We start from the raw sequence: 115,343 nt of genomic DNA, 5'->3' as shown, positions 1-115,343 counted from the left end.
TAACGGTTTCGCAACTCGACGGCGCAAGGTCTGCACGAGATCCTGCAACTGCTCACGATCCGCAAAATTACGGCTAAACAAAATCACCCCCGCAACCAATGGGTGCGACAATAAACGCACATCCTCATCGGTTACGGTTGTACTAGCAAGATCGATAATAAAAAGATTTTGCGCAGTCATTTTATTTCGCAAGCATTTTACCAAGCGGTTCACCACCGACAAGGTGCATATGTAAATGGAAAACTTCCTGACCACCGTGTTTATTACAATTCACGATAAGACGATACCCATCTTCCGCAGTCCCCGCCTCTTGTGCTAACTTCGCCGCAACGGTAAATAAATGCCCCAACACTTGCTCATCAGCAGGTGTCACGTCATTCACGGTTGGGATAATTTTATTTGGGATAATCAAAATATGGGTCGGCGCTTGTGGCGCAATATCACGAAATGCAGTCACTAAATCGTCTTGATAAACGATATCTGCAGGAATTTCTTTACGAATAATTTTACTAAAAATAGTTTCTTGTGGCATAGGAGGGTCCTCAAATATTAAAATTTGAGGACTAGTTTATCATGAGAGAGAATAGTAGGTAAGGAACTCCATAAAATTTTCATGAAGTTAAAATTAAAAATATGGTATTTACAATCAAATACTATTTTTCTGATTTATACTTACTAAGACCGTCTTCGTACCCTATATCATAAGCGCGTTGGGCATCCTTATGTCGTGCACTACCCGCCTGACTTATTAAAATACGAGGGTCATTACTAAGATCTGATTTTCTAGTATTATTAAATCCATCTTTTAGCCCTGCCTCATAAGCACAACCCGCACATTTATGACGTAAACTTCCCCCTTGAGATTCAGGAAGATTTTCTAACACTTCTGCATAACGATGTTTCTTTTTACAAATATCAGGCATATAACTCCTCAACTTAATCTGATAAAGTGGTTCTAAAAAGTGGAGGCTTATTATCCATACCAAATAATTTTTGATCAATATGTGCAGATATACAGCTATTTTTATTAGATTGGAAAAATTACGCCCCAATTTTCATAAATTTTTATGAGAATTGAGGCGTGATGGGTGGGATTTGGATTAGCGTTTGGTGTGGCGTTTAACTGCTACGATGAGGTGCCAAGTACAGATACCCCAGAAAATGTAGAATAATAGGCTAATGAATTCCATACCTGGTTTGAGTTTAAAATTAAAGTATGAGAAGTTTTTAGCTATATTATTCCACAAATTACAAGAAAATATGCTTTCTTTATATAATGGAAGATTAGAGATATCTTCCATATATCGATGATCAAATTCAAAAACAATAATAGAATATATAATCATAGTAATTATGATTAGTAAAAGCGGTATAATGTAAGAACTACCAAAATTAGATATAATTTCATTAAAATGTAATAAAATTTTTTCAGCTGGATTCTTCTTCCAACTAATTTCTCGATTGTAGGCTTTCATTTCTTCTACGAAGTATTTATTAGCCTCAATAATATCCCCATTCTTATCTAATGAGTTTTTTATAAGTCGATAAGTTTCTCGATTTGTTTTATTGTCATTAATTTCACAATCTTTAAAATTTACTTCACTTAGAAAAAATGTTCTTTCTATTTTAAGACCACCTATTAAATTAGAACCACCAAAATTGACTATCTTATTAAAATAACATTTATTTATATTAAATAAACAATATTTATTTTCCATACTATTAAATTTGATATCAGAAATATAACAGTTATCTTCAAATTTACTATTAATAAGATAAATCTCATCAAAAGAGCTATTACTTAGATCTAAGTTCCCCTTAAATATAGAATTTTTAACTAAAAAAATATTTATTTTCATTTTATTAAAAATAAATGGAATATAAAATAAACTATCATATAGCTTAAATGAATTTATTTTATTAGTTATAAGTTCAGTTAACTCATATCCTTCCATAAAACTACATTTATTAATAAATAATTCATGTATTAAATTATTACTTATTAAAAATGATGAATTAATATTACTATTCTCAATCCATAATACATTATTAAAGTAACAATATTTAAATTGAAGGTTATCTTTAGAAAAATAAATTAGATCATTTACTCTACCTACATTATTTAAATTTACATCACCTAAGACTTGTTGATAATTTGATAAGGTTTGTTTCCTATTTCTATTAATCATCTCATTTCTATGATCAAATTTAATATTTAATACGAATACTCCACTATGGAATTCACATCCATAGAAACTTTCTACTTTTCTATCACTAGAAAATCCCTCATATACAAATATACTTCCCAAAAACTTACAATAATTAAAAGATTTATTCTCAAAAACATCTAAATCATTATGATTATATTTTTCAGGAAACTTTATATTATAAAATTTAATTGAAATTCGGCTAAATAAGTTATATAGATATAAAAAAGTATGACCTAAATAAAAATCTCGTGGATTATGTAGATAGCTCATCAAATCATTTTCACTAACTTTCCCCATAATAACGGGATTATTTAAAATATCTCGTACACTATATCTTAGTAGTGTTTCATGGAATTGTGATACCTCCTCCTCTGTTTCCTTCCCCGTTTTCTCGCAATGCAAAATACATAGATCATCTTTATAAATCTCAAATTCGCAACCTTCATGAGTACATTTTCCTTTTGGGGACTCCATTTACTTCTCCTTTTTATTTTTGTAAAGCTCACAAAATATTATAACAAAACCCCTCTATTTTTTATGACTATTCGTGGGTTTTGTTTTGGGTGTGGTGGTGAATGAGGGTGGTGAGGGCGGTTTTGAAGGGGTGGGTTGGGTGCCAGTTTAGGTGGGTGGTGATTTTGGTGTTGTCGATGGCGTAGCGTTTGTCGTGTCCTGGGCGATCGGTGATGAATGTGATTAAATCACTGTAACTTTTAACCCCATTGGGTTTTACAGGCATTAAGTTATCTAATAATTCGCAAATTGTTTGAATTACTTCAAGATTCGTCTTTTCACAATTTCCGCCAATATTGTAGGTTTCGCCGACTTTACCCTGTTGCAAGATAGTGTGTAATGCTTGGACATGATCATCCACATACAGCCAATCCCTTATCTGTTGCCCATCGCCATAAATTGGCAACGGCTTACCTTGTAATGCATTCGTGATCATCTTGGGAATAAGTTTCTCACTATGTTGATACGCACCAAAATTATTAGGACAATGCGTTATCAAAGTCGGTAAGCCGTAAGTTCTATGCCATGCCTGCACAAGGTGGTCGCTTGCAGCTTTCGAGGCGGAATAAGGACTACTCGGCTTGTAAGGGCTTTCTTCCGTAAATGGCGGATCATTGGGCGCTAAATCCCCATACACCTCATCGGTCGAAACATGCAGAAAGCGGAAAGTCTGTTTTTTAGAAGGTGGCAAAGTTTGCCAATAGTGATAACTCTGCTCTAATAACACACTCGTTCCGACAATATTTGTTTGAATAAAAAGATCAGGTGCGTCAATAGAACGATCTACATGACTTTCTGCCGCAAGATGAATGATTGCATCTGGCTGATAATGCTGAAATAAAGTCCACATTCTCTCGGCATCACAAATATCCGCTTTTTCTAACGTATATTCTGGATGCGATGATACAGATTCTAGTGCTAACAGATTGCTTGCATAAGTCAATTTATCGATATTAATAATGCGATAACGTTCGTGCGTCATTAAATATCCAATTAATGCCGAACCAATAAAACCCGCACCACCAGTGATGAAAATAGTTTTTAATTTCATATATGTATCTCGCCCCAATTTTCATATTTTTTTATGGAAATTGAGGCGTAAATTTTATTTTTCTTTAAAAAATTATAATATCTGAATATATAAAAATAAGATCATATTATAAATATATTAATATTATTAAATAGGTAAGAATAGTTTCTATATGAATAAATTATTCCCCCATATTAAAATTTTTTTATTATTTTTCTTATTTTTCTTATTTTTCTTATTTTCTATATTTTTATATATTTTTTTTTGTATTTTTTTATTCTTTTTATAAAAATCGTCTCCTTCAACACCTATGAAAATTTCATTTTTAATCATTTCTTTAAATTTAGCTATCTCTTTATTATATTTCTCTAATTCATTTTTTATAGTATAAAATCTTTTACTATTCTTACTATAATAAAGTGTATATATATATTCAAAAAATCTAGTATCTTGCTTCTTATCCTTAGTTTCTTTATTATTATCTTTCTCCTCTTTATTATCTTTCTCCTCTTTATTATCTTTCCCATCAAATGGTAAATGTTCTAATAAATTTGCACGAGTAAGATATTCTCTATACTCTCTATAAACATCATCATCTCCCGAGAAAGTATTTATAGCAATTAAGAATAGAATTTCAACTGGTATGCAAGCTCTAACAATAGAAGTATAGTCTTTCTTATTATCCATTCCCCTTTCATTTATTGCTTTGAGTAATCTATATAAAAGAATAAAATATCTCTTAGTTAAATAATTATCTCTAAAAATCTCTCTTGCTCTTGTTTTATACTTTTCACAATCGATATCTTCTTTTGTATAAAAAATATACCCTAACGTTAATTTATATAATAAATCTCTTGTGTTTTCATTAAATTTAGTAGGATCATTTTTATCAAAAAAGACTTCTTTTAGCAGCTTGCTGTGTTCTGAAAATAATGTATCAAATTCATTCTGAAAATTAGATCTTTTCTGAATAAGATACCCTACACAGCCTACAAATAATGTAGCTAAAAAAGTTAAAAATGTAGATAAATTATTTAAATACTCCCAAAAAGAAGATGCTGATGAAATGTATTCTTTTATTACTATCGAAATATTATTAAATATATTTGATATATTAAAAGATAAGATATCATTAAGCATATCTGATACATTATAAGATAATGTACTATTATCTTTAATAAAATTATCCTCAGTACCAATATATACTTGTTTTATTTTAATATTCTTAATTTTAAAATTATTGATCTTTCCTACTGCATTATAATATTCTTGATTTAAAGGATAAGCATTTTCATATTTAATATGATGTTCAGCTGTTCTATAATCATTTAAATTTACATCAAAAAAATGTGGGATATATAATATTATAATTCCAAGAATAACAAAAGGAATAAAAAAACGTATAATTTTAATCATATTATCAATATATTATTAACCCCAACCTTCATAATTTCTTACGAAAATTGGGGCGTGTGGTTTAGATTAGTAAATCGCAGACGGGGTCTGCGGGGTGGAAGTCGGTTGGGGCTTGTTCTAGGACTTTTCGGACTTGCATTGGGTCGAAAGCATCACAAGCTTGTTCTAACTCTGTAAGAATGACATTTAGCTCATCCCAAAGTAAATGTTTTTCAATGGTTGTCATAATCTTAGGATGTTGAGTGCCTTGAGCATTTTTACCGATTAGCAATTCTTCATAAAGTTTTTCGCCAGGGCGTAAACCTGTTACTTTAATTTCGATATCACCTTCAAGGCTATTTTCATCTCGTACTTCAAGCCCACTGAGTTTGATCATTTGACGTGCTAAATCCATGATTTTTACGGGTTGCCCCATATCCAATAAGAATACATCACCGCCTTTGCCCATTGCTCCTGCTTGAATCACTAAAGTAGCAGCTTCAGGGATTGTCATAAAGAAACGTGTAATTTCTGGATGAGTAATAGTAACAGGACCACCTGCGGCAATTTGTTTTTCAAATAATGGAATAACAGAACCTGATGAACCTAATACATTACCAAAACGCACCATACAGAAACGAGTTGTACTTTGTTTTTCAGCTAAGGCTTGAAGTACAAGTTCTGCCATACGTTTTGTTGTCCCCATTGTATTAGTCGGACGAACTGCTTTATCAGTTGAAATCAATACAAAGGTAGAAACGCCTGTATTAATAGCCGCTAAAGCACAATGTAGGGTTCCAAAAATATTATTTTTAACCCCCTCAATAGTATTATATTCTACCATTGGAACATGTTTATAAGCCGCCGCATGATAAATTGTATCAACATGATATCTGCGCATAATCTGTTCTAAACGTGCTTGATTTTGAACACTACCTAGCATTGGAATAAGTTTAATATCGAGATTATTTTGAGCAATAAAATTCGATAATTCTCTTTCAATGGTATAAAGTGAAAACTCAGATAATTCAAACAAAATCAAAGCATTAGGTTTATTATTCACAATCTGACGACACAATTCAGAACCAATTGAACCGCCTGCCCCTGTTACCATAACAATCTTATTCGTAATATCTTGTTGGAGTAATGAGGCAATCGGATCAACTGGTTCTCGCCCTAATAGTTCACCGATTGAAACCTTTTTCAAGGTATTAATGCTAATTTTATTTTCAACAAGATCTTTTAAACCTGGTATAGAATATACATGACACTCTAATCCTTTTAATTTATCCAAAATAATACGACGTTGTTTTTGAGTCGCGCTTGGAATAGCTAACAATATAGATTTAACATTATAACTATTTATTAGATCATTTAGCTTACTAAATCCATAAACTTTCTTTCCATAAACAATAGTTTTCTCTAACTTTATATTATCATCTATAAATGCGACAGGAAAATAGCAATCAGTTTGCTTTAAAGATATTAATAATTGTCTCCCCGCCTCTCCTGCACCATATATTATTACAGGGATTCTTTTAGTTTTAAAGAAGGGATATTCCAATAAAAAACTAGATAATATAAATCTAGAAATAGATATTATCGTAAAACTAGACAAAAAATAAACAAAAAAAATAGATTTAGATATATTTATATTAAATAAAATAGTAAATAAAGTCATTATTACTGATGATAATAGACACCCAATAAAAATAATAAATAATACTTTTCTATCAATAAATCGTAAAATATTTTGATATAAGCCAGTAATAATAAATATCATTAAAGTTAATAATACTGTTGGTATTATTAATTTTAAAGCATAACTATTTAAAATTTGATTATTACTAAGACCTAGAGATACTGAAAAAATGTAGGATATAATAATTAATATTATATCCTGAGAAATCAAGATAATCTTTTTAAGTATTCTAGGAAAATAAATTAAATTTTTTAACATAATCAACCCTATATATTAAATATTCTAAATGCATTATCTACTAATAGAGATGCAAAATTATATCCTTTTTCTTTCCATTTATAAGTATAACTTTCTTGAGTATGCCCACATAAAATAACAGAATTAATTTCTAAAAAATATATTCCACTATCATTAACAATTGCATCAGCTCTAGATAAACCTAAAACAGATATTTTTTCTATTAACTTTTCAGCCTCTCTTTTAACTTCATACTCATTATTTATTTTATAAGTTTCGGATTTATCAAATCCAATAAGATTATCTTCTTTTCCTTTTGAATAATAGAATACATCTATAGCTCTTGCTTTTTTTCCATTAAACAAAATAGGAATAGTTAAATCACTACCTGTAATTAATTCCTCTACTAGAATATCAGATTTTAATTCAATTAGTTTATAATAATATTTATACAATTCAATTTTACTATGGACAGCTATCGGAGGTATAATATCTAAATTAGATTTTAAAACTATTGGAAAATCTATTGTATCTAATATTTTTTTTAAATAACTTTGGTTTTTAATAAGATTATCACTAAATTTAAAAAATAAGAATTCTGGTGTTTTAAATCCTAATTCCTTCATTTTTTCTTTAAGTAAAAATTTATCTTTACATAATAAAGATGTCTCTACATTTATAGATATAATAAATTTATTATCTTCTAAATATTTTGCTAATTTAAAAGCAAGTATATGCCCAGTAGAAATAACTATTTTTTTTACTTGTAACTTAATAAAAAAATCTTTTATTTTTTCTCTTTCTCTATAATCTAATACTAACAATTTATCAGCGATATCATGTCCAGGCTCATTATTCTTACCACAAACTAGAGCAACTTTAAATCCTCTTTTTTTTATCTCATCAGTAACAGAATCTCCACTTCTACCACCAATTAATCCAATATATTCACTTGACATAATACATCCTTAATTACTTACTTTAGTATTTAATAAAACTGGAATTGTTTTTAATAAAATTTTTAAATCTAATAAAAATGATATATTTTTTGCATATTCAATTTCTAATTTAGTTTTACATTCTGTATTTAATAAACTTCTTCCTGAAACTTGAGCTAATCCAGTTATACCAGGTTTAAGGGTATAGACTACCTGATAATCATAATCTAAATTAGCATCAACATCAGGTCTATATCCAATTAAACTCATATCGCCTTTAAAAACATTAATAAGCTGGGGTAATTCATCTAAACTTAGTTTTCTTAAAATTGCGCCTACTTTTGTTATTCTAGGATCATTTGATAATGTACTAGAACCACCTAAGCTAGGAGCATTAAAAACCATTGTTCTAAACTTAATTATTTTAAATGGCTCTCTATTCTGTCCTATTCTCTCTTGAATAAATAAAATATTTCCCTTACTATCTATTCTTATAGCAATAGCTATTACTATAAAAGGTAATAGGCATAATAATAATAATAATAATGAAATTGTAATATCAAGAAATCTTTTAAATCCTTTTTTATACATATTTTATCCCTCTAATTAATAATCTCTAATACCTTTTCTTTTAAAATATTTCTATTATTATAAAAATCATTATCAGTAGCATGATTCCAGTAATTTAATTCATTATTTAATTTATTAATTTCTTTTAAAAAAAGATCTTTACTATTTTCTACGATTTTTTTAAAACTCCTTGATAAAATAACTTGTGTTGCTCCTAAGCGTATATATTCTCCAAGAATAATTCTACCATTTATCGCACCACCTTGACAGGTTGCAATTCCGCCTATACCAAAAGGAATATTTTTTTTCTTAAGTTTATTAACTATTAACTCTATAATACCTCCTGTTAATAATTCAAACATAAAATCTAATCCATAAGCTAGATGTAAATCATTTAACCCAATATGTACTTCATCAATTCCTGGTATATCTAAAATATCATCAATTCTACATACAGCTTCTGAAGTTTCTAATAATAGGCATGTCCTTACTCTACCACCAATAATTGTTAAAAACTCTTTAACCTCATTAACCCTTTTAAACATAGGAAGCATTATTATATCAGCACCGTTCTGTATACATTGCTCTATCTCATATTTAGAATTAATATTTATTGGATTCACTCTAACAAGTAATTTACTTTTCTTCAATAAAGGTTTAATTTTATTAATATCAGTAATAGAATGATTCAGTGTTATTACAGTATCTAAATGCCCTTGACGCTCTTTTTTTCCAAGTACTTCTAAATCAATAAAAATTCTATCTATACCAATAGAATCATAAAATTTAATTAAATCAATATTATTTTCTATTATCATAAATTTCATATAGTCATTCCTCGCTTATTTTGTTTTTGTAGGTATAAAAATAACTACCTCCAAGTATAATTACCGATACTATACTTAAAAATGAAGTACTAATAGCCATATAATATATAGATATATTAAAAATAACTAATAATAAATCTAAAATAACTTTAAGTATAATAATAAAAATAGAAAAATACATTATAATATTATATTTTTCGTAAGAAAATAACATTTTAAGAAGCATACTATTTGTACCAGCAAAAACTACTACAGGTAAAAAACCAATTAAAATATGTGAAATTTCATCAATATTCTCTTTTGAAAAATTAGCACTAAAAAATATAATTGATACAATTTCATGAGAATAATAATACATAACTATTGCAACCAATAATGATATAATTATATTTAATAAAATACTCTTTATTAATAATTGATGTGCTTGAATAAAATATTTTTCTGCAATAAGTCTAGCCGCATCGCTAAATAAAACTATAGCATAAGTTGTCAAAAATACAGATACTGGTAAAAGATATATTTTTTCTGCATATGAAAATATTGATAATGATCCCTTTGTCATAAAAGAAGAAAATATTTTATCTATACTTGGTTGTATAAAAACAAGACCATTTGCAATAATCATAAAAATTAATATACTATAAGATATAAAAATTTTATTATTATAAAATTTTAAATTAAAAATTTTTTTATATGTAGCATGTTTAAGATCAGACATAATCCATAACATTCTTCCTGTACTTGCAATAATAATTCCTACAGCTAAATAAATTTTTATTGCACCCAATAATAATGAAATAATTATTATTGAGTTAAATACTAATGTTCCTAATGATTGCTTGGTAAATCTTTTCTCATACTGTAAATATGAAGATGATATAAAAGAAAATATATTTGGAAATACAGATAATAGTGATAATATTAAACTAAAAAATAGAATTCCATTATAAAATTTAAATAAGATAACACTAATTATTATATAGGACAATATAGTTATGATTAATAATTTTTTAGTAAATTCATTAATAATATTTAGCGTTTCCTCTGGAAATCTTGCTAACGTTGGTATTAATATTGCTGATACGGCTCCAGTAATTAATAAACCATTTAAAAGATCTGGAATAGCTAACATTAAAATTATTTGATCAGAAACTTCACCTATCCCAAGTTTTCTAGCAATTATTATTTCACGGAAAAAACCACTAAATCGACCTAGTAATAATCCTATACTAAGAATTAAACTATTTTGTATAATTTTTTTTAACATATTTAATATTTAAAATTAATAAAGTAGATACAATAAAACCACTGATACCAGAAACTAGACTAGAAATCCCAAATATCCCTATGAATCCAGCACTAATTGTTAATGATAAAGGTACTATAATAATATTTATTTTTCTTATAATCTGCATTAGTATAATTAACATAAAAATTAATAATGGGAGTATAAAAATCATCCACCCCCTAAAATATTTTCCAATTCCATGATGTAACATTAAAGAGAAAGACCCAAAATAATCTAAATTTTTATCAATATACATTATAATAATATTTCTAAATATACCTATAAGTAATACTAAAATAGAAATAAAATCAAATAACACTCTATAATTTATAGATCTAATTTTTCTAAATTTATTCAATATAAATATAAAAAAATAAAAGGTTATTATGGTACCAATAGCAACAATTGATGTTCCTGTACTAACCGTTGTGAAAAATAATGCTATTAATAAATTTAATATAAATTTAATATATCTAATGTTTAAAATAAAATATCTTCTATAAAATATTTTTAACAATAATGAATTACCATAAATAGCAAAAGCTATTCTACCATTCATAAATATAGTTAAAGTCATTAATGAAAGTAATATTAGTGTTTTTATCTTATTATTTACCGGATATATATATATAATGTTTTTATAAGTTAAAAAAATTAATAAAATTACTGCTATCCCAAAAGATAAATTAACATTAATAGAAAAATAATCATATAAAAAATAGAAAGGTAGCATTAATAATGTTCTTAATGTGTGTGGATTATTTTCTTCTAAATAAAATATAACACTACTATATTCTTTTAAATGTTCATTATTAACTATATTTGATACCAAATAAACTACCTGTGGTAACATATCAAAGGATAGAATACCTAACCCAGTAAATAATAAGAATAAATATAGTACACTATTCTCAACAATAAAAATTTTTTTTAATCGCATATAGAATTTTCTCTACATAAAGAATTGATAAAAAGTTGAATTATTTTGTGAACTGAATTCGTACTTTTCGTTATTTTTCTTAATAAAATACTAGGATTATCTAGTAAAGATATTAAATTATCCTCTAATTCATCAAACCCCATACTAAACAAATATGGATCCATCATAAATCTAGATACTGGATAGGTTCCTTCTAAATTATGATGAAAAGTACATACTGTTTTCCCTGAATAAATACTTTCTAATGCAACTGTTGAATATTGAGTAACAATAATATCTCCTAGAACGATACTTTCCGGTAAAGTTAATATATCATGAATAAACTTTAAATTAGAACAATCTAGTTTTCCCCAATAATCTTCTATATTTTCACCTGGATGAAGACGTACAAAAATATTAATATTATATAATGATGATAAGTTATTAAATACTTTTAATAATTTATTATAAAATTTAAGTGTTAGTTCTTTATTTATAAAAGAAATCCTCTGAGAAAAAAACACAATATTAATTGCACTTCTATTATACTTAAAAAGATGTAATTTGTCAGTAATTAATCTTCTATCCAGAGATTTTATCTCTTTAACCGTATTTTCTACAGCAGGTTGCCCCAATGAAAAATATTTTATATTTTTTTTATTATTTAATTTTAAGTTATGTATTACATATTCATCCATAACTATAATATTACGAGAAGAGACTTCATGATTTTCTCCAAATAAATCTATTATCTCATAATTTTCTATATTTAAGTTGTTTGCTGCTAATAAAGCAGCTTTCTCAAATCTTGGAGCATTCGTAGCACAAACTAGTCTAGGCTTTAAATTTTTTAGGATTCTTTCCATAGTTATCTTAGGAAGAAATGCTGCACGATGAAAATTATTATATTGCTTGTAAGCTTCTTCTTTTCCTCTCGCATGAATTAAATCATACAAAGATAATCCTAAATATAATATTGATTCATATTCACTAACAGTCCCGTCATCTCTATAATTTTCAGATAGAATACTTTTACCTAACTTTGTAATTTCTTGTTTTTCTTGTACAGAAAATATTTTTATTATATCCTTTAATCCTAATGTATGATGGGGAAATTTTTTTTTCATACTATTATGAGCTAAGGTTAGTGCTAGTATTTTAAAATTGATTTTAGGATGATTTTTTATTAATTCTTCAGCTAATGGCTTTATTATGGCAGAATGTCCACCCCCATAGCATACAAATAAAATATCTATTTTTTCCATAATGTTCCTGAAGTAATATATTAATTACATATCATAGAAGCTTTTATTTTTATTAATATCTAAACCATATAGAAACTTAATAATTGCATTGTAGCATTCTTCTAATGAATTTTCCTTATAATAAGGATTGATAGACTTATTTAATATTTCTTGAAATTCATGAGAAATTAATTTATAGATACCATCTATAATTGATTGCTTATCCAGAGTTACATTAATAACACTATCTCCTCGTATTCTACCTTTCTGTCTATCTCCAATATTAATAGTTCCAACCCTAAAAGATGGTGCCTCTAATAATCCAGAAGAGCTATTTCCAATAATACCGCATGAATATTTTATTAATGCAAGATACTCCTCTGGTGTTAAGGACGTAAAAAATCTAAAATTATTCTCAACTGTATATTCTCTAAATAAATTAAATATTATATTTGATTTAGTATCAGCATTTGACCCTATAAAAATAAAATCATAATTAGTTTTAAATTTATCTAATGCACTTAATAATTCTTTTATTTGATTATCTACGCTCAATAAATTTAATGTTTCTGGATGGAATACTATCAAGAAATATGGCTTTTCTATACTCCCTATAATACTTTCTAATTCAATCTTAGATGGTAAGTTTAATAACAATCCATTCTCTGCACCTAGAGAACCTATATTAATAACACTATTCGGTAATTCTCCTAATTGAATCACTCTTTTTCTATATGATTCTGTTGATGTTAAATGTAATTTTGCTATTTTAGTAATACTATGTCTAATAAATTCATCATAGTTTCCTAACGTTTGCTCACCACCATGTAAATGAATTAAAGGTATATTATGAATACCGGCAGCAATTGCTACGCTAAAAATTTCAAATCTATCACCTAAAATTATTACTGCATCATAATAATAATTTTGAAAATGTTCGCCAAATTTTTTTAGACATTCTGCCATAGAATTAATTATTGATTGATTATTATTATTTTCTAAAGTAATAGGTATAATATAATCTATCTTAATACCATCTTCTTCAATAACCTTATAGGTACTTCCATATTTTTCAGATAAGTGCATTCCTGTAACAGCTAATCTAAAATCAATAGAATTATCATTTTGTAATTTTTTTAGTAATCGCTTAACAATTCCATATTCAGCTCTTGAACCAGTAACATATAATATCTTTTTCATAATTTATTTTTCTTTATTTAATATATTTTCTAACTTTAAATAACCATTAATATTTAAATGAAGTCCATCATCCGTATAAATATAGTTTAAATTATTAAATTCATCGCTCATATATTTATTTAATTCCACAAATTTAACATTAATCTTTTTCATTCTATTTTTAATTTTTTTATTAAGTTCTATAATTCTTTCTTTATCTTTATCAACTCTATGGTAAACTGATAGAATTTCTAAAAAAAATATTTCACTTTTTTTATTTATATTTCTTATCTTATAAATAAGATCCTCTATATTATTAATAATATCATCATCTAACTGTTTTTTATCTAAGAAATCATTTATCCCTAACATAATATATATATAATTTCCAAACATATTTATTTTATTATTTTCTAAAATATATTTTATATAATATTGCGTAGTAATCCCTGATATACCTAAATTATTAACTAAATTTCCCCTAAGAGTATGTATATCCCATCTATCTATTATACTATGTCCAATAAGTGTAATTTCTTTGGGATTTTTAAACAAAAACTCTTTTCTCTTTATTTGTTCTAAAACATTCTTCAAAATAATTTCTTTTTTATTTTTTCTAGCCATTAATGTAATTGCTAATTCAAAATCTATTTGATCATCAATATCTACTGAGTCCTCTTTACTCATAAAATAAGCGATACTATCAGCTGAAAAGAAGTGCTTCTGTTCCAAATAATTTTTTACTTTACCTATAAAAATTGCACCATTGGGTACGTATTCTTTATACTGCTGTCTCCGATAATTTGAGAAATCAATTTCATAATTTTTTAGAGTCATATCTGCATCTATTTCTTGTATCAATTTAGATGATTTAGTTACTTCTTCCATTGATACTAAAAAATTGTATTTTTCATATTTATTCTCAAAAATCTTAATGCATTCTTTAATATGTTCTTTATTTCTAAATGGAGACGTAGGCTGCAATAAAACAAAATAATCATAATTATCTACTTTTTCTAAGACATCTTTTATTACCATAAAACTAGTAGCCTCATCATTAGATAAATATTCATTACGTAAAATAACTTCTGCACCATATTGCTCAGCAATATATTTATATTCTAGTGAATCTGTTGAAACTATAACTTTATCAAAACACTTTGATTCAAGTGCAGCTTCTATCGTGTAAGCCATTAGTGGCTTATCCCCTAAGAGTAAAATATTCTTATTTGGTAATCCCTTAGATCCAGATCGAGCTGGAATAATTGCAATTTTTTTCATAAATCTACTCTTGATTTAAAAATCTATTATCAATAATTATTGCGTCTTCATCAAAATCATACTGTGCTTCTTTACCAAGTAGATCATACCAATACATAGGGCTAATACCATTACCAGGACGTTTTGTTGTAATATTATCAATAGTAAAAATATCTCCTTTCTGAATTTTTTTCCTTGCTATAATGGATTTTCGAGCAACAATTTTATTTTTTTCCTCAGAAGGGGTAACTTCCTTTATTGAATTCCCTAAAGACTTTTCAACAGCTCTAATACCATCACATAATAATTTTAACTCTTCTGGAGTAACTGAAGCTTTATGATCAGGACCTGGTAAATTCTGATCTAATGTAAAATGTTTTTCGATAAATGAGATTCCATATGGAACTGAAGCTATCCCTGCAAAATATCCCTTTGAATGATCTGAAAATCCAATTTTATAATCAGAAAAAATTTCTTTAAACTGTTTAATTACATTTAAATTAACATCTTCATATGGTGTTGGATACTCTGTATTACAATGCAAAATAGTAATATCTGATTTTTTTACTCCATTTTTTTCTAGAATACTTAGCGCAGATTTAATTTCATCAATCGTTGACATTCCAGTAGAAATAATAATTTTTTTTCCTTCAATATTTAAGCGTGCAATTTTCTCCAAATAAGGTAAATTAGTTATTTCTCCAGATGGTATTTTCCACATCTTTTGTTTTCTACTAGCTAAAAATTCAATCGAGTCAAAATCAAATGGAGTTGAAAATACATCGAGCCCTAAGGATTGAGCATATTCTTCTAACTGTATAAATTCATCATATGGTAGTTCTAACTTTTTAGTCATTTCTAATTGAGAATCATCAGTACCTGTTGTAATTTTTTGATATTCAGCTTTAGGAGCAAATTTAGAGATTAATAAATTTGCTTTAAAAGTCTGAAATTTTACAGCGTTAACTCCACATTCTTTAGCAACTCTAACCATTTCTTTTGCTCTATCATATGAACCATTATGGTTACAACCTATTTCTGCTACAATATAAATATTATCCATTATTCTTTACCTTATAATTACTATCTAATTTTTTAATAACTTTTGCTGGTATTCCTACCACAATACTATTAGGATCAATATCCCTTATTACAACACTTCCTGAACCAACTACTACATTATTTCCAATCTCTAATTGTCCATTTATAACAGAGGAAGAGCCAATAAAAGATTTTTCTCCAATATAAACGTCACCATTTAAAGTAGTATTAGTTGAAATATTACAATGATTTTCAATAGTTACCCCATGTTCTAACAAGGCTTTAGTATTAACAATAACATTATTTCCTACCTTAACACCGGCATTTATGATAGCCATTTTTCCGACGAAAACGCCTTCTCCTAAATAAGAAGATGATGAAATTATTGATGTTTTATCAATTATATTTATTATATTACAATGATTTTTTTTCAGAAATGTGTAATTTTCATAACGTAGATCATTATTTCCTATCGCAATAAAATAACTATATTGATGAAAATCTTTTAGCTCTAATAAATTATTTGCTAAAACAGGAAATCCTAAATGTGTACTTCCAACAGGTCTTAATCTATCAATATAGCCTTTAAATTTATACCGAGTCAGATCTAAAGAATCCAATACTGATTTAGCGTAACCACCTGCTCCAATTAATATAATTTCTTTCATTTTCTGGTTATTCCTATTTTATCTTACATATTCTCCAGATAATTTATAATTAATTATGCACACTATTCTACAAAATAGAAGCTTGTGGATTATACGCCACTTTTGATCCACTTTCTAGGCAGTGTATATGAGGATTTGTTAAATTAAAGAATATTTGATAATTTGCAATATTTATTAAAAATTCCTTAATATTTAATAAGTTAGCTTAAATAATATTGGTTTGTAGTGGGCAATATTGCATAAATTTTAACGAGAATTGTGGCGAGGATGTAATCTGAATGGAGAAAATATAGACTTACTAGGGGGAGTTATTTTTTATCTAAATAAGAGTGATTATTATTTAATTTTTATTTTGGTAAATTTCGACTAAAAAATTCCCCCTTAATGCGTTTTAAGGGGGATTTGATTTTAGTCTTCTTTAAAACGTTCGATTTTTGCACCGAGTTTTTGAAGTTTTTCTTCGATGTGTTCGTAGCCACGGTCGATGTGGTAGATGCGATCTACGATGGTTTCGCCGTGAGCGATACAGCCTGCGAGGACGAGACTGATGCTTGCGCGGAGGTCAGTTGCCATGACTTCGGCAGCAGAAAGTTGTTCTACCCCGTGGCAAATTGCGGTGTTGCCTTCGATTTCTGCTTTTCCGCCCATGCGAATAAGTTCTGGAACGTGCATAAAGCGGTTTTCAAAGATGGTTTCGGTGATCGCACTGGTGCCTTCGGCTACCATGTTAAGCAAGGTGAATTGGGCTTGCATGTCGGTTGGGAAACCTGGGTATGGTAAGGTGCGGATATTTACAGCTTTTGGACGTTTGCCTTGCATATCGAGGGTGATGTTGTCGCCGTCGATTTCAATTTTTGCACCTGCTTCTTGTAATTTTTGTAGTACGGCATCAAGAATGCGTGGGTTGGTATGAGTACAGGTGATTTTTCCGCCAGAGATTGCACCTGCAACAAGGAAAGTCCCTGTTTCAATGCGGTCTGCTACGATTTTGTGTTTGCCACCTGCTAGGCACTCTACCCCTTCGATTTCGATTGTGCATTTGCCTGCATCTTTGATTTTCGCACCGAGTGTATTTAAAAATTCTGCGGTATCGACAATTTCAGGTTCGCAAGCGGCATTTTCGATAATGGTTGTGCCTTTAGCTAAGGTTGCGGCAACCATTGCAGAGATAGTTGCGCCGACACTGACTTTTTCCATAACGATATGGGCGCCAGTTAAGCCGTTTGGTGCGGTTGCTTCAACGTAGCCGTCAGTTAAGGCGATTTCTGCGCCAAGTTTTCTTAGTGCTTCAATGTGCATGTCAACAGGGCGTGCGCCGATAGCACAGCCACCCGGTAATGATACTCGTCCTTGGTGAAAACGTGCGACCAGTGGCGCTAATGCCCAGATAGAGGCGCGCATGGTTTTGACGAGATCGTAAGGTGCGGTGTAGTCAGTGATATGGCGGGCATCAAGGCGAACGGTATTGCCGTCTTGTTCTGCGGTCATGCCGAATTGACGTAAAATTTTAAGGGCGGTTTCGATGTCTTTTAGTTGAGGAACATTGGTGAGTTCAACGGGTTCTTCAGCTAAAATTGCGGCGAATAAAATTGGAAGGGCGGCATTTTTTGCACCTGAAATTTTTACTTCACCTTGGAGTTTGGTATCCCCGTGTACGCGGAACTTTTGCATAGTTATTTCCTCTTAAAATCCATTTAAGGCACGTTCACGTTGCCATTTTTCTTGGTTGAAGGTGCGAATGCTTAATGCGTGGATAGCACCACTACTGAAATGAGACATTAATGGAGCATAAATGGTTTGTTGTTGTTTTACTCGAGATAATGCGGCAAGTTCATCACTCACTACAATCACGCTATAGTGGGCATCTTCGCCTTGTACGTGTACTTCGGTGATCGGTAAATTTTCCATTAAGATTTGTTCAATTTGTGTTGTTTCCATAAGTCTATTTCAGTTCTCTATTAAGTGGTTGCGGGTAAAAAGCCTTTCATCCAGGACGTGAGTCCGAAAAGATCCGCGAGGGTTAAAAATTGAGGTGAGCATGTGGCAATTTGTTGTGTGCCTCGTTGTTCACCTGCATGTAAAAAATCACATAATAATGCAAAACCTGCACTATCTAGCTGGACTATTTTATCAAAATGCCAAACGATATGTGGATTTGGCGGAAAAAATTCCTTTTCCACCTTTTTGTAAATGTCCCAAAGGGGCATTAAGGTGTTACGGCTTAATTCCCCATTGAGATAAATATGCGTGTTGCCATCTTGTGTTATCACGTCCCAGCAAAGTGGATGAGATGGTTGCATCATTATTCCTTATTTGCTGAAAGTAACAGGTACTTTCGCTGCTTTTTCAACTTGTGCGATAAGTGCGTTGATACCAGATTTACGAAGAATTGGTGACCATTCTTGACGTTTTGTATCAACCATGCTCACGCCTTCAACCGCTAAATCGTAAACTTGCCATGCGCCAGTTTTGGTGTTTTTGCGCCAGAAGAAGTTGAGGTTTACTGGTGCGGTTGCATTGCTTTGAATAATTTGTACTTTAATGCTTACGATGTTGCTAACAATTGGTTTTGCTTTTTCAATTTCCACTTTTTGGTTGTGGTAAAGTGTTAAGGCTTGTGCGTAAGATTGTACGATAAAGTCCCCAAATGCGTTGAAGAATTTTTCACGATCTGCTCGGTCAATGGTACGAAGTTGACGACCAAGTACGAGTGAGCCTGCGTATTTTACGTGAACATACGGCATAAGGGTATCTTTTACGATAGTTTTTAAGTAATTTGGATCTTTTTTAATTTTTGCTTGGTCAGCGGTAATTTGTCCAAATAAGCTTTTTGATGTTTGTTGCATCAGGGTGTAAGGATTATTGCTGTCCGCTGCTTGTGCATTGCTTACGAATGCGAATGCAAAAAGCATTAAAAAGAACGCAAAAACTTTTTTCTGTAAAGAAACAATGGGTTTTAACATGTGTTACCTCTTGTGTGGTTAAGGTTATTTTTTATTTTTATCCCCGTAGAGGAATTGCCCTACGAGATCTTCTAAAATCATGGCAGATTTGGTGTCAACAATTTTACTTCCGTTTTTAAGATCAGGTGTTTCGCCGTCATCAAAACCGACATTTAAAGCGATATATTGTTCACCAAGTAAGCCTGATGTTTTAATTGCTAGGGAACTATTGCCTGGGATATCGTTGTATTTGCTGTCAATGGCGATATCAACAGTTGGCAAATAGGTTTGTTTGTCGAGATAGATTTTTTCCACTCGTCCAATCACTACCCCACCGATTTTTACGGGGGAACGCACCTTTAGTCCACCAATATTATCAAAAGTTGCAGTGACTTCGTAAGTATTGTCATTGCTAAACCCTTGGATATTCGCCACTTTTAGCCCAAGAAATACTAATGCGCCGATGCCGATAAGCAGGAAAATCCCTACCCAAAACTCATATTTCGCTGAATTTCTCATTTCTTCTCATTGTCCTTATATTACATAATTCTTTCGCTAACATTTTGTTTGTTGGCGTGCAATTAACCCGCTCCAAACATCACGGCGGTTAAAATAAAATCTAAACCGAGTACGACAAGAGAGGCGTTTACCACGGTTTTGGTGGTCGCACGGCTGATGCCTTCTGAAGTCGGTACGCAGTTATATCCATTGAAAAGTGCAATCCACATTACGGCAATCGCAAAGCAAAGGCTTTTTAAGAATCCGTTGAAAATGTCGTAATGCCATTGCACGGAATTTTGCATGACGGACCAGAAACTCCCTGCGTCCACGCCTTTCCAGTCCACGCCGACAAGCGAACCGCCCCAGATACCGATTGCGGTAAAAATAATGGCTAAAATTGGCATGGAGATAATTCCCGCCCAGAAACGTGGTGAAATGACACGGCGAAGTGGATCGACAGCCATCATTTCTAGGCTACAAAGTTGTTCAGTCGCTTTCATTAAGCCAATTTCTGCGGTTACCGCAGATCCTGCTCGCCCTGCAAAAAGTAAGGCGGTGACAACAGGTCCTAATTCACGCAATAGTGAAAGCGCAACCAGTTGCCCTAAACTTGTTTCGGCAGAAAAATCTACGAGTACCACATAGCCTTGTAAGCCTAATACCATACCGATAAAAAGCCCAGAAAGCAGAATAATGGCGAGGGATTGGACACCTAGTACATAAAGTTGTCTGATGAGTAAGGGGAAAAGTTTGCGTGGTTGCGGTTTCCCTACCAACGCATTGAATAACATGATTCCCGCTCGACCCAAACGCTGAATAAAATGAATGGTATTTGCGCCAAGTTGGGTAATCAGGCGCACAATGGTATCGATCATTGAAATAACTCTTGTAAATAATCTTTTGCTGGAAAATGGAATCCTACTGGACCATCTTCCTTCCCTTGTAAAAATTGTTGCACTTGGGCATCTTCAGCTTGCAACAATTGTTGCGGTGTTCCTTCTGCAATAATGCGTTTATCCGCAATGATATAGGCATAATCCGCAATGCTTAATACTTCTTGTACGTCATGGGACACGACAATTGACGTTAAGTTCAATGCTTCGTTTAAACATTTGATTAAACTCACAATTACGCCCATGCTGATTGGATCTTGCCCTGCAAAAGGTTCATCATACATGATAAGTTCTGGATCAAGGGCAATCGCGCGCGCAAGTGCGGCACGTCTTGCCATACCGCCAGAGAGTTCTGCTGGCATTAAATCAGCAGCCCCTCGCAATCCGACAGCTTGTAATTTCATCAGTACCATTTGGCGGATAATTTTTTCAGGTAGGCGTGTATGTTCACGAATTGGGAAAGCGACATTCTCAAAAGTCGTCATGTCGGTAAAAAGTGCGCCAGATTGAAAAAGCATGCTCATGCGTTTGCGTGCTTGGTAGAGGGCAGCATTTTTCATGAGGCAGATATCGTCGCCATCAAAGAAAATTTCTCCGTGTTCTGGTTTTAATTGCCCGCTAATTAATTTTAGGAGCGTTGTTTTACCAATCCCCGAAGGTCCCATAATGGCAGTGATTTTTCCCTTCTGCACTTTCAGATTTAAATTATCATAAATCGTACGTTCGCCACGTTTGAAGGTCATATTTTTGACTTCAACAAGTGGGCTTGCTTGCGCTTGAGAATGTAGTCCTTGTTCTTCTTTAAGCATAAACAGATTTACCTTTTAGCCAAGTATTAATAATAGTTGCTATCCACGTAACAATAAGCACTGGCATAATATATTTCACGTCGCCGACAGTTTCGATCAATAAAATCACCCCAGTAAACGGTGTTTTCAGCGAGGCACCGAAATAGGCTGCCATCGCACAGATTACGATGTTTAGATAATATTGATGCTGTAAAATTCCAAATTTTATCAAAATACTTGCATAAATCGCACCGAATAATGCGCCTAATACAAGAATCGGCATAAATATCCCTGTTGGTGCCGTAGCATCACAAGAGATAATTGTGAAGACAAATCTTACCACAGTTAGCAAAAAAAGTACCCCTAACATAGTATAAAATGGATAATTTAATATCACATTTAAGAAACGTTGGCTCGCTACTTCAAGAATTAAGTCATGACTTCCGCCTAAAACATGCGGATCGACAAGCCCAATTGGAATAACCAGTAAAAGGGGTAAGAATATGTTCCAATTTTTAAGTTTTGGAGCAAGGTTGTAGCCTTTACGCATGGTGAGAAGTGACCATTGGTAAACACGGCTCATACCACCAATCAGCACGCCAAGCAGTAATAGCACCCAATATTGATCAAGGGGTAATGAGGCACCGTGAGGGACATATAAACATGGTGTAATGCCAAAAAAGAAATAAGTTACCATGACAGAAGAAATCGTGGCGGTCATGGAAGTAAAAAGAATAATTGGGGAGAAATTGAAACTTATTGCTTCAAGCAAAAATAAGGTTCCAGCAATTGGCGCACTGAAAGCAGCACCCAATCCTGCCGCCATGCCACTATGCACGAGAACCATTTTATTTTTTTCATTTTCAGAAAAAATGTTTTCACAAAATCCTTGTGCGACAAAACCGCCAATTTGAATACATGGACCTTCTCGCCCTGCAGAAATACCTGGACAGAGGGCTAAAAGCGCCCCTGCAACGGTACGCCATAATGAGGAGAACCATGTTATTTCTTCTTTTGATTTGGTATAAAGCGGTTTGATGATTTGTACAAGTATTACGCCACCAATTAGGGTTGCAACAACATAAAGCGGAATATAATGCGGGTGATCTCGTAGATAGGGATAAAGTTTAAAAAGCCCCGTTAGCGTATAATCAATTGTAAGTCGAAAGACGCTAACCACTAAACCGATGATAACCCCAATCATGATGCCTTTGACCATAAAGCCTGCTTTATCTACGGCAAAAGCTTGTCCAAATTTTTCAGCATCAACAATTAACTTTTGCTTAGCAATTTGCTCATCTGTCGTGAGTTTGCCGAAAAAGCGTAGCAGTTCAGTGCGAATAATCATAAATCCCCGTCACATTCTTTCTTTACATGATTTTAACTAATGTTAATTTTACATTTTTCTCATCATATCACTATCTGCTTTAAAAAATGTACCCCTAATTTTATCCATAAAAAAAATCTTAACGTTCCGCACTTCAAACATTAAGATTTTTATATAACGATTTGATCAATGAAAGAAATTACTCGATTTCACCACAGAAGCGGTAGCCTTCTCCATGAATTGTAGAGATAATTTCAGGCGTACCTGCATGATCTTCAAAGTGTTTTCTGATACGGCGGATAGTTACGTCAACAGTGCGATCTTGCGGACGCAATTCACGTCCCGTCATACGACGTAATAACGCTTCTCGAGTTTGAATTTTTCCTGGATTTTCACAAAAATGTAACATTGCACGAAATTCACTACGTGGTAGCTTATATTCTTCGCCATCTGGATTGGTCAATGTACGGCTGTCTAAATCTAAAACCCAGCCATTAAAGCGGTACTTATCAACATGCGTTGGAACAACTTTTTGTTCTTCTGTCATTGTACGTTGTAACAAATTGCGTGCGCGAATAGTAAGCTCACGAGGGTTAAATGGCTTAGTGAGGTAATCATCTGCTCCAATTTCTAAACCTAAGATTTTATCTACTTCGTTATCACGTCCTGTTAAAAACATGAGAGCCATATCATTGTGTTCACGTAATTCACGAGCCAACATTAACCCATTTTTCCCTGGTAAATTGATATCCATAACGACAAGATTAATTTTTTGTGTCGATAAAACACGATGCATTTGCACGCCATCCGCCGCTTCAAAAACATCATATCCTTCAGCCTCGAAAATACTTTTCAAGGTATTACGGGTAATAGTTTCATCTTCAACAATAAGAATTTGAGGAATTGTCATTTTTTGCTTCCTTTAATTATTAAAATCTAGTTTATTTTTGTAACAAACAACTGCGGGTATTTTAGTCTGCGACACTAAAAATGCAACATTATTATAACAGTTAAGCAATATTTGAGGTGACTATTAAGGACACAAAACTTAATTTAGATCATTAATATGTATGATATTTTATAACGATATGTAAAGTTGCAGTTTTTACATACTATTTACATACTTTTTCTTGTTACAAGGACTGTTCTACATAACGAATCTTAACCCTAGCCATTCTTTTTAAAATGTGGTATTTTCGAAACATTCTTAGTAATGATTATAATCAACATTAATTATGCAGTGTTCAGAAAACTCTGGCGAACAGCCGGCGGAAAATAACAGAAAATCGTCTTTTTTTCAATCGTTCGTTCATAAATTTTTCCCAACTGAATTGAAAAATCGTGAAGAACTTGTCGAAGTGATTCGAGATTCAGAACAAAATGATCTAATCGATCAGGGAACAAGGGAAATGATTGAGGGGGTCATGGAAATCGCTCATTTACGAGTGCGTGATATCATGATTCCTCGTTCTCAAATTGTGTTTATAGAGATAACACAAGATCTTGATGCGTGTTTAGATACCATTATCCATTCTGCCCATAGTCGCTTCCCTGTTATTACAGGCGAACGTGACCATATTCTTGGGATTTTACATGCTAAAGATTTACTCACTTGTTTGCGTAAAGATGCAAAACCTTTCGATCTTCTTTCTATGCTCCGTCCAGCGGTCGTTGTGCCTGAAAGTAAACGTGTCGATCGGATGTTGAAAGATTTCCGTTTAGAACGTTTTCATATGGCAATTGTCGTTGATGAGTTTGGTGCAGTATCTGGACTAGTGACCATTGAGGATATTCTGGAACAAATTGTCGGTGATATTGAAGATGAATTTGATGAGGATGAGGGGGAAGATATCCGCCAGCTTTCTCGTCATGTTTTCTCGGTAAAAGCATTGACCCCTATCGAAGATTTTAATGCGCATTTCCAAACGCATTTTGATGATGAAGAAGTCGATACTATTGGTGGCTTAGTCATGAATGCATTTGGTTATTTGCCTGATCCTGGTGAAGAAATCACGCTTGATGGGTTTAAATTTAAAATTATTGCTGCCGATAATCGCCGTCTTATTCAACTTCGAGTTACGGTGCCGACCAAAAACATCGAAAAAATTGAACACGCAACCGAAACAGAAGAACCCACTGAATGAAAAAATTACTTCCTTACCTCGTAGCACTGCTGTGTGGTGTTACGGGTGTTTTTGCATTTTCGCCTTTTCACCTTTGGTACCTTGCTTATCCCTCTTTACTGGGGCTAATTTGGGTCGCCAAAAATCCACAACGTAAAACCGCACTTTGGGCAAGTTTCCTTTGGGGACTTAGCTTTTTTAGTTTTGGAATCAATTGGATTCACGTCAGCATTCATGATTTTGGTGGCGCACCGCTTTGGTTGAGCTACTTGCTTGTTGGTGTGCTAGCAGCTTACCTTTCTTTATTCGTTGTCCTTTTTGCCTATATCGTGCAGCGGTTTAATGTACAAAGCCCTGCTATTTTCCCTGCGATTTGGACTTTAACCGAGTTTTTAAGAGGCTGGCTGTTTACAGGTTTTCCGTGGTTACAATTTGGTTATTCTCAAATTGATAGTCCGTTTGCAGGACTTGCGCCACTCTTTGGCGAACAAGGGCTGACATTCTTTGCGATGTGGGTTGCAGCAATGCTCTATACGCTTATTCGTTTAGCCATTCAAAAACCTAAACGCCCTGTTGCTTTGGGTTTTTATATTCTCCTGCTTGGGATTATTCTTGGGTTAAGTTATGCGTCTGCAGGTTTACATTTTGTAAAAGAAGATAAAGATCGTGCGTTACGCTTTACCTTATTGCAAGGAAATATTGAGCAACAGATGAAATGGGATCCTGCGTATTTTTGGCATAGTTTAAATACTTACCAAGATTTGATTGATCAGAATCTTGGGAAAACGGATGTCATTATTTTACCTGAATCGGCACTACCTTTAGATGAGCATCAACTTTATCCATTTTTAAAAGAGATGGCTGAAAAAGCACGTGCTAGCCATACTGAAATTGTGATAGGTACTGTGCGTCTTGAAAAAGATGGGCATTATCAAAATTCGATTATTGATTTAGGTAATCCGCAATTTCCTTATTCGTTACAAGATAAAAATCGTTATGTAAAACATCATCTTGTTCCTTTTGGGGAATATGTTCCTCTTGAAAAATGGTTACGCTCATTAGGCACAATTTTTAATCTGCCAATGTCGAGTTTTGAAAGTGGCGCTCGTTTGCAGGCGAATTTACATATTCAGCAACATTTGTTTGCACCTGCGATTTGCTATGAAATTCTGTTTGGTGAGCAATTGCGTGAAAACATGCGTAAAAACACGGATTATATTTTGACTATTTCCAATGATGCATGGTTTGGGAACAGTATTGGTCCATGGCAACATTTACAAATTGCGCAAATGCGTGCCTTAGAACTGGGTCGTCCATTAATTCGTGCGACAAATACGGGCATCACTGTATTCGTCAATGCACAAGGAAAAATTATTAAACAAGCACCTCAATTTATTACGACAAGTTTGAGCGATACAGTAGCACCAACGACAGGCAGAACGCCTTATGCTATTTTGGGTTCAAAACCACTTTATTTTTTGATTGTTTTATTAATTTTCTTTCATAGCGTTACAGCACTTGCCAAAAAAGCGTTATTCAAGCATTATGCTCAACAACGTGCTGAAACGGACGTAACGCGTTAAGAATTTCTGGCAATGGATACGCCACTATTTTCGGAAGATTTTATGCAGTACTCAAAAGACAATCATTATTTTTTGCTTGCCGACGGCATTGATACGACTAATTCACTCGCCCTTTTCATGCCTCAAACTTGGCAGAAAGCACAACGAATCATTGGTCATGCTCGTGGGCGAGGTGTGACTTGGTTTATTGGCACCCAAGATCTGTGGGATATGAATGTTGCGTTGCGCCATTATTATCGTGGTGGACTTTTTGGAAAGTTTAATAAAGATCTTTATTATTGCCGTGATGTCGCTTTGAGTCGTAGTTTTGCGGAGTTTACCCTTTTACAAAAACTCCACCAACAAGGTCTTGCGGTCCCTCGTCCTATTGCAGCGCATGTGCATATGGTCGGTTGGGGATTTTATCGTGCGGATTTGATTAGCGAATTAATCGAAGATGCCAAAGATCTTACGGCGATACTCCAAGAACAATCACTTCGTGCTGAACAATGGCAAGAAATTGGTGCGTTAGTCAAAAAATTGCATCGAAATCAAGTCTGCCATACCGATTTGAATGCGCATAATATTTTGTTGCAACATGCAAATACGCCGAATGAAAAATTTTATCTCATTGATTTTGATAAATGTAGTGAGCGTTTAGGTGATGATTGGAAAAAAGATAATTTAGCTCGCTTGCAACGTTCTTTTTTGAAAGAAGTCAACAGAATGCATATTCATTTTGATGATGCTTGCTGGCAAAATCTTTTGGAAGGCTACCACGCTAATTAATTTTATAAATAAATCACGCCCCGATTTTCTTAAATTTTTTTATACTTTTGTTTATAAAAGCCGAATTTAAGTGTAATCGAGGCGTTTTTTATTCATTCATTTTAGAAAATTTTATATTCACCATTAACGACAACAGCGGTCACGTTAAATTCGTGGTCAAATGCCGTTAAGTTGGCAATTTTACCCGTATGAATAGAACCTAATTTATCGTCCACGCGAATTGCACGTGCTGGATAAAGGTTTGCCATGCGGAGTGCTTCTTGTAGGCTCATGCCGACATGTTTTACTAAGTTAGCAACGGATTCAATCATGGTGATAGAAGAACCCGCTAATGTGCCATTTTCATCGACACAACGTCCATTTTCTACATGGATTTGTTTGCCTTCAAATGGGAAAGTTTTGATGTCTGATCCTGCTGGTGCGATGGCATCTGTTACGACAAATAAACGATCGCCTTTGATTTTTTTATCAAGGGCAATATTTTCAAAAGTCACATGTAATCCATCCGCAATGATACCTGCATAGCCATCACTGTAAAGGCAAGCCCCCACCATTCCCATGTCACGACCTGAGCTAATTGGCGACATCGCATTATGTAAGTGAGTGACACAGGTTGCGCCTGCGTGGAAAGCAGCTTGAGCCTGTTCAAAAGTAGCATTGGAATGCCCAAGCGAAACCACAATCCCTGCTTTTACAAATTCAGGAATAAATTCAGCAGTTGGGTTTTCTGGAGCGAGGGTGAGCATTTTAATGTAATCCGCACGCGCGCAAAGATCATTTTTCATTTCATGGGTAATGCCACGCACAAATTCACTACGATGTACGCCTTTTTTCTCTTTGCTGAGATAAGGTCCTTCGAGGTGGATACCAAGTACTTCGTGTTTATGTTTGCGCATGTAGTCTTTTACGACATCAATGGCTTGGAACATTTTTTCGTTTGCAGCGGTAATAAATGTCGGTAAAAAACTGGTTGTCCCTGATCGAATATTGGTTTTCTGCATTGTTTCTAATGCTTTTACGCTGATGTCATCATTAAACATGACACCGCCACAACCGTTAATTTGTAAGTCGATAAAACCCGCACAAAGATTTGCGCCTTTTAGATCAACTTTTTTAAGCGTATGCGGTAAAGATTCTTCGCTTTGAATACCGACGATCTTATCCCCTTCGATAAGGACGGCATGGTGTTTCAAAACGGCTTCACCCGTATAAATAGTGGTATTGATTAATGCATATTTCATCATTTCCTCCTAATTTTCGGTTTTAGCAACGGAGCAAATCGCTGCATGTTCTAACGCTTTAAAGTATTTGACGGTTTTTACCTTCAGTTCTTGCGTAGCCTCTTCATCACACACAATAATGCATTGTGGGTGAAGTTGTAACGCACTGACGGTCCATAAATGATTTACCGCACCTTCTACCCCTGCTTGTAAAGCGAGTGCTTTATTGTATCCAGTGACAAGTAACATCACTTCTTCTGCATCTAATAATGTGCCTACGCCAATGGTTAAGGCGTATTTAGGGACTTCATCAAGATTGTGGTCAAAGAAGCGGGAATTTGCGATGCGGGTTTCTTCAGTGAGGGTTTTTATGCGTGTACGAGAGGAAAGTGAGGATGCGGGTTCGTTAAAGGCAATGTGTCCGTCCGTTCCTACTCCGCCCATAAAGAGATGAATTTTTCCATATTGGCGAATTTTTTCCTCGTAACGTTTACATTCTTCTTCATAATTTTTTGCATTGCCATTGAGGATATTAATATTTTCTTTTGGAATATCAATGTGATTGAAAAAATTATGGTACATAAAATAGTGATAGCTTTGTGGATGATCTTCGGGTAAGTCAACATATTCATCCATATTAAAAGTAACGACATTTTTAAAACTGACTTTGCCTTCTTGATAGCGTTTTATGAGTTTTTGGTAAGTGGCAAGTGGCGTTCCGCCTGTTGGGAGACCGAGAACAAAAGGACGATCGGGCGTAGGTTGGAATTGATTGATTCGTTCAACGATATAATTTGCTGCCCATTCACTGACTTGAGCATCATCCATTAAAGGTATTAACCGCATAAGTTTCTCCAAATAATTACATGATTTTATTATTAAATTTTAAAAATAGTGAAACATTTCGTTTAAATCTCATCCATTATAGAGATATAAAAATAAAAATGCGACCATTGGTCGCACTTTTTTAGGCAAGTTATCGGATTTTAGTATTTTACGGTTAGACCATAACTTTCAAGAATGCCTTTGATATGTTCAAGGCTTTCTTTAGTTGGTGGATTCACGTCTTTTAATTTATATTCTTCGCCCATGGTTTCCCATTTGTGCATACCGAGTTTGTGATACGGTAGTAGATCCACTTTTTCAACATTTTTCATGGTTGATACAAATTTTCCAAGCTTATGGATATCTTCATCAAAATCGGTATAACCAGGGACAACCACATAGCGGATCCACACTGGAATTTGGCGTTTTTCTAGATATTTTGCAAATTCTAAGGTGCGTTTATTGGATACGCCGATCAAATTTTGATGAATGGTATCATTAAGTTGTTTAAGATCGAGAAGAACAAGATCGGTGACATCAAGTAATTCATCAATCACCTGATCATAGTGGCGTACAAATCCGTTGGTATCTAAACAGGTATTAATCCCCTCTGCTTTGCAAGCACGGAACCAATCACGCACAAATTCAGCTTGTAATACTGCTTCCCCGCCTGATGCCGTTACCCCACCTCCAGTCGCATTCATAAAATGGCGATAGGTCAATACTTCTTTCATCAACTCTTCAACGGAAATTTCTTTTCCGCCATGCAAATCCCAAGTATCACGGTTATGGCAATATTGGCATCGCATCAAGCAACCTTGTAAGAATAAAATAAAACGAATGCCTGGACCATCCACCGTACCGCAAGATTCGTAAGAATGGTAGCGTGCAAGTACCGTCATAAACTTTCCTCAATAAAAATAAAAAACGCGGTGCATTTTAGCAAAAAAACCTGCAAAAACCACCGCGCTTAGAGGGAATTTTCTATTTTATATTAAATTAGAAATGGTAACTTAAACTTGCTTGATACACGGTATTACGTGGTAAAAGTGGTTGTTTAAGATCACGCACGACACTTACACTCGCTGAAACTGGTAAGTCTGTTGGTTGGTAAAGTACCCCAGCTTGGACGTTCCATGTGTAAGGTTTTAATTTCGCTACGTCTGTACTAAATACGCTACCGTTATAATATGCATTAACCGATTCTACTGAACGATGCCATTCACGGCTTAAACGTGTACGTACATACGGTTTAAAGCTATCAAGTTGGAAACGAGTTTCTAACTCAACGCCTGATACAAGGCTATTTTGGTTACGATCTTGGATATACATTTGCATAAGTGGATCGTTGCCCGTATTAAAGCCTTCAATATGTTTGAAGCTTTGAGTTAAATCCGCACTTGCGATCAATGTCATTGGATCGAAATTCCATGCATAACCACCATATACACCGAAGTGGAAATCTTTACCTGTGGTATGTGATTGTTGTTCATGGGTTGAAAGTCCGATTTGATTCATACGATCTGTATAGAATTTACCACGGTTTACCCCTGCTAATGCACCTAACCAGTAGTTATCGCCGTTATAACGTAATGCCGTATCCGCCACGATAGAACGGTTGCTTAAATAAGTTTGTTGGTAACTATCTAAATGGTTGCGACCTTCACTCACCTGTACTTGCCATTGCCAATTTGGATTGAAATGGAAAGCGACATTTAAATGCGTCATATGAACATTTTTCGCTTGGTCATGCGCCACGCTTACTTGTAAACCTGAATAGTTTGAATTAAGTTCATCATTGTGACGTAAATGTTCTAAGCTTAATTCTGTTTGTTGTTGTAATAAACTTGGTAACACTGCAAAGGCTTTTGGTGTATTCACCACATTTAACACATAATCCGCAAAAGCTTTATGAGCTACTGGACCTGGATGGAATGGGTCAGCGAAGAGGTAGCTATTTGGATCTTTTACTTTAGCGATCACCGCAGGGGTACATTTACCTGCCGCACTGCTGTTATCTCCACACGCATCACCTTGAATGTATTTCAAGCCATAATTTTGCGGATGTTTAAGCATATCTTCAAACAATGCATTGGTATTGATACGGACAATATTATGCCCTGCTTGATTTACACTTTCCGTAATCGCACGATTAACTAAATCAGTTAAAAGACTTGCTGCTTGTGCCACTTGGCTACGCATGCTTGGTGGTGCGCCTGCAAGTAATTTTTGAAATTCTGGGGTAATGCTGACATTAGGAATCGTTGGTAAAACAATTTGGTTTACGCCTGCTTTTTGTAAAGTTGCCACATCTTGTGCCATGAGTTTTGCCATGGTCCCCACTTTCTCTTTTAATAAAGCGATATTTTGTGGTGTCATCAATTTAGCAACTGCGTTTTGTACAGCAGCATTTGTTTGTGCTGCAGCTTGTTTTTGTGCAGATTCTTTTGCACTATCTAACATTTCTTTTGCTTTTTGTGGCGGTAATTTTCCTGCCTTCACTGCTTTTTCTAAACTCGCACCAAGATCGGTTAATTTTTTCGTCATCGCTTCTTTTGCAGCTTGAACTTGAGCAGGAGTTGGTAGTGCGTCTGCTAATTTTTCTTGGATACCTTTTAAAATTGCAGCCATATCATTACCGCCCGCCCAAACAATATGCATCGCATTTTTATCGACACCGTGTTTGAGATATTGTTGGATCTGTCCAGACACAACAACAGTTGGTACTTTAGAAAGCGCAGCTGGATTTGCAAAATTTGCACTATCAATCACGCCACCGCTAAATGCGTAGTCTGTTCCGCCTTTTGTAGAGGCTTTTAATGTTGGATCAATATCTTGAGTATAAAGTTTATTCAACTTACCGTTTGGCATATTGTACGTTGCCGCATGTAACCAACCATTTTGACCAATATCACTTAAACTATCACCAAACACAACCACATTTGGGTTTGCAAAAGTATTGACTGAATAAAGTGAAACTAAAAGGAGAGAGAGTTTTGAGAGTTTCATAATAATCCTTTCGATTTTTTCTTAAGCACAAAATTGCCGACAATGATAAAAGTAAATGAAGGGTAAAAGCGATATTTTTTAAACTGGTTCGACCATTGGAATGATTATCTGATAGACAAGATTTATATTGTGAAGCAAACTTTCTGCCTCTTTTTCCAATTCATATAAAAAATCCCTCTGTTTAAAACAAGCAGAGGGATTTTTAAAATAGGATTTATCGCACTTACTTACGGAAAGCGATAGCTTCAATTTCAATTTTTACGTCTTTTGGTAAACGTGCGACTTCCACGCAAGAACGTGCAGGGAAACTTGGATGTTTGTTTGCACTAAAGAAAGCTTGGTAAACTTCATTTACGGTTGCAAAGTCATTCAGATCTTTTACGAAAATAGTAGTTTTAATAATATCGCGTACCGCTAATCCTGCTTCTTCGACGATTGCTTTGATATTTTCCAAAGACTGACGTGCTTGAGTAGCGATATCATCACTAACTGTACCCGTTGCTGGATCGACAGGAATTTGTCCTGAGGTGTATAACATATTACCCGCTTCTACTGCTTGTACATAAGGACCAATCGCAGCAGGTGCTTTTTCAGTATGAATGATTTTTGTCATTTTTTTCTCCTTACTTAAATAAAATGATTATAACCCTTTCTTTATAAGTTTAAAGGATTTAACGCATTAATTAGGCGTACTTCTTCAAATTGGTTTAAATCATTTTGCCGAATCGATACGGATTGTATTTGCTGGGTTGCCAATAAATAAGCCCGTTGCGTTCCCGCAAGCAGTGGCGTATTAGGCGTAAACCAACTATCACCTGAACGGAAAACTAAATTACCAATCGTGCAATCTGTGACGGATCCATTTTTTATGATGATCACTTCATCTGCCTCGCCTATTGGGGGCAATAATTTTTGTAAATGATGGCGATCAGTGAATTTTAGGTGGTAATCAATGTCATCACACACGATCGGTTTAAATGCCCGATAAACTTTGCGTTCATAAGGAAAAATTTGCAAATCAAACTTCGTCAGATTATAAGCCAAGCGTAAACGGTAAAGTCCCGTTTCGGGTAATCGCTGATACTGCCCAAATTGCATAAAAATTTCTTCGAAAATCGGGGCGTGAATATGTTTTCCAAAAAATTCTCGAATGCTACGTTGGTAGCGTTCTTGATGAAAATCAAGATGATAAAGCTGCCCATTTTCATAACGAAAGGTTTCAAAAAGGGGAAATATCATAAGACCTCACGCTGCGGAAAGCGCACTTTGGCAAGGAGTTCGGCATATTCTTCCCGTACATGGCTATGCAAAGTAATGCCACCACCACTATGGAAAAAATACCGTTCGCCTCGTTTTTCAATAAACCGAATTGCCACGGCACTATGCAGATCTTCTCCATCAAAATAGCCAAAAATTCCAGTGTAGTAGCCTCGTTCTTGCCGTTCGGCATTTTGGATAATCTCAACTGTTTTTTCTTTCGGTGCGCCACTGATTGATCCTGCGGGAAGTAAACTTGCGATCATATCACCTAATCGATCTTGCCAACTTTCGCCAAGCTCCCCACAAATCTCTGAGCTGGTTTGCAAAATAATATTTTTGCCTGTCACAATTTCTTCCACATAGCGGAACCGTTTTACCTGCACATTCTGCGCCACCATCGCCAAATCATTTCGCATCAGATCGACAATCGTATAATGCTCACGTTGCTCTTTGACATTCGCAAGTAATGCGGCTTTATCTTGGGCTAAGTATTCGTAGGTGGTGGTGAGGGTTCCTTTCATTGGGAAGGTCATGATTTGATTATTTCGTGTTTTAACAAACGCCTCTGGTGAAAAATAAACAAACTGCCCTGCTACATACAATTTAAAGGGAGCATCGGTCGCATAAAAAATCTCTTCCAATGTCGCATTTGGGAAAACTTCAGTAGGAAACGTTAAATTTAATAAGTACGAATTCCCCTGTTTCAAACCCGCTTGCACGATATCAAATCCCTGCTGATAAGTTTCAAAATCAATAGGCTTTGGTAACTCGTTCCATTCTAATTTAATCGGAATCGATTGCGGTTCGATATTCCTTTTTTCAGGGAAAGAAAAAGCGATTTGCTTAGGATCTAACGTAGCAAGGGGCAATATCACGGGTTTTTGCTGTTCAAAATCAATGTAAAAAAAGCAAGGTTGACGCTTTGTGCCGTAGATATTTGCTTGGGAAATAAAATTTTGCAAAACTAGTACTCATCAAAAAAACAATGGATAATGCGCCATTTTATGCAATTTTGAAAAGGAAACGCAATGCAGATGAAACCCACTTCCCCGCAACCCTCGGTTTTTCTTGTGAATAATCATGATTCTTTCACTTACAATCTCGTTGAGCTTTTGCGCCAGTGCGAAATTCCTTTTCAGGTTTGCGATGTAGAGAAAGTGGATTTGGCATTGATTGAGCCTTTTAGCCATATTTTGATTTCTCCAGGACCTGACGTGCCTTCTGCCTATCCCCAACTTTTTGAAATTTATAATAAATTTTATCAATCTAAATCCATTCTAGGTGTTTGTCTTGGGCATCAAAGTTTATGGGAGTTTTTTGGTGGCGAATTAAAGCAATTACAAGCACCACGACATGGCGAACGTAAATATTGTCATGTAAACGCACCCTCTTTACTTTTTGCAGGTTTACCTAAAGATTTTTATGTGGGGCTTTATCATTCTTGGGCAGTAAAAGACATGCCGTCTGATTTTCCATTAGACGTCACCGCACAATGCGATGATAACGTCGTACTGGCATATCAACATAAATCTCTCCCAATTTATGGCATTCAGTTTCATCCAGAAAGTATTATGTCGGAATTTGGTTTGCAGATAATGCAAAATTGGTTGGCAATAAAATAAAAAAAGCCACGATTTTCCATAAATTTTTACGAAAATCGTGGCGTAGTGATAAGCTAATCTTATTCTAACACTTCAATATTTTTCGCTTCTTTACGGCGAATTTTTTTCAATGCTTGATCAAGACTTGAATTGAAATTAATCGCTTTAATTTCTGGGGTATGTTTTGCTTTCACAATTGCACGCAATGGTTGGAATTGCATGTTAGTCATATATAATTTTTGACCTGGTTTAAGCGTTTGAACAAAACGCATTAAAGCATGCACACCACCTGCATCCAAAATGGTTGCCGCATCACATTGTAAAATGATATTTTTCACTGGATGATCGGATTCAAGAATTTTGGTATGCAATTCAGCAAAAAGATTATCTGCTGCAGCAAAGAATAATGGTCCATTAATACGGTAAATCACGGTATTTTCTGCTAAATCTGTTGGGACGGTTTGCGCAACTGGTTTGGTCATTTCTGCAATTTTACGAATGAATAGTAAACTTGCTAGTAATACGCCAACAGTAATTGCGATCACCATATCAAACACAACGGTGAGGAAGATACAAATGAAAAGTACCGCAATTTCACTACGTCCTGAACGGCGAATAAGCTGAATAATTGGTCCAACGTTTGCCATATTCCAAGCTACAACCATTAATAAAGCTGCCATTGAGGCTAATGGTAAATAAGAAAGTTGTTTTGCGAAGAACACGACTGAACAAAGTACAAGTAATGAATGGAATACGCTTGAAATTGGAGAATAACCACCTGCTTTTACGTTAGCTGTAGAACGTGCAATCGCTGCAGTTGCTGTAATCCCACCCATAAATGGTGCAACGATATTACCAATCCCTTGAGCTAATAATTCATTATTAGAATGGTGTTTGGTGCTGGTCATGTTATCTAATACAACCGCTGAAAGTAATGATTCAATCGCCCCTAATACCGCCATAGAAAATGCAGCTGGTAATAAAGATTGTACTTTCGCAAATGTCCAATGCGTTACTGTACCATCAGCATTTGGTGTATTCCACGGGAAGGAAAATTCTGGTAATACATTTGGAATACCTTGCCCTGTTGTGCCATCTGGTAAAGTATAGGTGAAAGAAGAACCGATAGTTGCAACTTCAGAACCAAAATGTGCAAAAATCATTGCCACGATGGTACCAATAATCACCGCTGGAAGGTGTCCTGGAATTGGTAAACGTAAACGGCGCCATTGAGTTAAAATGATTAACGTAATTACACCAACCACAAGATCTGCCACTTTTAAGGTCGGTAATGCATGGAAAAGTGCTTCAACTTTACCAATGTAAGTTGCTGGCATTTTTGCGATGTGCAAACCAAGGAAATCTTTAATTTGCAAAGTTGCAATCACAATCCCGATACCACAAGTAAAACCGAGTGTAACTGGCAATGGAATGTACTCAATTAAGCGACCAAGACGTAACATCGCCATAATCACAAGAATAACCCCTGCCATTAAACCTGCAATAAGTAAGCCACTTAATCCAAATTGTTGCGTAATCGGATATAAAATAACAACGAAAGCGGCAGTTGGACCAGAAATGTTAAAACGAGAACCACCTAACAATGCGATAACGAAACCTGCAACAATGGCAGTATAAAGCCCGTGTTGTGGCGCAACACCACTCGCAATTGCTAATGCCATAGAAAGAGGTATAGCGATAATCCCTACCGTTATACCAGCTACAAAATCACGGAATAAATCTTTTTTCGTATAACCTAAACGAAAACTATCCCGTAGAGCGCTAAATGGACGTACTGCAAAAAGTCCATTTTTACTTGACAACCAAGTCTTTAGCATAAAATTAATACTCCACTACAAAAAAATGGCTATTTTACTCCTTTTTTTCAAAAAAATTAGCCCTTTTCAAAAAAATTTGCTTGACGCTCATCAAAGAAACCCTTATATTTTGCGCCTATTCTTTTTCGGTGAGATGTCCGAGTGGTTGAAGGAGCACGCCTGGAAAGCGTGTATGTGCGAAAGCGCATCGGGGGTTCGAATCCCCCTCTCACCGCCACTATACTCAAATCAAACAAACTCAACTTAAATCAAAGCACTTAAAAAACCCTTGTAAATAAAGCCTCTAATGTATTCCCTATTGCTTTAACTTAAATCAAACTGCTACACTGTAACCCAAGATTTTAGTAGTAGATTTAGTAGTAGAAAATTGCCTACTACTAAGAAAATGTAAATTTTTAGTAGTAGAACTCATTTTTATACTGAATAGGGGGTATAAATGGCTCGTTGTAGTAAATCACTCACTGATACGGAAATAAAGAAGATCAATCAAGATTGTGTATTAAACGATGGTCAAGGCTTACAACTTAGAGTACGAAGAAAAGTAGACGGCAATTTTTCTAAGATATGGATATTTAACTACTACAAACCCCTCACTAAAAAGCGTACACAAAAAACGATCGGCAATTACCCGACTATATCGCTATCACAAGCACGCCAAATTAAAGATGAATACAGAGGGCTACTTGCCCAAAATATTGATCCACAGGAATATGAGCAAGAACAACAAGAACTTCGCTTATTACAAAATCAAAACACCTTTGCCAAGGTCGCAGAAGATTGGTTTGAGTGGCGTAAGTCTAAAAAGGATTTTGGCGAACGTACAGCAAAACAAGCCCACCAACAAATCACCAAACATTTACTGCCTATATTCAAAGATGTCCCCATAGAAAAGATCAAATCTACACACGTTATCAAAGCCTTACAGCCATTAAAGCAAGAGGGCAAGCTCGATACGATAAAACGGGTTATTCAACGCATGAATAGCATAATGAATTATGCGGTCAATATGGGCTTGCTAGAGCAAAATAATCTGCTAAAGGTCGGGGAAATGTTTGATACGCCAAAGCCGACACATCAGCCATGTATCCATTATGATGAGTTACCACAATTCTTTAAGCATTTATTTTTATCTGTACTAGACCGCCAAACTATTTATCTAATTTTATGGCAACTATTTACCCTATCCCGACCAAATGAAACCGCACAGGCTAAATTTAGTGATATAGACGAAAAAGCGGGAATATGGAGCTATTACGTTCTGAAAGGTAACAAAGATAGTAAGCTAGGAAGAATTCACAAAGTCCCGCTTACACGCCAAATGCGGGCGTTGTTGGCAGAAATAAAAGCAAACAATACAAAGCACAGTCCTTATTTGTTCCCGCTCCGTGGCAATCCAAATAAGCCCTGTTCGAGTGAAACCGCAAATAAGGCACTAAGGCGATTAAATAACGGCTTTTATAAAAGTAAACAAACAGCACACGGATTACGCTCCATTGGCAGTACATGGCTTAATGAGCAAAGGACAAAAGACGGTTTACGTAAATATGATAGCGACTTAATAGAACTTGCTTTATCGCACGTAAATAAAGACCCTATCCGTCTAGCTTATAATCATGCTGAATACTTACCCGCTCGTAGGAATATGCTCCAACACTGGACGGACTTTTTAGATGAGTGTTCCAATCACACTGTTCCACAAAGTCATCTAACTGTTCTTCATAAAACCGCTTAATCTATAAACTCCACCAACCGCCGATATATGGCGGTTTTTATTTGTCTATTCATTTTATATTTATTTTTTTAATTTTTATAACCCGTTTACCCTTTTACCCTTATTTAATATATATCTAATTGAAATATATATAAAAATAAAAAGGGTTAAATAAGGGGTAACGGGGAATATAAAGGGTATATAAAAAATAGATCAGCCATGCGATACACTCGGAAAAAAATCCGAGGATGAAAATTCACCTAATACGTTGTAAATCAAGATCACTTTGATAGAATGGAAAGGTATACACAATAAGAACGGCTAGGCGTGGCGTAATTAACCAAGCTGAAAGAGATAAACCCTATTTTATCTTTGCCGTTCTCCCATCTAAATAGGGCAACGTATAGGGGCGTTTATGTTAAATGAACTAAAAAAAGAGCAGAAAATTAGGGGATATTTTAAGGATCAAATAGTTAGTGTTTTAGATGTAGCAAATTTTATAAAAAATCAAAATCTTCCCCCTTATCAAGTATTACTTTTAGCTACAACTTCTAAAATAGATTACATTAGTATAGAAAATCTCAAACGAACTGTATCCTTGTCATTTGTACCTTGTTATACAACTGATTATTTCTATGACTTTACACTAGATAAGCCAGAGTATAGCGATAACTTTTGGAGAGTATCAGATTATCAAGCTAGTCTTAATTTTACCACAGAAGAGTGGGACGCTTGGTATAGATTAAAATGTAAGCCCTCTAAAGAAAATATGCTCGAATTTATAAAACTTCTTATTGATGATGAAACCGCTCCTAATGAGTACTTTTTATTTTCTGATGTAAGTGAGTTACTGCTAAAACTGAAAGATTTAACTACTAACTGCTATTGGTTAGCACATGAAGAAAAATTAGATACCATTAAAGATCTAGAAGAAAAATTATCTAGCCACTACTATTTTAGAGAAGATATCGAACAGGCACTAGGAGTGGAATTACCTGATACCATTACCACGCCATTGCCTGATGTAAATGTAGCCAATACAAATATAGATGATACATGTACTAAAGAGATTGCCACGCTAACATCTAGGATAGCTGAACTTGAAAAGGTAAATTTAGAACTTAAAGAGCAATTAAATGAGGCTAATAAAGTACTGGCACCTAAATCAAAAAAAAGTTACCTGAATATCATAAAAGCGTTAAAAGATACACTGTGCGACAAAGAAAAGGGGTTATTTAAAAATCAATCCGAATTAGAAACCTATTTATCTGATCTATATAGAGGATATATAGGTTTTAGTGAAAGTAATTTAAATAATGTATTCGCAGACGCTAACCAATTAAAATAGCCTATCTATTCTTTTAAAAATCTATATGTACTGAATTTTGGTATATATAGATTTTTTTTATTCCCTTTCCTCATCATAATCCTAACCAACCCAAACAAGGGCAAACTTTATTAAATTAACCCACTATATAAGGAATTATGATGACTATCACAGTAACCACATCAAATCGTTTATTAAGCATTAAAGAACTTGAGGCAATGGGCTTTGGCTCAAGAAGTAAGATTGACCGCATGGTTAAGCAAGGACTTTTAAAACGCATCAAGATTGGCTTTTCTACCCGTTTTTATGAAAGCGACATCAAAGCATTTTTAGCAAAAGGTAAACAATCTAATTAAGGGGAAAATATGCGGAAAATGACACGCAAAGAATGTGTAGCACGCCTTTTACTGGATTACCCACACGGAATCACAGAGGGCGATATTATAAAGGCTTATCATTTTTTAAATGGTCGCAATGAGGCAAATAGGATTGAACAACTATTAGGCATATCGTTACAAAGGACGACCGTAGAGGGCATAACTGGTTCACGCTATACCCGTTATGCGATAGGCAACAAAGAGGACGCTAGCAAGGTTTTACGCTATTCAAACCAACTTACAGCAAAAAGAAAAGGCACTCCAATCCATGAGAGTACCCTTTCAAAATTTTACTAACAAATCAATCTAATACAGGGGAAAGTATAACAGATCTACCCTAACCGATAAAGGTTGCTTTCCCTACGGAGTATAATAAACATGATTATATCTAAATCAAATAAACCCAAACTAAAACAAAATATATTTACATTTTTATACAAAGATGTAAGAATTCTAAACGTCTTATTTAGGACCGAGCCTGGAAACTCGTTTTTTAAAATGGCAGATAACACGCCATTAGCGTGTTTTTTTATATCTGAACCCCAAATCAATAGGCTAGATCTATCTAGTATCTTTTCTATGGTGGCACTTAATGGGAAAGGTTCGCCCTTTGCCGTTTTCCATTTTAGACGGTTTTCCAGCCCGTTAAGTGTTACCGCCCAACACCTGGAAAGTTTAGCGGTAACTTCATCTAATCTAAAAATTAAAATGGAGCTATCAGCATGAAAAATACACTTAAACCTATCACCCTTTCTGTACAAGACATTGTAGAACTAGAGAACGTTGTCTTTGATCTTACTTGCCAAATGGAAAGTATTAAAGCAACCCTTATCCTATGCCAACAAAGTTTACATCCGACCGAGCCAATTATTGATGTTCTCGGTGGGCTTTACTATACGCTGGAAAAAATGAAAGATGACGCAAACAAAATCAATACAGCACTTGAGAAAGAGTAAGGGGAACATCATGGCTATTAATACACAATTAAACACAAAATCAAGTTACGATCTTTTCAACGAAATTAGCAAAATGACAAGCAACCAGTACGTAGATTTACTAGGTATAAAAGGCATTTTAGATTTAATCACTGCTAATATTGAAGAAAATGGGTTTAGTGAATATTACGCAGAGAGCATTCAAGCCACGCTATACGCTTTAAAAAATAATATAGAGAAAATGAGCGAGGAAGTAGATCGTATTAATATGTTAAGCGGACAAGGCAAATGCTTAACCCAAAACGAGAATATATCAAAATAAGGGGGATTAGATGAGAAAACTCAAAGCCCCGCATTACGATATACGTAAAAAAGACGATCCACATAGTACGCTAGTAATTATTGCGGGTGCGGATAGTGATGAGGCGTGGGGAGCGTGGAAAACCTATAAAGACCCAACCCTTAATAAAATTATCATGGGCAATTATTGCGAGGGGGATTTTCCCCCTGATTACAAACCTATCATTTTAGATGAGCAGCAACTCAACGCATTACCCAACACTCTTATCGCAACCGATAAACACGAAATATTTGATATTTACCAAGCGGGAACAATTACCCAAGAACAACAATATCTTTTAGAAAAATGCCTAGCAGAAACTACTAATGTAAAACTAGCACGCCTTTTTAGTTTACCTAACTTACTATCTAAGAATATAACTCCTACTGATCTTATGCCAAGCATAAGCCGTATACGCAACGATAACGCTTTATCAGAGGTGGTGGCACACAATGCCTTAGAAAAACAAAAACAGGCGGATTATCCCGCTTATTTTGCGAAATTAAACCGCTTAGAAAAGACAGAGGAAATATTACTTAAATCCCCGCCTATGGCAATAAGCAGAGATAATGAATTATTTTCCTACGATAAAACTACGGGGATATGGGCAGAAATTACTGATGAGGCGGAAAGTGTTATCTATAATTTTCTACGTAGCCATGGAATAGAATTACCTAATCTTAATAAGCAAAAAGAGCTTGCGTCGCTACTCATTAAGGAAATACGTTATAAAGCGGAAAAGGAACATAATCACGCTTACATAATGAATGAGCCTAATAGTGATGTACTTTGTTTTAGAAATGGGGTGTTAGATAAAACTACGGGTAAGCTATTACCTTTCAATCCAAACCTTAACCTTAGGTCAAGGTTAGATATAAATATTAATGAAATACAAAACACCCCTACTACATTCTTAAACTGGTTAGATTTTATCGCAGAAGATAACGAAGAAAGACGTACGCTACTATTATCCGTGCTTTATGTTGTATTGGTTAATCGCTATGACTGGCAGATGTTCTTTGAATTGACAGGACGTGGTGGTACAGGGAAAACAACCTTTTTAAAGGTATGTGAGCTACTAGCGGGAAAGGACAACCATACGGCAATTAACTTAATAGACTTAGACAAAAACGCACACGCTACGGCAAGTATCGTAGGGAAGAGTTTATTAACCGCAGAAGATCAGCCCGTTTATAATGGCGATGGCTCAACTGTAAGGGCAATTACAGGTAAAGGCACTATTACTGTAAACCCTAAATACAAGAAACCATTTAGCTACGAGCCTAAAGCAGTATTATTGATTGCTAATAATGCTCCTATGCGATTTAAAGAAAATAACGGGGGTATTGAACGCCGTAGGGTGCTAATTACCTTTGAGAAAGCCGTAGAACGTTCTCAACGAGATAGTACGCTAATAGATAAAATAGCCTCGGAACTAAGCGATATTGTCAGATATTTGCTTACTATATTTAATGGCGTAGATAATGAGCAAAAGGCTTATAGTAGCCTACTTAAACAACAAGATAACCCGCAGATCAAACAAATCTTGAATAGCCTTAATCCTATCCGTTTATTCGCAGAAGAATTTACGACAACTGATGAGGTAAAAGGGTTAAAGATTAGTGTTAGAGGGTGCGGTGGTGGAAATATTCCAAGTCGGCAACAGGCACAAGAGGCACTCTATCCCGCTTATCTATTTTTCTGCGATCGGCATGGATTAAATAAACCACTATCCCGCCAATCATTCTTAAACGAGGTGGACAATGCTTTTAAATTACAAGGTAAACAGCCTATCAAGGTAAGGAAAATTGACAATACACAGCGTACCAATGTTTACTATTCCAATATAGAAGATACATTCTTGAGGTGGGACGATTAATATTTAACTTATACAACCGCTAGTTACCCGCTAGCGGTTTTTTATATTTGTAATCTATAACTGGTGGTGGCTATTCTTTTGCCCCCTGATTTTTCCGATTTTTCCGATCCTATAAAAAAAAGGAAATATAAAATTTTGCCGATTTTGCCGACTATAAAAAAAGCAAAAATAGGAATTGCTAAAATTAAAGGATATAAAAAACGATCGTATTCTACTCCCCCAACTCCATAGAATCAGTATTCATACGCCACAACGGGCTATTTACCTCTATACCCCTGCCATTTACCCTACATAGCCCCTTAAATTATCTTTATACAAATCAATAAGTTAAATTATAAAAGTGAGTGAAAGGGTAAACGGGGTAAAAATAAATAAAAAAGTAAAAATATTTATAACTATAAAATACTGTTAAATCAGCTCAAATAATTGTATATTTTTTGCCTAGCGAAATATTTTAGTAGTAGATTTAGTAGTAGAAATTAAAAACCGAATTTAAAACATCACTATAAATCAATAAGTTACATATCGAATTCTAATCCCCCTCTCAAAATTTCTTTTTAGCACTTCCCTAGACGATTCATTAAAAAATTCCATTAACGGTATAACAACTCGTTTACTTTTATTTTTTTCCTATATTCTTTAAAAGTTGCATTAAAAATACTGCTTTATACATTGCAAGATTTTTTAATGAGCGTAAAATCATCACAAATTTAACATTTTTTTTACAAAATAGTTATGGATAGAAATGAGGTGATAAATAATGGAAAATCCTTTTCACGCAAATTGGACATCAAAAGGCAATACTTTATGTTTAGGTCACTGGGAAATTGAATATGAAGGGTTGCCTTTGGTGTTACCTGGAACCCGTGCGGAAAAAGATATGGGTACAAAAGGAATTTATAACTTTATGGATCCTGATGATGAACTCTTTCTAGAAGGTTTAGATGAGGATGAATGGATTGTTGAAAATATGGAATGGTTATCCGATGTTTTTATTCAATCTAATATCCCTCTCGAGGAAGAAAATTTTCGTGCTTTTTATCGTGCTGTGAATAAAGAAGATTGGCGTTGTGGTAGCTGTGGTGGTTGTATTTAGTTATCCTTTATCTGTTTGTAAATTAAGTATATTTATTCCTCATTTAGACTTAAATGGGGAATTTTTTTATTCCCAATAAAATTAATCGAAAATTGGGGCATAAAAGCAAAATAAATTATTCATTTTCTATACTTTTTTCATTATTTTTAAAAAATATTCTAAATTTTTTTATTTTTCCCCTTGAAATTCTTTTTTTTGTTCTCATTTATGTAACAAGCATACGAGGTTACAAAGAAAATATTGTCATGTGGATTTTTAACGTATCCACTTGAAATTAAATTTTCTTCCCCAATCTTAGAGGGAAACTAACCTCATAACGAATTCTAACAAGGAGAAAGACAATGGGAAAAATCATTGGTATTGACTTAGGTACAACTAACTCATGTGTTGCTGTAATGGACGGCGACAAACCACGTGTTATTGAAAATGCAGAAGGCGATCGTACAACTCCTTCTGTAGTCGCTTACACTAAAGATGGCGAAATCTTAGTTGGTCAACCTGCTAAACGCCAAGCTGTAACCAACCCTAAAAATACATTATTTGCTATCAAACGTTTGATTGGTCGTCGTTTTGATGATCCAGAAGTTCAACGTGATATTAGCATTATGCCTTACAAAATTATCGATGCGCCTAATGGCGATGCATGGGTAGAAGTTGAATTTGAAGGCAAAGAAAAGAAAATGGCTCCGCCACAAGTTTCTGCTGAAGTATTGAAAAAAATGAAAAAAACTGCAGAAGAATTCTTAGGCGAAGAAGTAACTGAAGCTGTAATCACTGTTCCTGCATACTTTAACGATGCACAACGTCAAGCAACTAAAGATGCGGGTCGTATCGCAGGTCTTGAAGTTCGTCGTATTATCAACGAACCAACTGCTGCTGCTCTTGCTTATGGTTTAGATAAAGATAAAGGTAACCATACTATCGCAGTATATGACTTAGGTGGTGGTACATTCGACTTCTCTATCATCGAAATTGATAACGATAAAGGTGATAAAACTTTCGAAGTATTAGCAACCAATGGTGATACTCACTTAGGTGGTGAAGATTTCGATACTCGTATCATCAACTACTTAGTAGATGAATTCAAAAAAGAACAAGGTGTTGATCTTCGCAACGACCCACTTGCAATGCAACGTTTAAAAGAAGCTGCAGAAAAAGCGAAAATTGAACTTTCTTCAGCACAACAAACTGATATCAACTTACCGTATATCACTGCTGACGCAACTGGTCCAAAACACTTAAACATTAAATTAACTCGTGCGAAACTTGAATCTTTAGTAGAAGATCTTGTTCAACGTTCTTTAGAACCTGTTAAAAAAGCATTAGAAGATGCGAAATTAAGTGCGTCTGAAATTGATGAAGTTTTACTTGTTGGTGGTCAAACTCGTATGCCACTTGTACAAGAAACAGTAAAAGATTTCTTCGGTAAAGCACCTCGTAAAGATGTGAACCCTGATGAAGCTGTAGCTATCGGTGCAGCAGTTCAAGGTGGTGTATTAACTGGTGATGTTAACGACGTATTATTACTAGACGTTACTCCGCTTTCACTTGGTATCGAAACCATGGGTGGTGTGATGACTCCGTTAATCGAAAAAAATACCACTATCCCAACTAAAAAATCACAGGTGTTCTCAACTGCAGAAGATAACCAAAGTGCTGTAACTATCCATGTATTACAAGGTGAACGTAAACGTGCTTCTGAAGATAAATCTTTAGGTCAATTTAACCTTGAAGGTATCCAACCAGCTCCACGTGGTGTTCCACAAATCGAAGTAACTTTCGATATCGATGCGGATGGTATCATTCACGTTTCTGCTAAAGATAAAGCAACTGGTAAAGAACAAAAAATTACCATTAAAGCATCTTCTGGTTTAAGCGAAGCAGATATTGAAAAAATGATTCGTGATGCAGAAGCAAATGCAGAAGCTGACCGTAAATTTGAAGAGCTTGTTCAAGCGCGTAACCAAGCAGATCACTTAATCCACGCAACTCGCAAACAATTAAGTGAAGCTGGTGATAAACTTGCAGCATCTGATAAAGAAGCGATTGAAAAAGCAGTCGCAGATCTTGAAACAGCTGCTAAAGGCGAAGACAAAGCAGAAATCGATGCAAAAGTTCAAGCTTTAATTCAAGTTTCTGAAAAATTAGTTCAAGCTGCACAACAGGCACAACCTCAATCTGAACCACAACAAAATACTGGTTCTCAAAAAGATGATGGCGTCGAAGATGCAGAATTTGAAGAAGTAAAAGATAAATAATTTAAAACTTCCACTCAAGGGCGTAGCGATACGCCCTTTTCCACTATTACGCACTACTTAGAAAATAAGTCCTTTGAGTGATTATTCACATTTATAACACTTAATAAAGAGAATACATATTATGGCGAAACGAGATTATTATGAAGTGCTAGGCTTATCCAAAGGGGCTGATGAAAAAGAAATTAAACGTGCCTACAAACGCCTAGCCATGAAATATCACCCTGATCGAACTAAAGGTGATAAAGAAAGCGAAGAAAAATTTAAAGAAGCTAACGAAGCATACGAAGTTCTATCCGATCCAGAAAAACGTAAGGTTTATGATCAATATGGTCATCAAGCTTTTGAACAAGGTGGCTTCGGTGGCGGTCAAGGTGCAGGCGGCTTTGGCGGTTTCGGTGGTTTCTCTCAAGCTGATTTCGGCGATATGTTCGGTGATATTTTTAGTGAAATGTTTGGTGGTCGAGGACGTGGTCGTGCACAAGGTCAACCTCGAGCAAGACGTGGCGAAGATCTTCGTTATGATTTAGACATCACATTAGAAGAAGCCGCAACTGGTGTTAAGAAAAATATTACATTACGCACTTGGGTTGAATGTGATCATTGTCATGGTACAGGTGCTGAAAAGGATTCTAAAGTCGAAACTTGCCCAACCTGTCATGGCATGGGAACCATACATCGTCAACAAGGTCCTTTTATCTCTGAAGAAACCTGTCCAACTTGTCACGGTACAGGTAAGAAAATTAAAAAACCATGTAAAGAATGTCATGGAGATGGTCGAGTTCAAAAAACAGAAACCTTGGCTGTTACCATTCCTGCAGGTGTGGATAATGGAAGTCGCCTACGTTTAGCTGGTAAGGGTGCTGCGGGTGAAAATGGCGCACCAAATGGTGATCTTTATATCTTTATTCACGTATTGCCAAATGCGACTTTTGAACGTGATGGTAATGATCTACATACAGTCGTTGATGTATCTATGTCATTAGCTGCTCTCGGTGGTTCTGTTGAAGTTCCTACGTTAACAGGTGGTCCAGTGAAAATTAAGATTCTAGCTGGTACACAAACAGGTAAAATGCTACGCTTAGCAGGTAAAGGTATTACCCCAGCTCATGGCATTGCTGGTAATCTTATCTGTCATATTAATGTAGAAACACCAGTAGATTTGACCGACGAACAAAAAGAATTGTTACAAAAATTTGCTGATAGCCTGAATTTGGAGAAAAACAGCCCAAAAGCAGTAAAATTCATGAAGTAACAGATCTTGATGAATCAAGACCCCATTCTGTTTCTGAGTGGATTAAAAACGGAATTAATTATTTAAAAAATAGATTTAAGCATTAACTTCAAGCGGTGAAATAACTTTCACCGCTTTTTTATTTTGCCTTATTGCATTTAAAATTTTGCTCATTTTGTTAAACTATTCATATCGTTAAATCTATTTAAGGTGTATAAATGAATAAACGCTTAACAATTCTTGGTAGTGTTAATGTTGATCATGTACTACAAACTTCATATTTCTTAAAACCTGGTGAAACCCTAAAAGCACATTCTTACAAAACAGTTTATGGTGGAAAAGGTGCTAATCAAGCGGTTGCGGCTGCACGTATAAAATCACCTTCACTAGATGTACATTTTTTAGGTTGTGTTGGTAACGATAATTTTGGTCGTCCTATTAAATCTGCATTACGCAATGAAGGGCTAAACGTTGATCATCTAGAAATTTTACCTGATGCAACAACAGGCGTTGCTTTTATTCAAGTATCTAAAACAGGTGAAAATAGTATCGTGATTGCAGGCGGTGCAAATGATTGTGTCAATGAAAATTACCTTATGGCACATACAGATCCTTTGCTAAATACTGATTGTTTACTCATGCAATTAGAAACACCACTTGCGACTATTTTATCAGCAGCTAAATTAGCGAAAACACGTCAAACTTTGGTTGTGTTAAACCCAGCTCCAGCTTATGAGCTTCCTTTAGAACTTTATCAATACGTAGATATCATTACCCCAAATGAAACAGAAGCTGAAATTCTAACAGGTGTTCAAGTAACAGATATGCATACTGCTCAACAAGCAGCAGATATTTTACACCAACGTGGTGTCAAATGTGTGTTGATTACACTTGGTAAAAAGGGTGTTTACTTTAGTCGTAATGGTGAGCAAGCATTAGTAACGGGATTTAGTGTTGATGCGGTTGATACTACTGCTGCAGGTGATACCTTTAATGCAGGTTTTCTCGTTGCTTTATTAGAAGATAATCTTATTCCTGATGCCATTCGCTTTGGGCAGGCTGCGGCTGCAATTAGCGTTACTCGCTTTGGTGCTCAGCCATCTATTCCTAAGCGAAATGAAGTTATCTCTTTCTTATCTCAGCAAAGCTAAATTAAAAAAGGCTACTTTATGTAGCCTTTTTCTTTCAATTAACTGTTTTGAGCAATAAACTCTGCTAATTGATTTTTTGGTAATGCACCAACTTGGGTTGCTTTTGCTTCACCATCTTTAAACATCATTAAAGTTGGGATACTGCGAACGCCGTATTTCGCTGCTACCTGTTGGTTTTCATCAATATTTAATTTTACAATTTTTACTTTATCGCCATATTCTTGCGCTAATTCTTCTAACATCGGACCAATCATACGGCAAGGAGAACACCAAGGTGCCCAGAAATCTAGTAATACTGGTACGTTAGACGCTAAAACATCCGCATTAAAAGTTGCGTCACTTGTGTGATAAACTTGACTCATATTATCCTCTCTTTATTGTCATTACGTTTGATAATCTATCTTCTATACTAAAGATTTATCATTGTTATTTCTAGGCATATTATCATAGATTTCTACCTAGTCCACTTATCGCTCTAATTGTTGTTATCCATAACTTGATTAGAGATTATCTAATCCGAGAACATTAGTCATATCAAATAACCCTATATTCTCATTAGCTAGCCATTTTGCTGCACGTACTGCCCCTTTAGCAAATGTCATTCGACTTGACGCTTTATGGGCAATTTCAACGCGTTCACCGATATCAGCAAACCACACGCTATGCTCTCCCACAACATCCGAAGCTCGAATGGTAGAAAAACCAATTTCACCCGGTGTACGTGGACCAATAATACCATGGCGTTCAAAAACAGCATGATCTGCTAAATTGATACCTAGCGCTTTAGCAATATGTTCCCCCATTGCTAATGCAGTCCCTGATGGTGCATCAACTTTATTACGATGATGAGCATCAATAATTTCAATATCACAGTCAGGTCCCATGACTTTAGCTGCTTTTTCAAGCAATTTAAAGACTAAATTTACACCCACGCTAAAATTTGCTGCAAAAACGATAGCTGTTTTTTGTGCTGCTTCGCGGATTAATTGTTTATCTTCCACACTAAAACCAGTGGTCCCTAATACCATTTTTTTGTGATATTTTTGACAAAATGCAAGATTTGCCAATGAATGTTCTGGACGAGTAAAGTCGATCAATACATCGAAATTATCTTTTTGTGCTTCAAGATCATCACTAAGCAAAATGCCCGCTTTACCACAACCAATAAATTCACCAACATCCGCACCGATAAGGTTTGAGCCTTTTCTTACAAAAGCGGCCCCAAGTGCCACACTATCATCTTCTAAAATCGCTTGGATTAATTGACGTCCCATACGTCCATTTGCACCTGTTACAGCAATTCGCAACATATTATCTCCTTTATTCTTCTGGCACGAGCGTATCTTTTTTGTCTTCAGTTTGCGCTACTTCATCCACTGTTTCATGCTCATCATCATTATCATCTCCAATGACAGCATTAGCAATTTCATTCAGAATATAGCGATAGAACTGGCTAGCGGCTGTTGCTGGAACCTTCAATTCAATAAGGGTCGCACCACGTTGTTTATAGGCTTGACGGAGGACAGAATTTAGATCTGACCAAGTGCGTGGCAACGCATATTTTAAGCCAAATAATGCTGCAGCTTGTGCAAATTCCAATTGATGTGGCATTTGATAATATTTCTCTTTTACATCTTCACGCACAGGTAATATATCAAAAATCGCACCACCATTATTGTTAATCACAAATACAATTACAGGCTGTACCACTTTTTGTAAAAGTGCTAACGAATTAAGATCATAAAGTAATGAAGTGTCCCCTAACATAGCAATAAGTGGACGGTTACTCCCCAATGATACGCCAGCAGCTGTAGCGATCAGTCCATCAATACCACTTGCACCACGATTTGTAAAAACACGACAATCATCAGGCAAACGAGCAAATGCATCTGATAAACGCACAAACAAACTATTTCCTAAAAATAGGTCACAATTATTTGGTAATACTTTATCAATATTATAAGCAAGTGAAGCTTCATTTAAGGCCGCCCCTAAATTTCGCATAATAAAATCACCGCAGAATTTTGATAATGCCAAAGGTTCTAATAACCATGGTTTTTGACGAACAGGTGGATGCGTTTGTAACCATGCGGCAATGCTCATATTAAAACGTGTTCTTGCATGATGGTATGGATCGAGATTTTTATGTCCATCCGCAACAATCCAATATTCACCTTGATAGGCCTGTAAGAATTGATTAACACGTTTACTGATAAAGCCACCACCAAACTGAATAACAATATCAGCTTGAAGTAGTTTTTTAAGCACGGTTTTATTTCCTAACCATACATCCGCATGTGGTAAAATTGGCGGTACATTAGATTGTACATCGGTAATCACGATCCAACCCATGGCATTTGCCCATTGTGATAATCCTTCGGATTCAATTTTACTTAAGCGACCAATCAGAATTACCCCTTTTTTCGCACGCCATGCGTCCCAATCAGTGTGAGGTTCTGCATCATATTTTTTAACAGGATGTTCTACCCATAATTCACGTTCACGTTGTGCCAGCCAACTTTGGATTGGAGTAAACCATTCATGTTGATTAATTTTTTCTTCATCCGCTCCATAAAGTGGTTCAGGTAGCGGAACATTAATGTGGATAACACCTGGAGTTTGGTGCTGTTTCTGATACGCTTGATCAAGATAGGAAAGCAACCAACTAGCGGATAAGTCGGGAGTAGGTCGTGGTAAATTTACCTTAGCAACAGGATAATCTGCAAACATATTCTCTTGCAAAATGGCTTGGTTAGCCCCACACTCTAATAGCTCAATTGGACGATCTGCTGTCAAAATAACTAAATTTACATTGGTTTGACGAGCTTCAATAATAGCGGGATATAAATTTGCCGTAGCCGTTCCAGATGTCACAATAACAGCAACGCATTCTTGACGAGATTTCGCCAAACCTAACGCAAAAAAGCCTAATCCTCGTTCATCAAAATGCGTATGGCAAACTGCACGATTCTGATTTTGTAGCTCCACCGCTTCTAAAGTCAAGGGTGTAGAACGAGATCCTGGTGCAATACAAAATTGCGTTACTCCATGTCGAACGAGACTTTCTAAAATTACTCTCGCCCAACAACGATTAAAGACACTCACTGACATATCTATTCCTTCTTCATTTCTAATAATGATACAAGCCCTAATGCTTTGCGTTCAATTTCACGCCATTCGTGAGCTGGGATTGAACCTTCAACGATGCCTGCACCTGCAAAAACCTGAATAATATCGTTACGAATATTGGCACTACGAATAGTAACACAAAACTCTGATTGCGATTTTGTCATCACACCCAATGTTCCTGCATACCATTCTCTGGCCTGTCCTTCAATTTGATTAATAAATTGCATAGCTGCGGACTTCGGTAATCCTGCTACCGCCGCTGTCGGATGAATTTTCTGTAAACAACTTGCATCCGCCTGCCCTTCTATTAATTCACCACAAATTGGACGTTGTAAATGTTGTACCTTCCGTAATCGCTTAATTTGGCGTTCACCAACTTCAAAGGTTTTTACAACATTTTGTAAACTTTGCTGAATATTTTCTACAACAAGTTGATTTTCATGTCGGTTCTTTTCGTCATTAAAAAGCCAATCTGCTTGGCGTTGGGTTTCTTCTTCATCTTCACTTACAAAGGCCGTACCCGCTAATGCCTCAGTAAAAAGTTTACTATTTTGGCGTAAAAACAATCGTTCTGGTGTAGAGCCTAAAAATACGGTTGTATTGTCCTTAGCGAAGAGAAAATGATAACAATGTTGATTATACGCCTCACTTTCTGATAAAAAATCATAAGGATTTAGCACAGATTCTGTTTGAAAACTTTTCGCATTGGCTAATACAACTTTCGTAAATTGTTTTTCTTGAATTGCATGGCAGGCTTGCTCAACCCAATTACACCAAGTCGCCTCATCCGCTTCAGAGGCTAATTCTTTTACAATTTTTGGTAATTGTTCTCGCTGTGCAATTTGCGTAAAATTTTGTAGGATTTGTTCAGTTTGTTGAATTTCACTTTCTCTATTTGCACGGACATCCACAAAAAGACTTACGCTTAAACTGTTCTCTTTTTGTTCAAGCAATAATCTTGGCAGGAAAAAAAACGTTTCGCCTGTAAATTGGCGACCACCAACAAGGGGTAAATCTTCTTTCTGGCAAAAAACTTCTGCTTGTTGCGAATCTGTAAAAGTCTTAATGCTTCCAAGTGCAACGCAATGCTGGGTCTTATCTCGGTAATGCAAATAAAATTGCGGATAACGCAATTGTGCCTTTAGCCAATTTAATAATGGCAAAGAAAAATTCATTTGGGTTAAGCGAATTACCGCGATATTGGGGGCGGAATTAAAATCTAATTTTTCTAATTTAGATAAAATCGCTTGTTTAATAATACTAAGCATATTCAAAATAATTTGTTTTTCGTAAAAAAATAAGTTAAAAATTGCTGTTACATTCTAACCTATTTCGGGGCTTTTTTTTACTAATTCTTTGTACAAATAAAAGAAAAAGAAATGGATCTAACAATAAGATAACGATAAAAATAATATAAATATTTTTGAGGTATAAATGAAACACTTACAAAAACCACAAAAACTCGCTAATGTCTGTTACGATATTCGAGGAAAGGTGCATCAAGAAGCACTTCGATTACAAGCACAAGGTCTTGATATTTTAAAATTGAATATCGGTAATCCTGCCAGTTTCGACTTTGAAACCCCCGCCGAATTATTGCCTACACTCTTAGAACACTTACCGACGGCCCAAGGTTATTGCGATTCAAAAGGGATTCTAGAAGCACGTCAAGCGATTGTTGAGTTTTACCATCAAAAAGGAATTTGTGATAACACAGTCGAAGATGTATTTATTGGGAATGGCGTTTCAGAACTCATTGTAATGACTATGCAAGCATTGCTTAATCAAGATGATGAAGTTTTAATCCCAATGCCAGATTATCCACTTTGGACAGCCGCAACCCACCTTGCTGGAGGTAAAGCGGTCCATTACTTATGTGATGAGGAAGCGAATTGGTTCCCTGATATTGCGGATATTAAACGAAAAATTTCTCCAAGAACTAAGGCGATTGTTATCATTAACCCAAACAATCCTACTGGTGCGGTATATAGCAAAGAATTGTTAGAAGAGATCGTTAAAGTCGCTCGAGAAAATAATTTATTAATTTTATCGGATGAAATTTACGATAAAATTTTATATGACGATCAAAAACATTGTCACCTTGCAGCGCTTGCCCCCGATCTTCTTACGCTTACTTTCAATGGTTTATCTAAAGCCTATCGTGTCGCAGGTTTCCGTCAGGGTTGGGTTTTATTGAACGGACCTAAAGATCATGCGAAAGAATTTATTGATTCTTTAACTATTCTTGCCTCCATGCGCCTTTGTGCTAACCATCCAATGCAATATGCTATTCCAGTAGCACTAAGAGGAAAACAAAGTATCAATGACTTTGTTTTACCAAATGGTCGTTTACTAGAACAACGTAACAAAGCTTATGAACTGGTCAATAGTATTGATGGTTTAAGTTGCGTTAAACCAATGGGGGCTATGTATATGTTCCCTAAAATTGATGTGAAAAAATTCAATATTCATAATGATGAAAAAATGGCATTCGATCTTTTACGTCAAGAGAAAGTTCTGTTGGTACACGGTACGGGATTTAACTGGCATAAGCCTGATCATTTCCGCATTGTGACGTTAGCCCATACTACTCAACTAGAAGATGCATTAACTCGCCTCGCACGTTTCCTTGAAACTTACCGTCAATAAACAAAAAACGCATCTTATAAAAGATGCGTTTGTTCTTAATTACGCCCCGATTTTCGAGAGTTTTTATATTTTATCCCTATGTAGTGTACTTCAGGGTGTTCTAGTTCGTTTATTTGGACAACCCTCTAAGTCTTTACAATAAACTGCAGTATCTTCATCGCAAAAATGGCAAAGCGAATGCGGGGATGATAAATAAATTTCTTCTTTATCAATCATAATATAATCGTCCTTTTCTAGTGCATGAAGCTGACGCGATAACGTTTCAGGTGTCATTCCAAGAAAATTCGCAATAACATTCTTTTTAAAATTTAGGTACAGTTCAGTGTCTTTACTAGAATGCCGTTTTTTTAAATGCTGGAAGAGTAAAAAGTGACCTAGCCGATCCTTCGTTTTCTTAACAGCTAAATTATGAATCTGCATTAGTGCTATTTGATAAAAGTTTGCCAACACACTCACAATATTATTCGAAAATTGTATATTTTCAGTCACTAGTTTAAGTACAGTCTTTCGTGGAATCCTTAAAAATTTAGCACCTACCAAAGCTTTAATACCAATAGGAGATCCAACTTTATCCATGAAAAAGACAGAGTCACCACAAACATCTCCCGTTTCTAGTAATCTTACTGAAACCTCATCACCTTGTGTATTCGTTCTAAATGTTATCAATTCACCTTGCAGAATAAAAAATAAATACTCAATATGATCTCCTTCATATAATAAATACTCATTCTCTACCGCTGTACATTCCTGACTAACTGATAAAATATCCGCAATAACGTTTCTATCTAAATTAGCGAATAACCCTGAACCGCCGTATGACGAAATAAATCTATCAAGATCTAACATAATACCCTACTAAAAAACTCAACTTTTAGGATATAATAATTTATGTCTAATAAAGTTGCAACTCTATTCCACTAATTTGTGCTTTTTCTACAAGCAAATGAAGATAAATATTCACCGCTTGGCGGTAACGACATTCTGCTAAATAGTTATAAATTTGGGATTTACTGACCTCATAGTTTACTTTTTTACCATTTATATGTTTCTCAATAAAAACAATATGATACCCATAGCGGGTTTCTATAAGTTTAGGTGATAAACCTTCATTGAGAACAAAAATTTGACGCTCAAACTCAGGAACGGTATCGCCAGAATTAATCTGTCCCAACAATCCACCCTCATCCCGAGAACGACAATCTGACAAATTCACGGACTCTAAAAAAGCGGCTTTTATATCAGGTGCCTTTTTAAGGTAAGCCAGTATTTCCTCTGCTTTATTCCTTTTTTCAGCACGCATTTCGAGATCATCTTTATCCGCTGCAAATAAAATATGTCGAGCAACCACTAATGGTGCAGTAAAAAATCGTTGAGGATTTGTTTTATAAAAACGTACGCAATCTTCTTCACTAACAGATTGAGGTTGTATATTTTTTTCTAACAAACATGCTATGGCTTCTTCTTCATTATCTTTATTTAAATCAATGCCTTGCTCTATGCAGGCTTGACGAAGTAATTCTTGAATAACCAACGCCTGAGCCGCTTTTTCACGCGCTTCTAAGCGAGTTTTAGCAGGATGATGTAGCATCTCCCGTGCTACATCTTCCTCTTTGATTTGAACACCATTAACCATAATTTTGGGAAATGGATTGCTTAAATCCAACAACTGTTCCCCTGGTCTTAAATTAATAATATTCATTAATAACGACTCTTATTTAATGCAAAACGTGTACGCACAATTTGATAACGACGACCGAAATACCAAATCGGGGCACTTAGTGCGTGGTGTAACCGAGAGAATGGAATAATAAGGATCAACGTAAATCCTAAAATAATATGCGCTTTATAAATAATGCTAATATTTTCGATTCCCTCATATGATTGGAAAGTTCCAAAGTAAAAGAAACTTTGAAAATAATTTTCAATATGTTCTAGTGTAATACCATCCAAGTGTTGATACGAAACGAATAACGTCATTAATCCAAGTACAACTTGTGCAAGTAACAACCATAAAATGATTTTATCACCTGTTGAGCTTGTCCGATTAACACGAGGTTCTCGCCAACGACGTAACATCAATAAGATTAATCCAATGAATACCATTGTACCAGCCGTACCACCAGCAACCATTGCAAAAATCTGGTGCTGTTCAGGTGTAACAAATTTTTCATAAACGGATTTTGGGGTTAATAGTCCGAACGTGTGACCAATTACGATAAGTAAGATCCCAATATGGAATAAGTTATTCGTAAAGACTGTTCCCTTTTTACTTAACATTTGGCTTGAACCTGCACGCCAGTTATAAGGCTGTGCATCATAGCGGATAATACAACCCACAATACAAACAGCAATCGCAATGTAGGGATACACGCCAAATAAAAAAAGATTGAGATTATGCATAAATACCTCCACAAATTAAGAACGATTGCCATGCCAATGAATTGGCACATCTGATAAATTTTTAGCCGCTTGCACAAATGTTTTTGGACATGCGTTATCTAATTGATTATCAAATCGAATTTCTTTGTCTTCCCATGCAATATCTAATGCATCAAGACTCGCATCATCCAATTCTTGTTGAACTTTGGTTGCTAAAGTTTCATCACCAACAGGTGCACCTGCTATGATTAGTAAAGCTTCAAAGATCATAGCTTCCCATGCTTGCTTTTTCTGTAGGCGTAAATAGAGCAATTGCAAAATTTCACTAACATCAAATAACAAATCACGGGCTACTTCATCATCTCGGGTTGCAAGAAATTCTAAAAAGAGCGGTAAATAATCTGGCAATTCATCTTTTCTTGGTTGCATTCCTGCATCAAAATATAAATTTAAAAGATCAACCATTGCCTGACCACGATCACGGCTTTCTCCGTGAATATGTTCAAATAAAAGTAAAGATGTCGTACGTCCCCGATCAAATAAGCCGTCATAACGCATTTCTTGCTCATAAAGATCTTGGGACAATGCCCATTCTACTTCCTCTACAAGTTTTTCTCTTAATTCTGGCGGAAGATATGGTGAAACCTTAATTGCTTCGCATATTTCATTTTTATGTTCCACCAGCGCAACAGTCGGATAATCCAATAAGCGAGAAAATACAGTGAGAATTTTTATCATAAATCTTCCTCCCACATTTTCGCTGCCATACGATTTACCTTAGGTTCACTTCCAAATAAACTTTTTTGTGTCGTACTAGAACAACCATTGCCAAATGTAAATCCACATCCATTACGGCTATCATAGGCATTTGGAACATTTAATTCACGATGTCCAGATGGAACAACGAAACGATCTTCATAGTCTGCAATCGCCAAATAGCGATACATTTCTTCTGCCATTTCACGAGTTAATCCAACATCTTTTAGAACTTGAAGATCTTCAATACCATCAACTGTTTGTGCTCGTTTGTAAGCACGCATTGCCAACAAGCGTTCTAAAGCTGAAATAACAGGCTTTTCATCTCCCGCTGCTAATAAATTCGCTAAATATTTAACGGGAATACGCAAAGCAGAAAGATCAGGAATAACGCCAGATGTGCCTATTGTTGGTACAGCACCTTTTTCTACGGCCGCTTGAATTGGAGAAAGTGCTGGTACATACCAAACCATTGGCAATGTCCGATATTCAGGATGAAGTGGTAATGCTAATCCCCATTCTATTGCCAATTTATAAACTGGTGATTTTTTAGCTGCAAGCAATACATTCTCTGGAATGCCATCTTGGCGAGCTTGCTCAATTACCGCTGGATCATTTGGATCAAGGAAAATAGATTTTTGTGCTTGATACAGATCAGTTTCGCTTTGCGTGGACGCTGCTTCTTCAATTCGATCAGCATCATATAAAATCACACCGAGATAACGAATACGACCTACACAGGTTTCGGAACACACTGTCGGTAACCCTGATTCAATACGTGGATAACAGAATACACATTTTTCTGATTTACCACTTTTCCAGTTGAAGTAGATTTTTTTATATGGGCAACCACTCACACACATACGCCAACCACGGCATTTATCTTCATCGATTAATACAATACCATCTTCTTCACGTTTATAAATCGCACCAGATGGGCAAGATGCCACGCAGGCTGGATTTAAACAGTGTTCACAAAGACGTGGGAGATACATCATAAATGTATTTTCATACTGTCCATAAATCTCAGCCTCAATATCGTGAAAATTTTTGTCTTTTTTACGTTTCGCAAATTCGGTTCCAAGATCATCTTCCCAGTTTGCACCCCAATTGATTTTTTCCATGCGTTCACCAGTAAGCAGAGAACGTGGTCGTGCCACTGGCTGACAATCACCAGCAGGCGCAGTATGAAGATTTTGATAATCGAAGGTAAAAGGCTCATAATAATCATCAATTTCTGGTAAATCAGGGTTTGCAAAAATATTTGCTAGAACTCTAAATTTTCCACCAATACGAGGAGTAATTTTACCGTTACTATGACGGATCCAGCCCCCTTTGTATTTAGCTTGATTTTCCCAATCTTTTGGATAACCCATTCCTGGTTTGGTTTCTACGTTATTAAACCATGCGTATTCGACACCTTCACGACTCGTCCATACATTTTTACAGGTAACGGAACACGTGTGGCAACCGATACATTTATCAAGGTTTAATACCATTCCTACTTGTGCTCTAATTTTCATTGTTGCCTCACTTATAATCCACATCGGTCGCTAATGGTTGCGGAAGATCATTTCCCGCATTATCCAACCAATCTACTTTATTCATTTTGCGAATAACAGCGATCTCATCACGGTTACAACCGATCGTACCGTAGTAGTTGTATCCGTAACTTTGTTGTGCATAGCCACCAATCATATGTGTTGGTTTTAAAATGGCTCTTGTTGCAGAATTATGAATACCGCCACGGGTGCCTGTCATTTCTGAACCAGGTACGTTTACAATACGTTCCTGTGCGTGGTACATAATCAACATCCCTTCAATAACACGTTGTGAAACAACCGCACGGCAAGTAATTGCGCCATTTTCATTAAAGACTTCAACCCAGTCGTTATCTTCAATATCAGCACGTTTTGCATCCTTTTCTGAGATCCAAACATGCGGACCACCACGACCAAGCGTTAGCATCAACAAGTTGTCAGAATAAGTTGAGTGGATCCCCCATTTTTGGTGAGGTGTTGCAAAGTTAAGTTTAATTTCTTTATTACCGTTCGGTTTAGACTCAAAGATCTTATCAGCCGATTGCGTATTAATTGGTGGACGATAACTCACCATTTGTTCTCCAAATAAACGCATCCATTGGTGATCTTGATAGAACTGTTGACGACCAGTAATCGTACGCCATGGAATAAGTTCATGAACATTGGTATAACCTGCGTTATAGCTTACATGTTCATCTTCTAGCCCTGACCAAATCGGACTGGAAATAATTTTACGCGGTTGCGATACGATATCGTTATAACGGATTTTTATCTCTTCTTTTGGTTTAGCAAGATGAGTTAAATCACGTCCTGTTGATTCAGAAAGCGCCGCCCAAGCTCGGACTGCAACTTCACCATTAGTTTCTGGCGCAAGGGACATAACACTATCACAGGCTTGGACTGCCGTATTTAAATTCGGACGACCTTGGCTTACGCCATCTTCTTGTACAGTACGGTGTAATTTAGCAAGAAGTTCTACTTCTTTTTCTGTTTTCCAGTGAATACCTTTACCACCATTACCTAATTTATCGAGTAACGGTCCCAAAGAAGTATATTTTTTATAGATATCTCTATAGTCACGTTTTACTTCAATAAAGTCTGGTGCAGTTTTCCCTGGAATAATATCGCATTCCCCTTTTTTCCAATCTTTAATACCAAGCGGTTGCCCCATTTCAGCTGGTGTATCATGTAACATTGGTTGTGCTACGATATCTGTTTCCTCACCGAGGTGACCCGGTGAAAGATCGGAAACACCTTTTGCAAAACCTTTATAGATTTCCCAGTCAGAACGTGCTTCCCAGCAAGGATCGACGGCAGCTGAGAATGGGTGAATAAATGGGTGCATATCAGATGTATTGATATCTTCTTTTTCATACCAGCTTGCTGTTGGCAATACGATATCGGAATACACACAAGTTGTACTCATGCGGAAATCTAATACCGTGACAAGATCCAATTTTCCAGTTGGCGCATCTTCTACCCAATCAACTTGTGTTGGTTTCATAGTGCCATCTTTATTCAATACTGCAGCGTTTTTAGTACCGAGCAAGTATTTAAGCATATACTCTGCCCCTTTCCCTGAAGAACCAAATAAGTTTGATCGCCAGATAAAGAGATTACGAGGGAAGTTTTTCGGATCGTCTGGGCTTTCACAAGCAAAACGCAAGGAACCATCTTTAAGATGTTTCACAATATATTCTTTACTGCTTAAACCTTCCTCTTTCGCTTTGCGAGCAATCGTTAACGGATTGGTATTCAATTGCGGTGCAGATGGCAACCAACCCATACGTTCTGCCGTTACGTTATAATCTAACATGTGTGAATAAGCATTATCGGCATTAGCTAATGGTGAAATGATATTATGAATATCAAATTTTTCATGTCGCCATTGTGAACTATGATTATAGAAGAAAGATGTACCATTCATTAGACGTGGCGGGCGTTGCCAGTCTGTCGCAAGCGCAATTGGTGTCCATCCTGTTAGTGGTCGGAGTTTTTCTTGCCCTACATAGTGTGACCAACCACCACCTGATTGACCAATACAACCACACATCATTAACATATTAATCGCACCACGATAAACCATATCAGTGTGATACCAGTGGTTTACACCAGCACCAATGATAATCATAGATTTACCTTTAGTTTTATGTGCAGTTTCTGCAAACTCATGAGCGATACGAATAACTTGTTCGGCACTTACACCTGTTAATTTTTCTTGCCATGCGGGTGTTCCTGGAACATCATCATAGAAATCTTTTGCGACATTATCGCCACCAACATTATCTACACCATAGTTTGCTAAAATTAGGTCAAATACGGTTACAATTTTTGCTTGAGAACCATCTGCTAATTGGATAGTTTTGTATGGGACTAAACGATGTAAAACTTCATCGTTACCATCATTTTTCCAAAATTGTCCTTTAGACACTGCGGCAAAATGAGAGAAAGCAACATTAATGGTATCGTTACCTTTTAGACTCAATGCAAGTTTAGTATCTTTGCCTGCATGTCCTTCTTTTTCTTCCAAGTTCCACTGACCTTTATGTTCACTCCAACGATAGCCAACAGAACCTTGAGGTGAAACAAAATCACCTGTTAATTCATCAATAGCAATCGTTTTCCATTCACTATTTTCATCATCTTTTAATGCAACTAAATCTGATGCTCGTAAATAACGTCCAGGCACCAAGTCGCCTTTGCTATTTTCTTCAAGCATGACTAACATTGGGAAATCAGTATAACGACGCACGTAATCAGTGAAATAATCACTTTGTTTATCAATGTACCATTCTTTTAAGATACAGTGTCCCATAGCCATTGCCACTGCAGCATCTGTACCTTGTTGCGGATTCATCCATTCATCACCGAACTTAGATACTTCAGCATAGTCTGGTGTGATAGCAACAACCTTCGTACCTTTATAGCGTACTTCGCTTAAGAAGTGGGCATCAGGTGTACGAGTAAGTGGAACGTTTGATCCCCACGTAATGATATAATGGCTATTATACCAGTCTGCAGATTCAGGAACGTCTGTTTGTTCCCCCCACGTTTGCGGAGATGCTGGCGGTAAATCGCAATACCAATCATAGAATGATAAGCATACGCCACCAATTAAAGATAAGAAACGACCACCTGCTGCCCAAGATACCATTGACATTGCAGGAATCGGTGAGAAACCTACGATACGATCTGGACCGTATTCTTTAATGGTAGAAACATTCGCTGCAGCGATAATTTCATTCACTTCATCCCAACTAGAACGAACAAAACCACCTAAACCACGTTGTGATTTATATAATTTTGCCTTTTCTGGATCAGATACGATGCTACGCCATGCATCCACAGGATCTTTATATTGTTTTTTAGCTTCACGCCAAAGTTTTAATAATGCACCCCGTACTTTCGGATATTTAACTCGATTAGCACTGTAAAGATACCAGCTATAACTCGCCCCACGTGGGCAACCACGAGGTTCATGATTAGGCAAGTCTGGACGTGTTCTCGGATAGTCAGTTTGTTGTGTTTCCCATGTTACCAAACCATTTTTAACGTAGATTTTCCAAGAACAAGACCCCGTACAGTTCACACCATGCGTTGAACGTACAATTTTATCTTGTTGCCAACGTGTTCTATATGCATGTTCCCATTCACGGCTTTCTTGGCGTGTTTCGCCAAAGCCATTTGAAAACTCTTCTTTTTTTCTTTTGAAAAAGAGTAAATTATCTAAGAATTGTCCCATAATAATATTCCCCCTTAATTTCTATGGATTGTAAAATTGACCATTTTTGCGTAAATAGAAAACGTAATTAAGTACGCAACAAGCTGCATAGAAAATGGCTAAACCAATCATTGCATATTGTGGTGTAGTAGCACGGATTGAATCCCCTAATGTTTCAGGAATGTAATACGCACCATATGCAGCCACGGCTGAAATCCAACCAAGTACTGGACCCGCTTCTTCTTTCGGGAAGATGATTGCTGTAGTACGGAAAGTAGAACCGTTACCAATACCTGAGGCAGCGAAAAGGAGTAAGAAAATAAGGAAGAATGGCATGAAATATTGTTCAGGTGTTGTGCTGTGATAAGCAAGTTGCATGTAATAAGCCACACCAGCCGCAGCAATTGTCATTAAAATCGCACAAATTTGAGTAACGATTGCACCACCAAATTTATCGCCTAACCAGCCACCAACAGGTCGAATTAATGCACCAATGAAAGGCGCAATCCATGCGTAAGTCAATGCACTAGGACCATTCGGATTGACGAGATCACTACTAATAACGCCCTGTGCATTTACAACGTGTTGATAACCAAAGATAACTTTGATAGCAAGCGGAAATGCTGCAGAGAAACCGATAAATGAACCGAAAGTCATGGTGTAGATGATACTCATCACCCATGTATGTTTATTTTTAAAAATACGATATTGATGAGTTAGGCTTTTACCAATTTCACCCGGTAAAAGTTTCAATGCATAAACCGTTGCGGCGATGGTAAGAACAAGGACTAAAAGTTTTGGTACCCCAAAGCCTGAACCGTTAGCAGCTTTTGGTAAGGTCAACCAAAGTGCAATCACAGTAATAATCAAACCAATAAGTAGCATCACTGCCATTTGTAACATTGCTTTGATCGGTGAACCAATTTTGGGAGAAACTTGTTCAGTTTTGATATTATTCATACCAAACCAAGCTGCAATACAAATTGGTACAAGGAATACAACCCAAATCCAAGCCGCATTTTGAATATAACTTTCGCTACCCGCTGGAATTTTACCAATTAACGTACCAGATGAATTGATAAGTTTCATTGGTACACCACCAAAAATGCCATAGGTCATCACAAGCGGAATCACAATTTGCATTGTGGTTACCCCAAAGTTACCAAGCCCTGCATTTAATCCAAGCGCTAACCCTTGTTTCTTTTGTGGGAAAAAGAAACTAATGTTAGACATAGAAGAGGCGAAATTACCACCACCAAAACCAGAAAATAGTGCAAGTAATTGGAAAACCCATAATGGTGTATGCACGTCTTGTAATGCAATACCAGTTCCAACCGCAGGAATTAGCAATAATGCAGTAGTAAAGAAAATGGTGTTACGCCCACCACAGAAACGAATAAAAAATGAATTTGGAATACGTAAAGTTGCCCCGGATAACCCAGCAATTGCTCCCAAAGAAAACAGTTCCCCTTTACTAATTGGGAATCCTAAATTCAACATTTGAACTGTGATCATACTCCAATATAACCACACAGCGAAGCCAGATAATAACGCAGGAATTGAGATCCAAAGGTTACGATTAGCTATTTTCGCTCCCTCTTTTTGCCAAAATTCGGTATCCTCTACATTCCATTTGGTAATGTCTTTCATTACTCCCCCCTTTTTTGCTATTTAATAACTATTTAGCGTTAATAATCATAATATAAAGAATTTTAAGTATGCATAGAAAATACCTCATTGATAAATATCAAGAGAAAAGGGATATAAAAAATTTTTCTATTTTGCATAAAAATACCTCTCTTTTTTCTTGCCTATATTTAGGTAGAATAATCTACTGACATCGTAATGCTTAAAAAACAACCTTCAAAAGATAAGCTATCAGTCATCAATTTTGCATAAGATTTCCGCAGTTAATTCGTATATATTTTATACAAACATACTGATTATATGGGGTTGCATGCCGTTCCCTTTGGTTCATGTAAATTTTCACATCTAGGAAAAACGGCTGAGCAATGGTAGACTTCACCGAATTTAATGATGTCATCTTTAAAAAGAAAACACTTTAAATACTAAGCCTGAGGATATTATGTTAGTTATTAAACGAGATGGGGCTAAAGCTCCTTTTGATATTCGCTGTATAATTAATGCTATTAAAGCTGCAAGTTCAGCGTGTCACATTCAAAATGATGATTTTTGTCAGAAAATTGGTGAAGAAGTACAAAAAAGAATAACAGCACAATATTCCGAAAGTGTCGATATCTCTTGCATTCAAAATACTGTTGAAGAAGTCCTAATGCACAGTGAATATCCAGAAATCGCACGTGCTTACATTGAATATCGCCATGATCGTGATATCCAACGTGGCAAACGCAGCGCTTTAACCCGTGAAATCGAAGGGCTAATCGACCAAACTAATATTGCCATTTTGAATGAAAATGCCAATAAGGATGCGAAAGTTATCCCAACCCAACGTGATCTTCTTGCAGGCATTGTCGCAAAAGACTACGCAAAATCTTATATTTTGCCAAAAGACATTGTCGAAGCGCATGATAAAGGCGAAATTCACTATCACGACCTAGATTACGCTCCATTTTTCCCAATGTTTAACTGTATGTTAGTTGACCTAAATGGCATGCTAACCAATGGTTTTAAAATGGGAAATGCGGAAATTGAACCACCAAAATCGATTACTACCGCAGCTGCCGTTACAGCTCAAATCATTGCTCAAGTGGCAAGCCATATTTATGGTGGTACTACTATCGATCGTATTGATGAGGTTTTAGCACCTTTTGTCCAACTTAGTTATGAAAAGCACCTTCGCAATGCAGAACGTTGGCAAGTACCTGATAAACAAGGTTACGCAGACGCATTAATTGCCAAAGAATGTTACGATGCATTCCAATCACTTGAATATGAAGTGAACACTTTACATACAGCAAATGGTCAAACACCGTTTGTTACTTTTGGATTTGGTTTAGGTGAAAGCTGGCAAGCAAAACTTATCCAAAAATCAATTTTGCAAAACCGCATTCATGGTTTAGGTAAAAACCACAAAACCCCTGTTTTTCCAAAATTAGTATTTACCGTAAAACGTGGGTTAAATGCACAACCGACCGATCCAAATTACGACATCAAACAACTGGCTTTGGAATGTGCAAGCAAACGTATGTATCCAGATATTCTAAACTACGATCAAGTTGTTAAAGTAACGGGTTCATTTAAAGCACCAATGGGTTGCCGTAGTTTCCTTAATCCGTATCTCAATGAAAAAGGTGAAGAAGTTCATAGTGGTCGTAATAATCTTGGCGTGGTCAGTATTAACCTTCCACGTATTGCGATTGAAGCGAACGGTGATGAAAAACGTTTCTATGAAATTTTAGATCAACGTCTAGCCCTTGCGAAAAAAGCCTTAATGACACGTATCGCTCGCTTAGAAAACACTAAAGCTAAAGTTGCGCCAATTCTTTATATGGAAGGTGCATGCGGTGTCCGTCTAAATGCCGAAGACTATGTGGCTGATATTTTTAAAAATGGACGTGCTTCTGTTTCTCTTGGCTATATCGGTATTCACGAAACCCTTTATGCACTATTTGGCGAACATATTTATGATAATGAAATGCTTCAAGAAAAAGGTATAGAAATTGTTCGTCACTTAAGCGATGCAACCAAACAATGGAAAGAAGAAACAGGATACGCATTTAGCCTTTACTCAACACCAAGTGAAAATCTTTGCGATCGTTTCTGTCGCTTAGATAGCCAAGCATTTGGCGTTATTCCAAATGTTACAGATAAAGGTTACTACACCAATAGTTTCCATCTTGATGTAGAGAAAAAAGTTAACCCATTCGATAAAATTGATTTTGAAATGCCTTATCCATCTTTAGCGAATGGCGGTTTTATTTGCTACGGCGAATTTCCGAATATGCAAAATAATCTCAAAGCCTTAGAAACTGTTTGGGATTATAGCTATGATCGTGTGCCATATTACGGTACCAATACCCCAATTGATGAATGCTACGAATGTGGCTTTACAGGCGAATTTGAATGTACAAGTAAAGGTTTTACCTGTCCGAAATGTGGTAACCACAATAGTGAAACCGTATCGGTTACCCGCCGAGTTTGCGGTTACTTAGGTAGTCCAGATGCACGTCCATTCAATGCAGGTAAACAAGCAGAAGTGCAACGTCGCGTTAAACACCTGTAAGCAGTTATGAATTATTTACAATATTATCCTGTTGATGTCGTAAATGGCGAAGGCGTGCGTTGCACGCTTTTCGTTAGTGGTTGTATTCATCAATGCCGTGGCTGTTATAATCAAAAAAGCTGGTCACCAAGTGCTGGAGTGCCCTTTGATCAAGCCATGGAAGATCATATTATTATGGATCTTAAGGATACTCGGATTCCGCGCCAAGGCATTAGCCTTTCTGGCGGAGATCCATTCCTCCCAACAAACGTCCCGACCCTTTTAAAATTGGTGAAACGTATCAAAACCGAATGCCCTGATAAAGACATCTGGGCATGGACAGGTTACAAAATTGATGAACTTTCAGGCATCCAATTAGAATTACTTGAATACATTGATGTACTCATCGATGGAAAATTTGTCCAAGAACTCGCCGACCCAAGCCTATTATGGCGAGGCTCAAGCAATCAAGTGATTCATCACCTCAAAAAAACCCGTAAATAAAAAAATCACGCCCCAAAAATCATAAATTTTTACGAAAATCGGGCATGATTTTATTTTTAAAACTCCTGAAACTTCAAGAACCGCTCCACGGGTTCCCTTATAAATCGCCTGAGCGACTGGAAATTTTTAGGTTTTTTTGTCCTGTCTTAGCGTAGCGAGTTACAAAAAAACCGTTAAAAAAATTTCCACAAAGTGAGGATAAGTGATTTATCAGGGGCGTGTTTTTGCGTTACTTTTTGCACGAGCAAAAAGTAACAATCCCGAGTTGCCCTAATTTGCGTTAAGAAAAATTTTACCAAGCAAAGAACAGCGATTTATCGGGGTGTGCTTTCTTTTGGTTCGTTTTACTCGCTTACGCTCGCTCTTCGGGTCGTTGCTTCGCAACGTTCAAACCTGCGGTTTGTCTTGCACAAGCAAAGAAAATGAAACACTACCCCCCTATCATTTCCTCTATCTTCTCCTGCAATTCAAACCATTCCAATTCCACTTCTTCCAACTGTGCTTTACACGCAACCTGTTCTTGAATCAAAGTGGTCAATTTCGTTTTATTCTCTGCCTCATACATTGCAGGATCAGCAAGCTGATTTTCCATATCCGTTAGCTGAGCTTGGAATTTTTCCATTTGTTTTTCTAACTTCGCCATTTCTTTTTTAAGGGGAGCTAGTTGTTGGCGAAGTTCAGCTTCTTTGCGTTTTTGCTCTTTGCGTGAAGGCTCTTCTGCTTTCTTCTCGGCTGGTGCAACTTCTGCTTTTAAATCACTCGCATTCGCCTCAGAAAGCCATTTTTGATAATCTTCGATATCGCCTTTAAATTCCTCGACTTTTTTGTCATGAACAAGATAAAACTCATCTACAGTATTACGCAAAAGATGACGATCATGCGAAACCACCACCAATGAACCTTGGAAATCCACTAAAGCTTCAGTTAATGCCTGACGCATATCTAAGTCTAAATGGTTGGTTGGTTCATCAAGTAATAATAGATTAGGACGTTGCCACACAATTAAAGCCAAAACAAGACGTGCTTTTTCGCCACCTGAAAATAATTTAACAGTTTGATTTACTTTATCGCCATGGAATGCAAAGCCCCCAAGGTAATCACGTAATTCCTGTTCAGTTTTTTCTGGTGCAAGCTTTTGCAGATGCCATAATGGGCTTTCATCTGCACGCAAGGTATCTAATTGATGTTGGGCAAAATAGCCAAGCTGAACGCCTTTAGCTAGCTGAATTGTACCTTCATGTGGAGCTAATTCGCCCGCCAATAATTTAATTAGTGTCGATTTACCCGCCCCATTTTTACCAAGCAAACCGATTCGAGAACCTGGTACGAGGTTTAATTTTATTTGCTGTAAAATTTCTTTAAACTCCCCATCCTTTTCATATCCCGCATTAATTTTTTCCATCGAAAGTAATGGACTTGGTAATGCAAGTGGTGGACGGAAAGCAAACTTAAATGGATTATCTACATAAGCTGGGGCGATTAATTCCATTTTTTCTAAGGCTTTCATACGGCTTTGTGCTTGTTTTGCCTTAGTTGCTTTAGCCTTGAATCGATTAATATAACTTTGTAAATGCTCAATCTTCTGTTGCTGTTGACGATGTAAAGCATTTTGCTGTGCTAACTTGGTCGCACGTTGAATTTCAAAAGATGAATAATCCCCCGTATATTCGTTTAATTTTTGCTGCTCGATATGCAAAATTTTGCCCACGATCGGATCAAGAAAATCACGGTCATGCGAAATTAATACTAATGTGCCTTGGTATTGTTTTAACCAGCGCTCTAACCAAATAACAGCATCAAGATCCAAGTGGTTTGTTGGTTCATCGAGAAGTAATAAATCTGATGGGCATAACAAGGCTTGGGCTAAGTTAAGGCGCATTCGCCAACCCCCTGAGAATGATTTTACGGGTTGTTGCAGTTGTGATTGCGAAAAACCTAAACCGTTTAATAAACTGCTCGCACGTGCCTCAATCGTCCAGGCATCAATCGTATCTAATTGCTCATGAATATGTGCAATAGCATGTCCATTATTCTCATGATTTGCTTTTTCTAATGCTGCTTTAAGCTCGCAATAAACACGATCGCCTTGCAAAACATAATCTAAAGCAGAAATATCCAATGCAGGCGTTTCTTGGTTTACCCATGATAATCGCCACGATTTTGGAAAAGATACTTCGCCTTCTTCGCTTGTCATTTGTTGTTTTAATAAGGCGAGTAAACTTGATTTACCACAACCATTTTTCCCAACGAGTCCCACCTTTTGTCCCGGTGCGATGCTCGCATTTGCTTGTTCAACTAACGTGGTGTGTCCACGTTTTAACGTTAAATTCGTAAAAAGTATCATCTTTTTCTAAATATCTTTAAAATTACAGGGGTCTTATTCTAACTGGTTTACGACAAAAATAAAAAAACACGCATAATGCGTGTTCTTTTCTAAGATAAAAGATAATTTTATTTTTTATCTTTGCGTGTCAATTTAAATACGTAGTAAATATTTACGAGTGCAATGAAAACGTTCAAGCCAGCAACTGGATACGCAGGGGTTGGAAGTAAAAGGCTATAAATAATGAATAATACCGCACCAAGAATATTTAACGCACGTAACGCCACGATATCTTTCATCATAAATGCGATGGCGATGGAAAACATTGCCCCATAACCTAATAAATCTACAAAAGTCATAAAATTCCCTTGTGTGAAACAAAAAGGACTAAATTATAGCGGGATTTTTAAACAAATAAAGAAGAATCTAGATATAGATTATTAAACGCCGTTTTTTTAATCTTTGTAAAATGCTCTAAATCCGCTAAAATGCCCGCCATCCAAATAGATGCGAGGAGCAATTATGGAACAGCAACAACTTGATGAATTTAAAGCAGAAACCCGTGAAATCATTACCGATCTTTTTAATGATGGTAGCGATCCTGATGCACTTTATATTATCGAACATCACATCATTCATTCTGATTTTGATAAACTTGAAAAAATTGCCGTTGAAGCTTTTAAATTAGAATTTGAAGTTTCAGATGCAGAAGAATTTGAAGAAGAAGGTCAAACTTTCTTTGGTTTTGATATTTTAAGCGAAGCAAAACTTACCCCAGAACTTATTGATAAACAACAAGAAATCATCATTCCGTTAGTAGAAAAATTCGGTGGTATTTATGACGGTTGGGGAACTTATTTTGAAGATCCAAATGCGGATGAAGATGAATACGGCGAAGATGGTCAATTTTTAGATGATGATGAATAATCATTAATCACGCCACTTTTTCCATAAAATTTTATGAAAATTGAGGCGTAACGATAAAAAAGCGTCTTTTAAAAGACGCTTTTTATTTCTTAATAATTACCAACTAAAGGTAAACTCCTGTAAACGGCGCTGTCTATTCGGAGGTGGCGGTAAATGCCCTGTTTTTGCTACCGCTTCTAATGCTGCACCGCACACATTGTCAGATGAGCCTTGTTTAATATGACGATTTACAATATCACCATTCGGTGCAATATCTAAAATCACATCACACGTTTGCCCATGGAAATAACTGTTCTGTGCAAAATTCTGCATAAGCGGGCGACAAATAGCACGTAAATATCCTTTCAGATTAGAACACATTTCTTGCCCCTTTTTTCCGCCTGAATGCCCATTCGCTACAGCGGCTGATGATGCACTTATGCTATCACCATCTAAAAACTCATTAACCGCATTTTGCTGGGCTTGTTGCTCTTGCTCAGCTTTAAGGCGTTTTTGTTCTGCTAATTTTTGTGCAGCAATTTTTGCCTGTCGGATTTTTTCCGCTTTCGCTTTTGCAATCGCCTCTGCCTTCGCTTTTGCCTCTGCTTGCGCCTTAGCAATGGCTTCAGCTTTCGCCTTTGCTTCTGCAGCTGCTTTTGCCTTTGCGGCTGCCTGTGCTTTCGCTAATGCCTCCGCTTTTGCCTTCGCTTCCGCTTCTGCCTTAGCCTTTGCCTCGGCTGCCGCTTTGGCTTTTGCAGCCGCCTCTGCTTGAGCTTTCGCAATAGCATCTGCTTTCGCTTTTGCTTCAGCGATTGCTTTTTGTTTTGCAATTTCTGCTTGACGTTGTGCCTCAAGTTGCTGTTGCCTTAACAATTCTTGTTGACGTTTTTGTTCTTCAAGTTGTTGCTGTTTAAGCAATTCCTGTTGGCGCTTTTGATCTTCAAGCTGTTTCTGTTTTAGTAATTCTTGCTGGCGTTTTTGTTCTTCAAGTTGTTTTTGTTTAGCGATACGTTGCTGTTCTGCATACTGAGCCTTTTTCGCTACCGCAGCTTGATCCGTATTCACCATAATGGCATCAATATGTTGTCCCTGCTCGCCATTTCCGCCATTGCCCATTGGTTTTTCAGAAAAGAAAAGCCACACTAGCAATAGAAGAACAAGAATGTGCAAAAAGAATGAAACTAAAAAAGGACGACGTGTACTCTTCTGTTTTAATTTATCGGCAATAATATTGTCATTATCTGCAGAAAATTTCATAAACCTTATCCTTTCTTAGACACTGGGTTTGTCATAAGCCCAACCGATTGGATCCCTGCTTCATGCAATAGATTCAAGGCATTCATCACTTGTTCGTAAGGAATTTGTTTTGCTCCGCCAACCAAGAAAAGGCTTTTCGGATCACGTTGGTACTCAGTTTTTGCTAAGAGGACAACTTGAACATCGCTTAAATTATCGTAATGTTTATTACCAATTGACAAACGATAAAATCCATCGCCTGGAACTTCTAAAATAACGGGCGTTGCTGAACTTGAATTTACATTTTCTGATACCGTCGCATCAGGTAGATCAACTTTTACGCTTTGGCTAATTACAGGTGCCGTAGCCATAAAAATTAATAAAAGCACCAACAATACATCTAAAAACGGTACGATATTAATTTCAGCTTTAATATTTCGACGACTTTTACGACGACGATAAGTCATAATATTCTCTCAATTTATACGGTGAATAATCTTATTTTTGAGTGCCTTGTGTAGATAAGCGACGATGCAAAATTTGTGTAAATTCATCAATAAAGTTTTCGTAGCTTTGCTCTACTTTCGTTAAGCGTAGGCTTAAACGGTTATATGCCATAACCGCAGGAATTGCGGCTAAAAGCCCCATCGCCGTTGCAATTAATGCTTCTGCGATACCCGGTGCAACCATTTGTAAAGTCGCTTGCTGCGCACCATTTAATGCCATAAAGGCTGCCATAATTCCCCAAACCGTACCGAAAAGACCAATATATGGACTCACTGAAGCAACGGTTCCTAAAAATGGGATGTTATTCTCAAGATTTTCTACTTCACGATTCATCGCTAAAGTCATTGCTCGTTCACTACCCTGCAACACACTTTCAGGTGAGCTTAATGGTAATTTTTCTAAGCGAGTAAACTCTTTAAATCCAACATAAAAAATATGTTCATTACCGCTAGCATCATTACGATTACGTTCAACACTGTCATAAAGACGATAAAGATCTTCGCCTGACCAAAAACGTTCCTCAAAACGATTCGCCTCTTGTTGAGCATTACGTAGCATGCGATGGCGTTGGAAAATAATTCCCCATGAAAGAATGGATAAAATCAATAAAATGCCGATAATCGCTTGCACGACTGGACTAGCATCCAAAAAAATCTGGATTAAATTTAATTCTGTATTCATTCGAATCCCTAATTATGCAGAATGAGCGTTAAGAAGTGCGTCTTTAATTGTTGATGGCAATGGTACAGGTTTCATTTTGCTTAAATTCACACAAGCAATAATGACTGTTGCTGTACAAAGTACTGTTTCATCGCGTACTAAGCGCTGATTAAAGAAAATACTTGCGCCACGGATTTCAGTAATTTCAGTTTCCACTTCTAACGCATCATCTAAACGTGCTGGAAAAATAAAATCAATATCCATTTTTTTGACAACAAATGCTAAATCAAATTCATCAATTAAGCGTTGTTGTGAAAAATCTAAATGACGTAAATATTCGGTACGTGCACGTTCAAAAAAATGTAAATAACGTGCATGATAAACCACACCACCAGCATCGGTATCTTCAAAATAAATACGAACGGGAAACTTTTCTACCATCATTGCAAACTTCCTTAGAACTCATGAAATAAAAGCAATTTTTAGCATAATCCTCCTGTTTAAACAAGAAGATACACTTCAAACTCCCTATAAGAATTTGGACATTATATGCTTTTTCTCCTTATTTTAATACCATAAAAAATAATGCATAAATTCTTAGGAAAATCGGGGCGTGTTCTTGAGAAAATAAAAAGGTGGCAAAATTGCCACCCAATCTTAGAAAATTAATAGAACGTACTTATACCCTATTAATAAATAATACGAAGTTAAATCGAACCATCCAGCATAGCTTAAGAAGGCGAGTATTAGTCTAACGCAAGATTATCTTAGGTAATGTGACACAATTCACAAAATTTATGCTTATGATTTAACAAGATAAAAGATATACAAATAAAAAAGGGTACATTACTGTACCCTTTTCACTATTTCAACTTTAGTAAACTTTGATCTTATTCGTCAAATTTACCTGTTTTTTCAATACTCATTACGATAATCGCAGTAAGTAAGATAGTAAATGCTAAGCCGAATGCCCATAATAGATAAAACATATGCCTTTCTCCTTAGTATGTTGGGTTTTTACCGCTTTCAATATAGTTCGCGTCAATACGACCAAACATTTTGATGTATGCCCAAATGGTGTATGCCAAAAGGATAACTGTAAAGATAAGCGCAAGTACAAACATAATAGTCAAGGTTAATTGGCTAGATGTTGCATCCCACATTAATAAACTCATGCCTGGATTTGTGCTTGAAGGCATAATGAATGGGAACATTGCAATCGCAAAAGTGGTAATAATGCCAAGCATTGTTAACGCAGATGAGAAGAATGCCCAACCATTACGATTCGCTTTAGAGAAAATCACATTGAAAATCGGAGCGATAATTGCAATTAATGGGAAGATGTAAAGCACTGGGTGTGAGTTATAGTTGTTGAACCACGCACCTGCTTGCATCACAACGTCTTTACCCATAGGGTTAGATGGACCATAAGGGTTCACTTCGCTTGTTAATACAAAACCATTTTTGAAGTATAACCAAATACCGCCAATTACGAATAAAATTAACGTAATGATTGCACCTACTTCACTGATTTTTTGGCTACGTGCACGTAATGCATCGGTTGTTTTCATTTGTAACCAGTTTGCACCGTGAGTAGTTAACATAGCACAACTTAAGATACCGCAAAGTAATGCGAATGGATTTAATAATCCCCAGAAAGTACCTGTATAAGTTGCTTGCATTAATTCGTTGAAATGGAATGGAACACCTTCTAAAAGGTTACCGATTGCCACACCAAACACAACTGATGGAATAAATCCGCCTAAGAATAGACCAAAATCCCACCATTTACGCCATGCAGTGCTTTCAACTTTACCACGATATTCAAAACCAACTGGACGGAAGAATAATGCGCCAAGCACAAGAATCATTGCAATGAAAAATCCAGAGAATGAAACTGAGTAAACAATTGGCCATGCAGCAAACATCGCACCACCCGCAGTTAATAACCAAACTTGGTTTCCATCCCAGTGCGGTGCAATGGTATTAATCATAATGCGTTTTTCAACTTCTTTTTTACCTTCAAAAGGAAGAAGTGTAAGTACGCCCATATCGAACCCATCGGTCACAGAGAAACCGATCAGTAGAACGATTATTAAAATCCACCAAACAAAGCGGAGAAATTCGTAATCAATCATCGTAAACTCCTACTTATTTAGATTGTTCGAAATGATAACGACCAGTTTTTAATGAGCTTGGTCCAAGACGACCGAATTTGAACATTAAGAAACTTTCGAACACGATAAAGATAGAATATAAGCCACAAAGTAAACCAATAGAGAAGTAGAGATCACCCGCACTAAGGTTAGATGCTGCCATATTCACTGGTAAAATATCGTATACAGTCCATGGCTGACGACCAAATTCAGCTAAGAACCAACCACATTCGATACCGAACCAAGGGAGAGGAAGACCCCATAATAAGCAGAGGTATAACCAACGGTATTTACCGATTTCTTTACGCACAGTCACAGTAAATGCGCCAAGAGTAAGGAGAATCATTAAGCCCCAAACACCTGCCATTACACGGAATGCGTAGAAGTTAGGTAATACTTTTGGTACAGAGTTGCGTGCAGCTTTTGCAATTTGAGCTGGAGTTGCATCAACAACGTTTGGTGCATAAGCTTTAAGTAAGAAACCGTAACCTAAATCACCTTCGACTTTTTCAAATGCCGCTTTAGTTGCTTCATCTACATGACCAGTTTTTGCTTTTTCAGCTTTAAGTTGTTCAAGTAAACCGTAAGCAATCATACCTTGTTTAATACGACCTTCATTTTTCGCAATAAGCTCTTTCATACCCGCAAATTGTTTGTCTAATGAACGAGTTGCAAGGATACCGCCAAGCCATGGCACAGAAATTTCAAAGTCATTTTTTTCTTGGGCTTCATTAGGAATAGCAACAAGATCCCAGCTAGCTGGAGCAGGTTCTGTTGTCCATGCAGCTTCCATAGCAGCAAGTTTAGTTGGTTGAACTTGTCCAATATTGTAAGCAGATTCATCACCCATGAAGAATACAGCAATAGTAGCAACTAAACCGAATACGGCACCAACTGCGAATGAACGTTTTGCAAAGCCAAGGTCACGACCTTTTAAGATGTAGTAAGAACTGATTGCAAGTACGAAGAACGCACCTGAAACGTAACCAGCAGTTACAGTGTGAAGGAATTTGTCTTGCGCTGTAGGGTTAAACCAAAGATCAAAGAAGTTACTCATTTCCATACGCATGGTTTCGAAATTGAAATGAGAACCAACTGGATGTTGCATCCAACCATTAGCAACTAAGATCCACATTGCAGATAAGTTAGAACCGATTGCAACACAGTATGTTGCGATTAAGTGTTTACCTTTAGTCAAACGATTCCAACCAAAGAAGAATAAACCAACGAAAGTAGATTCTAAGAAAAATGCTAATAATGCTTCGATAGCAAGAGGTGCACCGAAAATATCACCAACATAATGAGAATAATATGACCAGTTAGTACCGAATTGGAATTCCATGGTAATACCAGTGGTAACACCTAGAGCAAAGTTAATACCAAATAACTTACCCCAGAATTTAGTCATATCTTTGTACACTTCTTTACCTGTAGCAACATAGATGGTTTCCATAATAACAAGAATAAAGGATAACCCTAATGTTAGTGGTACAAACAAAAAGTGATACAACGCAGTTAATGCAAACTGCAATCTAGAGAGATCAACAATATCTAACATCTCTAACTCCTTGTATTGTAAGAGCTAAAAAGCTTTTCCAGTGATTTTTCAACCACCCCCTGACGCTTGAATGAAAACATATTCAAGCTGAATTTTGTCCTTTTTTGTGAATGTTACTCTTACCTTACAAAAAGCCTATCTCTCATAACAATCACAAAAAATACGCAAGACTTTTCACCATTCTACTACAATTACATTCACAATAAACACCTATTTTTGTAATAGTTATTATCAACATATTGAGTAAAAAAGACAAAACCACTTTTAGATAATACCTCTATAATATTAATTTTTCCTAATTATTTATTTGTTTTTAATGTTAAGAAAAATACTAGACATGAAAAAAAAAATTTGTTAGATTTTGCACACCTTTGCAATCAGTACAACTTTTACTCATTTTATGAAATTATTTAAACTTTTGTTAGGTTCTGCTCTTTTAGCGGGTAGTATTTCTTCCGCTTTTGCAGCCCCTACTAGCATTGATAATATCCCTGTTCAATGCCAAAAATTATTTGATGAAGCAGATATGCTTGTAAGCGATGCAGCAAAACAACCTGGTACTCATCCAAATCTTGAACAAATTCGGGCAAAATTAAATGCTAGCAAAGCACAGATTTTAAAACTAGAACGAGCAACCCAAATTAAAAGTTGTGGGTTAGGTCTAGCAAAATTAAACCGTATGACTCGTGATTCAGAAGATTTATTAAATTAGTCTAATATTTCTTTCTCTGAATATTCTTTATATCTGTTAAAAAAACGGACAGTCTTTATTGTGTCCGTTTTTTTATGGTGATTTTATACCGATCTACAAAAATACGATAAATCTCATAAAATTATTCGCTTTTTGAGGCGTAACTAAATTAATATTCTTTGATTCTCCCCTCTACCCCATTACTTTAAAGATAGAAGATAATTCAATACATTTTCTGGCACCATTCCACCGACATCGCCTTCATGAAGAAAAACTTCTCGTACTACGGTTGAAGAAATATATCCCACTTTTTCGGAAGCAGTAAGTAAAATGGTCTCAACATTATTCGCTAAATGCGCATTAACATCTACCAGTTGGCGCTCATATTCAAAATCAATACTATTACGCACCCCCCGCACAATCGCTGTGATATTCTGTTCCTTTACCAGATTTGCCAATAATCCATCAAAACCAATTACTTCTACATTTGGTAAATGTGCCAATGCTTCTTTTGTTAAAAATATACGATCATCAAAAGAAACGAGCGTACCTTTACTTGGATTTTTCGCAACTGCTACCATAACCTGTGAAAATAATTTTGCAGCACGAGCAATAATATCAACATGCCCATTCGTAATAGGATCAAACGTGCCAGGATAAATGACTTTAATCATTTTAACTCTCCAAATAAGGTTGCATAAAACCTAATAATTTTTCTAAAGCACCTTGGTTGCGTTGTAAAACTGCATAGGCTGCCTCTCCATTTCTTGTGCGTTCCTGCGGATTTTGTAATAAATATCCCACTTCATTTGCGACACTTTCGACCGTCTTATCTACCCAACTTACTGCTTTCGCATCGTTAAGTTGCTGATAAACATCATGAAAATTAAATACTTCGACCCCTGATACAATAGGCTTTTTAAACGCTGCCGCTTCCAGTGGATTATGCCCGCCACGTGTAATTAAGCTGCCGCCAATAAAAGCCACATCGCACAAACCATAGAAAAATAACAACTCGCCCATTGTATCGGCTAACAAGACGGCTTCATTTTTTACACCTTGATGCTCACTACGACGCACAAAGCTTAAATTTTTATTCTTAATCAAAGTAGCAACTGCATCAAATCTTTCTAAATGACGAGGCACTAACACCAACAATAAATTTGGAAATTTTGTGCGTAACTTTTGATGAGCATCTAAAATAATCTCTTCTTCACCCTCATGCGTACTTGCTGCCACCCAAACAGGACGCTTATTAAACACGCCCCGATTTTCGTTAATTTTTTTATAAATTTCCGCAGAGGGCGTTAAATCGTACTTAATATTTCCCGTGACTTTCACTTGCTCAGGTGTTGCGCCAATCGCCAAATAACGATCGGCACTGAGTTTATCTTGTGGGGCGATCAAATCAACGCACTGCAAAATCTCACCCATTGTTTTTTGGAATTTTGCATAACGCGCACTCGAGCGTGCAGAAAGACGAGCATTTGCGATCATCAATGCGATATTTTGGCATTTTAACGCATAAAATAAATTTGCCCAAAGCTCAGTTTCAATAATAATAACTGCCTTAGGATCAATAAAACGTAAAAAACGTTTAATCGCAAACGGTAGATCAAAAGGCAAATAACAATGCGTCACGCTTTCGCCAAAAGTTTTCTTAATCTGATCCGATCCTGTTGGTGTCATACAGGTAAACGTAATCGCTAAATCAGGATAGCGTGCCTGTAAAGCTTTTACTAAAGGTGTCGCCACCATCACTTCACCCACACTTGAAGCATGCACTACAATTCCTTTTGGCTTAGGTTTTAGCAAATTTTTATAAAACCCATAACGCTCCATATGACGTTTGGCATAGTCTGGATTCTTGCGACCCTTCAACCACATAAAAAACCAAATAAACGGCACCGCAAGATAAAAAATAAAAGTATAAATATAACGCATTGTTTTACTCATTTTTTCTAAAATGCCCGCAGTATATCATTTTCCTTTTTATTCCATAAATTTTTCCGAAAATTGGAGCGTAAGAAATAAAAAGCCCCCAATTGGGGGCTTTATGTTAGGTGAGATTAAAAGCTATCGCTTAGAATTCGTAGTTTACACCAACATTATAAGCTGCATCATCCGCTGCATTAGTACTCATAGAGAATCCCGCTTTCACTGCAAGGTTGTTATCAAAACGATAACCAGCACCAAATGCTATCGCATTATTACTGCGATATTGCCCCATTGCTGCAGTTACGTTTAAACGACCGATTGAGTATGGTTGGAATAAGCCTGCTAATGCTGCATTTTGAGCCATATGACGTTGTTCACGTTTATCTAAATTGTGGATACGGCGTGAGTTATTTTTTATTGCTTGTGTGTTTTGAGCAATAACTCCTCTATTAACACTGTTATAGGAAGCATTATCATTAATACGATTATGATGTTCCATTAATCCTAGATAATTTTTATTTAATAGCTCTTCATTATGCCCAAAACGCTGTTCATAGTTAGAAAACTTATTTTTTAATATTTTAATAAGATCCTCTTGGCGTTTACTTTTTTCTGCCGCACTTTTAGTCAAACTTTTTAAAATTGCAGTTTTCTGTTTAACCGTTTGTAATGTTTCATTCCCTGAGACATTCTGTTGTGATTCACTTGCCGTTTGATTTTGTTCAGCATAAGACATGCCCGACACGGTCATTGAGATCACTATCGCTATCGTTGTTTTTATTAAAGTACATTTCATATATAAATCCTCTAAATTTTTTACGGCACTTTTTGTGTGCTGCGCAAGTTTATTCAGCGGATTATAGATTGCTATTTTTTTTAAAATTCACACATGCATTTGCATATTTTAAAATCTAAAAATAAAAATAATATATAACGATTGTTATGAATTTTACATTTTTTTAATGTATTTTTAAATATTAAAAATAAAACAAAAGAATACGTACAAATCATAACAAATTGATTTAATTATAATTTTTTATAAATAAAATAAGTTATTCTTATTTGCTCCATTCTAATAACGCCCATTTTCTGAAAAGGTTGTAAGGGCTTTTAATATCAGGGTGGGCGGTGTGGTAGAGTTTGAGATCTTTGATTTCTTGCTCGGTTAATTTACCGACTGACCAGCTGACGGCTTTGATGAGTTGATCCGCCGTGAGGGCTTTAGGTTCAACGAGGCAACCATGAGATTCAATAAAATTTACAGTTGGAAAATAGCCTTTTTGATAAAGTAAATTTAGCGCATACATATAATTCGGAAAGCCGATAGAATCACGATTAATCACACGTAATACTTCTGGTGAGATAAAATCTTTTTCTACGAGCATACTCATATAAACTGCTTTACGGGCATGTTGATTAAGTTTATTTAAAGCATCGTCGAGATCGCCTACCATTGAGGAGCGTGATGAAATACAAATATCGCATTCAGGTACATTATCCCAATCATCTTCCCACGCCCGCAAAATCGGATAAATATTTGTGATATTCATTGATTTTGCACGTTCTTGCACGATATCTAACATTTCTTGGCAAAAATCTAGTGCATAAACGGCTTGAACATGCGGTGCGATTGCTAGTGCTAACGCACCACCGCCACACCCAACATCTAATACGGTATCGGTTGGTGAAAGTTTCATATGCGCCATAAATTGTTTCACATATTCACTTTGTAAATCGAAATCAGAACGCTGCATTTTTTCGGCTTTTTCTTTCCAATCTTCAGCCGTTTTACCTTTGCGGGCAGATAATTGGAAATGATTTTTGTATAAAGTTGCAAAATCAATATCATGGATAGTCGGTAATTGAGTGTCTGTCATACAGTTCTCCTTATGCCATAAAGTGAAAATGTTTTTGGATAACCGCAGGGGCGAGTTGATAAATTTTCGCAAGGTTCTGTACGGTTAAAATACGTTGCGGTATATCATCAGCAAGAATTTTTCCTTGATGAAATAATAATGTTCGATCTGCGACTTGTAAACTTTGCTCAGGCTGATGCGTTGTCATTAAAATGCCTAATTGAGTTTCAGCATTCAGCTGTTTGATTTTTTCTAAAACCCGTAATTGATTACCAAAATCTAAATTTGAAGTAGGTTCATCCATAATCAATAATTTGGGCTGTTGTGCTAAGGCTCTTGCAATCAAAACCAGTTGTTGTTCCCCACCGCTTAATCTATCAAAACTTTTCGTTAAAAAATGCTCAATTCCTATTTGTGCCAGTGCCATTTGGGCAATTTCTTTATCACAAGAATTGGGGCTTTGATACCATTTTAAATAGGGATTGCGTCCCATTAATACAACATTTTGTACACTAAAATTAAAGTGGCGATGGGCTTGCGGTACATAAGCAATCTGTTTTGCTAGCTGTGGTGTTGGATAATGTTTTAAATTCTGATTATTGAGATAAATTTCTCCGCTCATGGGTGGAAGTAGCCCTAATATCGTTTTTAATAACGTTGTTTTGCCACACCCATTCGCACCGAGTAAACAAACAATCTGTTTTTCAGAAAATGTGATATTCAATTTATCCGCAATTACTTTCTTTTTATAACCAATCGCTAAATTTTGCAAGGACAGAAAACTCATTTACGTCCACCTAAAATTAATAAACCTAGAAAAAATGGCACACCAACAATAGCAGTAATGATCCCCAGTGGAATTTCGACACTAAAGGTGGCACGAGAGAAAGTATCAGCAATTAATAATATTGCGCTACCAAAGAAAATCGTGACAGGTAATAGTTGGCGAAAATCACTCCCTTTTTCGCCAAGCCAAAGTCGTGCAACATGGGGGACGATTAGCCCAATCCAGCCAATAATTCCCGTAACGGCAATAATAGTAGAGGTCATTAAGGTAGCAGAAACGATAAAGATTAAACGGGTGCGAGAGAGATTTAAGCCTAAGCTTTGCGCCTCTTCGTCTTCTAAACTTAATAAATTCATCCGCCAACGTAATAAAATTAAGGGAAGTACGGCAAGTAAAATAAGTGGAACCATAAAAGCAAGATCGTGGAAAGTTGCCATGTTTAAGGCGCCTAATAGCCAGAAAGTCATGGTGGTTAATTGGCTATAGGGATCAGCAAAAATTTTTAAAATGGAAATTCCTGCTTTCAATAAGGCAGCGAGTGCAATTCCTGCCAAAACTAATGCTAAAATCGGGGCGTGATAGCGGGCAATTTTGGCAATAGCATAGACAATCGCAACAGCAACTAGTCCACCGATAAAGGCGCTTAATTGAAGTTGCCAAAGCGATCCTCCAACAAAAATAATAGCAACCGCCCCTAAGCCTGCCCCAGCACTGACACCTAAAATATCAGGGGATACTAGCGGATTTTTAAACATACTTTGATAAGTCGCCCCTGCCATTGAAAGTGCCGCACCTGCGAGAATAGCGGTTAAAATACGAGGGAGACGAACCTGCCATAATACAGTATGGATAATTGAGTTAGACGAGGTCGAAGGAAAAAAGAGGTTTTGCCATAAGTCATGGAGTGATATTGGATATTGTCCAATACAACAGGCAGTAAGCACACAACCAATTAATAAAGCTGGCGGCACGATTTGTCGCCAGCTTTTTCGTAAAAAATTTTGCGATTTAGAGAATACCAAGTGATTTTTCATCTTGTGGTGTCAATTGGTAATCGTAAAAAAGTTGGAAGTAATTTTTCACGAAATTGAGATAATCGCTAGTATCTAGACGTTTTGGATCCAATTTATGCGTGAGCCATAATGCACCAAGTAAGCGATTCACACTTGGTGGTTGCCCTAACCAACCAAATGGTTTATTTGGTACGAGGTAAACATCTTTACCTTGTACCGCTTTTAATTGATGCCAAAGTGGAGAGGTTTGAATATGTTGATAAGCAGTCGGATCTTGGGTAACGATGATATCAGGCTGCCATTTATAAAGTTGTTCCATCGAAACACGTGCTGTACTTTTTTGACTTTTCATATCCACCACATTTTTTAATCCGACCCAATTTAATACTTCGCTATGAATTGAATTGGTGGCAGCCGTTTCTAAACCATCTGTACCTCGTGCGTAATACACTGATTTTGCGACACCATTAATTTGTGTAGCATCTTTGGTCATATCTAAAATACGTTGTGCATAATTCGCCAACAAATCACCTTTTTTCGTATCGCCAATATATTTTGCTACTGTGCGAATTTGTTGTGGCGTATCCGCAAAATTGCCATCCACCAATACCACGGGAACCTTAGTTTTTTCATGCACACGTTTTACGGTATCCACATAGCTTTGTCCCACGCTTCCCACATCAATAATAAGATCTGGTTTAAGCGAGATAATTTTTTCCATAGAAATCATGTTACCGTGACCGCCCAGCCCTCCTAGTGCCAATAAATCACGTGCCGATGAAGGAATAAACGTCATTGTTGGTTGTGGAAAAGGATGAGCAAAATCAATCATTTTGTTTGGGGCAAGAGAGACTAACAGCGTATCCGATACTTTACCCGCACTTAATACTTTGTGTACATCATTGGGTTCAACATTTCCAAATTTTGCTGCAACTAAATCACTAAATCCTTCGGTGTTGAATGCCACAGGATCACTTGCTTGTGCAGTTCCAATAAAGATGACAGATAAAGCAAATGCTAAGCTCTTTTTTAATAACCGGGTCGCCATAAATTGCTCCTTGGACATGGTCTATTTAGATATTCGTTATACATTACAATTTATAAAAAATAATTGTAACTTAATTAAACATAATTCGTATAAATTTTCTAAAAAATCAAAAAGAAAAGCAATGACAAATATCACAATTTTCAAAATGTCTGCTAAACCATAGTGAAGTTTTGGCAATTTAATCGGTTTTCAAAGATTACCAGGTATTGCGCGAATAATATGCTCAACAATAAAAAAGCCGCCATAATGGCGGCTTTTATCAATACAGTGCTAATTTTCTCACCTTTACAACGCCATTTACACTTTATGTTGATGACCTGATAAAGTGAGAATCAAAATAAACTAGAAACCAATATAAACACCTGCATTATAAGCAGCATCATCTTGTTTCTGAGTCGTCATAGATACGCCTACTTTGAAGGCTACATTTCGATTTAAACGGTAACCTGAACCTAGTGCGATTCCAGTATTATTACGATATTGTCCAACAGCACCTGTAACATAAAATTGCCCAATTTCATACGGTTGGAATAAACCCGCTAATGCAGATAACTGTGCCATATGGCGTTCTTCACGCTTATCTAGATGATTGATACGAGATTGGTTTTCAGCAATTGCCGTTTTATTTGCTTCTATCGCTTTGGTATTAGAAGAAATGCGGGCTGAAACATTATTAATACTCGCCGTATTAATCGCAACTTTTGAAATCACACCACTAACATCAGCACGTTCTTTGGCAATTTTTGCAATATTTTGCGCATTGATTGTGGTATCAGCAATAACATGATCGATTTTATTAGTATTGTCTGCCACTTTAGTGACAACACCACTTACTCGAGCATCAGTTTTCCCAATCAACTCTTTATTTTTTGTAATGCCTTCTTTGTTTGTCGCAATTTTCGTTGCGTTATCCTTAATATGGCTTGCATTACTCGTATTATCCGCAATGACATGATCGATTCTATTTGAATCTTTGGCAACTTTTGAAACAAGTCCACTCACTTTAGCATCAATATTACCAATTATACGGTTATTATTATTAATCATCTGTTTATTTGCCTTAATACCTTCAGTATTCGCCTTAATTTTCGCATCTAAATTATTATTAATCACACCTGTAGGAGAATTATCTGTATTTAGATTACGACCTTGGATTGAAGGTTTTGGTATATTCTGATTAGGTCCTCCAGAAGGAGGGAAAAAGCCATTACCACCAGCGGTTTGACCAGAACCAACTGGAGGGAGAGGTACTGGAGTAGCTGAACCACCCGGACCGCCTGTACTGTCACCACCTATATTCCCATTACCAATCGCATACGCCATTGGCATGGTTGCAATGCACAATCCTAACAGCCCTGCGATTTTTAGCATTGCCGAAGAAGTTTTATTACGTTTACTAAAAGTAGTAACATTCCTACCATCAGATTCAGATTGACAATTTCCTGAATTTTTCGCAAGTTCAGAAGCTACAACCAATCTTGATGTTTTTTTATCAAAAATAGTTTTAAAAGTTTTATTCATATATTCTCCAGTTTATTTTCTAGATAATAAATACTATAAATTCTTTAACTTTTTCATAAAATAAAATACAATTTATATATAACTATTTAAAATCTTCTTAATTAATATACGTTCCTTTAAATCAATATTATTGGACTCTTCTCATTAATTGGAATATTTTATATATCTACTAGTTTATTTAATAATCAAAAGATTACCTAATTTTAAAAGCAGATATATTTAAGTAAAGTATGTAATATTCCATATTATCTTGGTAATGCTAATACTTTATTTAATAAATTAGAAGCAACTAAAATTGAGTAGTTATATTTTTTTTAAATTAGTAAAAAAATTAATAGTCATATTTACTATTTAAACTAATTTTAAATTAGTATTAAACGTTATAAATTAACTATTTGATATATATAAAATTAAAGTTTAATAAAAGAAGAAATTTAATCTAAAATAGTTAGATTAAAGAAATATAAATATGTAGATATTAGATGGTGATCCTTATCTAGACCTATTAGAGAAATCAGTAATATCATAGAATAAAATACAAAATAACGAGGTTCTATCACTAAACTTCTCAAAATATCTCAAAGAATTTTAAGCTATATAGGAAGTCATTAAACTTTTAGTATTATTAGTTTAAATAAAGTGAAAAATGTTTTTATGATAAGAATTTAAAAGGGAATAAATGAGAAAAAGAAAGTGGCGGAACGGACGGGATTCGAACCCGCGACCCCCTGCGTGACAGGCAGGTATTCTAACCAGCTGAACTACCGCTCCGTGAGGAAATTTTGGCGGAATGGACGGGATTCGAACCCGCGACCCCCTGCGTGACAGGCAGGTATTCTAACCAGCTGAACTACCACTCCGCAAAAAGTGGGTGCATAATAATGAGATATGAGAAAAACGTCAAGCCTATTTTTTCAAAAATATTATCAAATGCTTAATCAATGTACGTCTTGTACAATTTCTGCCTCATCTAACAACCAAAAACAGTGATTCTGGCTCTTTTTATTCACAAGTTGTAAAAAATCATGGTGATGTTTTTTTTCCTCATTGTTAGCATGAATAACACGTAATCCTGCTTCTTGAGGCAAATGACTACGAATCACTGCCTGATCACCATTTCCCGTTCCAATTACACTTGGATCATCATCTTCAAATAAATTGGTCTGCCCCCCTGTCATTGCCAAATAGACATCGGCAAGGATTTCCGCATCCAGTAAAGCCCCGTGAAGGGTACGTTTACTATTATCAATATTTAAACGTGTACATAATGCATCAAGAGAGTTACGTTTTCCTGGATACATTTGACGTGCAAGCGCAAGCGTATCAAGAACGGTACAAATATCTGCGGTTTGTACACCTAATTTATGTTTCCGAAACTCATAATCCATAAATCCTACGTCGAAGGGAGCATTATGAATAACCAGCTCTGCACCTTTTATAAAATCAATAAATTCTTGCGCAATTTCAGGGAAACTCGGTTTATCCGCTAAGTCCGCATCGCTGATACCATGCACCTTTTGCGCTTCTGGATCAACGGGACGATCAGGTTTAATGTAAAGATGTAATTCACGCCCTGTTCTACGGCGATTAATGACTTCCACTGCCCCAATTTCAATAATACAGTGTCCTTGATAATGTTCACCATACTGTTGCATACCTGTAGTTTCAGTATCCAAAACAATTTGGCGATGTGGCTGAATTTTGGGTTGTTGTTCTGTCATTTTTTTCCTTAAAGTTTTATGCGTTTTCCGCTATTATCGCAAAAAAAGAATGAATAGGAATTTATTTTATATGCAACCAAAGAAAATTCAAATTTTTACCGATGGATCCTGTTTAGGGAATCCTGGTCCAGGTGGGCTTGGTGCAATTCTCCGCTACCAGCAACATGAAAAACAGCTTTCTGAAGGCTATTTTTTAACAACCAATAATCGTATGGAACTCCTCGCCGTAATTAAAGCACTTGAGGCACTTAATCAACATTGCGAAATAGATCTGTATAGCGATAGCCAATACATGAAAAATGGTATTACTACATGGATTCATTCTTGGAAAGCCTCCAACTGGAAAAAAGGTAAAATTAAGAATCAAGACCTTTGGAAACGTTTAGATGCAGTAGTCGCACGCCATTCTATAAATTGGCACTGGGTAAAAGGTCATAGTGGACATGTAGAAAATGAAATTTGCGATGAGCTCGCACGCCGTGGTGCAATGAACCCAACGCAAGAAGATAAGGGATACGTGGCTTCATAACCACGCCCGATTTTTCTGAAAAATTTATGCTTCTAGCATAACTTCTTTCAATAATACAAAAATATCACGATACGCTTTGCCTAATTTTTTCTGCTCAACTTCTTTTTTAGCAGCACGAATAAGCGTACGTAATCGTTGACGATCGAGGGTTGGATAATCTTCTAATAATGCATTTAACCCGACATCGCCTTGTGCAATCAAATCATCACGTTGGCGTTCAATTTTATGTAACATCGCTTGTTGTTGCTGATGTTTATTTTCTACTTTATCCAATGCCTCTTGGATAGGATCAGTATCCATGGTGCGTAAAAGTTTACCGATATATTGCAATTGGCGACGACGTGCTTCACGTTGCAAACGTTGCGCTAATTCTACGGCTTCCAATAAATTATCATCCATTGGAATCTTCGCCAAATTTGCTGGCGTTAGGTTAATTAATTTATCTCCAAGTTGCTTTAAAGCTTCGGCATCACGTTTAATTTCACTTTTACTGACGTAAATGATTTCTTCTTGGTTTTCATCATCCCACCAGTCTTGTTTTCTGCCTTTTGCCATCTTCTCTCCTCGTCTAATCATTAAAAGGGTCGCATTCTAGCACATAATTAGCGACCTTATAGAAAATAAGCTAGAATAGCAAAAATTTTTTAAGGATTTGACTATGACAATGCAACATACAGATTCAACTACTCTACTTAAAAGGCAACAACAAGAATTACTTGATGCCGCCGCTCATGCGTTAGCGCATGCGACAAAAAAAGGTGCAACCGCTGAAGTTGCGGTAACAAAAGTTAATGGACTTTCCGTTTCAACTCGCTTACAAGAAGTGGAAAATATCGAATTTAATAATGACGGCGCACTGGGGATTTCAGTCTATTTAGGGCAACAAAAAGGAAATGCCTCAACGGCTGATTTAAGCAAAGAGGCAGTCGAAAAAGCCGTAGATGCAGCGATTGCGATTGCCCACTATACCTCACCTGATGATTGTGCAGGGCTTGCGGATAAATCGCTTTTAGCTTTTGACGCTCCAGATTTAGATCTTTATCACCCACATGATATTGATATCGACCACGCCATTTCACTTGCCCAAGAAACCGAACGTGCTGCGTTAGATTATGATAAACGTATTGTAAATAGCGATGGTGCAAGTTTTAATTCGCATTCAGGAATTCGTATTTATGGAAACACCGAAGGCATGCTACAAAGCTATCTATCGAGTCGTTATTCCCTTTCTTGCTCGGTAATCGGTCAAGAAAATGAGGCGCTAGAACGTGATTATGAATATAGCATTTCACGTGATTTCCATAAACTTGCTACGCCTGAATGGATTGGTCGCAATAGTGCAGTAAAAACACTTTCTCATCTAAATCCACAAAAAATTGAAACTCAAAACGTACCTGTTATTTTTATGAATGATGTGGCAACGGGAATTATTGGTCATTTTGCCGCAGCAATTAGTGGGGGTAGCCTTTACCGTAAAGCCAGTTTCTTATTGGATAGTTTAGGTAAAGAAGTTTTACCCGACTGGTTCCGCATTGAAGAACGTCCACATCTTCTAGGTGCGCTCGCCTCTACGCCATTTGATAGTGAAGGGGTAAAAACAATGGATCGCACTATTGTAGATAACGGTATTTTGCAAACCTATCTTTTAACCAATTACAGTGCCAAAAAAATGGGGATGCAAACGACAGGACACGCAGGAGGCATTCATAACTGGCTCGTGAAACCAAATATGACAGGTGGTCTTGATGCCCTATTAAAAAAAATGGGAACTGGTTTACTTGTTACCGACTTAATGGGACAAGGTGTAAATCTCGTCACAGGCGATTATTCTCGTGGTGCATCTGGTTTTTGGGTCGAAAACGGAGAAATAAAATTCCCTGTTGCTGAAATTACTATTGCTGGCTATCTACAAAGTATGATGAAAGATATCGTAGCAATCACTGATGATGTAGAACATCGCTCCAATATTCAAACGGGATCGATGCTAATTAATAATATGAAAATTTCAGGTAATTAAAAAATTACAAATGATAATAATTCTTATTGACATGTAAAATATTATTGATTAAAATGACTGCGTTTTTTGAATACCTCCCCCCTTAAGTTATACCGATACATTGGGTACTCTCAAAACAAAGTAGATTTAAGTAAAATCTATAAGCTCGCAAAATTTTTTGCACAAAAAAGCGTTAATATCTGCATATAGTTTTACACTTATTTTATGCAAGAATTAACGCTTTTAAAGTTTAGATATTAGGTAAAAAATTTTTATTACAACATATTCGTTAGAATATAATACGCCGTAGCCATTACAACAGGGTCTTGTCCATTACCAATGGCTTTAATCCGCTCGCACCGTTCGGTAGATTCATTATCCACTCTGCAAAGCAAGGGTTCAGGCACATCTGCTCGTGTGAAATAATCTCTATATTGTTTAATCTGATATTTGCGTTGTGTGCTTCTAAAATCAGTTTGCCCTGCAACATCATTTGATGATTGCTTTGCTCTCGTTTTTGTACTTGTCTTAATGTGCGTAGGCTCCAACCAAAGCTTGCATCGCTCGCTTGTGGTGTCGGTAATGTTGGTAAGTTCACCGTAAATCCACAGTCGTTTTCTTTGATGGACGTTCCCACAGTCGCTACTTCCAAGCAGTAATGGGGGCTTGCAGTCATATCCAAGATTGGCGAGTTTCTGGAAAATTTGAACAATGGCGTTTGAGTTGAGCAACCCTCTGACATTTTCAAAAAAAATCCGCTTTGGTTGTATAATCTTAATCGTTTTGATAATTTCATCGAACAAATAACGGTTGTCACTCGTGCCCTTTTGCTTGCCAGCCAACGAGAATGGTTGGCATGGGAAACCGCCCGTGAGCACGTCGATTTCTCCTGCATATTTGTGGGCGTGGTACTTATTAAAATCTGCGATGTCGCCATAAATTTCTCCTTGTTCAAAAATGCCATCTGCTATTCGCTGTTTTATAACCTGTTGACAAAAATCGTTTTTTTCTACATAGGCAATCGTTTGCCATCCTAAAATTTGCGAGCCATAAACTCCCCCGCCAATACCAGTAAATAAACTTAGTTCTTTCATAACTTCACCCTTTAAAATTTATAAATTAAATTGTCTTCATATACCGTTTGATGATTTAACTGTGCCTTAGCTACAATCTTTTTTATATCCATAAAACTTTCATAGTTATCCAGTTGATTTTCTGTAATAAAATCAATAAAGCGAATGAACTCACTTTTAGTTGAACTAAAGAAAAGGTAAGGTGGTTTTGTAAGATTTATGAGCCTTAAAAAATCAATTAAATCGAAATAAGTTGCCTGTTTATATGATTTTTGATTGGTACATAAGTAAGGCGGGTCAAGTAGTAAAAGGACGTTTTTTTGATTCGCAAATTTTGGTAATAGTGTGTGAAAACTTTCACTCACTACTTCGATACCATCTAAGTAGTCTTCTGCTGTTGGATAATCGTTTTTTCTTATGCCATGCCATAGCGTTTTTTTCTTCAATTCGTCAAGGCTAGATATTTGATTTCCACTGAATAATAGCCACGATGCGATAGTTTGAGTATCAAGATAACCATCAAAAGTATGGATGATATTGAGAATTTTAGCTTTTTTGGACTCGCTTAGACGAGTATTCTTGACATCATCAGCCACTACGGCATAAATCATTGAGCGTAATCGATTAGTGTCCGCAATATGTCCTAATCTTTCAGTATATCCATCAAAATCATTATAAATTACTCGTGCATTTGGTTTGATGTATTTAGAATTATGACTTAGTAAGCCACTTCCCCCGAAAACATCTAAGATAGTCCAGCCTTCGCCATGGTTAGAGATATTTTCATTAAGAATACGATTAAAGTGTGATAAAAACTGACGTTTTTGCCCCGTAAATGGTAAGGGGGCTTGTTTGAATAGTGTCATTGAAAAAACTCCTTATTAAGGCGTTCAATGACACTCTATTGGTGAATTATTAACAACTATGATTAAACGTATTGATTCGTTTACAACGTACACACTTAATCTCTAGATTTTTTACTTCTTTTGCCTGCCCTAATAATTTATTACAGCATTTACATCGAAGTTGCATTATTTTCTGCATAAAGGTTCCCATCGGTAATTGTTTTTTGATACAATTCACCCGCCTTGCAAGGCAGGCGGCGCATGGCTATATGCAGATTATGCCTGCGTAGCTGACATAAACCATGCCTCCACATGGTTTATGTCGCCGTCTTCTCGTTTTTTATTGGCTTACTTCATTGTTTTACTCCTTAATGATATGGTATAATTCCTACGGAAATAGTCTTTTCTTAGAAACAGTCGCATTTATGCCTCATTAACCTTTAATACAATGTCTTTAAAAGCTAAAGCATTATTATGAATGTTCCCCTCAACGATAATTTTAAATCTGACTTCATCTACATTATCACTTAACTCGCTTAGCATTGCCTGATGATGCCATTCATCACGTTTCCAATTTCCGAAGGTAGGCGATAACATTTCACTCATCATCTTTCCTTGATAGTAAAACTGTAACGCTATTTTACAGAGTCCCTTCCGCTTTCCATAAGAGCCTACCTTATAAGAGAGTAATACTTTTTTATAGGCTTTCTTTAATGGGAAACTAAGATAAATATCTTTATTATTGGCTGTATTCAGATCAGAATTTAGCATGATGTACTTACCGCCTGGCATATCGGTATCATCATATTTATTTAAGTATTGATTTCCTACGGTAAAATTTTTCTTAAAATTCCAGTCATAGAGTAATGTCATTGCACCAGATACAGTAAATTCATATTGATATAAGCTTTCTAATCCGTCTTTCCATGCACTCAATGTTATTCGATTAAAGGTTTCATCCTCCCTCTTTTCTGTATCAGGGTAAATAAAATGATCCTCTTTCGTTAAAACAGTTCTTATTAACTTATTATCTTCAAAAAATTTAATCTTATAGAGGCCATCAGGTGCAGTGACGACGCTATCTTCCATATGAGAAATAAGCTTATCTGATTGAATTTCTTTACTTCTATGAGCCCATGATATTGAAAATTTATTCACATCATTAATTTGGCCACCCAATACCCCATCCACTTTAACATTTCCAGGTGGATAAGGCCTCGCTTGGCGTTGGCGTAGGGTTATAGATTGAGGAATAGCCTCTGCCAAAGGATATAATTCCTGAGAAGTTTTAGTAAGTAACTTACACTGTAATTTTTCTCCTGGTGCATATGTTGTTGGATCAATTTGATTTACAAATAAATAGCACCATGCCCGAGCATTAGCCTCATGAGCCTCTGGAATGGTATCTGCACAGCCTCTGCCTACGGTAATCGTTTCATTTTCTAAATCTACAGAATCAATCCTTAAAATCTCATCATTTACCATTAAAGCGATGGCATTCATAAGTTCTGTGCCATCCCCCTTAAATTTAATTTTAGTTTCAAAAGGTTGTATTTTTTCAGGAAAAATGACAGAAGGCACAAACGTCATATCGGCTGCTTTCCTAAAGTTTTCTCCCACCTTCGTCCACATCTGAAATCCAAGTGATAATGGTGTTGGCGCTTCGGCTAATGCGGTGATATAACAATCCGTTGGTTTAATCACTTTTAGCATGGCTTCATTAAAAATAAAGGGCAACACATGATAGGGCAATTCGACCAATTTATTTGTGCTAATAGGCTCTGCACTAAAATTGGGCGGGACGTAAAGCGATTTTGATTTTTTAGTGGAATAATTGGCTTTTGGTAAGCCAAATACGTCCATCATGCAGGTCACAATAAATTCCCCTTCATTTCCACTTTCAATTTGACTTACTCTAAAGACTGCACTTTCAATATTACGATCAGGTAAATTGACCTTAAAGACATCTCCTGGCTTAAAATTACTTGCCCGCATATCAAAAACTATCTTCAATCGCGTTAGACTACTTGATACCATTTCTAAATCACGTTGAGCCACTCTTGCAGCTAAATCAAAAGTTGGTATCCCCTTATAACTAACTGTTTTACTAATAACTCCATGCATTCTTATTGACGCAATATTATTAGCAATTGCTTGGTCTTCTTTATTCGTTACTGGATCTAAAAATTTTAAGATGATTTGGTTAGCCGCATTATCAGTTGCAGAGCTATCATCGTCTTGTATTTTTAAAATACCATTATCATAGTTAAAGGTTGGTAACTTATCTGCATCATAGTCATTTCTAAGTAATCGAATAGCTTGTTTTCCTGTTTCCACATTATCGTATTGAATAGCACCAATATGTTCGACAACTTGTTGCATGAACTCTTTAATACTGCTATGACGGTTATAACGCATGCACAACCCAAAGCCTTCATGATAAAGGGTATCTGCCGCTTTTTTATAAGAATCTAAATCAAGATCACTGAGTTCTTTTTTCCCGCCCCAGCTTTTATTCGTCGCACATTCTACTAAGATATGAGCTGGATTCATGGCGTGAATTTGTCTTACATTTTCTTCTTGTTCCTTAAATAAACCACTAATTCGTAGGTTGTCATTTCTTAAAAGAATACGGCATTTTTCTGGATACCAAGGAGAGTTTTCATGCCACCCTTTTTTATTACGACGAACGCGGTAACTATGTTTTTTAGGATAACCACTATAACAGCTAATAAGTCCACTAAAAACAGTTGTGACTATGCCTCGAAAGCCAGGAATTAAATCATCATCAGTTAATTCTGCTTCAGGAATTTTGGCATCAGAAATAAAGGCTTCTCTTTCTTCACGTGTATAATGGCTAGATTTTCGACTTAACAATGAACGTCCACCAATCTTAGGATTTGGAATTCCTTTTAAAAGATTAACTAACATCCTTGAAGGTTTTTGATCTGGCTCACCCATTAAAATCTCCATGCGACCTTTTATACCACCTTCACCGCCCGTATCCTCACCACCAAACAAATTAGGTTTATCAATAAAAATGGCTTTAGATTGTGTAATTTCACCTGGTTTTCCAACATAAGCCGTTTTATCATCTACTCGTATCTCAACAATTTCATCAACAGGTCCTCTTCCTAAGCCACTTTGAATATCCCAAAAATAACGATAACCTACAACAACAGATTCACCTGACTTGCCACCCATCTTTATTGTTCCTCTTTATTTTCAATGGTTTTTATTTTTACATTAACCACTTTTCTTGCAAAAACACTACCTGTATTTAATAATTCCTCTGCTGAAATTCCTTCTTTTAAAAAGAGTGCATAATCTAGTCCTTCTCTATTAAAAAAAGCCTCTACGCCAGCAGCACAAAAATCTACAGCTCGCATATCTTCCATAGTTATTTTAAGCGTATCCATTGTTTATTAACCTTTTCTAATTGGAGTTGCTCGATAATTACCATAAGATAAGACTTGCCAATCTTCCGTCCAGCAATCACCGAAGAAAACGCATTGGGGCGTACCTTCATCAGATTGAGGAAAATTCCAATCATTTGCACCTATTGCCTCAGGCTGACTGGTACTTGGTTTTGGTGCAAGTGCTCGATTAAGTAAATAACTAATTGCCATAACGGCAACTGCTTTTACAATAGCTAAGATAATTGGCATAATTTCTCCTTTAAAAAATTCGACTCCCGTCATACGGTGATTTACTTGGCATGTGCGGAATACCGCCAAAGTTCAGTACATTATTAAATTTTTCTTTACACGTTTGCACTCGTCCATCACATCCTGGATAAACATTTATACGTAATCCAATAGATAACTTTTGTGTTCCTCCCATCAAACTAATCCGATTTCCCTTATGAGTTGTTACTGCTCTCACTTCTCTTACTCCATCAATATCTACCCATTCGATAAAGCCAGCCATAAACCATTCATCAGGAAGCGCTTTAGGCACATTTACAACTATACTCATGCCATCAATTGCAACAATTTCTAAGTTTTTTATCCCGAATTTTGTAGGATTAACCTTACAATCCACATCATAAAGCGTATAAGGACAATTTTTCCCCCATGTAAGCCGCAATCCTGCGGTATCCATTGTTGATGAAAGCCCAGCTGAAATTAATTTGGTTTGATGAATATCTTCTCGTTTTGCTTCAACAATCGTGCCAATCCATACAACTTGAATTTCTTTTGCGATATAGTCCACACGCATAATCCTAACTTCTACGCGTTGTGATGGCGGCATACCCCGATATAGCATTGCAATAGGATTGTTACTAGGAAGCGTCACGCTAATATTTTCTCCCAGATGCCGTCCTGTATCAGAGATTGTTTCAGCCAACCACTTTTGGCCGTTAATTTCGATATCTATATCGGCATCACAAAAATAATAATTTTTTTCTTTATTCCCTCTTATAAATTGATATAGATTAACGGGCTGGCTGTTAGAAATACTTTCATATGCTTTCATAAAATTTCCTTTAAACTGTTTTTAAAGTCGTTTTAAAACCCATTTAATTGGCATTTTCCAATTCATCACGTAACCCTCTAAAATTAACAGTTACCGTAGCTAAGCCATCACTATCGGTAATATGCTTGAAAGTTACCATATCACTTTCTAATCTTGATAAAGTTAGAAAAGAAATTTTTAAAATATTATCCTTACTAATATTCAAATCTTCTGTATCTAACCCAATCATCTCAGTATTTTCATCTACTACTGTTGCTGATTTAATTCGTTTATATATAACCCCGCCAGTCCATTCAATACGAATGTCTTTACGCCCTACCTGATTAAAGCTCGTTTCAGTAAAACCAATGTTTTTTACATAAAAAATTTTACCCTTAATATCTGATAGAACATCAAAATCACTACTCGAACTTGAAACCCAAATTGGTTTTTGTCTGCCATTTAAATAGTAAAATAATTGCCTTAATTTTTGTTGTTCGTCTCGATTGGTTGCAACAAAATGATGTGTAATTAATTGGAAAGCTTTACTCGCCGTATCAAAATAGGTAGGAAGTCCCGTCCCATTATCTAACGTTTTAATCATTCTCAAATATTGTGCAGAAATATCTTCATGCCAACTGCTTGTTGGCTCTAGCACTGGATGCTGACGATAAATAGGTAAATGACTGACATCCTTACTCCAGGCATTATGCTCATGAATTAGCAGTCTAATTTGCGAGGTCGATACACCATCGGTTAATTTTGTTATAACAGGCATATCTGTTAGTACAGCAGAGCGTAATGGATAAATATCAGCATCGATATCAAAATGATTTAAAATAGGTCGTTTAAGAAATAATATTCCCGACTTAATTTCAGTAATTTCTAGTGTTTCTTTAATTTTTCCATTTGTTATTAAAATTCTGCCAGTTTCTGAAAAATCATAACCTGTCGTATCTAAAAATAACTGCGTATCCCCTGAACTAACGGCATGATGTAAAGACGTTTTATCGTAAAAAATTGGAATACTCCAAATACGTGAGCCAAAAGAATACACAAAATTTTCAAATAGCTGTTTTTCTTTACCTGATAAAGATACCTTGAATTCTAACGTGCGCCGTGGCGAGAGTCTTTTAGAAACTCGCTGCTCCGCACCTGAAATTGATTGATAGACGCTTGTCAAAAACTCTAAATTCTCAACAACATTCTCATCCCAATCTGGAGAAAAGGTCCAGTCTGTCGTTCTCGAACCTAAAATGCTTAAAGTCGCAGAGGTATTTTCAAAAATCCAACTTATTTTTGCATCAATCTCTGCAGGTCCTTGCATATTTACATAAACAGTCCATCTTTTTAGTGAGATTGGGCCAAAGTGATTTATTCCATCATGCCCTTTTAACTCAATCCCTTCAGTATTAAACAATTTAATTTCAGAAAGATTTACTTCATGCTTAAAGGCATTCCAAACTGTCACCTCAAAAACTTGAAGTGAAGAGATATTTCCTAATGAAACAACATGAGGAATAATAATTATGCGATTATATAAATTCTTATAAAAATTAGGTGTCACGCGACCATATATAGTTCGCTTTAAATTAGGCTCAGCTACCGTATTAATGAGATGTGCACGCTTAGCCTTGAAGTTATTGACTAATCTGGCATGACTCCTATAGGTTGTTAATGGTATAGAATTTAAGCTTACTGTGCCGACATTAAAAGAAGATGTTTTATAGCCTTTAATGATATTTGACATCTTATACCCCTACTGTCTCATCATCAATAATTCTATATGCGACGCCTTGAATACCAGTGTTATCTGGGTTCGATGTTTTACGAGTAGAGTTATATTCGTTGTAACCTGCACTGGGAATGATTTTCCAACGCTCCCCATTAATTTCTAAAATTTTTTTAGGGGGAATACCTTGCATCGTACACTCATAGCGATCAGGTAAGATACCTAATCTAATCAGCGTATTATCTAATTTGTGCCCAATAATGCTATTTGGTGCAGGGATTAATGTATTCCCAAATTGTGATTGGGAATAGCGAACTAAATAGTTATCTGGATGATAGGTGCGATAATCTTCTGGCATTGCTGAACGGCCCAATGCATAACACGCACTGCCTACACATTTTGCGTAATCATAAACTGTGGAATAACAATTAGCACTATATAAATACCAAGGGGATTTTTGTGCAGCAGAGAATTTATCTGCCCGTACTACTGCAGTTGCAGTCAAATCATCATTGGCACTAAATCCATAATTATTTAAACGGCTGTTAGATTTTGCTTCATCTTGGTCATATAGGTAGGTACCAAATGCATATTGTCCCCCCATAAATTCTGCTTCTTTAAGTAACATGCCAATACCAAAATGTCTAAACTGTTCTGGTTTTATTTCCACTACTACATGTAAATAATCTGCTGTACCAAAGAAATCATAACCAATAAAATTGCCAAGGTTTAAATCAGTTGTACGGGTATAAATCTGTTTATAACAATTACCTTCAAGACAAGGTGAACCAAGCTGCTCGATTGCACTTTTGTCATTATTTAATTGAGTACAAGGTATGGTATAAAACACATTACTTAAAAATTCGAGGGCAAAACAGTGTCCATCTTTATTCCGCAAATATAATTTTGTTTCGGTATGATGCACAATTTCCCACTGTAGAATTTTGGCAAATTCAGCCAGTTTTTCCAAAAGTTGATGAATATTTTGTGCATTTCCAGTTTGATAAGCCATTATAAGTCCTTATGCCATTTATTTTTCAAAAACAAAGTAACTCGTCGTGCTAGTACGAAAACCATCATTGAAAACGAGTCCATTCGTTTCATTATCAATATTAACGACATCTCCTGTTGCTCGCTGTATTCCAGGTATCCAATACACGCCATCGAAACATCCCCACCGATTTGTTCCCACTTTCTGACCTCGAGAAATAAATTCAACAGGGATTAAAGGTGTCGACCCTAGGCCGACCATACGTTGCATTATCCAACGCTGCGTGGAGTCGTCCTCAATACTTCTTATTGGATAAAGAGCAGGATCCTTGTATTCACCTCCCATACCATAAAAACCTGACCATACTTGCGTTGGGAGAAGTAAATAACAACTCTTATTTCGAGCATAAACGATGGATGAGTTCAATCTGTCCTCCCTCGAATAACGGTTTAAATGGTTATCACTGTCGTGTGTCGGTCCCGTACCAGCAATACAGAGAGGGTAAGGATATTCAGTAGGTGGAACAGTCGGTAAAATAAAACCGCAATACGCAGTAGACGTGGTTTTACCAATACGACTGACCACTTTAAAATGACGGCCATTTGCAAAAAAATGGTACTCAAAATCACGTGCATTTCCATAAACACAAACACTAGGAGAGACATTCACCATGGCATTCTTAAAGTCCTCAATGTTAATTTGGTTAACTAACTCTAAATTAAAAAATGTCCCACCAAAAAATGTAATATTGTAAACGTCATCAGCAATAAGATTTTGTGTTTCGGCCCCTACATAAATATCTTGACCAATACCCGTGCCAGTTGCTTTCCACACAACCTGATAACGATCAACTTTATGGGTCGTAGCAGGGATAATACGTTCAAAAATTTTTGTCCAATTTTGTCCATTTTTTACTAGACTCTCATTTGTCGTTAAAAATTTATCTAATTTCTTAAGAAAATCCCGTTCGGTTTTTGCAATTCCAGTTTCATATGCCATAGTTAACCTAACTCCTGTTTAATTGTCTTTTTATTCGCTCTAATTACTGTTAATACAGCCCTTTCTCCAGCCACTGTATTGATACCACTAGTAAAAAGCTCAGCACTATCAACCGCTAACGTTTGTTGAATATTGACAGGTGAAACTGCTACTCTTTGTTGACTCATTCCTTCTTTAAGCTCGTGTGTTAAAGTAGGCTCTTTAGGTTTCGGAAAATTAGGTGAAGAAACTAAACCACCTTTGTTAAATTTCCTTAATTTCCCTCTATTCAAAGCATGCAAAAAATCAACGCCATAACGTGAAACTGAGGCTGCTCTAATAACAAACTCACCATTTGATAATCGTGCTGGAATGCTGTCACTCGTCCCAGTACCTGGCCCTGAAATATAGCCTCCTGTTGCTGCTGTTACCGCTGCACCCGCCCCACTGCTAAATGCACTTCCTACAGCACTTACCGCTTGCATAGCTAACTGTTGAGCTGCTATCTGAGCCATTGCATTTACTACCGTCAATGCTAAATTCTTAATAGCATCTTTTAACGTCATCGTGCCATTTGCTAATCCCATTAATGAAGATTGAATACCTTGAGTAAGGCCTTGTTGGAATGTTTTAGTTAACTCATCGCCGACACTTTTTAACTCAGTGAGTTTTGCTTGCATACGCGTTAAAATCACACGAGCTTGCTCACCTTGTGCGCCTGGTAATTGGGCTAATTTTTCTAATAATGGCAATTGTTTTTGAATCTCTGCTACAGTTTCTGTATATACGCCTTTTAAACGTTGCTGAGCTTCAATTTGCGATATTGTTCCTGCCTGTAATTGTGCATTAATTGACGCTTCATCTGCTGCCTGCGTATTAAAACGTTGATTAAGTTGTGCTTGAATGCCGTCTAACTGTGCTTTGGCTTGCTCAAGCGGTAGCAATTTCTTAATTAACGCCACGCCAGCAGTATTGCCTGTTTGTTGAAATTCCACTAATAACTGGTTAAAACGACTTTCTACATCGAGTAAATTCGCTTTTACTTGTTGACCTGTGGCTTTTAAATAGCGTAACTGCAATGCGTGATACTCATCTTTGCGATGACTGTATTTAGGACGTTTAGCAATAATCGCTGCATACTGTTTGGCCAACTGTAAATCTTTACCTGTCAAGCCTTTTTCTTTGGCGTCAAATACTATTCGTTGACGCTCATTTAGCCCTTGGCGTGCCGCTTGTGTTTTAAGAGAGGCTAAATATTTCTTACCTTCTGCCTGTTTTTTTGCTGCAGCAAGTTTGTCAGTTAGGACAAGGCTTTTATCCAATTTCTGTAAAAATGGATCGAGTTGTGCGGTAGAAAGCCCTGCCTGTTTACCCAGATTGGCAAATTCAGTCCGCATTGCTTGTAGACGTTCTTTTGCTGTCGTGGTGGCCTCTTTTAAGTCCTTAGCCAGTTTAGTATTGGTTTGATTAAGCTGAGTATTCATTTCCCGTAATTGGTTTTCTGCTTTTTTAATTACAGGCGTTAAAAGTGCAATCGCCTCATCACTTTTTGCATCACTGATATTTGCGAGTTTCTCTGCTAATTCACCGCCTGCCTGCTTGGCTTGGTTGAACGCCGCAACCAGCTGGCTATCGGTTACATCGCTTAGGGTTTGTGTAGCTTGCTTTAATTTTTGATAACGTTCCGTTAAAGCCGTAATTTTTTCATCAATTTTGGCAAGACGATCCGTAAATCCGAAGGTTAAGCCTCCATTTTCCAATGCACTATCATAGAGATGTTGTTGCATTCGTTTTTGAGCTTGCAAGTCGTTTAATTGTTTTTCCACCTCCTGCAAACTATGCGTATTCGTCGCCAACTGTCCACGGTTTTCCACAAAACTTAACTGGGAAAGCTGTTTCCGTACTTTAATCAGTGCATTGGTTTTTTCAATATTTTGGTCAAGGCTTTGTAGCGTGTTTTGGTATTGGGCTGCTAATGCACGTTCTTTTTCCTGTAAAGCTTGATAAAGTACAACTAAGCCTGAAATCGCCGTTAATGCCAGTCCAAAACCACCGCCGAAAAAGCCCATTACCATCCCACCAAGACCAGTCCCTTTCCGAACAGATTGCTGTAGTAGATTTAAGCGTTGTTGGGCTTGTGCAAGGCGTAAGGTTGCAGCAGTACGCTGGTCGGTGGCTTTGGCTGCGACTAAAGCAGATTGTGCAGCTTTAACATCAATCGCCGCCTGGGCCACTGTCACGCCTTTTACACGTAACATCATTGCACTTAAACGACTCAACCCCTGTTGAGTTTGGCGTAAATTCACCACATAACGGATAAGAGCTACACCCGCCAAAGTTAATGCTCCTGTTGCAAGTGTGTTTAAGTTTTCGGCTAAAAATGAAATACCACGGCTTACTGTACCACTAGCAGAAAAAGTGTTATCCGTTTGTCCTACAAATGTTAACCATGCATTGGAAAGCTCATTAACCGCACGCCCAATGGTTTTTGGCATTTTCTGATATTGACTGTCAATATCTTGCGCCCCCTCACGGACCGCTGCCATAACCACCTCGGTGGTTAATTTACCTTGCTCAGCAAGTTTTCGGAGTTCCGCACGAGTTTTACCTAAGGATTTCTGCATTAAATCCAACAAAATCGGGGCTTGCTCAGAAACACTGTTAAATTCTTCACCACGTAACGCCCCCGCACTCAACCCTTGCGATAATTGGATCAACGCCGCCTGTGCTTCTTGTGTACTAGCCCCTGAAATGGTCAAGGCTTGTTGCACAGTTTTGGTGAAGTTTAATAAATCGCTACGGTTAGCATTTTGCCCAAGACTTCTAAATACTCGCGTATAAAGTTCTGCTGTGGCTTCAAAACTTTTCCCCGTTTCATTAGAAATTGCCATAAGTGATTGGAAGGTACTTTTAGCCTCAGCATTTGAGCGGCTAACTAAAGCAATACGGGATTGATAATTATTAAAGCTATCAGCCGTTTTGGCGATATCTGAAAGCCCTGTACCAAAAAATTTTATCCCTTGCCAACCCGCATAAATTCTCTGTAGGTTTAATAGTTGCTTACTAATTGATTCAATACCTGAACGAACTTCGCCCGCTTTATTACCTGTTTCAATAAAACGGTTAGATAATTTCGCAAAGGCGTGTTCTGTAGCCTGTGTTTGACGACCTAGGCGGTTATTTTCTTTATTTACCTGTTGCAGTCTGTTTTTAATCGCTTTAAAATCCGACAACACGCCGTCAAGTTTTGTTTTAATGACGAAGGCTAAATTTAATTGATTACTCATAAAGCATTCCTATAACACGGGGCTAGAATTTTTTAAAATTCTTGATTGTAAAATGAACACTACTCAACAACAGATCCTTAGTTATATCCTTGTTCTCACGCCACCCTTTCTACTAATGCTGTTGCTTTACGGTATGCAATGGTCGTTAGGTGTGTTCATTTTCTGTGTTTTTGCGTTTTATATTGGGCTAGCGTTTGTTTGTTTTATCTACTGGATTGTACGTTACTACTTGGATTTGTTTAATTCGTAAGCCCATCCACATAACCCTGAATTTCCTTGCCACCATTAACGCCGTAGCACACGTCTACTGTTCTTGCCGCCCGTTGGCGATTTTCACGTTTTAACGATTTTTCATAAAACAATACCAATTGACGTGCAGTGTAATGAGGCAAATCGCTAAAAGCATGGCCACTAGCCACAAGTTGGGTTATGATGTCGCCCCAGCTGGTCGTTGCTTGGCTAGCGTTTCCAGTAATGGCATTACTGCTTTGCGGGTAAAAAAATCACTGTTCACCGCCCACCACGCTAACAAGAGGTTGTCTGCAGCCTCGCCCTGAATACCTTTCACATAATCCACTGACTTGTGAATGGATAACGCCACCAGTTCCAGCACATTGTCGTAATGTGTACTTAAACAGGCCATCAACGTATCAAGGTTAAATTCCGCCTGCTCGCGGCTAAGGCTTTCGCGCAAGGCATTAATGAAAGGCTGGAATTTTGCGTGATACTTCAACTGTTCACCTAAGGTATATTCTTTCACTTCCACCGTTTCGCCGTTGATTTCTACGCTTTGCGTAGGGAATAAAATGGCGAGTTCGTCATTGTTGTCATCAAGTTTGTTCATTAGATTTCTCTTTTTTAAATGCAAGGTAAAAGGGATTTAATGCCGTTTTAAAACCGATGTAAAACGGCATTGTGAGCGTGGCTATTTTTTAATTTTTACCATTCGTCCAAAGCGTCCAAGGGCATCACTTGCCACTTTTGTGGTATCTGCTAGGATTTTGGCTTTACCTGTCAATGCATCCAAATTGTTATCATTATTGATAAGACTTAGGGCATCCGTTGGGTTGAAATTCACTTTGTAAATTTCTACTAAATTCCATTCGTTCTTTTCTGCTAAGTTCACACCTTCAAAACGTAGGAATAAATCCACAGGCTGGTCATTTAACAGTGCAACGCTAGACACCGCACCGTAATGGTAGCTAGCTTTTTTGGTAAAGCTTGTCTGTGGTTTTAAAAAGGTAATGGTGCCGAAGGTGCTATCTACTACAAAATCCGTGTTTTCCGTCAAGGTCGGAATTTTCACATTAGAAATGTTTTGGTGTTGTAACGAAATCACATCATTAGCAGCGATGGTTTCAGGTAAAGCAATTTCGGTTGCCTCGCCTGCCTCGGTTAACTGGGTTTTACCGAGTAACATTAGCGATAGGTTTTCCGTACTCATTTCGTGAAATTTACAAGTTAATTCGCCACTTTTGCTGGTAATAATTTTACGTACTTCGAGTCGGTTACCACTGTACGATTCCTTGTGGGTGAAGTCTTCCACAGTTAAAGCGATAGAAAGCTCCGACACATCGCCTACCCAGCGAAACGGTCCAGGTTGACCATTCGGTAAACGGTTTGCAACGAGTACACGTCCTTGTCCGTAGGAATAAGTTTCTTGGCGCATAAAATTCTCCTATTGGTTACGCATAATGAAATCAAAATGAAAAATAAAACTGTAATATGCCCATCCGTCCACGTAATCCACAGGCACGCCACGAGAAGAACGGTACAACGGTTTAGCGTCAGGGGTGAGTTTTACCCCCATTAACGCTTTCAGAGTTTTGTCAATTAACTCACCTGCTCGTTGGTCGCTATCCGTGTATAGGTTGTTTTTCTCCATTAAGTTGACCGCAATTACTACAAGCCACTCTTGAGAAATACTTTGCACATGGCACGCCTGTCCTCGAGCATTAACATCACTGGAAAGGTTATCGCCACGATATAACACATAAGCAACAGGTGTTCGTTGAGCATGGCGTGAAATCTGGCCCAAATTTCCACCTTTTAGTACATCTTTAAACTCTGGTACCTGCTCCCGTAAACGTTGTGCAATAAGTTCACCTGCCATTAAATAATTCGTCATCGATGAAATACCTTACTGCCAACATCCACAAAAACTACCGCCTCACCTGACGGCTTATCGCCTGTTTCTTCGTTTGTAAGTGCAAGCGTGCCATTAGCAATGCCTTGCAGTTGTTTTAAGCGTTGCTGGTAGCGGATATAAACCGTGCTTTCTGTATCAAGCGAGTTGTATAAATAGTATCGAGCCATATCGCAGGCAATACGATTTAGAACAGCAAAGCCTTTGGAAAGTGGTAGCTTATAACGGCTTGCCAAATATAAATCCATTTCCGCACTGGCATCGGCAATCGCTTTCTCAATGGCATTGTCATCATCAGCAGCGATGTGGTTGATTTCCATTTCACCAAAAGTACGGATTAAATCTGTCTTATTGCAATACAAATACATAGGGGTCTTTGCTTTTTTAAGCTGAAGTTAAGCTGGAATATTCATTAAAATTTTAATAAATACTCCAGCATAAGGATTAATCAAGTTGGTCGACGGTAAACCAACCCTTTTCGGCGTTCCATAAACGGTTCGTCGCTGAATCATAGTAGGTGTCAGATCCTAAAAGTTTATAACTTCCGTCTGCCTCATAAAGGTAGTTGTCAGAAATATACGTTGCCTCATGAGCCTCCTCTGCATATGGTAAACTTTCAGTTTCTCCATTGGCATAAGTTCTTAAATAGCCAGTCGGATTTGACGATTCTCCAAGATAAGAATATCGACACGGGCCTTGCTTACCTTTTAGTTGGCGTGGGTCGCTGTTTGGTCCTGATGTTTCTAATGTTTCTGTAGTATTTGGTGAAGTTTCAGGTTCAACTTCTGCTACTTCACGCTCTGAAGTTGCTTGGTTTAACTCGGTTAGTTTGGATTTAACACGTTCAAGAGCTTGTTCGATGACATTAATTTCTTTTTGAGCGATTTGGATTAGTTGGTTTAATTCTGGAATATTCATTTCAGTGTTTTCCTGTAATTTTTTCAATTCGTTACTCTTCTTAGTTAAACGGATTTTAAGGCGTGTTTGAGCTTTTTTAAGACTCTCAACGTTTTTAAAATCCACTGGATTTAAAAGGTCGTCCACAGTTACCGCATTAGGTTTAAGTGTTTCCACGTTATCACTACGCTCAACTGGCGGCGAATCACCGCCAGTGGTTTTTGTTGGCGCTGGAATTACTTTTCCTCAATAAGAGGGGAAACAATTACAGTTAAACGTCCTTTTAAAATATTGCTACTGCCATTGATAAGCTCTGCCTCGCATAATTGGCGAGCAGCATGCTCTAATGCAGGTGGTACAAGTAATACATTTGGACGAATATTGAGCATTTTGCCGCCATCACCTTTTAAAGTTTGCATTGTAGCAAGAGCCTTCATCACGTTTTCGACAGTGAGTTCCGCTTGCTCTACACGGTGAGCGAGTTGCCAAAATCCAAATCCTGCATTACCGCGGGCACGCACACCCCATAAGTACACATCTTCCATAAAAACTTTATCGGAGCGTGCAGGGTCGAATTTGGCGAGAATTTCAGGTTTGGTGCGTTCCTGCCAAATAAGCGGTTTAATTGACTTACTGGTATCAAATAAATAAAACGCTGGGACTTGGCTGTCACTACCTGTAGTTAAGTTACTTTGTGCGCTTTCCGTACCTGTCCCGTCTACTTTTTCGTAAACAGGGTGATCGGTAGCAAAGAATTTCTTGCCATCGTAACAATCAGTAGTTTTACCCTCACTTAACAAACCAAACACGAGATCGTCTGGTAATTCCGCTGCACTTTGTCCAGCTTGACGCACCATTGGCATGAATAAGCCGACCTGATCGTCTTCAATATCTACACGTGGAATGTCTACAGTTGTTTCAAAAAGCTTATTTTCAAGTGTCATACCTTGTGCTCGCATTGACTGTAACTGGCGTTCTCCAACCCACTCACGCATCTTTGGAAATTTACTTAAAAAACCGTAAGTATTCATTTTAGTATTCGATGCCACTAACATTGCCACTTGGTTCCATTGTGGTTTAACGGAATCTAACCCCTCAGAAAATTCTTTGTAAAAAGCTTTATCCAAAAGCTCTAATAATTCCGATTTCTTGAACGCCATTATTTTGCTCCTTGTTTATAGTGTTCGATATATTCTTGCTCAGTTAACCCTAATGCGTATGCTGTAGCCATCTCTACCTCAGACAAGGCTACTGCTTTTGGCGTGGCGTTTTCTGACATTCCTGCAGTTTGTGATTGGGTTAAAGCTTTATTTGGCGTTGTTGTGGCTAAATAATCACTTAAAGCTGTTAAATTCGTTTTTGCTAAATTCTCAGCCCATGATTTCTGTGCAGGCAACAATCGACCATCTGATAGTGCAGTTTGAATGAGTGCACTCGCCTTATCGGCTGCGACTTGTTCTTTCAACTGGTTTAATTCAGTTTGTACGGTTTGCATCGCAGAAACTGAAACGTACTTCGCAGGATCAACAGTTTGTGCTGCCGTTTGTGCAGATAACGCTACCGCTTTTTGTGTCGCAAGCTCAGCGTAAACTTTGTTTAATGGGATTAAACTGCTATTAATTTGCGCGTTTAACGCCGCTAGTGCGACTGTTGCCTCGTCATCGGTTGCCTCAGCTTTCAAGCCAAGCAACGCCAACAATTCTTTCTTAAAATCCATTGGTTCTCCTTGTGATTGAGTTTTAAAAGGTCGAGGGTTAGTGTTTAGCTCTGAGAAGGCTACTGCCTCATCAAGCAAATGTAAGGCTGGACGATTAGTTAACGCCGCATTAACTACTTCTTGCACATAGCCTTTTTCATCTGCTAAAAAGAGCGGCGAAATGTAACGGTACTCTTTGTTTTTAATTTGAGCGTGGGCAGTTGTCGTCCACTTCACATTAGCAAACAGCCCTTCAAAGGGGCGGTACTCTGCGTTAATCATCCAACCAGCAGCGGGATTTCCACGGCCGTTTTCTTTGATATGTAAGGTTTGATGTTCATAGTCAATCATCAACTGTACTGCACGGTTATTAATGGCATCTGCTAACGTGTAACCGTTGGTATCGTCGAGTACCCAGCCATCAGTAGTAATGACTCGACCATCACTAGGATAAAATCGCCCATAGGGAAATAATTGAATACGTCCATTTATGACTGCATCAACGTCTTGTAAACTCGCCTCACCAATAGAGGTAGCGAAATACTGTAATTGCTTGTTCATAATCACCTCGTTATAGGCCTATTATGACAAGCAGGAAAAATAAAAAGAGTTGAGTGCGTTCAGCAAGGAAAACTTGATAGAAAAAGATAAGTTGAGAAGTGTTTTTTAGAAAAAATGCAAAAAGGTTTTAAAAAATAAAATAACCCCTTTTTAAAACGCTTTAAAACCATTTTAAAACATTTTAAAAATTTTTAAACGATAAACTATACTCTTAAAACATAAAACGCCACAGTGTGCGATTTAGAAAGGATTTTGGAAGGATATGGAAAGGGGCAAAGATAAGGAAAATAACATGATCGAAATTGATACTAACATTCAAGCTTTACAACAGGTACTTAACAATGCCGTTCATCAATTAAACGACACTACGCCCTTAATGAAAATGCTTGCGGGTGAATTACAAAGTAAAGTTGCTGAAAACTTTGCACAAGAAGGTCGCCCTGCATGGTTACCCTTGAAATATCGAAAAGGTAAAATATTAAGAGACAGTGGCACGTTAGAAAAAAGCATAAGAACTGCTTATAGTCGCCATCATGCTGAAGTAGGAACAAATGAAAAGTACGCACCCGTTCATCAATTTGGCACAAAAAATGCTGGCCGTAACCACAATACCATCATTCCTGCACGTCCATTTTTAAGTCTGACCCTACAAGATGAAAATGAATTACTTGACGATGTAGGGGATTATTTACGTCGCATTTTAATTAAAAATGTGGATGTATAAGCGTATCATTTTTATATCGGCTTATTAATTTCCTCTAAAAGTTTTTCAAAACGTTGAATTTGCTCATCGGTCATTGCCGACTTTGCAAAGCTTGCTAACATCATTTTTTGAGGTAATGGCAAATTATCAACAGGAATGCTTTCATTTGAAACTTGAGCTAATTCAGGTAAATTTTCAATAAAAAGATTTTTCTGTTTAAAATAGGCTTGAATTTTATAGGCCCATTCCATCGGAATTTTTTTACGTCCTGTTTCCATTCCGCTTAAAAAACCAGGCGTCACATCTAGTGCCTGAGCCATAGCTAATAGTGTATCACTAAGGTCTATCCGTGCTTTTCGTACAGCTTTACCAAACTCTGTAAGTGCCATAATATTCACATCCAATCTTTTCTTAAATTTTTCAGGTTTTTCCCTTGCATAAAAAACACACTCTGCTATTATCTTGCTGAAACAGTGCTTAGAAAAGCGATGAATCTCTCAGATCGCAGGCGAAGGGATGAAATAGGCCCGGGACTCGTGTGTAGGTGTGGAGAGCCCTACCTAAGCACTGTTTCTCTTCTCATCAGATTAAGAATTTCCTTATTTTCAACCTTTCTGTAAGATAGTACAAAAATTTCCTTACCACCAATTACTTTGACTACAACCAAAAAATCATTCTTGATCAATATGAAACGACCAACTAAATCAGTTACTTGTAAAATATGATCAGGACTATCAATAATCTCAGGCAATAACCCATAACTCTCTATATCAAAATACTTATCCCCCTTCCGACTATTCGCCTGTTTGATTAAGCTATCATCGCTTAGCCATACGGTGCGAGTGTCGCTTTTTAATAATCCTTGATTTTTCGTACTCAAAACCCCAGCGGCGAATTTGTATTCACGGCTTAAATGGTTGCGGATTTTAAGCAGTTGTTCGCTGTTGAGCTTTTTGCCACGTTGATTTCCTTGAATAATCGTTTTTACAGCCTGTTCAATGCGTTCATAGGCAAATCGAAACTCCGCCCCTGTCATATCCACTTTGGCGAATTGTTGGGCAAGTGGTGCTGGGTATAAGTTTAAATTGGGCTTATAGGCAGTCCGTCCTACGTTGTAATCAAAGCCTTTATCTGCTTTGAATACGTTATTTTTACCGTAACGGTAGGTTACACTACCGTCTAAATCGCTTTTTTCCAGTTGGCCATCACTTGGGGTAGCTTTTAAGCCACGGCGTTGTAAATCTCGTTTACTAAAAGAACGCACGGTGCAACGGCAATTAAAACCATTCGGTGGATAAAAGATTGTCCAAAATGGATCATCATAACGAAATACTTTTCCATGCATTGCACTATGCGTTGGACGGGTTCGACTATCTAAAATTGCTACATATTGCCAGTAAGGGCGACTATCTACATTGTCCATAAATTGCTGGTAACGTGCCGCCTGTAAGGCATTCGTGGTGTTTACACGATAAATCAAAGCAAGTCGTCTTGGTGTACCGAAAATTTCTCCAGTTTTAGGGTCGACAATATCTACCTCTTTACCTTTAGTCCGTGGCACAACCCAACCTTTACGTTCAAACTCTGCCATGATGTTCTTTTTCCATTGGTGAAAAGGAATACCTTGTTCACGTGCATGGGCAAGAGAATTATAAATATCACTCGTCATTTCAAGACTAGTCAAATTGCGAATACGTGTCGCATTGGCTCTTGCACTGGCTTGCATTCCTGGCAAATTCAACTTTTGTGCTAGCCGTGCTTTATTACGTAAAAATGCAATAGCCTCTGTCGGCGTTAAGTCAAAAGAAAATCCTGTGTTCATCGCACATTCCCTAATAGCTCACTTAAAAATATCGCTTTCTCTAAATAGTTAAAATGTTGCTGGCTATTTAAGTTCGGATAAGCTTCAGCGATTTTTTCACTGGCTTCTTCATAGGTTGAACAGGATAACACTACGCCAAGACAGCGTTTGACCATTGGTTCTAGTTGTTGATTAAAATCTATATCGACAAATGCTTTTTCTAAGGCATCATCTAAAAATTTTTGCGAAAATTCCGACCTTGTCTTTTTTTCATTTCCTTGCGACAGCGCCACAGCGTGGCAACCGCAACCACAGCTGGTAGCGTGTGTGGCGTGGGGGGCTTGCCCTTTACCTTGCATTGTCAATACAACGTCTTTTTCTTCTGCCGTTGGAATACCTAAACGTTCTCTTGCCCAGCGTTCTGGAATTTGCACACCTACGCTCACTAATTTTGGTAGGCTTTCTGCGAAACTGACAAAATCTTCCGTTTCTGTCGTATCAAATTCAAAGCGTGGAATGCGTTTTGCATCCACGTTGGGGAAGTTGACCTGTAAAAACGGCAGGATAATTTGCGTGGTAATGGTTTGTTGCAGCTGTTTTACATCGGAAATTAGTAAATCACGGCGCACTTCATTATGTATGTTGCCGAGTGCATTCGTTGAGCTTTTACCATCGGCACCACTCGTTAAAGTTTGCCCTAAAATCAGACGTGCAATAGATTTTTCGCACCAGTCCACCATTTGCAAAAATGGGTTATTTGTTCCCACATTTTGAGCAGCATTATGCAGCTCAATTTGCATACTGTCAGGCATAATCCCACTAGCGTTGTGACCGATATCAATTAAGGCACGTAATAAGGTCTGGCGTTCTTGTGCCGTCGTACCCGCACCGTATTTACCAATGCGAATAGGCATACCGTATAATTCTAAAAATTCTGCAAAATCACGAACGGAATAATGCTTAAACATATAAAGCCACGCCAACGTACGGAATAGCCCACTACGTGCCACTTGTACACCACGACTTTTGTGCAAATGCACTACCCAGCCCAACGGTTGCAATGGTGTACCCATTGGGAAATCAGGACTTTTCAATAGTAAATTGTCATACGGATCTAACAAGAACCATGCTGGATTACGATGAGTAAATCGTTCAGGTTGCCAATGATTGCCATCAAATTGCCATTTGATTTCTAAAGCGGAAAAGCCATGACCCACGGCATCCATTAAATCCATGAGTATGTCTTCAAAATTATCCAAGTGCTCAAATAAATCCTTTACGGCATCTAATTGTAAAAGTTCAGCACTCGTTGGATTATTGGGCGGTACAATTTGCCAATCCACACCTAATACAGCTCGTTTACGTGTTTGTAAATTGGCTAGGATGGTACTATCTTGTTCTTCGATATCTAAAAATAGAGCATGTTGCTCACCAATATCGCCTTGTTCTGCGCTATTAAAAATAGCTTTCATCTTAGCGGGAGTTAAACGCTGGGACGGATGATCAACCGTTACAAAACCTGAACGATAAATACCATTATCAATAGTTTGTAATCTTTCAGCAGGTTTTTGAGGTTTTTGGTTAGTGCGCTTATTTTTCTTTGCTTTCATTGTACTTCCTACTCTCTTAAATATCCCAAAGACTGTCTAAATCTTCATCGTAAGTGTCAAAACGGCTTTGTACCGTTTGCCATTCAATGGGTGCGCTACTTGTTAACGCATTGCGCCACAACATTTCTAATGCATCAGGTCCATCATCGTGATCTGCTTTCGGGAAATGACGAAGTTGGTCAATTAATGTAGTCTGGTTGCGGTTAAATAAAATTAAACCATTAGCAATGTGTGGTTGCAGACTTTCAATGCGTAACATTTTATCTGTGTTGGGTTTAATTGCTTGGCAAGGCACAGGTGTACCCCGTTGGGCGGAACGTTTTACTAGCTCCGTTTTCAGAAATTCTTGGAATTGCACTGTTTCCACAAACCATTTTTGGCAACGCCATTTATTGTTAAGACGGATCACATCTTCAATAATCAAATCAGGTAGGCGTTTTTTAATTTGTGCCTCAATTACATAAAGTTTCCCCGTCGGTCGATGATAACCACCGACGAGAATAGCACTCGGGTCACGACTTGCCCCTGCTTTTCCCAAAGACGGATCAACTGCACCAAAATAAATTAAATCAGGTGGCAAATCCGTCCAATATTGAATACTGTTAGCAAAAATCGCATCATTGCCACTTACAGGGTCGTTTTGGTATTCGCTGTCAAAACTGGCATGTCCATCTCTTGCTCGAATCTCCATTAACGCAAGAATTGGTCGAGCCTGCCAGGAAACTATCGCCCCTTTATCCATTTCTTTTTGATGAACGGAATAAAATTCATTCGCTGCCTTTTTCCCTTCAGTTAAGTAAATATTTTCCCATTTATCCCAAAGTCCCATATCATCAGGCAGTTGTAAAATCGCTTTAAAGTGGGCGGTTTTCCACGCTTTATTGGCAAGTGTACGATTTAGTACACTGTCATAATGGAGGATAGTGCCAATGTAGATAATATCTAACTTACCATCTGCTGAGCCGAGCGGTAGCACGGTCTTTTTAAGCCAATTATGCAATTTATCTCGTTGTTCTGGGCTACGAACTTGCTCATCATTTTCTATATCATCTAGTACCACTAGATCGGGACGATATGCCCCGAAACGTAAGCCACGTAATTTTTTGCCTGAACCTGCTACTTGTATCTTTTGATTAGCATTAGTGATAATCGTTGAAGCCTGCCACACTCGTCCAACACCTGTTACATCAGGAAAATCAATCAACAATCGGCTATTAAATTCAAGCTCCGCTTTGATGGCTTCGAGCATGGGA

At 36.5% G+C, this 115,343-nt stretch carries 108 protein-coding genes, 3 tRNA genes and 1 pseudogene (2 of these 112 running past the window's edge); 24 read left to right on the top strand and 88 right to left on the bottom strand.

Annotation, left to right across the window (positions count from 1 at the left end; genetic code table 11):
* From nagZ to arcA, 26 genes are all read right to left on the bottom strand, one after another.
* Nucleotides 1-180: the 5' portion of a beta-N-acetylhexosaminidase gene (nagZ, locus tag EL259_RS06560; RefSeq protein WP_126600105.1), read on the bottom strand. The gene continues 900 nt to the left of window position 1, outside the view; only the first 180 of its 1,080 coding nucleotides appear in the window; the start codon lies at nucleotides 178-180; its stop codon lies beyond the left edge, outside the window.
* Between the two features lies 1 nt (nucleotide 181).
* Nucleotides 182-532: a purine nucleoside phosphoramidase gene (gene hinT / locus EL259_RS06555; RefSeq protein ID WP_126600103.1), complete on the bottom strand. Its 351-nt coding sequence runs from the start codon at nucleotides 530-532 to the stop codon at nucleotides 182-184.
* 121 nt (nucleotides 533-653) lie between these two features.
* Nucleotides 654-923, bottom strand: a complete 270-nt coding sequence (locus tag EL259_RS06550; RefSeq protein WP_126600101.1) for a hypothetical protein — start codon at nucleotides 921-923, stop codon at nucleotides 654-656.
* Nucleotides 924-1,100: 177 nt separating this feature from the next.
* Nucleotides 1,101-2,684 (bottom strand): hypothetical protein, encoded by a 1,584-nt coding sequence (locus tag EL259_RS06545; RefSeq protein WP_126600099.1) that lies wholly within the window; start codon nucleotides 2,682-2,684, stop codon nucleotides 1,101-1,103.
* A gap of 67 nt (nucleotides 2,685-2,751) precedes the next feature.
* Nucleotides 2,752-3,774 carry a dTDP-glucose 4,6-dehydratase gene (rfbB, locus tag EL259_RS06540; RefSeq protein ID WP_126600097.1) on the bottom strand — a complete coding sequence of 341 codons (1,023 nt, stop codon included), beginning with the start codon at nucleotides 3,772-3,774 and terminating at the stop codon, nucleotides 2,752-2,754.
* 147 nt (nucleotides 3,775-3,921) lie between these two features.
* The gene (locus EL259_RS08585; RefSeq protein ID WP_172594231.1) at nucleotides 3,922-5,169 is read right to left on the bottom strand and encodes a hypothetical protein; all 1,248 of its coding nucleotides are present in this window, start codon (nucleotides 5,167-5,169) and stop codon (nucleotides 3,922-3,924) included.
* Nucleotides 5,170-5,230: 61 nt separating this feature from the next.
* Complete coding sequence (locus EL259_RS06535) at nucleotides 5,231-6,931, bottom strand: polysaccharide biosynthesis protein (RefSeq protein WP_232019101.1); 1,701 nt, start codon at nucleotides 6,929-6,931, stop codon at nucleotides 5,231-5,233.
* 185 nt (nucleotides 6,932-7,116) lie between these two features.
* Nucleotides 7,117-8,046, bottom strand: coding sequence for an ATP-grasp domain-containing protein (locus tag EL259_RS06530; protein WP_126600095.1), 930 nt, complete (start codon nucleotides 8,044-8,046; stop codon nucleotides 7,117-7,119).
* A gap of 9 nt (nucleotides 8,047-8,055) precedes the next feature.
* Nucleotides 8,056-8,616, bottom strand: coding sequence for a sugar transferase (locus EL259_RS06525; RefSeq protein ID WP_126600093.1), 561 nt, complete (start codon nucleotides 8,614-8,616; stop codon nucleotides 8,056-8,058).
* 11 nt (nucleotides 8,617-8,627) lie between these two features.
* Nucleotides 8,628-9,422: an aldolase/citrate lyase family protein gene (locus EL259_RS06520; RefSeq protein WP_126600091.1), complete on the bottom strand. Its 795-nt coding sequence runs from the start codon at nucleotides 9,420-9,422 to the stop codon at nucleotides 8,628-8,630.
* A 4-nt stretch (nucleotides 9,423-9,426) separates the two neighbouring features.
* Nucleotides 9,427-10,689 carry a lipid II flippase MurJ gene (locus tag EL259_RS06515; RefSeq protein ID WP_126600089.1) on the bottom strand — a complete coding sequence of 421 codons (1,263 nt, stop codon included), beginning with the start codon at nucleotides 10,687-10,689 and terminating at the stop codon, nucleotides 9,427-9,429.
* On the bottom strand, nucleotides 10,664-11,650 hold the full coding sequence (locus EL259_RS06510) for a hypothetical protein (RefSeq protein ID WP_126600088.1): 987 nt from the start codon (nucleotides 11,648-11,650) through the stop codon (nucleotides 10,664-10,666). The genes EL259_RS06515 and EL259_RS06510 overlap by 26 nt, the downstream gene beginning before the upstream one ends.
* Nucleotides 11,641-12,894, bottom strand: a complete 1,254-nt coding sequence (locus EL259_RS06505) for a glycosyltransferase family protein (RefSeq protein ID WP_126600086.1) — start codon at nucleotides 12,892-12,894, stop codon at nucleotides 11,641-11,643. Before EL259_RS06505 ends, EL259_RS06510 begins: the two co-directional genes overlap by 10 nt.
* A 24-nt stretch (nucleotides 12,895-12,918) precedes the next feature.
* Nucleotides 12,919-14,073, bottom strand: a complete 1,155-nt coding sequence (neuC, locus tag EL259_RS06500) for a UDP-N-acetylglucosamine 2-epimerase (RefSeq protein WP_126600084.1) — start codon at nucleotides 14,071-14,073, stop codon at nucleotides 12,919-12,921.
* 3 nt (nucleotides 14,074-14,076) lie between these two features.
* Entirely contained in the window at nucleotides 14,077-15,333 is a 1,257-nt protein-coding gene (locus tag EL259_RS06495; RefSeq protein WP_126600082.1) for a cytidylyltransferase domain-containing protein, read from the bottom strand.
* A 4-nt stretch (nucleotides 15,334-15,337) separates the two neighbouring features.
* A complete protein-coding gene (neuB, locus tag EL259_RS06490; protein ID WP_126600080.1) occupies nucleotides 15,338-16,375 on the bottom strand; it encodes an N-acetylneuraminate synthase in 1,038 nt (345 codons plus the stop codon).
* Nucleotides 16,368-17,021, bottom strand: coding sequence for a NeuD/PglB/VioB family sugar acetyltransferase (locus EL259_RS06485; RefSeq protein WP_126600078.1), 654 nt, complete (start codon nucleotides 17,019-17,021; stop codon nucleotides 16,368-16,370). The genes neuB and EL259_RS06485 overlap by 8 nt, the downstream gene beginning before the upstream one ends.
* A 408-nt stretch (nucleotides 17,022-17,429) precedes the next feature.
* Nucleotides 17,430-18,692, bottom strand: coding sequence for a UDP-N-acetylglucosamine 1-carboxyvinyltransferase (murA, locus tag EL259_RS06480; RefSeq protein ID WP_126600076.1), 1,263 nt, complete (start codon nucleotides 18,690-18,692; stop codon nucleotides 17,430-17,432).
* A 12-nt stretch (nucleotides 18,693-18,704) separates the two neighbouring features.
* Nucleotides 18,705-18,959, bottom strand: coding sequence for a BolA family protein (locus EL259_RS06475; protein WP_126600074.1), 255 nt, complete (start codon nucleotides 18,957-18,959; stop codon nucleotides 18,705-18,707).
* A gap of 20 nt (nucleotides 18,960-18,979) precedes the next feature.
* Nucleotides 18,980-19,324, bottom strand: a complete 345-nt coding sequence (locus tag EL259_RS06470; RefSeq protein ID WP_126600072.1) for an STAS domain-containing protein — start codon at nucleotides 19,322-19,324, stop codon at nucleotides 18,980-18,982.
* A 6-nt stretch (nucleotides 19,325-19,330) separates the two neighbouring features.
* Nucleotides 19,331-19,984 carry a phospholipid-binding protein MlaC gene (mlaC, locus tag EL259_RS06465; protein ID WP_126600070.1) on the bottom strand — a complete coding sequence of 218 codons (654 nt, stop codon included), beginning with the start codon at nucleotides 19,982-19,984 and terminating at the stop codon, nucleotides 19,331-19,333.
* 24 nt (nucleotides 19,985-20,008) lie between these two features.
* Entirely contained in the window at nucleotides 20,009-20,482 is a 474-nt protein-coding gene (mlaD, locus tag EL259_RS06460; protein WP_126600068.1) for an outer membrane lipid asymmetry maintenance protein MlaD, read from the bottom strand.
* Between the two features lie 62 nt (nucleotides 20,483-20,544).
* Nucleotides 20,545-21,339 carry a lipid asymmetry maintenance ABC transporter permease subunit MlaE gene (gene mlaE, locus EL259_RS06455; RefSeq protein WP_126600066.1) on the bottom strand — a complete coding sequence of 265 codons (795 nt, stop codon included), beginning with the start codon at nucleotides 21,337-21,339 and terminating at the stop codon, nucleotides 20,545-20,547.
* Nucleotides 21,336-22,166 carry a phospholipid ABC transporter ATP-binding protein MlaF gene (gene mlaF / locus EL259_RS06450; protein ID WP_126600064.1) on the bottom strand — a complete coding sequence of 277 codons (831 nt, stop codon included), beginning with the start codon at nucleotides 22,164-22,166 and terminating at the stop codon, nucleotides 21,336-21,338. The genes mlaE and mlaF overlap by 4 nt, the downstream gene beginning before the upstream one ends.
* Nucleotides 22,159-23,493 (bottom strand): ClC family H(+)/Cl(-) exchange transporter, encoded by a 1,335-nt coding sequence (locus EL259_RS06445; RefSeq protein WP_126600062.1) that lies wholly within the window; start codon nucleotides 23,491-23,493, stop codon nucleotides 22,159-22,161. The genes mlaF and EL259_RS06445 overlap by 8 nt, the downstream gene beginning before the upstream one ends.
* 178 nt (nucleotides 23,494-23,671) lie before the next feature.
* Nucleotides 23,672-24,382: a two-component system response regulator ArcA gene (gene arcA / locus EL259_RS06440; RefSeq protein WP_126600060.1), complete on the bottom strand. Its 711-nt coding sequence runs from the start codon at nucleotides 24,380-24,382 to the stop codon at nucleotides 23,672-23,674.
* A 325-nt stretch (nucleotides 24,383-24,707) separates the two neighbouring features.
* Here arcA and corC point away from each other — a divergent pair, with 325 nt between their 5' ends.
* From corC to EL259_RS06425, 3 genes are read left to right on the top strand one after another with little or no spacing between them, the layout of a single operon-like run.
* Nucleotides 24,708-25,616 carry a CNNM family magnesium/cobalt transport protein CorC gene (gene corC, locus EL259_RS06435; RefSeq protein WP_126600058.1) on the top strand — a complete coding sequence of 303 codons (909 nt, stop codon included), beginning with the start codon at nucleotides 24,708-24,710 and terminating at the stop codon, nucleotides 25,614-25,616.
* A complete protein-coding gene (lnt, locus tag EL259_RS06430) occupies nucleotides 25,613-27,178 on the top strand; it encodes an apolipoprotein N-acyltransferase (RefSeq protein ID WP_126600056.1) in 1,566 nt (521 codons plus the stop codon). The genes corC and lnt overlap by 4 nt, the downstream gene beginning before the upstream one ends.
* 42 nt (nucleotides 27,179-27,220) lie before the next feature.
* A complete protein-coding gene (locus EL259_RS06425) occupies nucleotides 27,221-27,946 on the top strand; it encodes a 3-deoxy-D-manno-octulosonic acid kinase (protein ID WP_126600054.1) in 726 nt (241 codons plus the stop codon).
* Nucleotides 27,947-28,047: 101 nt separating this feature from the next.
* On the opposite strand, the gene nagA is transcribed toward EL259_RS06425, so the two are convergent.
* The 7 genes from nagA to EL259_RS06390 all read right to left on the bottom strand — a co-directional run bounded on the left by nagA (nucleotide 28,048) and on the right by EL259_RS06390 (nucleotide 35,222).
* The gene (gene nagA / locus EL259_RS06420) at nucleotides 28,048-29,187 is read right to left on the bottom strand and encodes an N-acetylglucosamine-6-phosphate deacetylase (RefSeq protein ID WP_126600898.1); all 1,140 of its coding nucleotides are present in this window, start codon (nucleotides 29,185-29,187) and stop codon (nucleotides 28,048-28,050) included.
* A gap of 9 nt (nucleotides 29,188-29,196) precedes the next feature.
* Nucleotides 29,197-30,012, bottom strand: coding sequence for a glucosamine-6-phosphate deaminase (gene nagB, locus EL259_RS06415; protein ID WP_126600052.1), 816 nt, complete (start codon nucleotides 30,010-30,012; stop codon nucleotides 29,197-29,199).
* 140 nt (nucleotides 30,013-30,152) lie between these two features.
* Nucleotides 30,153-30,893, bottom strand: a complete 741-nt coding sequence (gene pflA, locus EL259_RS06410; RefSeq protein WP_126600050.1) for a pyruvate formate lyase 1-activating protein — start codon at nucleotides 30,891-30,893, stop codon at nucleotides 30,153-30,155.
* Between the two features lie 97 nt (nucleotides 30,894-30,990).
* Nucleotides 30,991-33,000 carry an SGNH/GDSL hydrolase family protein gene (locus EL259_RS06405; RefSeq protein WP_126600048.1) on the bottom strand — a complete coding sequence of 670 codons (2,010 nt, stop codon included), beginning with the start codon at nucleotides 32,998-33,000 and terminating at the stop codon, nucleotides 30,991-30,993.
* Between the two features lie 223 nt (nucleotides 33,001-33,223).
* Nucleotides 33,224-33,613, bottom strand: coding sequence for a RidA family protein (locus EL259_RS06400; protein ID WP_126600046.1), 390 nt, complete (start codon nucleotides 33,611-33,613; stop codon nucleotides 33,224-33,226).
* 41 nt (nucleotides 33,614-33,654) lie between these two features.
* The gene (locus tag EL259_RS06395; RefSeq protein ID WP_126600044.1) at nucleotides 33,655-34,239 is read right to left on the bottom strand and encodes an aminotransferase class IV family protein; all 585 of its coding nucleotides are present in this window, start codon (nucleotides 34,237-34,239) and stop codon (nucleotides 33,655-33,657) included.
* On the bottom strand, nucleotides 34,236-35,222 hold the full coding sequence (locus EL259_RS06390; protein ID WP_126600042.1) for an aminodeoxychorismate synthase component I: 987 nt from the start codon (nucleotides 35,220-35,222) through the stop codon (nucleotides 34,236-34,238). The genes EL259_RS06395 and EL259_RS06390 overlap by 4 nt, the downstream gene beginning before the upstream one ends.
* 66 nt (nucleotides 35,223-35,288) lie before the next feature.
* On the opposite strand from EL259_RS06390, the gene EL259_RS06385 reads away from it, so the two are divergent.
* Nucleotides 35,289-35,882 (top strand): anthranilate synthase component II, encoded by a 594-nt coding sequence (locus EL259_RS06385; RefSeq protein WP_232019028.1) that lies wholly within the window; start codon nucleotides 35,289-35,291, stop codon nucleotides 35,880-35,882.
* Between the two features lie 59 nt (nucleotides 35,883-35,941).
* On the opposite strand, the gene dauA is transcribed toward EL259_RS06385, so the two are convergent.
* On the bottom strand, nucleotides 35,942-37,699 hold the full coding sequence (dauA, locus tag EL259_RS06380; protein WP_126600040.1) for a C4-dicarboxylic acid transporter DauA: 1,758 nt from the start codon (nucleotides 37,697-37,699) through the stop codon (nucleotides 35,942-35,944).
* A 127-nt stretch (nucleotides 37,700-37,826) separates the two neighbouring features.
* On the opposite strand from dauA, the gene EL259_RS06375 reads away from it, so the two are divergent.
* The 12 genes from EL259_RS06375 (at nucleotide 37,827) to rbsK (ending at nucleotide 50,004) form a co-directional block, all read left to right on the top strand.
* Nucleotides 37,827-37,916 (top strand) — tRNA-Ser (locus EL259_RS06375).
* A 219-nt stretch (nucleotides 37,917-38,135) separates the two neighbouring features.
* Entirely contained in the window at nucleotides 38,136-39,431 is a 1,296-nt protein-coding gene (locus tag EL259_RS06370) for a tyrosine-type recombinase/integrase (protein WP_126600038.1), read from the top strand.
* Between the two features lie 394 nt (nucleotides 39,432-39,825).
* Nucleotides 39,826-40,758 (top strand): hypothetical protein, encoded by a 933-nt coding sequence (locus EL259_RS06365; RefSeq protein WP_126600035.1) that lies wholly within the window; start codon nucleotides 39,826-39,828, stop codon nucleotides 40,756-40,758.
* A 137-nt stretch (nucleotides 40,759-40,895) separates the two neighbouring features.
* A complete protein-coding gene (locus EL259_RS06360) occupies nucleotides 40,896-41,093 on the top strand; it encodes a helix-turn-helix transcriptional regulator (RefSeq protein ID WP_232019027.1) in 198 nt (65 codons plus the stop codon).
* A gap of 9 nt (nucleotides 41,094-41,102) precedes the next feature.
* Nucleotides 41,103-41,411 (top strand): hypothetical protein, encoded by a 309-nt coding sequence (locus tag EL259_RS06355; protein WP_126600033.1) that lies wholly within the window; start codon nucleotides 41,103-41,105, stop codon nucleotides 41,409-41,411.
* A 425-nt stretch (nucleotides 41,412-41,836) separates the two neighbouring features.
* Complete coding sequence (locus EL259_RS06350; protein WP_126600031.1) at nucleotides 41,837-42,070, top strand: hypothetical protein; 234 nt, start codon at nucleotides 41,837-41,839, stop codon at nucleotides 42,068-42,070.
* A gap of 10 nt (nucleotides 42,071-42,080) precedes the next feature.
* Nucleotides 42,081-42,371, top strand: coding sequence for a hypothetical protein (locus tag EL259_RS06345; protein WP_126600029.1), 291 nt, complete (start codon nucleotides 42,081-42,083; stop codon nucleotides 42,369-42,371).
* A 10-nt stretch (nucleotides 42,372-42,381) separates the two neighbouring features.
* The gene (locus EL259_RS06340; protein WP_126600027.1) at nucleotides 42,382-44,268 is read left to right on the top strand and encodes a DNA primase family protein; all 1,887 of its coding nucleotides are present in this window, start codon (nucleotides 42,382-42,384) and stop codon (nucleotides 44,266-44,268) included.
* A 760-nt stretch (nucleotides 44,269-45,028) separates the two neighbouring features.
* Nucleotides 45,029-45,364, top strand: coding sequence for a hypothetical protein (locus tag EL259_RS06335; protein ID WP_126600025.1), 336 nt, complete (start codon nucleotides 45,029-45,031; stop codon nucleotides 45,362-45,364).
* Between the two features lie 341 nt (nucleotides 45,365-45,705).
* Nucleotides 45,706-47,622 (top strand): molecular chaperone DnaK, encoded by a 1,917-nt coding sequence (dnaK, locus tag EL259_RS06330; protein WP_126600023.1) that lies wholly within the window; start codon nucleotides 45,706-45,708, stop codon nucleotides 47,620-47,622.
* Between the two features lie 121 nt (nucleotides 47,623-47,743).
* The gene (dnaJ, locus tag EL259_RS06325; protein ID WP_126600021.1) at nucleotides 47,744-48,874 is read left to right on the top strand and encodes a molecular chaperone DnaJ; all 1,131 of its coding nucleotides are present in this window, start codon (nucleotides 47,744-47,746) and stop codon (nucleotides 48,872-48,874) included.
* Between the two features lie 197 nt (nucleotides 48,875-49,071).
* Nucleotides 49,072-50,004 carry a ribokinase gene (gene rbsK / locus EL259_RS06320; RefSeq protein WP_126600019.1) on the top strand — a complete coding sequence of 311 codons (933 nt, stop codon included), beginning with the start codon at nucleotides 49,072-49,074 and terminating at the stop codon, nucleotides 50,002-50,004.
* 38 nt (nucleotides 50,005-50,042) lie between these two features.
* Here rbsK and trxA read toward each other — a convergent pair whose 3' ends face one another.
* The 4 genes and pseudogenes from trxA to EL259_RS06300 form a co-directional block, all read right to left on the bottom strand.
* The gene (gene trxA / locus EL259_RS06315; RefSeq protein ID WP_126600017.1) at nucleotides 50,043-50,366 is read right to left on the bottom strand and encodes a thioredoxin; all 324 of its coding nucleotides are present in this window, start codon (nucleotides 50,364-50,366) and stop codon (nucleotides 50,043-50,045) included.
* Nucleotides 50,367-50,504: 138 nt separating this feature from the next.
* Entirely contained in the window at nucleotides 50,505-51,314 is an 810-nt protein-coding gene (dapB, locus tag EL259_RS06310) for a 4-hydroxy-tetrahydrodipicolinate reductase (RefSeq protein ID WP_126600015.1), read from the bottom strand.
* 94 nt (nucleotides 51,315-51,408) lie between these two features.
* Nucleotides 51,409-53,115 (bottom strand): annotated as a pseudogene (gene menD / locus EL259_RS06305) (2-succinyl-5-enolpyruvyl-6-hydroxy-3-cyclohexene-1-carboxylic-acid synthase); the annotation flags it as partial.
* Nucleotides 53,116-53,117: 2 nt separating this feature from the next.
* A complete protein-coding gene (locus EL259_RS06300; RefSeq protein WP_126600012.1) occupies nucleotides 53,118-54,401 on the bottom strand; it encodes an isochorismate synthase in 1,284 nt (427 codons plus the stop codon).
* Nucleotides 54,402-54,567: 166 nt separating this feature from the next.
* On the opposite strand from EL259_RS06300, the gene EL259_RS06295 reads away from it, so the two are divergent.
* Nucleotides 54,568-55,782: a pyridoxal phosphate-dependent aminotransferase gene (locus EL259_RS06295; protein WP_126600010.1), complete on the top strand. Its 1,215-nt coding sequence runs from the start codon at nucleotides 54,568-54,570 to the stop codon at nucleotides 55,780-55,782.
* Nucleotides 55,783-55,872: 90 nt separating this feature from the next.
* Here the strand turns inward: EL259_RS06295 and EL259_RS06290 are convergent, their stop codons facing one another.
* The 7 genes from EL259_RS06290 to EL259_RS06260 are packed head-to-tail and all read right to left on the bottom strand — an operon-like array spanning nucleotide 55,873 to nucleotide 65,829.
* The gene (locus EL259_RS06290) at nucleotides 55,873-56,628 is read right to left on the bottom strand and encodes a Crp/Fnr family transcriptional regulator (RefSeq protein ID WP_126600008.1); all 756 of its coding nucleotides are present in this window, start codon (nucleotides 56,626-56,628) and stop codon (nucleotides 55,873-55,875) included.
* A 46-nt stretch (nucleotides 56,629-56,674) separates the two neighbouring features.
* Nucleotides 56,675-57,481: a peptidylprolyl isomerase gene (locus EL259_RS06285; RefSeq protein WP_126600006.1), complete on the bottom strand. Its 807-nt coding sequence runs from the start codon at nucleotides 57,479-57,481 to the stop codon at nucleotides 56,675-56,677.
* Complete coding sequence (gene narI / locus EL259_RS06280) at nucleotides 57,481-58,182, bottom strand: respiratory nitrate reductase subunit gamma (RefSeq protein ID WP_126600004.1); 702 nt, start codon at nucleotides 58,180-58,182, stop codon at nucleotides 57,481-57,483. Before narI ends, EL259_RS06285 begins: the two co-directional genes overlap by 1 nt.
* 15 nt (nucleotides 58,183-58,197) lie before the next feature.
* The gene (gene narJ, locus EL259_RS06275) at nucleotides 58,198-58,899 is read right to left on the bottom strand and encodes a nitrate reductase molybdenum cofactor assembly chaperone (RefSeq protein ID WP_126600002.1); all 702 of its coding nucleotides are present in this window, start codon (nucleotides 58,897-58,899) and stop codon (nucleotides 58,198-58,200) included.
* Nucleotides 58,896-60,440 carry a nitrate reductase subunit beta gene (narH, locus tag EL259_RS06270; protein WP_126600000.1) on the bottom strand — a complete coding sequence of 515 codons (1,545 nt, stop codon included), beginning with the start codon at nucleotides 60,438-60,440 and terminating at the stop codon, nucleotides 58,896-58,898. Before narH ends, narJ begins: the two co-directional genes overlap by 4 nt.
* A gap of 7 nt (nucleotides 60,441-60,447) precedes the next feature.
* Entirely contained in the window at nucleotides 60,448-64,200 is a 3,753-nt protein-coding gene (locus EL259_RS06265; RefSeq protein ID WP_126599999.1) for a nitrate reductase subunit alpha, read from the bottom strand.
* A gap of 21 nt (nucleotides 64,201-64,221) precedes the next feature.
* Nucleotides 64,222-65,829, bottom strand: coding sequence for an MFS transporter (locus EL259_RS06260; protein WP_126599997.1), 1,608 nt, complete (start codon nucleotides 65,827-65,829; stop codon nucleotides 64,222-64,224).
* Between the two features lie 436 nt (nucleotides 65,830-66,265).
* Here EL259_RS06260 and nrdD point away from each other — a divergent pair, with 436 nt between their 5' ends.
* A complete protein-coding gene (gene nrdD / locus EL259_RS06255; RefSeq protein WP_126599995.1) occupies nucleotides 66,266-68,383 on the top strand; it encodes an anaerobic ribonucleoside-triphosphate reductase in 2,118 nt (705 codons plus the stop codon).
* Between the two features lie 6 nt (nucleotides 68,384-68,389).
* Nucleotides 68,390-68,866, top strand: coding sequence for an anaerobic ribonucleoside-triphosphate reductase-activating protein (gene nrdG / locus EL259_RS06250; RefSeq protein WP_126599993.1), 477 nt, complete (start codon nucleotides 68,390-68,392; stop codon nucleotides 68,864-68,866).
* Between the two features lie 430 nt (nucleotides 68,867-69,296).
* On the opposite strand, the gene EL259_RS06245 is transcribed toward nrdG, so the two are convergent.
* Together EL259_RS06245 and EL259_RS06240 are read right to left on the bottom strand one after the other, a co-directional pair.
* Nucleotides 69,297-71,210, bottom strand: coding sequence for an ABC transporter ATP-binding protein (locus EL259_RS06245; RefSeq protein ID WP_126599991.1), 1,914 nt, complete (start codon nucleotides 71,208-71,210; stop codon nucleotides 69,297-69,299).
* Nucleotides 71,211-71,317: 107 nt separating this feature from the next.
* Nucleotides 71,318-71,548: a YgjV family protein gene (locus tag EL259_RS06240; protein ID WP_126599989.1), complete on the bottom strand. Its 231-nt coding sequence runs from the start codon at nucleotides 71,546-71,548 to the stop codon at nucleotides 71,318-71,320.
* A gap of 163 nt (nucleotides 71,549-71,711) precedes the next feature.
* On the opposite strand from EL259_RS06240, the gene rraB reads away from it, so the two are divergent.
* Entirely contained in the window at nucleotides 71,712-72,116 is a 405-nt protein-coding gene (rraB, locus tag EL259_RS06235; RefSeq protein ID WP_126599987.1) for a ribonuclease E inhibitor RraB, read from the top strand.
* 96 nt (nucleotides 72,117-72,212) lie between these two features.
* Here the strand turns inward: rraB and tolA are convergent, their stop codons facing one another.
* From tolA to EL259_RS06200, 7 genes are all read right to left on the bottom strand, one after another.
* Nucleotides 72,213-73,352 carry a cell envelope integrity protein TolA gene (gene tolA / locus EL259_RS06230; RefSeq protein ID WP_126599985.1) on the bottom strand — a complete coding sequence of 380 codons (1,140 nt, stop codon included), beginning with the start codon at nucleotides 73,350-73,352 and terminating at the stop codon, nucleotides 72,213-72,215.
* 5 nt (nucleotides 73,353-73,357) lie between these two features.
* Nucleotides 73,358-73,798, bottom strand: a complete 441-nt coding sequence (gene tolR, locus EL259_RS06225; RefSeq protein ID WP_126599983.1) for a colicin uptake protein TolR — start codon at nucleotides 73,796-73,798, stop codon at nucleotides 73,358-73,360.
* 31 nt (nucleotides 73,799-73,829) lie between these two features.
* Entirely contained in the window at nucleotides 73,830-74,519 is a 690-nt protein-coding gene (gene tolQ, locus EL259_RS06220) for a protein TolQ (RefSeq protein ID WP_126599981.1), read from the bottom strand.
* Between the two features lie 12 nt (nucleotides 74,520-74,531).
* Entirely contained in the window at nucleotides 74,532-74,942 is a 411-nt protein-coding gene (ybgC, locus tag EL259_RS06215) for a tol-pal system-associated acyl-CoA thioesterase (protein WP_408608224.1), read from the bottom strand.
* A gap of 446 nt (nucleotides 74,943-75,388) precedes the next feature.
* A complete protein-coding gene (locus EL259_RS06210) occupies nucleotides 75,389-75,487 on the bottom strand; it encodes a cytochrome bd oxidase small subunit, CydX/CbdX family (RefSeq protein ID WP_126599979.1) in 99 nt (32 codons plus the stop codon).
* A 12-nt stretch (nucleotides 75,488-75,499) separates the two neighbouring features.
* The gene (gene cydB / locus EL259_RS06205; RefSeq protein WP_126599977.1) at nucleotides 75,500-76,636 is read right to left on the bottom strand and encodes a cytochrome d ubiquinol oxidase subunit II; all 1,137 of its coding nucleotides are present in this window, start codon (nucleotides 76,634-76,636) and stop codon (nucleotides 75,500-75,502) included.
* A 13-nt stretch (nucleotides 76,637-76,649) separates the two neighbouring features.
* Nucleotides 76,650-78,212 (bottom strand): cytochrome ubiquinol oxidase subunit I, encoded by a 1,563-nt coding sequence (locus EL259_RS06200; protein ID WP_126599975.1) that lies wholly within the window; start codon nucleotides 78,210-78,212, stop codon nucleotides 76,650-76,652.
* A gap of 400 nt (nucleotides 78,213-78,612) precedes the next feature.
* On the opposite strand from EL259_RS06200, the gene EL259_RS06195 reads away from it, so the two are divergent.
* The gene (locus EL259_RS06195) at nucleotides 78,613-78,924 is read left to right on the top strand and encodes a DUF5339 domain-containing protein (RefSeq protein WP_172594230.1); all 312 of its coding nucleotides are present in this window, start codon (nucleotides 78,613-78,615) and stop codon (nucleotides 78,922-78,924) included.
* Nucleotides 78,925-79,103: 179 nt separating this feature from the next.
* Here the strand turns inward: EL259_RS06195 and coaD are convergent, their stop codons facing one another.
* The 11 genes from coaD to dnaQ form a co-directional block, all read right to left on the bottom strand.
* Nucleotides 79,104-79,577: a pantetheine-phosphate adenylyltransferase gene (gene coaD / locus EL259_RS06190; protein WP_126599973.1), complete on the bottom strand. Its 474-nt coding sequence runs from the start codon at nucleotides 79,575-79,577 to the stop codon at nucleotides 79,104-79,106.
* Nucleotide 79,578: 1 nt separating this feature from the next.
* The gene (waaA, locus tag EL259_RS06185; protein WP_126599971.1) at nucleotides 79,579-80,847 is read right to left on the bottom strand and encodes a lipid IV(A) 3-deoxy-D-manno-octulosonic acid transferase; all 1,269 of its coding nucleotides are present in this window, start codon (nucleotides 80,845-80,847) and stop codon (nucleotides 79,579-79,581) included.
* 139 nt (nucleotides 80,848-80,986) lie between these two features.
* Nucleotides 80,987-81,637, bottom strand: a complete 651-nt coding sequence (locus EL259_RS06180; protein WP_126599969.1) for a YadA C-terminal domain-containing protein — start codon at nucleotides 81,635-81,637, stop codon at nucleotides 80,987-80,989.
* 262 nt (nucleotides 81,638-81,899) lie between these two features.
* Nucleotides 81,900-82,718 carry a class I SAM-dependent methyltransferase gene (locus EL259_RS06175; RefSeq protein WP_126599967.1) on the bottom strand — a complete coding sequence of 273 codons (819 nt, stop codon included), beginning with the start codon at nucleotides 82,716-82,718 and terminating at the stop codon, nucleotides 81,900-81,902.
* A 10-nt stretch (nucleotides 82,719-82,728) separates the two neighbouring features.
* Entirely contained in the window at nucleotides 82,729-83,484 is a 756-nt protein-coding gene (locus EL259_RS06170) for an ABC transporter ATP-binding protein (protein ID WP_126599965.1), read from the bottom strand.
* Nucleotides 83,481-84,518: a FecCD family ABC transporter permease gene (locus tag EL259_RS06165; protein ID WP_126599963.1), complete on the bottom strand. Its 1,038-nt coding sequence runs from the start codon at nucleotides 84,516-84,518 to the stop codon at nucleotides 83,481-83,483. The genes EL259_RS06170 and EL259_RS06165 overlap by 4 nt, the downstream gene beginning before the upstream one ends.
* Complete coding sequence (locus EL259_RS06160; protein WP_172594229.1) at nucleotides 84,493-85,545, bottom strand: ABC transporter substrate-binding protein; 1,053 nt, start codon at nucleotides 85,543-85,545, stop codon at nucleotides 84,493-84,495. Before EL259_RS06160 ends, EL259_RS06165 begins: the two co-directional genes overlap by 26 nt.
* A 342-nt stretch (nucleotides 85,546-85,887) precedes the next feature.
* Nucleotides 85,888-87,066, bottom strand: a complete 1,179-nt coding sequence (locus EL259_RS06155) for a YadA-like family protein (protein WP_126600888.1) — start codon at nucleotides 87,064-87,066, stop codon at nucleotides 85,888-85,890.
* A 694-nt stretch (nucleotides 87,067-87,760) separates the two neighbouring features.
* Nucleotides 87,761-87,837, bottom strand: a tRNA-Asp gene (locus tag EL259_RS06150).
* 12 nt (nucleotides 87,838-87,849) lie between these two features.
* Nucleotides 87,850-87,926: transfer RNA gene (locus tag EL259_RS06145), tRNA-Asp, on the bottom strand.
* Nucleotides 87,927-88,004: 78 nt separating this feature from the next.
* Entirely contained in the window at nucleotides 88,005-88,787 is a 783-nt protein-coding gene (dnaQ, locus tag EL259_RS06140) for a DNA polymerase III subunit epsilon (RefSeq protein ID WP_126599959.1), read from the bottom strand.
* Nucleotides 88,788-88,857: 70 nt separating this feature from the next.
* Between dnaQ and rnhA the strand changes: the two genes are divergently transcribed.
* On the top strand, nucleotides 88,858-89,316 hold the full coding sequence (gene rnhA / locus EL259_RS06135) for a ribonuclease HI (protein WP_232019026.1): 459 nt from the start codon (nucleotides 88,858-88,860) through the stop codon (nucleotides 89,314-89,316).
* A 24-nt stretch (nucleotides 89,317-89,340) separates the two neighbouring features.
* Here the strand turns inward: rnhA and yjgA are convergent, their stop codons facing one another.
* Nucleotides 89,341-89,871: a ribosome biogenesis factor YjgA gene (gene yjgA, locus EL259_RS06130; RefSeq protein WP_126599956.1), complete on the bottom strand. Its 531-nt coding sequence runs from the start codon at nucleotides 89,869-89,871 to the stop codon at nucleotides 89,341-89,343.
* Between the two features lie 109 nt (nucleotides 89,872-89,980).
* On the opposite strand from yjgA, the gene pmbA reads away from it, so the two are divergent.
* Nucleotides 89,981-91,333 carry a metalloprotease PmbA gene (gene pmbA / locus EL259_RS06125; RefSeq protein WP_126600886.1) on the top strand — a complete coding sequence of 451 codons (1,353 nt, stop codon included), beginning with the start codon at nucleotides 89,981-89,983 and terminating at the stop codon, nucleotides 91,331-91,333.
* A gap of 254 nt (nucleotides 91,334-91,587) precedes the next feature.
* On the opposite strand, the gene EL259_RS06120 is transcribed toward pmbA, so the two are convergent.
* From EL259_RS06120 to EL259_RS06030, 18 genes are all read right to left on the bottom strand, one after another.
* The gene (locus tag EL259_RS06120; protein WP_126599954.1) at nucleotides 91,588-92,406 is read right to left on the bottom strand and encodes a DNA cytosine methyltransferase; all 819 of its coding nucleotides are present in this window, start codon (nucleotides 92,404-92,406) and stop codon (nucleotides 91,588-91,590) included.
* Between the two features lie 11 nt (nucleotides 92,407-92,417).
* The gene (locus tag EL259_RS06115; RefSeq protein ID WP_126599952.1) at nucleotides 92,418-93,251 is read right to left on the bottom strand and encodes a hypothetical protein; all 834 of its coding nucleotides are present in this window, start codon (nucleotides 93,249-93,251) and stop codon (nucleotides 92,418-92,420) included.
* A gap of 49 nt (nucleotides 93,252-93,300) precedes the next feature.
* Nucleotides 93,301-93,417: a Com family DNA-binding transcriptional regulator gene (locus EL259_RS08755; RefSeq protein WP_126599950.1), complete on the bottom strand. Its 117-nt coding sequence runs from the start codon at nucleotides 93,415-93,417 to the stop codon at nucleotides 93,301-93,303.
* Between the two features lie 236 nt (nucleotides 93,418-93,653).
* The gene (locus EL259_RS06105) at nucleotides 93,654-96,434 is read right to left on the bottom strand and encodes a phage tail protein (RefSeq protein WP_126599948.1); all 2,781 of its coding nucleotides are present in this window, start codon (nucleotides 96,432-96,434) and stop codon (nucleotides 93,654-93,656) included.
* Nucleotides 96,435-96,436: 2 nt separating this feature from the next.
* Complete coding sequence (locus EL259_RS06100; RefSeq protein WP_126599946.1) at nucleotides 96,437-96,649, bottom strand: hypothetical protein; 213 nt, start codon at nucleotides 96,647-96,649, stop codon at nucleotides 96,437-96,439.
* Between the two features lie 6 nt (nucleotides 96,650-96,655).
* A complete protein-coding gene (locus tag EL259_RS06095) occupies nucleotides 96,656-96,898 on the bottom strand; it encodes a hypothetical protein (protein WP_126599944.1) in 243 nt (80 codons plus the stop codon).
* A gap of 10 nt (nucleotides 96,899-96,908) precedes the next feature.
* A complete protein-coding gene (locus EL259_RS06090; protein ID WP_126599942.1) occupies nucleotides 96,909-97,709 on the bottom strand; it encodes a phage BR0599 family protein in 801 nt (266 codons plus the stop codon).
* Between the two features lie 43 nt (nucleotides 97,710-97,752).
* Nucleotides 97,753-99,438 carry a phage tail protein gene (locus tag EL259_RS06085; protein ID WP_126599940.1) on the bottom strand — a complete coding sequence of 562 codons (1,686 nt, stop codon included), beginning with the start codon at nucleotides 99,436-99,438 and terminating at the stop codon, nucleotides 97,753-97,755.
* Nucleotide 99,439: 1 nt separating this feature from the next.
* Nucleotides 99,440-100,432: a hypothetical protein gene (locus tag EL259_RS06080; protein WP_126599938.1), complete on the bottom strand. Its 993-nt coding sequence runs from the start codon at nucleotides 100,430-100,432 to the stop codon at nucleotides 99,440-99,442.
* An 18-nt stretch (nucleotides 100,433-100,450) separates the two neighbouring features.
* A complete protein-coding gene (locus EL259_RS06075; protein ID WP_126599936.1) occupies nucleotides 100,451-101,410 on the bottom strand; it encodes a hypothetical protein in 960 nt (319 codons plus the stop codon).
* Nucleotides 101,411-101,412: 2 nt separating this feature from the next.
* The gene (locus tag EL259_RS06070; protein ID WP_126599934.1) at nucleotides 101,413-104,676 is read right to left on the bottom strand and encodes a tape measure protein; all 3,264 of its coding nucleotides are present in this window, start codon (nucleotides 104,674-104,676) and stop codon (nucleotides 101,413-101,415) included.
* A 427-nt stretch (nucleotides 104,677-105,103) separates the two neighbouring features.
* The gene (locus EL259_RS06060) at nucleotides 105,104-105,520 is read right to left on the bottom strand and encodes a DUF6631 family protein (protein ID WP_126599930.1); all 417 of its coding nucleotides are present in this window, start codon (nucleotides 105,518-105,520) and stop codon (nucleotides 105,104-105,106) included.
* An 81-nt stretch (nucleotides 105,521-105,601) separates the two neighbouring features.
* Nucleotides 105,602-106,345, bottom strand: a complete 744-nt coding sequence (locus EL259_RS06055) for a phage tail tube protein (RefSeq protein WP_126599928.1) — start codon at nucleotides 106,343-106,345, stop codon at nucleotides 105,602-105,604.
* A gap of 9 nt (nucleotides 106,346-106,354) precedes the next feature.
* Nucleotides 106,355-106,804 carry a phage tail terminator protein gene (locus EL259_RS06050; protein WP_126599926.1) on the bottom strand — a complete coding sequence of 150 codons (450 nt, stop codon included), beginning with the start codon at nucleotides 106,802-106,804 and terminating at the stop codon, nucleotides 106,355-106,357.
* Nucleotides 106,801-107,190, bottom strand: a complete 390-nt coding sequence (locus tag EL259_RS06045) for a gp436 family protein (RefSeq protein ID WP_126599924.1) — start codon at nucleotides 107,188-107,190, stop codon at nucleotides 106,801-106,803. Before EL259_RS06045 ends, EL259_RS06050 begins: the two co-directional genes overlap by 4 nt.
* Before the next feature lie 76 nt (nucleotides 107,191-107,266).
* Entirely contained in the window at nucleotides 107,267-107,896 is a 630-nt protein-coding gene (locus EL259_RS06040) for an OmpH family outer membrane protein (RefSeq protein WP_126599922.1), read from the bottom strand.
* Between the two features lie 59 nt (nucleotides 107,897-107,955).
* Entirely contained in the window at nucleotides 107,956-108,879 is a 924-nt protein-coding gene (locus EL259_RS06035; RefSeq protein WP_126599920.1) for a Mu-like prophage major head subunit gpT family protein, read from the bottom strand.
* Nucleotides 108,879-109,976: a phage protease gene (locus tag EL259_RS06030; protein WP_126599918.1), complete on the bottom strand. Its 1,098-nt coding sequence runs from the start codon at nucleotides 109,974-109,976 to the stop codon at nucleotides 108,879-108,881. The genes EL259_RS06035 and EL259_RS06030 overlap by 1 nt, the downstream gene beginning before the upstream one ends.
* A 292-nt stretch (nucleotides 109,977-110,268) precedes the next feature.
* Here EL259_RS06030 and EL259_RS06025 point away from each other — a divergent pair, with 292 nt between their 5' ends.
* Nucleotides 110,269-110,700: a phage virion morphogenesis protein gene (locus EL259_RS06025; RefSeq protein ID WP_172594228.1), complete on the top strand. Its 432-nt coding sequence runs from the start codon at nucleotides 110,269-110,271 to the stop codon at nucleotides 110,698-110,700.
* Nucleotides 110,701-110,711: 11 nt separating this feature from the next.
* Here EL259_RS06025 and EL259_RS06020 read toward each other — a convergent pair whose 3' ends face one another.
* The 4 genes from EL259_RS06020 to terL form a co-directional block, all read right to left on the bottom strand.
* Nucleotides 110,712-111,068 carry a helix-turn-helix domain-containing protein gene (locus EL259_RS06020; RefSeq protein ID WP_126599914.1) on the bottom strand — a complete coding sequence of 119 codons (357 nt, stop codon included), beginning with the start codon at nucleotides 111,066-111,068 and terminating at the stop codon, nucleotides 110,712-110,714.
* 167 nt (nucleotides 111,069-111,235) lie between these two features.
* Complete coding sequence (locus EL259_RS06015; RefSeq protein WP_126599912.1) at nucleotides 111,236-112,501, bottom strand: phage minor head protein; 1,266 nt, start codon at nucleotides 112,499-112,501, stop codon at nucleotides 111,236-111,238.
* Complete coding sequence (locus EL259_RS06010) at nucleotides 112,498-114,090, bottom strand: DUF935 domain-containing protein (protein ID WP_126599910.1); 1,593 nt, start codon at nucleotides 114,088-114,090, stop codon at nucleotides 112,498-112,500. Before EL259_RS06010 ends, EL259_RS06015 begins: the two co-directional genes overlap by 4 nt.
* 16 nt (nucleotides 114,091-114,106) lie before the next feature.
* Nucleotides 114,107-115,343 carry the 3' portion of a phage terminase large subunit gene (gene terL, locus EL259_RS06005; protein ID WP_126599908.1) on the bottom strand. The gene runs 392 nt beyond the window's last position, so 1,237 of the gene's 1,629 nt are visible here — the last part of the coding sequence; its start codon lies off the right edge, out of view — the gene reads right to left on this strand; the stop codon is at nucleotides 114,107-114,109.

Origin of the sequence: Actinobacillus delphinicola, assembly GCF_900638385.1 — a bacterium.
Taxonomy (GTDB): domain Bacteria; phylum Pseudomonadota; class Gammaproteobacteria; order Enterobacterales; family Pasteurellaceae; genus Actinobacillus_C; species Actinobacillus_C delphinicola.
Note: the sequence above shows the minus strand (reverse complement) of the source record. Positions and strands in the feature narration are given on the sequence as shown.

What these genes read in the sequence shown, in the direction of transcription:
- yjgA (WP_126599956.1), bottom strand. Translation starts at nt 89,871, where the DNA reads ATGGCAAAAGGCAGAAAACAAGACTGGTGGGATGATGAAAACCAAGAA.
- EL259_RS06385 (WP_232019028.1), top strand. Translation starts at nt 35,289, where the DNA reads ATGCAGATGAAACCCACTTCCCCGCAACCCTCGGTTTTTCTTGTGAAT.
- EL259_RS06405 (WP_126600048.1), bottom strand. Translation starts at nt 33,000, where the DNA reads ATGAAACTCTCAAAACTCTCTCTCCTTTTAGTTTCACTTTATTCAGTC.
- EL259_RS06400 (WP_126600046.1), bottom strand. Translation starts at nt 33,613, where the DNA reads ATGACAAAAATCATTCATACTGAAAAAGCACCTGCTGCGATTGGTCCT.
- pmbA (WP_126600886.1), top strand. Translation starts at nt 89,981, where the DNA reads ATGCAACATACAGATTCAACTACTCTACTTAAAAGGCAACAACAAGAA.
- rnhA (WP_232019026.1), top strand. Translation starts at nt 88,858, where the DNA reads ATGCAACCAAAGAAAATTCAAATTTTTACCGATGGATCCTGTTTAGGG.
- EL259_RS06520 (WP_126600091.1), bottom strand. Translation starts at nt 9,422, where the DNA reads ATGAAATTTATGATAATAGAAAATAATATTGATTTAATTAAATTTTAT.
- rbsK (WP_126600019.1), top strand. Translation starts at nt 49,072, where the DNA reads ATGAATAAACGCTTAACAATTCTTGGTAGTGTTAATGTTGATCATGTA.
- dnaK (WP_126600023.1), top strand. Translation starts at nt 45,706, where the DNA reads ATGGGAAAAATCATTGGTATTGACTTAGGTACAACTAACTCATGTGTT.
- EL259_RS06210 (WP_126599979.1), bottom strand. Translation starts at nt 75,487, where the DNA reads ATGTTTTATCTATTATGGGCATTCGGCTTAGCATTTACTATCTTACTT.
- EL259_RS06070 (WP_126599934.1), bottom strand. Translation starts at nt 104,676, where the DNA reads ATGAGTAATCAATTAAATTTAGCCTTCGTCATTAAAACAAAACTTGAC.
- EL259_RS06475 (WP_126600074.1), bottom strand. Translation starts at nt 18,959, where the DNA reads ATGGAAACAACACAAATTGAACAAATCTTAATGGAAAATTTACCGATC.
- EL259_RS06485 (WP_126600078.1), bottom strand. Translation starts at nt 17,021, where the DNA reads ATGAAAGAAATTATATTAATTGGAGCAGGTGGTTACGCTAAATCAGTA.
- mlaE (WP_126600066.1), bottom strand. Translation starts at nt 21,339, where the DNA reads ATGATCGATACCATTGTGCGCCTGATTACCCAACTTGGCGCAAATACC.
- EL259_RS06180 (WP_126599969.1), bottom strand. Translation starts at nt 81,637, where the DNA reads ATGAAATGTACTTTAATAAAAACAACGATAGCGATAGTGATCTCAATG.
- EL259_RS06060 (WP_126599930.1), bottom strand. Translation starts at nt 105,520, where the DNA reads ATGAACAAACTTGATGACAACAATGACGAACTCGCCATTTTATTCCCT.
- EL259_RS06295 (WP_126600010.1), top strand. Translation starts at nt 54,568, where the DNA reads ATGAAACACTTACAAAAACCACAAAAACTCGCTAATGTCTGTTACGAT.
- EL259_RS06045 (WP_126599924.1), bottom strand. Translation starts at nt 107,190, where the DNA reads ATGTATTTGTATTGCAATAAGACAGATTTAATCCGTACTTTTGGTGAA.
- EL259_RS06090 (WP_126599942.1), bottom strand. Translation starts at nt 97,709, where the DNA reads ATGAAAGCATATGAAAGTATTTCTAACAGCCAGCCCGTTAATCTATAT.
- EL259_RS06530 (WP_126600095.1), bottom strand. Translation starts at nt 8,046, where the DNA reads ATGTCAAGTGAATATATTGGATTAATTGGTGGTAGAAGTGGAGATTCT.
- rraB (WP_126599987.1), top strand. Translation starts at nt 71,712, where the DNA reads ATGGAACAGCAACAACTTGATGAATTTAAAGCAGAAACCCGTGAAATC.
- neuB (WP_126600080.1), bottom strand. Translation starts at nt 16,375, where the DNA reads ATGGATAATATTTATATTGTAGCAGAAATAGGTTGTAACCATAATGGT.
- EL259_RS06265 (WP_126599999.1), bottom strand. Translation starts at nt 64,200, where the DNA reads ATGGGACAATTCTTAGATAATTTACTCTTTTTCAAAAGAAAAAAAGAA.
- dnaQ (WP_126599959.1), bottom strand. Translation starts at nt 88,787, where the DNA reads ATGACAGAACAACAACCCAAAATTCAGCCACATCGCCAAATTGTTTTG.
- EL259_RS08755 (WP_126599950.1), bottom strand. Translation starts at nt 93,417, where the DNA reads ATGCAACTTCGATGTAAATGCTGTAATAAATTATTAGGGCAGGCAAAA.
- EL259_RS06240 (WP_126599989.1), bottom strand. Translation starts at nt 71,548, where the DNA reads ATGACTTTTGTAGATTTATTAGGTTATGGGGCAATGTTTTCCATCGCC.
- mlaD (WP_126600068.1), bottom strand. Translation starts at nt 20,482, where the DNA reads ATGAGAAATTCAGCGAAATATGAGTTTTGGGTAGGGATTTTCCTGCTT.
- waaA (WP_126599971.1), bottom strand. Translation starts at nt 80,847, where the DNA reads ATGCGTTATATTTATACTTTTATTTTTTATCTTGCGGTGCCGTTTATT.
- tolQ (WP_126599981.1), bottom strand. Translation starts at nt 74,519, where the DNA reads ATGAATACAGAATTAAATTTAATCCAGATTTTTTTGGATGCTAGTCCA.
- EL259_RS06245 (WP_126599991.1), bottom strand. Translation starts at nt 71,210, where the DNA reads ATGATACTTTTTACGAATTTAACGTTAAAACGTGGACACACCACGTTA.
- EL259_RS06350 (WP_126600031.1), top strand. Translation starts at nt 41,837, where the DNA reads ATGAAAAATACACTTAAACCTATCACCCTTTCTGTACAAGACATTGTA.
- EL259_RS06085 (WP_126599940.1), bottom strand. Translation starts at nt 99,438, where the DNA reads ATGTCAAATATCATTAAAGGCTATAAAACATCTTCTTTTAATGTCGGC.
- EL259_RS06035 (WP_126599920.1), bottom strand. Translation starts at nt 108,879, where the DNA reads ATGGCGTTCAAGAAATCGGAATTATTAGAGCTTTTGGATAAAGCTTTT.
- tolR (WP_126599983.1), bottom strand. Translation starts at nt 73,798, where the DNA reads ATGACTTATCGTCGTCGTAAAAGTCGTCGAAATATTAAAGCTGAAATT.
- EL259_RS06345 (WP_126600029.1), top strand. Translation starts at nt 42,081, where the DNA reads ATGGCTATTAATACACAATTAAACACAAAATCAAGTTACGATCTTTTC.
- mlaF (WP_126600064.1), bottom strand. Translation starts at nt 22,166, where the DNA reads ATGCTTAAAGAAGAACAAGGACTACATTCTCAAGCGCAAGCAAGCCCA.
- arcA (WP_126600060.1), bottom strand. Translation starts at nt 24,382, where the DNA reads ATGACAATTCCTCAAATTCTTATTGTTGAAGATGAAACTATTACCCGT.
- EL259_RS06300 (WP_126600012.1), bottom strand. Translation starts at nt 54,401, where the DNA reads ATGCTTAGTATTATTAAACAAGCGATTTTATCTAAATTAGAAAAATTA.
- EL259_RS06285 (WP_126600006.1), bottom strand. Translation starts at nt 57,481, where the DNA reads ATGAATATTATTAATTTAAGACCAGGGGAACAGTTGTTGGATTTAAGC.
- EL259_RS06175 (WP_126599967.1), bottom strand. Translation starts at nt 82,718, where the DNA reads ATGACAGACACTCAATTACCGACTATCCATGATATTGATTTTGCAACT.
- neuC (WP_126600084.1), bottom strand. Translation starts at nt 14,073, where the DNA reads ATGAAAAAGATATTATATGTTACTGGTTCAAGAGCTGAATATGGAATT.
- mlaC (WP_126600070.1), bottom strand. Translation starts at nt 19,984, where the DNA reads ATGTTAAAACCCATTGTTTCTTTACAGAAAAAAGTTTTTGCGTTCTTT.
- EL259_RS06515 (WP_126600089.1), bottom strand. Translation starts at nt 10,689, where the DNA reads ATGTTAAAAAAAATTATACAAAATAGTTTAATTCTTAGTATAGGATTA.
- EL259_RS06425 (WP_126600054.1), top strand. Translation starts at nt 27,221, where the DNA reads ATGCAGTACTCAAAAGACAATCATTATTTTTTGCTTGCCGACGGCATT.
- EL259_RS06445 (WP_126600062.1), bottom strand. Translation starts at nt 23,493, where the DNA reads ATGATTATTCGCACTGAACTGCTACGCTTTTTCGGCAAACTCACGACA.
- EL259_RS08585 (WP_172594231.1), bottom strand. Translation starts at nt 5,169, where the DNA reads ATGATTAAAATTATACGTTTTTTTATTCCTTTTGTTATTCTTGGAATT.
- EL259_RS06155 (WP_126600888.1), bottom strand. Translation starts at nt 87,066, where the DNA reads ATGAATAAAACTTTTAAAACTATTTTTGATAAAAAAACATCAAGATTG.
- EL259_RS06340 (WP_126600027.1), top strand. Translation starts at nt 42,382, where the DNA reads ATGAGAAAACTCAAAGCCCCGCATTACGATATACGTAAAAAAGACGAT.
- tolA (WP_126599985.1), bottom strand. Translation starts at nt 73,352, where the DNA reads ATGAAATTTTCTGCAGATAATGACAATATTATTGCCGATAAATTAAAA.
- EL259_RS06545 (WP_126600099.1), bottom strand. Translation starts at nt 2,684, where the DNA reads ATGGAGTCCCCAAAAGGAAAATGTACTCATGAAGGTTGCGAATTTGAG.
- EL259_RS06290 (WP_126600008.1), bottom strand. Translation starts at nt 56,628, where the DNA reads ATGTTAGATCTTGATAGATTTATTTCGTCATACGGCGGTTCAGGGTTA.
- EL259_RS06260 (WP_126599997.1), bottom strand. Translation starts at nt 65,829, where the DNA reads ATGAAAGACATTACCAAATGGAATGTAGAGGATACCGAATTTTGGCAA.
- EL259_RS06020 (WP_126599914.1), bottom strand. Translation starts at nt 111,068, where the DNA reads ATGGCACTTACAGAGTTTGGTAAAGCTGTACGAAAAGCACGGATAGAC.
- murA (WP_126600076.1), bottom strand. Translation starts at nt 18,692, where the DNA reads ATGCAAAAGTTCCGCGTACACGGGGATACCAAACTCCAAGGTGAAGTA.
- EL259_RS06200 (WP_126599975.1), bottom strand. Translation starts at nt 78,212, where the DNA reads ATGTTAGATATTGTTGATCTCTCTAGATTGCAGTTTGCATTAACTGCG.
- EL259_RS06510 (WP_126600088.1), bottom strand. Translation starts at nt 11,650, where the DNA reads ATGCGATTAAAAAAAATTTTTATTGTTGAGAATAGTGTACTATATTTA.
- pflA (WP_126600050.1), bottom strand. Translation starts at nt 30,893, where the DNA reads ATGACGGTACTTGCACGCTACCATTCTTACGAATCTTGCGGTACGGTG.
- lnt (WP_126600056.1), top strand. Translation starts at nt 25,613, where the DNA reads ATGAAAAAATTACTTCCTTACCTCGTAGCACTGCTGTGTGGTGTTACG.
- coaD (WP_126599973.1), bottom strand. Translation starts at nt 79,577, where the DNA reads ATGATTAAAGTCATTTATCCTGGCACGTTTGATCCTATTACGAATGGG.
- EL259_RS06360 (WP_232019027.1), top strand. Translation starts at nt 40,896, where the DNA reads ATGATGACTATCACAGTAACCACATCAAATCGTTTATTAAGCATTAAA.
- dnaJ (WP_126600021.1), top strand. Translation starts at nt 47,744, where the DNA reads ATGGCGAAACGAGATTATTATGAAGTGCTAGGCTTATCCAAAGGGGCT.
- EL259_RS06010 (WP_126599910.1), bottom strand. Translation starts at nt 114,090, where the DNA reads ATGAAAGCAAAGAAAAATAAGCGCACTAACCAAAAACCTCAAAAACCT.
- EL259_RS06195 (WP_172594230.1), top strand. Translation starts at nt 78,613, where the DNA reads ATGAAATTATTTAAACTTTTGTTAGGTTCTGCTCTTTTAGCGGGTAGT.
- nrdD (WP_126599995.1), top strand. Translation starts at nt 66,266, where the DNA reads ATGTTAGTTATTAAACGAGATGGGGCTAAAGCTCCTTTTGATATTCGC.
- EL259_RS06495 (WP_126600082.1), bottom strand. Translation starts at nt 15,333, where the DNA reads ATGAAAAAAATTGCAATTATTCCAGCTCGATCTGGATCTAAGGGATTA.
- EL259_RS06055 (WP_126599928.1), bottom strand. Translation starts at nt 106,345, where the DNA reads ATGCGCCAAGAAACTTATTCCTACGGACAAGGACGTGTACTCGTTGCA.
- EL259_RS06165 (WP_126599963.1), bottom strand. Translation starts at nt 84,518, where the DNA reads ATGAAAAATCACTTGGTATTCTCTAAATCGCAAAATTTTTTACGAAAA.
- EL259_RS06015 (WP_126599912.1), bottom strand. Translation starts at nt 112,501, where the DNA reads ATGAACACAGGATTTTCTTTTGACTTAACGCCGACAGAGGCTATTGCA.
- rfbB (WP_126600097.1), bottom strand. Translation starts at nt 3,774, where the DNA reads ATGAAATTAAAAACTATTTTCATCACTGGTGGTGCGGGTTTTATTGGT.
- EL259_RS06025 (WP_172594228.1), top strand. Translation starts at nt 110,269, where the DNA reads ATGATCGAAATTGATACTAACATTCAAGCTTTACAACAGGTACTTAAC.
- narJ (WP_126600002.1), bottom strand. Translation starts at nt 58,899, where the DNA reads ATGATAAAAATTCTCACTGTATTTTCTCGCTTATTGGATTATCCGACT.
- EL259_RS06550 (WP_126600101.1), bottom strand. Translation starts at nt 923, where the DNA reads ATGCCTGATATTTGTAAAAAGAAACATCGTTATGCAGAAGTGTTAGAA.
- EL259_RS06105 (WP_126599948.1), bottom strand. Translation starts at nt 96,434, where the DNA reads ATGGGTGGCAAGTCAGGTGAATCTGTTGTTGTAGGTTATCGTTATTTT.
- EL259_RS06120 (WP_126599954.1), bottom strand. Translation starts at nt 92,406, where the DNA reads ATGAAAGAACTAAGTTTATTTACTGGTATTGGCGGGGGAGTTTATGGC.
- narI (WP_126600004.1), bottom strand. Translation starts at nt 58,182, where the DNA reads ATGCATAATCTCAATCTTTTTTTATTTGGCGTGTATCCCTACATTGCG.
- trxA (WP_126600017.1), bottom strand. Translation starts at nt 50,366, where the DNA reads ATGAGTCAAGTTTATCACACAAGTGACGCAACTTTTAATGCGGATGTT.
- EL259_RS06095 (WP_126599944.1), bottom strand. Translation starts at nt 96,898, where the DNA reads ATGCCAATTATCTTAGCTATTGTAAAAGCAGTTGCCGTTATGGCAATT.
- EL259_RS06030 (WP_126599918.1), bottom strand. Translation starts at nt 109,976, where the DNA reads ATGAACAAGCAATTACAGTATTTCGCTACCTCTATTGGTGAGGCGAGT.
- cydB (WP_126599977.1), bottom strand. Translation starts at nt 76,636, where the DNA reads ATGATTGATTACGAATTTCTCCGCTTTGTTTGGTGGATTTTAATAATC.
- EL259_RS06050 (WP_126599926.1), bottom strand. Translation starts at nt 106,804, where the DNA reads ATGACGAATTATTTAATGGCAGGTGAACTTATTGCACAACGTTTACGG.
- narH (WP_126600000.1), bottom strand. Translation starts at nt 60,440, where the DNA reads ATGAAAATTAGAGCACAAGTAGGAATGGTATTAAACCTTGATAAATGT.
- EL259_RS06525 (WP_126600093.1), bottom strand. Translation starts at nt 8,616, where the DNA reads ATGTATAAAAAAGGATTTAAAAGATTTCTTGATATTACAATTTCATTA.
- EL259_RS06355 (WP_126600033.1), top strand. Translation starts at nt 41,103, where the DNA reads ATGCGGAAAATGACACGCAAAGAATGTGTAGCACGCCTTTTACTGGAT.
- ybgC (WP_408608224.1), bottom strand. Translation starts at nt 74,942, where the DNA reads ATGATGGTAGAAAAGTTTCCCGTTCGTATTTATTTTGAAGATACCGAT.
- nagA (WP_126600898.1), bottom strand. Translation starts at nt 29,187, where the DNA reads ATGAAATATGCATTAATCAATACCACTATTTATACGGGTGAAGCCGTT.
- nrdG (WP_126599993.1), top strand. Translation starts at nt 68,390, where the DNA reads ATGAATTATTTACAATATTATCCTGTTGATGTCGTAAATGGCGAAGGC.
- EL259_RS06395 (WP_126600044.1), bottom strand. Translation starts at nt 34,239, where the DNA reads ATGATATTTCCCCTTTTTGAAACCTTTCGTTATGAAAATGGGCAGCTT.
- EL259_RS06115 (WP_126599952.1), bottom strand. Translation starts at nt 93,251, where the DNA reads ATGACACTATTCAAACAAGCCCCCTTACCATTTACGGGGCAAAAACGT.
- EL259_RS06075 (WP_126599936.1), bottom strand. Translation starts at nt 101,410, where the DNA reads ATGGCATATGAAACTGGAATTGCAAAAACCGAACGGGATTTTCTTAAG.
- EL259_RS06170 (WP_126599965.1), bottom strand. Translation starts at nt 83,484, where the DNA reads ATGAGTTTTCTGTCCTTGCAAAATTTAGCGATTGGTTATAAAAAGAAA.
- corC (WP_126600058.1), top strand. Translation starts at nt 24,708, where the DNA reads ATGCAGTGTTCAGAAAACTCTGGCGAACAGCCGGCGGAAAATAACAGA.
- EL259_RS06100 (WP_126599946.1), bottom strand. Translation starts at nt 96,649, where the DNA reads ATGGATACGCTTAAAATAACTATGGAAGATATGCGAGCTGTAGATTTT.
- EL259_RS06080 (WP_126599938.1), bottom strand. Translation starts at nt 100,432, where the DNA reads ATGGCTTATCAAACTGGAAATGCACAAAATATTCATCAACTTTTGGAA.
- EL259_RS06535 (WP_232019101.1), bottom strand. Translation starts at nt 6,931, where the DNA reads ATGATATTTATTATTACTGGCTTATATCAAAATATTTTACGATTTATT.
- EL259_RS06335 (WP_126600025.1), top strand. Translation starts at nt 45,029, where the DNA reads ATGGAAAATCCTTTTCACGCAAATTGGACATCAAAAGGCAATACTTTA.
- dauA (WP_126600040.1), bottom strand. Translation starts at nt 37,699, where the DNA reads ATGCTAAAGACTTGGTTGTCAAGTAAAAATGGACTTTTTGCAGTACGT.
- EL259_RS06470 (WP_126600072.1), bottom strand. Translation starts at nt 19,324, where the DNA reads ATGATGCAACCATCTCATCCACTTTGCTGGGACGTGATAACACAAGAT.
- EL259_RS06370 (WP_126600038.1), top strand. Translation starts at nt 38,136, where the DNA reads ATGGCTCGTTGTAGTAAATCACTCACTGATACGGAAATAAAGAAGATC.
- EL259_RS06505 (WP_126600086.1), bottom strand. Translation starts at nt 12,894, where the DNA reads ATGGAAAAAATAGATATTTTATTTGTATGCTATGGGGGTGGACATTCT.
- dapB (WP_126600015.1), bottom strand. Translation starts at nt 51,314, where the DNA reads ATGTTGCGAATTGCTGTAACAGGTGCAAATGGACGTATGGGACGTCAA.
- nagB (WP_126600052.1), bottom strand. Translation starts at nt 30,012, where the DNA reads ATGCGGTTAATACCTTTAATGGATGATGCTCAAGTCAGTGAATGGGCA.
- hinT (WP_126600103.1), bottom strand. Translation starts at nt 532, where the DNA reads ATGCCACAAGAAACTATTTTTAGTAAAATTATTCGTAAAGAAATTCCT.
- EL259_RS06365 (WP_126600035.1), top strand. Translation starts at nt 39,826, where the DNA reads ATGTTAAATGAACTAAAAAAAGAGCAGAAAATTAGGGGATATTTTAAG.
- EL259_RS06160 (WP_172594229.1), bottom strand. Translation starts at nt 85,545, where the DNA reads ATGGCGACCCGGTTATTAAAAAAGAGCTTAGCATTTGCTTTATCTGTC.